The 115,343-nt window shown below is 42.3% G+C and carries 125 protein-coding genes and 1 pseudogene (1 of these 126 running past the window's edge); 16 read left to right on the top strand and 110 right to left on the bottom strand.

The window, feature by feature from the left end; genetic code table 11:
• From BLR82_RS00615 to BLR82_RS00550, 14 genes are all read right to left on the bottom strand, one after another.
• Positions 1-678 carry the start of an ATP-binding protein gene (locus BLR82_RS00615; RefSeq protein WP_074597094.1) on the bottom strand. 1,083 nt of this gene lie to the left of the window's left edge, so 678 of the gene's 1,761 nt are visible here — the first part of the coding sequence; its start codon is at positions 676-678; its stop codon lies off the left edge, out of view.
• Complete coding sequence (locus BLR82_RS00610) at positions 678-1,394, bottom strand: response regulator transcription factor (RefSeq protein WP_074597093.1); 717 nt, start codon at positions 1,392-1,394, stop codon at positions 678-680. Before BLR82_RS00610 ends, BLR82_RS00615 begins: the two co-directional genes overlap by 1 nt.
• Positions 1,395-1,438: 44 nt before the next feature.
• Positions 1,439-2,629, bottom strand: coding sequence for a c-type cytochrome biogenesis protein CcsB (gene ccsB / locus BLR82_RS00605; protein WP_074597092.1), 1,191 nt, complete (start codon positions 2,627-2,629; stop codon positions 1,439-1,441).
• Positions 2,630-2,666: 37 nt separating this feature from the next.
• Positions 2,667-4,301, bottom strand: coding sequence for a cytochrome c biogenesis protein ResB (resB, locus tag BLR82_RS00600; RefSeq protein WP_074597091.1), 1,635 nt, complete (start codon positions 4,299-4,301; stop codon positions 2,667-2,669).
• A 28-nt stretch (positions 4,302-4,329) separates the two neighbouring features.
• Positions 4,330-4,899 (bottom strand): thiol-disulfide oxidoreductase ResA, encoded by a 570-nt coding sequence (gene resA / locus BLR82_RS00595; RefSeq protein WP_281242147.1) that lies wholly within the window; start codon positions 4,897-4,899, stop codon positions 4,330-4,332.
• Positions 4,900-4,953: 54 nt separating this feature from the next.
• A complete protein-coding gene (locus tag BLR82_RS00590; RefSeq protein WP_074597089.1) occupies positions 4,954-5,694 on the bottom strand; it encodes a pseudouridine synthase in 741 nt (246 codons plus the stop codon).
• A gap of 89 nt (positions 5,695-5,783) precedes the next feature.
• Complete coding sequence (locus BLR82_RS00585) at positions 5,784-6,317, bottom strand: spore maturation protein (protein ID WP_074597088.1); 534 nt, start codon at positions 6,315-6,317, stop codon at positions 5,784-5,786.
• On the bottom strand, positions 6,314-6,904 hold the full coding sequence (locus tag BLR82_RS00580) for a nucleoside recognition domain-containing protein (RefSeq protein ID WP_074597087.1): 591 nt from the start codon (positions 6,902-6,904) through the stop codon (positions 6,314-6,316). The genes BLR82_RS00585 and BLR82_RS00580 overlap by 4 nt, the downstream gene beginning before the upstream one ends.
• Positions 6,905-7,969 (bottom strand): D-alanyl-D-alanine carboxypeptidase family protein, encoded by a 1,065-nt coding sequence (locus tag BLR82_RS00575; protein WP_245693659.1) that lies wholly within the window; start codon positions 7,967-7,969, stop codon positions 6,905-6,907.
• Between the two features lie 192 nt (positions 7,970-8,161).
• Positions 8,162-9,046, bottom strand: coding sequence for a superoxide dismutase (locus BLR82_RS00570; RefSeq protein WP_074597085.1), 885 nt, complete (start codon positions 9,044-9,046; stop codon positions 8,162-8,164).
• Positions 9,047-9,658: 612 nt separating this feature from the next.
• Positions 9,659-9,784, bottom strand: a complete 126-nt coding sequence (locus tag BLR82_RS21195; protein ID WP_139186864.1) for a transposase — start codon at positions 9,782-9,784, stop codon at positions 9,659-9,661.
• 219 nt (positions 9,785-10,003) lie between these two features.
• Positions 10,004-10,486: a DUF3907 family protein gene (locus tag BLR82_RS00560; protein WP_074597083.1), complete on the bottom strand. Its 483-nt coding sequence runs from the start codon at positions 10,484-10,486 to the stop codon at positions 10,004-10,006.
• 64 nt (positions 10,487-10,550) lie between these two features.
• Positions 10,551-11,138, bottom strand: a complete 588-nt coding sequence (gene scpB / locus BLR82_RS00555; RefSeq protein WP_074597082.1) for an SMC-Scp complex subunit ScpB — start codon at positions 11,136-11,138, stop codon at positions 10,551-10,553.
• A 5-nt stretch (positions 11,139-11,143) separates the two neighbouring features.
• Positions 11,144-11,875, bottom strand: a complete 732-nt coding sequence (locus tag BLR82_RS00550) for a segregation/condensation protein A (RefSeq protein ID WP_074597081.1) — start codon at positions 11,873-11,875, stop codon at positions 11,144-11,146.
• A gap of 180 nt (positions 11,876-12,055) precedes the next feature.
• Between BLR82_RS00550 and BLR82_RS00545 the strand changes: the two genes are divergently transcribed.
• Positions 12,056-12,139 carry a YjcZ family sporulation protein gene (locus BLR82_RS00545; protein WP_035426703.1) on the top strand — a complete coding sequence of 28 codons (84 nt, stop codon included), beginning with the start codon at positions 12,056-12,058 and terminating at the stop codon, positions 12,137-12,139.
• A 183-nt stretch (positions 12,140-12,322) separates the two neighbouring features.
• On the opposite strand, the gene BLR82_RS00540 is transcribed toward BLR82_RS00545, so the two are convergent.
• The 21 genes from BLR82_RS00540 to BLR82_RS00440 all read right to left on the bottom strand — a co-directional run bounded on the left by BLR82_RS00540 (position 12,323) and on the right by BLR82_RS00440 (position 30,399).
• Positions 12,323-12,676: a GNAT family N-acetyltransferase gene (locus tag BLR82_RS00540; protein ID WP_074597080.1), complete on the bottom strand. Its 354-nt coding sequence runs from the start codon at positions 12,674-12,676 to the stop codon at positions 12,323-12,325.
• Positions 12,677-12,974: 298 nt separating this feature from the next.
• On the bottom strand, positions 12,975-13,439 hold the full coding sequence (locus tag BLR82_RS00535) for a hypothetical protein (protein ID WP_139186863.1): 465 nt from the start codon (positions 13,437-13,439) through the stop codon (positions 12,975-12,977).
• A gap of 161 nt (positions 13,440-13,600) precedes the next feature.
• Entirely contained in the window at positions 13,601-14,035 is a 435-nt protein-coding gene (locus BLR82_RS00530; RefSeq protein WP_074597078.1) for a peptidylprolyl isomerase, read from the bottom strand.
• 2 nt (positions 14,036-14,037) lie between these two features.
• Positions 14,038-15,351, bottom strand: a complete 1,314-nt coding sequence (gene lysA, locus BLR82_RS00525; RefSeq protein WP_074597077.1) for a diaminopimelate decarboxylase — start codon at positions 15,349-15,351, stop codon at positions 14,038-14,040.
• A 177-nt stretch (positions 15,352-15,528) separates the two neighbouring features.
• Positions 15,529-17,034, bottom strand: coding sequence for a spore germination protein (locus BLR82_RS00520; RefSeq protein WP_074597076.1), 1,506 nt, complete (start codon positions 17,032-17,034; stop codon positions 15,529-15,531).
• The gene (gene spoVAEA / locus BLR82_RS00515) at positions 17,031-17,597 is read right to left on the bottom strand and encodes a stage V sporulation protein SpoVABEA (protein WP_074597075.1); all 567 of its coding nucleotides are present in this window, start codon (positions 17,595-17,597) and stop codon (positions 17,031-17,033) included. The genes BLR82_RS00520 and spoVAEA overlap by 4 nt, the downstream gene beginning before the upstream one ends.
• A gap of 28 nt (positions 17,598-17,625) precedes the next feature.
• The gene (locus tag BLR82_RS00510; protein WP_074597074.1) at positions 17,626-18,045 is read right to left on the bottom strand and encodes a stage V sporulation protein AB; all 420 of its coding nucleotides are present in this window, start codon (positions 18,043-18,045) and stop codon (positions 17,626-17,628) included.
• Positions 18,023-18,649, bottom strand: coding sequence for a stage V sporulation protein AA (locus BLR82_RS00505; RefSeq protein ID WP_074598209.1), 627 nt, complete (start codon positions 18,647-18,649; stop codon positions 18,023-18,025). The genes BLR82_RS00510 and BLR82_RS00505 overlap by 23 nt, the downstream gene beginning before the upstream one ends.
• Positions 18,650-19,681: 1,032 nt before the next feature.
• A complete protein-coding gene (sigF, locus tag BLR82_RS00500; RefSeq protein WP_074597073.1) occupies positions 19,682-20,437 on the bottom strand; it encodes an RNA polymerase sporulation sigma factor SigF in 756 nt (251 codons plus the stop codon).
• Between the two features lie 10 nt (positions 20,438-20,447).
• Complete coding sequence (spoIIAB, locus tag BLR82_RS00495; protein ID WP_074597072.1) at positions 20,448-20,888, bottom strand: anti-sigma F factor; 441 nt, start codon at positions 20,886-20,888, stop codon at positions 20,448-20,450.
• Complete coding sequence (gene spoIIAA / locus BLR82_RS00490) at positions 20,885-21,238, bottom strand: anti-sigma F factor antagonist (RefSeq protein WP_074597071.1); 354 nt, start codon at positions 21,236-21,238, stop codon at positions 20,885-20,887. Before spoIIAA ends, spoIIAB begins: the two co-directional genes overlap by 4 nt.
• A gap of 105 nt (positions 21,239-21,343) precedes the next feature.
• Positions 21,344-22,543: a D-alanyl-D-alanine carboxypeptidase family protein gene (locus BLR82_RS00485; protein ID WP_074597070.1), complete on the bottom strand. Its 1,200-nt coding sequence runs from the start codon at positions 22,541-22,543 to the stop codon at positions 21,344-21,346.
• Positions 22,544-22,636: 93 nt separating this feature from the next.
• On the bottom strand, positions 22,637-23,938 hold the full coding sequence (locus BLR82_RS00480; RefSeq protein WP_074597069.1) for a pyrimidine-nucleoside phosphorylase: 1,302 nt from the start codon (positions 23,936-23,938) through the stop codon (positions 22,637-22,639).
• A gap of 22 nt (positions 23,939-23,960) precedes the next feature.
• Positions 23,961-24,779, bottom strand: coding sequence for a purine-nucleoside phosphorylase (locus tag BLR82_RS00475; RefSeq protein ID WP_074597068.1), 819 nt, complete (start codon positions 24,777-24,779; stop codon positions 23,961-23,963).
• Positions 24,780-24,791: 12 nt separating this feature from the next.
• Positions 24,792-25,973, bottom strand: a complete 1,182-nt coding sequence (gene deoB, locus BLR82_RS00470) for a phosphopentomutase (protein WP_074597067.1) — start codon at positions 25,971-25,973, stop codon at positions 24,792-24,794.
• A gap of 171 nt (positions 25,974-26,144) precedes the next feature.
• Complete coding sequence (xerD, locus tag BLR82_RS00465) at positions 26,145-27,032, bottom strand: site-specific tyrosine recombinase XerD (RefSeq protein WP_074597066.1); 888 nt, start codon at positions 27,030-27,032, stop codon at positions 26,145-26,147.
• Positions 27,033-27,040: 8 nt separating this feature from the next.
• A complete protein-coding gene (locus BLR82_RS00460) occupies positions 27,041-27,259 on the bottom strand; it encodes a YqzK family protein (RefSeq protein ID WP_074597065.1) in 219 nt (72 codons plus the stop codon).
• Between the two features lie 126 nt (positions 27,260-27,385).
• Positions 27,386-27,850, bottom strand: a complete 465-nt coding sequence (gene fur, locus BLR82_RS00455) for a ferric iron uptake transcriptional regulator (protein ID WP_074597064.1) — start codon at positions 27,848-27,850, stop codon at positions 27,386-27,388.
• A 109-nt stretch (positions 27,851-27,959) separates the two neighbouring features.
• Positions 27,960-28,598, bottom strand: coding sequence for a stage II sporulation protein M (gene spoIIM, locus BLR82_RS00450; protein ID WP_175486734.1), 639 nt, complete (start codon positions 28,596-28,598; stop codon positions 27,960-27,962).
• 87 nt (positions 28,599-28,685) lie between these two features.
• The gene (locus tag BLR82_RS00445; RefSeq protein WP_074597062.1) at positions 28,686-29,852 is read right to left on the bottom strand and encodes an endonuclease Q family protein; all 1,167 of its coding nucleotides are present in this window, start codon (positions 29,850-29,852) and stop codon (positions 28,686-28,688) included.
• 1 nt (position 29,853) lies between these two features.
• Entirely contained in the window at positions 29,854-30,399 is a 546-nt protein-coding gene (locus tag BLR82_RS00440) for an NUDIX domain-containing protein (RefSeq protein ID WP_074597061.1), read from the bottom strand.
• Between the two features lie 256 nt (positions 30,400-30,655).
• Here BLR82_RS00440 and BLR82_RS00435 point away from each other — a divergent pair, with 256 nt between their 5' ends.
• Positions 30,656-31,576, top strand: a complete 921-nt coding sequence (locus BLR82_RS00435) for an aldo/keto reductase (protein ID WP_074597060.1) — start codon at positions 30,656-30,658, stop codon at positions 31,574-31,576.
• Between the two features lie 223 nt (positions 31,577-31,799).
• On the opposite strand, the gene BLR82_RS00430 is transcribed toward BLR82_RS00435, so the two are convergent.
• The 5 genes from BLR82_RS00430 to BLR82_RS00410 all read right to left on the bottom strand — a co-directional run bounded on the left by BLR82_RS00430 (position 31,800) and on the right by BLR82_RS00410 (position 36,011).
• Entirely contained in the window at positions 31,800-32,027 is a 228-nt protein-coding gene (locus BLR82_RS00430) for a YqkE family protein (RefSeq protein WP_074597059.1), read from the bottom strand.
• Complete coding sequence (locus BLR82_RS00425; RefSeq protein ID WP_074597058.1) at positions 32,027-32,359, bottom strand: iron-sulfur cluster biosynthesis family protein; 333 nt, start codon at positions 32,357-32,359, stop codon at positions 32,027-32,029. Before BLR82_RS00425 ends, BLR82_RS00430 begins: the two co-directional genes overlap by 1 nt.
• Positions 32,360-32,429: 70 nt before the next feature.
• Positions 32,430-33,224, bottom strand: coding sequence for an SDR family NAD(P)-dependent oxidoreductase (locus BLR82_RS00420; protein ID WP_074597057.1), 795 nt, complete (start codon positions 33,222-33,224; stop codon positions 32,430-32,432).
• 5 nt (positions 33,225-33,229) lie between these two features.
• Positions 33,230-34,192 (bottom strand): MBL fold metallo-hydrolase, encoded by a 963-nt coding sequence (locus BLR82_RS00415; RefSeq protein ID WP_074597056.1) that lies wholly within the window; start codon positions 34,190-34,192, stop codon positions 33,230-33,232.
• A gap of 190 nt (positions 34,193-34,382) precedes the next feature.
• Complete coding sequence (locus BLR82_RS00410) at positions 34,383-36,011, bottom strand: M20/M25/M40 family metallo-hydrolase (RefSeq protein WP_074597055.1); 1,629 nt, start codon at positions 36,009-36,011, stop codon at positions 34,383-34,385.
• A gap of 83 nt (positions 36,012-36,094) precedes the next feature.
• On the opposite strand from BLR82_RS00410, the gene BLR82_RS00405 reads away from it, so the two are divergent.
• The 3 genes from BLR82_RS00405 to rnz are packed head-to-tail and all read left to right on the top strand — an operon-like array spanning position 36,095 to position 38,824.
• Complete coding sequence (locus BLR82_RS00405) at positions 36,095-36,844, top strand: glycerophosphodiester phosphodiesterase (protein ID WP_074597054.1); 750 nt, start codon at positions 36,095-36,097, stop codon at positions 36,842-36,844.
• A gap of 21 nt (positions 36,845-36,865) precedes the next feature.
• Complete coding sequence (gene namA, locus BLR82_RS00400; RefSeq protein ID WP_074597053.1) at positions 36,866-37,885, top strand: NADPH dehydrogenase NamA; 1,020 nt, start codon at positions 36,866-36,868, stop codon at positions 37,883-37,885.
• Between the two features lie 15 nt (positions 37,886-37,900).
• A complete protein-coding gene (rnz, locus tag BLR82_RS00395; protein ID WP_074597052.1) occupies positions 37,901-38,824 on the top strand; it encodes a ribonuclease Z in 924 nt (307 codons plus the stop codon).
• Between the two features lie 460 nt (positions 38,825-39,284).
• Here the strand turns inward: rnz and BLR82_RS00390 are convergent, their stop codons facing one another.
• Complete coding sequence (locus tag BLR82_RS00390; protein ID WP_074597051.1) at positions 39,285-40,553, bottom strand: DNA polymerase IV; 1,269 nt, start codon at positions 40,551-40,553, stop codon at positions 39,285-39,287.
• A gap of 341 nt (positions 40,554-40,894) precedes the next feature.
• Here BLR82_RS00390 and BLR82_RS00385 point away from each other — a divergent pair, with 341 nt between their 5' ends.
• The 3 genes from BLR82_RS00385 (at position 40,895) to BLR82_RS00375 (ending at position 43,417) form a co-directional block, all read left to right on the top strand.
• Entirely contained in the window at positions 40,895-41,272 is a 378-nt protein-coding gene (locus BLR82_RS00385) for a hypothetical protein (protein ID WP_074597050.1), read from the top strand.
• Positions 41,218-42,027: a membrane protein insertase YidC gene (yidC, locus tag BLR82_RS00380; RefSeq protein WP_074597049.1), complete on the top strand. Its 810-nt coding sequence runs from the start codon at positions 41,218-41,220 to the stop codon at positions 42,025-42,027. Before BLR82_RS00385 ends, yidC begins: the two co-directional genes overlap by 55 nt.
• Positions 42,028-42,529: 502 nt before the next feature.
• Positions 42,530-43,417 carry a glycine betaine ABC transporter substrate-binding protein gene (locus BLR82_RS00375; RefSeq protein ID WP_074597048.1) on the top strand — a complete coding sequence of 296 codons (888 nt, stop codon included), beginning with the start codon at positions 42,530-42,532 and terminating at the stop codon, positions 43,415-43,417.
• 56 nt (positions 43,418-43,473) lie between these two features.
• Here BLR82_RS00375 and BLR82_RS00370 read toward each other — a convergent pair whose 3' ends face one another.
• Complete coding sequence (locus tag BLR82_RS00370) at positions 43,474-43,830, bottom strand: SpoIIAA family protein (protein ID WP_074597047.1); 357 nt, start codon at positions 43,828-43,830, stop codon at positions 43,474-43,476.
• 283 nt (positions 43,831-44,113) lie between these two features.
• Here BLR82_RS00370 and BLR82_RS00365 point away from each other — a divergent pair, with 283 nt between their 5' ends.
• On the top strand, positions 44,114-44,485 hold the full coding sequence (locus BLR82_RS00365; RefSeq protein WP_245693614.1) for a carboxymuconolactone decarboxylase family protein: 372 nt from the start codon (positions 44,114-44,116) through the stop codon (positions 44,483-44,485).
• Positions 44,486-44,688: 203 nt separating this feature from the next.
• Positions 44,689-45,927: an MFS transporter gene (locus tag BLR82_RS00360; RefSeq protein ID WP_074597046.1), complete on the top strand. Its 1,239-nt coding sequence runs from the start codon at positions 44,689-44,691 to the stop codon at positions 45,925-45,927.
• Here the strand turns inward: BLR82_RS00360 and BLR82_RS20520 are convergent.
• From BLR82_RS20520 to BLR82_RS00270, 19 genes and pseudogenes are all read right to left on the bottom strand, one after another.
• On the bottom strand, positions 45,865-46,701 hold the full coding sequence (locus BLR82_RS20520) for a helix-turn-helix transcriptional regulator (RefSeq protein WP_175486733.1): 837 nt from the start codon (positions 46,699-46,701) through the stop codon (positions 45,865-45,867). The two genes, BLR82_RS00360 and BLR82_RS20520, sit on opposite strands and share 63 nt — an antisense overlap.
• Positions 46,702-46,836: 135 nt before the next feature.
• A complete protein-coding gene (locus BLR82_RS00350; protein WP_074597045.1) occupies positions 46,837-47,808 on the bottom strand; it encodes a quinone oxidoreductase family protein in 972 nt (323 codons plus the stop codon).
• A gap of 161 nt (positions 47,809-47,969) precedes the next feature.
• A complete protein-coding gene (locus tag BLR82_RS00345) occupies positions 47,970-48,323 on the bottom strand; it encodes a VOC family protein (protein ID WP_074597044.1) in 354 nt (117 codons plus the stop codon).
• A 13-nt stretch (positions 48,324-48,336) separates the two neighbouring features.
• Positions 48,337-48,798, bottom strand: a complete 462-nt coding sequence (locus BLR82_RS00340; protein ID WP_074597043.1) for an SRPBCC family protein — start codon at positions 48,796-48,798, stop codon at positions 48,337-48,339.
• Complete coding sequence (locus tag BLR82_RS00335; protein WP_074597042.1) at positions 48,795-49,148, bottom strand: VOC family protein; 354 nt, start codon at positions 49,146-49,148, stop codon at positions 48,795-48,797. The genes BLR82_RS00340 and BLR82_RS00335 overlap by 4 nt, the downstream gene beginning before the upstream one ends.
• 51 nt (positions 49,149-49,199) lie before the next feature.
• The gene (locus BLR82_RS00330; RefSeq protein ID WP_074597041.1) at positions 49,200-49,988 is read right to left on the bottom strand and encodes a helix-turn-helix domain-containing protein; all 789 of its coding nucleotides are present in this window, start codon (positions 49,986-49,988) and stop codon (positions 49,200-49,202) included.
• A 9-nt stretch (positions 49,989-49,997) separates the two neighbouring features.
• Positions 49,998-51,461, bottom strand: coding sequence for a carboxylesterase/lipase family protein (locus BLR82_RS00325; RefSeq protein ID WP_074597040.1), 1,464 nt, complete (start codon positions 51,459-51,461; stop codon positions 49,998-50,000).
• 34 nt (positions 51,462-51,495) lie between these two features.
• A complete protein-coding gene (locus BLR82_RS00320; RefSeq protein ID WP_083334661.1) occupies positions 51,496-52,005 on the bottom strand; it encodes a GNAT family N-acetyltransferase in 510 nt (169 codons plus the stop codon).
• A 28-nt stretch (positions 52,006-52,033) separates the two neighbouring features.
• Positions 52,034-52,849 (bottom strand): GNAT family N-acetyltransferase, encoded by an 816-nt coding sequence (locus BLR82_RS00315; protein ID WP_074597039.1) that lies wholly within the window; start codon positions 52,847-52,849, stop codon positions 52,034-52,036.
• Positions 52,846-53,889, bottom strand: coding sequence for a serine hydrolase domain-containing protein (locus BLR82_RS00310; protein WP_074597038.1), 1,044 nt, complete (start codon positions 53,887-53,889; stop codon positions 52,846-52,848). The genes BLR82_RS00315 and BLR82_RS00310 overlap by 4 nt, the downstream gene beginning before the upstream one ends.
• A 21-nt stretch (positions 53,890-53,910) precedes the next feature.
• Positions 53,911-54,375 (bottom strand): DinB family protein, encoded by a 465-nt coding sequence (locus BLR82_RS00305; protein WP_074597037.1) that lies wholly within the window; start codon positions 54,373-54,375, stop codon positions 53,911-53,913.
• A 76-nt stretch (positions 54,376-54,451) separates the two neighbouring features.
• A complete protein-coding gene (locus tag BLR82_RS00300; RefSeq protein ID WP_074597036.1) occupies positions 54,452-55,423 on the bottom strand; it encodes a glycerophosphodiester phosphodiesterase family protein in 972 nt (323 codons plus the stop codon).
• Between the two features lie 132 nt (positions 55,424-55,555).
• The gene (locus tag BLR82_RS00295; protein WP_074597035.1) at positions 55,556-55,735 is read right to left on the bottom strand and encodes a hypothetical protein; all 180 of its coding nucleotides are present in this window, start codon (positions 55,733-55,735) and stop codon (positions 55,556-55,558) included.
• 653 nt (positions 55,736-56,388) lie between these two features.
• A complete protein-coding gene (locus BLR82_RS20905) occupies positions 56,389-56,565 on the bottom strand; it encodes a hypothetical protein (RefSeq protein ID WP_175486732.1) in 177 nt (58 codons plus the stop codon).
• Between the two features lie 17 nt (positions 56,566-56,582).
• A complete protein-coding gene (locus BLR82_RS00290; protein ID WP_074597034.1) occupies positions 56,583-58,541 on the bottom strand; it encodes an aconitate hydratase in 1,959 nt (652 codons plus the stop codon).
• Positions 58,542-58,740: 199 nt separating this feature from the next.
• On the bottom strand, positions 58,741-59,217 hold the full coding sequence (locus BLR82_RS00285) for a GNAT family N-acetyltransferase (protein ID WP_074597033.1): 477 nt from the start codon (positions 59,215-59,217) through the stop codon (positions 58,741-58,743).
• Between the two features lie 495 nt (positions 59,218-59,712).
• Positions 59,713-60,117, bottom strand: a pseudogene (locus tag BLR82_RS20510) (VOC family protein); the annotation flags it as partial.
• 332 nt (positions 60,118-60,449) lie between these two features.
• Positions 60,450-61,391, bottom strand: a complete 942-nt coding sequence (gene coaA, locus BLR82_RS00275; protein WP_074597031.1) for a type I pantothenate kinase — start codon at positions 61,389-61,391, stop codon at positions 60,450-60,452.
• A gap of 109 nt (positions 61,392-61,500) precedes the next feature.
• Positions 61,501-62,349 carry an alpha/beta fold hydrolase gene (locus BLR82_RS00270; protein WP_074597030.1) on the bottom strand — a complete coding sequence of 283 codons (849 nt, stop codon included), beginning with the start codon at positions 62,347-62,349 and terminating at the stop codon, positions 61,501-61,503.
• Positions 62,350-62,485: 136 nt separating this feature from the next.
• Between BLR82_RS00270 and BLR82_RS00265 the strand changes: the two genes are divergently transcribed.
• On the top strand, positions 62,486-62,806 hold the full coding sequence (locus BLR82_RS00265; RefSeq protein ID WP_074597029.1) for a hypothetical protein: 321 nt from the start codon (positions 62,486-62,488) through the stop codon (positions 62,804-62,806).
• A 56-nt stretch (positions 62,807-62,862) separates the two neighbouring features.
• Here BLR82_RS00265 and ddlA read toward each other — a convergent pair whose 3' ends face one another.
• The 8 genes from ddlA to BLR82_RS00225 form a co-directional block, all read right to left on the bottom strand.
• Positions 62,863-63,963 carry a D-alanine--D-alanine ligase gene (gene ddlA / locus BLR82_RS00260; protein WP_074597028.1) on the bottom strand — a complete coding sequence of 367 codons (1,101 nt, stop codon included), beginning with the start codon at positions 63,961-63,963 and terminating at the stop codon, positions 62,863-62,865.
• 236 nt (positions 63,964-64,199) lie between these two features.
• Positions 64,200-65,234: a DUF2332 domain-containing protein gene (locus BLR82_RS00255; protein WP_074597027.1), complete on the bottom strand. Its 1,035-nt coding sequence runs from the start codon at positions 65,232-65,234 to the stop codon at positions 64,200-64,202.
• 225 nt (positions 65,235-65,459) lie between these two features.
• Positions 65,460-65,957, bottom strand: a complete 498-nt coding sequence (locus tag BLR82_RS00250; protein WP_074597026.1) for a Crp/Fnr family transcriptional regulator — start codon at positions 65,955-65,957, stop codon at positions 65,460-65,462.
• Between the two features lie 70 nt (positions 65,958-66,027).
• Positions 66,028-66,474 (bottom strand): RrF2 family transcriptional regulator, encoded by a 447-nt coding sequence (locus tag BLR82_RS00245; RefSeq protein ID WP_074597025.1) that lies wholly within the window; start codon positions 66,472-66,474, stop codon positions 66,028-66,030.
• A 197-nt stretch (positions 66,475-66,671) separates the two neighbouring features.
• The gene (locus BLR82_RS00240; protein WP_074597024.1) at positions 66,672-67,097 is read right to left on the bottom strand and encodes an OsmC family protein; all 426 of its coding nucleotides are present in this window, start codon (positions 67,095-67,097) and stop codon (positions 66,672-66,674) included.
• A 336-nt stretch (positions 67,098-67,433) separates the two neighbouring features.
• Positions 67,434-68,561, bottom strand: a complete 1,128-nt coding sequence (locus BLR82_RS00235; RefSeq protein WP_074597023.1) for a M20/M25/M40 family metallo-hydrolase — start codon at positions 68,559-68,561, stop codon at positions 67,434-67,436.
• A 340-nt stretch (positions 68,562-68,901) separates the two neighbouring features.
• A complete protein-coding gene (gene mce, locus BLR82_RS00230; protein ID WP_074597022.1) occupies positions 68,902-69,717 on the bottom strand; it encodes a methylmalonyl-CoA epimerase in 816 nt (271 codons plus the stop codon).
• 14 nt (positions 69,718-69,731) lie between these two features.
• A complete protein-coding gene (locus BLR82_RS00225) occupies positions 69,732-71,390 on the bottom strand; it encodes an acyl-CoA mutase large subunit family protein (RefSeq protein ID WP_074597021.1) in 1,659 nt (552 codons plus the stop codon).
• Positions 71,391-71,567: 177 nt separating this feature from the next.
• Between BLR82_RS00225 and prli42 the strand changes: the two genes are divergently transcribed.
• On the top strand, positions 71,568-71,705 hold the full coding sequence (prli42, locus tag BLR82_RS20670; protein ID WP_139186861.1) for a stressosome-associated protein Prli42: 138 nt from the start codon (positions 71,568-71,570) through the stop codon (positions 71,703-71,705).
• 66 nt (positions 71,706-71,771) lie between these two features.
• Here the strand turns inward: prli42 and BLR82_RS00220 are convergent, their stop codons facing one another.
• From BLR82_RS00220 to BLR82_RS00170, 12 genes are all read right to left on the bottom strand, one after another.
• Positions 71,772-72,722, bottom strand: coding sequence for an aromatic acid exporter family protein (locus BLR82_RS00220; protein ID WP_074597020.1), 951 nt, complete (start codon positions 72,720-72,722; stop codon positions 71,772-71,774).
• A 94-nt stretch (positions 72,723-72,816) separates the two neighbouring features.
• Positions 72,817-73,248, bottom strand: coding sequence for a BrxA/BrxB family bacilliredoxin (locus BLR82_RS00215; protein WP_083334658.1), 432 nt, complete (start codon positions 73,246-73,248; stop codon positions 72,817-72,819).
• 63 nt (positions 73,249-73,311) lie between these two features.
• Entirely contained in the window at positions 73,312-73,443 is a 132-nt protein-coding gene (locus BLR82_RS21435) for a hypothetical protein (RefSeq protein WP_281242145.1), read from the bottom strand.
• 2 nt (positions 73,444-73,445) lie between these two features.
• Positions 73,446-73,682 carry a hypothetical protein gene (locus BLR82_RS00210; protein WP_074597019.1) on the bottom strand — a complete coding sequence of 79 codons (237 nt, stop codon included), beginning with the start codon at positions 73,680-73,682 and terminating at the stop codon, positions 73,446-73,448.
• A gap of 1,205 nt (positions 73,683-74,887) precedes the next feature.
• Entirely contained in the window at positions 74,888-76,159 is a 1,272-nt protein-coding gene (locus BLR82_RS00205) for a dihydrolipoamide acetyltransferase family protein (protein WP_074597018.1), read from the bottom strand.
• An 18-nt stretch (positions 76,160-76,177) separates the two neighbouring features.
• Positions 76,178-77,161 carry an alpha-ketoacid dehydrogenase subunit beta gene (locus BLR82_RS00200; RefSeq protein ID WP_074597017.1) on the bottom strand — a complete coding sequence of 328 codons (984 nt, stop codon included), beginning with the start codon at positions 77,159-77,161 and terminating at the stop codon, positions 76,178-76,180.
• An 11-nt stretch (positions 77,162-77,172) separates the two neighbouring features.
• Entirely contained in the window at positions 77,173-78,111 is a 939-nt protein-coding gene (locus tag BLR82_RS00195; protein ID WP_083334737.1) for a thiamine pyrophosphate-dependent dehydrogenase E1 component subunit alpha, read from the bottom strand.
• Between the two features lie 73 nt (positions 78,112-78,184).
• Positions 78,185-79,609 carry a dihydrolipoyl dehydrogenase gene (gene lpdA, locus BLR82_RS00190; RefSeq protein WP_074597015.1) on the bottom strand — a complete coding sequence of 475 codons (1,425 nt, stop codon included), beginning with the start codon at positions 79,607-79,609 and terminating at the stop codon, positions 78,185-78,187.
• Between the two features lie 4 nt (positions 79,610-79,613).
• Positions 79,614-80,714: a butyrate kinase gene (gene buk, locus BLR82_RS00185; RefSeq protein WP_074597014.1), complete on the bottom strand. Its 1,101-nt coding sequence runs from the start codon at positions 80,712-80,714 to the stop codon at positions 79,614-79,616.
• A 32-nt stretch (positions 80,715-80,746) separates the two neighbouring features.
• Complete coding sequence (gene bcd, locus BLR82_RS00180) at positions 80,747-81,841, bottom strand: branched-chain amino acid dehydrogenase (protein WP_074597013.1); 1,095 nt, start codon at positions 81,839-81,841, stop codon at positions 80,747-80,749.
• 12 nt (positions 81,842-81,853) lie between these two features.
• On the bottom strand, positions 81,854-82,753 hold the full coding sequence (yqiS, locus tag BLR82_RS00175; RefSeq protein WP_074597012.1) for a phosphate butyryltransferase: 900 nt from the start codon (positions 82,751-82,753) through the stop codon (positions 81,854-81,856).
• A 40-nt stretch (positions 82,754-82,793) separates the two neighbouring features.
• Complete coding sequence (locus BLR82_RS00170; protein ID WP_074597011.1) at positions 82,794-84,869, bottom strand: sigma 54-interacting transcriptional regulator; 2,076 nt, start codon at positions 84,867-84,869, stop codon at positions 82,794-82,796.
• A 270-nt stretch (positions 84,870-85,139) separates the two neighbouring features.
• Here BLR82_RS00170 and BLR82_RS00165 point away from each other — a divergent pair, with 270 nt between their 5' ends.
• The 3 genes from BLR82_RS00165 to BLR82_RS00155 are packed head-to-tail and all read left to right on the top strand — an operon-like array spanning position 85,140 to position 88,060.
• Entirely contained in the window at positions 85,140-85,376 is a 237-nt protein-coding gene (locus BLR82_RS00165; RefSeq protein WP_074597010.1) for a DUF2627 domain-containing protein, read from the top strand.
• Between the two features lie 37 nt (positions 85,377-85,413).
• Entirely contained in the window at positions 85,414-87,324 is a 1,911-nt protein-coding gene (locus BLR82_RS00160; RefSeq protein WP_074597009.1) for a DUF294 nucleotidyltransferase-like domain-containing protein, read from the top strand.
• 1 nt (position 87,325) lies between these two features.
• Positions 87,326-88,060, top strand: coding sequence for a 3'-5' exonuclease (locus BLR82_RS00155; RefSeq protein ID WP_074597008.1), 735 nt, complete (start codon positions 87,326-87,328; stop codon positions 88,058-88,060).
• Positions 88,061-88,178: 118 nt separating this feature from the next.
• Here BLR82_RS00155 and BLR82_RS00150 read toward each other — a convergent pair whose 3' ends face one another.
• The 28 genes from BLR82_RS00150 to BLR82_RS00015 all read right to left on the bottom strand — a co-directional run bounded on the left by BLR82_RS00150 (position 88,179) and on the right by BLR82_RS00015 (position 113,671).
• Positions 88,179-89,531 carry an aspartate kinase gene (locus BLR82_RS00150; RefSeq protein ID WP_074597007.1) on the bottom strand — a complete coding sequence of 451 codons (1,353 nt, stop codon included), beginning with the start codon at positions 89,529-89,531 and terminating at the stop codon, positions 88,179-88,181.
• Between the two features lie 232 nt (positions 89,532-89,763).
• On the bottom strand, positions 89,764-90,552 hold the full coding sequence (gene spo0A / locus BLR82_RS00145) for a sporulation transcription factor Spo0A (RefSeq protein ID WP_074597006.1): 789 nt from the start codon (positions 90,550-90,552) through the stop codon (positions 89,764-89,766).
• A gap of 292 nt (positions 90,553-90,844) precedes the next feature.
• A complete protein-coding gene (spoIVB, locus tag BLR82_RS00140) occupies positions 90,845-92,122 on the bottom strand; it encodes a SpoIVB peptidase (protein ID WP_074597005.1) in 1,278 nt (425 codons plus the stop codon).
• Positions 92,123-92,317: 195 nt separating this feature from the next.
• Positions 92,318-94,051 (bottom strand): DNA repair protein RecN, encoded by a 1,734-nt coding sequence (gene recN / locus BLR82_RS00135; protein ID WP_074597004.1) that lies wholly within the window; start codon positions 94,049-94,051, stop codon positions 92,318-92,320.
• A 34-nt stretch (positions 94,052-94,085) separates the two neighbouring features.
• Positions 94,086-94,535, bottom strand: coding sequence for a transcriptional regulator AhrC/ArgR (ahrC, locus tag BLR82_RS00130; protein WP_026569998.1), 450 nt, complete (start codon positions 94,533-94,535; stop codon positions 94,086-94,088).
• An 82-nt stretch (positions 94,536-94,617) separates the two neighbouring features.
• Positions 94,618-95,445 (bottom strand): TlyA family RNA methyltransferase, encoded by an 828-nt coding sequence (locus BLR82_RS00125; RefSeq protein ID WP_074598204.1) that lies wholly within the window; start codon positions 95,443-95,445, stop codon positions 94,618-94,620.
• A gap of 3 nt (positions 95,446-95,448) precedes the next feature.
• On the bottom strand, positions 95,449-97,341 hold the full coding sequence (gene dxs / locus BLR82_RS00120; protein WP_074597003.1) for a 1-deoxy-D-xylulose-5-phosphate synthase: 1,893 nt from the start codon (positions 97,339-97,341) through the stop codon (positions 95,449-95,451).
• A 182-nt stretch (positions 97,342-97,523) separates the two neighbouring features.
• On the bottom strand, positions 97,524-98,099 hold the full coding sequence (locus tag BLR82_RS00115) for a hypothetical protein (protein ID WP_074597002.1): 576 nt from the start codon (positions 98,097-98,099) through the stop codon (positions 97,524-97,526).
• 735 nt (positions 98,100-98,834) lie between these two features.
• Positions 98,835-99,719, bottom strand: coding sequence for a polyprenyl synthetase family protein (locus tag BLR82_RS00110; protein ID WP_074597001.1), 885 nt, complete (start codon positions 99,717-99,719; stop codon positions 98,835-98,837).
• A gap of 1 nt (position 99,720) precedes the next feature.
• Entirely contained in the window at positions 99,721-99,951 is a 231-nt protein-coding gene (locus BLR82_RS00105) for an exodeoxyribonuclease VII small subunit (RefSeq protein WP_074597000.1), read from the bottom strand.
• Entirely contained in the window at positions 99,948-101,294 is a 1,347-nt protein-coding gene (gene xseA / locus BLR82_RS00100) for an exodeoxyribonuclease VII large subunit (protein ID WP_074596999.1), read from the bottom strand. The genes BLR82_RS00105 and xseA overlap by 4 nt, the downstream gene beginning before the upstream one ends.
• A gap of 33 nt (positions 101,295-101,327) precedes the next feature.
• Positions 101,328-102,188, bottom strand: a complete 861-nt coding sequence (gene folD, locus BLR82_RS00095; protein WP_074596998.1) for a bifunctional methylenetetrahydrofolate dehydrogenase/methenyltetrahydrofolate cyclohydrolase FolD — start codon at positions 102,186-102,188, stop codon at positions 101,328-101,330.
• Positions 102,189-102,200: 12 nt separating this feature from the next.
• Complete coding sequence (gene nusB / locus BLR82_RS00090) at positions 102,201-102,581, bottom strand: transcription antitermination factor NusB (protein WP_074596997.1); 381 nt, start codon at positions 102,579-102,581, stop codon at positions 102,201-102,203.
• 231 nt (positions 102,582-102,812) lie between these two features.
• Positions 102,813-103,208 (bottom strand): Asp23/Gls24 family envelope stress response protein, encoded by a 396-nt coding sequence (locus BLR82_RS00085; RefSeq protein ID WP_074596996.1) that lies wholly within the window; start codon positions 103,206-103,208, stop codon positions 102,813-102,815.
• Positions 103,209-103,228: 20 nt separating this feature from the next.
• Positions 103,229-104,584, bottom strand: a complete 1,356-nt coding sequence (gene accC / locus BLR82_RS00080) for an acetyl-CoA carboxylase biotin carboxylase subunit (protein WP_074596995.1) — start codon at positions 104,582-104,584, stop codon at positions 103,229-103,231.
• A gap of 15 nt (positions 104,585-104,599) precedes the next feature.
• Positions 104,600-105,103, bottom strand: coding sequence for an acetyl-CoA carboxylase biotin carboxyl carrier protein (gene accB / locus BLR82_RS00075; protein ID WP_074596994.1), 504 nt, complete (start codon positions 105,101-105,103; stop codon positions 104,600-104,602).
• 252 nt (positions 105,104-105,355) lie between these two features.
• Positions 105,356-105,925, bottom strand: a complete 570-nt coding sequence (locus BLR82_RS00070; RefSeq protein WP_074596993.1) for a SpoIIIAH-like family protein — start codon at positions 105,923-105,925, stop codon at positions 105,356-105,358.
• Between the two features lie 15 nt (positions 105,926-105,940).
• Positions 105,941-106,591 (bottom strand): stage III sporulation protein AG, encoded by a 651-nt coding sequence (gene spoIIIAG, locus BLR82_RS00065; protein ID WP_074596992.1) that lies wholly within the window; start codon positions 106,589-106,591, stop codon positions 105,941-105,943.
• A 1-nt stretch (position 106,592) separates the two neighbouring features.
• Entirely contained in the window at positions 106,593-107,204 is a 612-nt protein-coding gene (gene spoIIIAF / locus BLR82_RS00060) for a stage III sporulation protein AF (protein WP_074596991.1), read from the bottom strand.
• 16 nt (positions 107,205-107,220) lie between these two features.
• The gene (spoIIIAE, locus tag BLR82_RS00055) at positions 107,221-108,411 is read right to left on the bottom strand and encodes a stage III sporulation protein AE (protein WP_074596990.1); all 1,191 of its coding nucleotides are present in this window, start codon (positions 108,409-108,411) and stop codon (positions 107,221-107,223) included.
• Positions 108,412-108,430: 19 nt separating this feature from the next.
• On the bottom strand, positions 108,431-108,820 hold the full coding sequence (gene spoIIIAD, locus BLR82_RS00050) for a stage III sporulation protein AD (protein ID WP_074596989.1): 390 nt from the start codon (positions 108,818-108,820) through the stop codon (positions 108,431-108,433).
• A 2-nt stretch (positions 108,821-108,822) separates the two neighbouring features.
• Entirely contained in the window at positions 108,823-109,029 is a 207-nt protein-coding gene (spoIIIAC, locus tag BLR82_RS00045) for a stage III sporulation protein AC (protein ID WP_026569980.1), read from the bottom strand.
• 22 nt (positions 109,030-109,051) lie between these two features.
• Entirely contained in the window at positions 109,052-109,564 is a 513-nt protein-coding gene (spoIIIAB, locus tag BLR82_RS00040) for a stage III sporulation protein SpoIIIAB (protein ID WP_074596988.1), read from the bottom strand.
• On the bottom strand, positions 109,509-110,486 hold the full coding sequence (spoIIIAA, locus tag BLR82_RS00035) for a stage III sporulation protein AA (RefSeq protein WP_074596987.1): 978 nt from the start codon (positions 110,484-110,486) through the stop codon (positions 109,509-109,511). The genes spoIIIAB and spoIIIAA overlap by 56 nt, the downstream gene beginning before the upstream one ends.
• A gap of 516 nt (positions 110,487-111,002) precedes the next feature.
• Positions 111,003-111,560: an elongation factor P gene (gene efp / locus BLR82_RS00030; protein ID WP_074596986.1), complete on the bottom strand. Its 558-nt coding sequence runs from the start codon at positions 111,558-111,560 to the stop codon at positions 111,003-111,005.
• Positions 111,561-111,585: 25 nt separating this feature from the next.
• Positions 111,586-112,647 (bottom strand): M24 family metallopeptidase, encoded by a 1,062-nt coding sequence (locus BLR82_RS00025; protein WP_074596985.1) that lies wholly within the window; start codon positions 112,645-112,647, stop codon positions 111,586-111,588.
• Between the two features lie 5 nt (positions 112,648-112,652).
• The gene (gene aroQ / locus BLR82_RS00020; RefSeq protein WP_074596984.1) at positions 112,653-113,093 is read right to left on the bottom strand and encodes a type II 3-dehydroquinate dehydratase; all 441 of its coding nucleotides are present in this window, start codon (positions 113,091-113,093) and stop codon (positions 112,653-112,655) included.
• Between the two features lie 59 nt (positions 113,094-113,152).
• The gene (locus tag BLR82_RS00015; protein ID WP_074596983.1) at positions 113,153-113,671 is read right to left on the bottom strand and encodes a YqhR family membrane protein; all 519 of its coding nucleotides are present in this window, start codon (positions 113,669-113,671) and stop codon (positions 113,153-113,155) included.
• A 501-nt stretch (positions 113,672-114,172) separates the two neighbouring features.
• Here BLR82_RS00015 and BLR82_RS00010 point away from each other — a divergent pair.
• The gene (locus tag BLR82_RS00010) at positions 114,173-114,559 is read left to right on the top strand and encodes an SA1362 family protein (protein ID WP_074596982.1); all 387 of its coding nucleotides are present in this window, start codon (positions 114,173-114,175) and stop codon (positions 114,557-114,559) included.
• A gap of 109 nt (positions 114,560-114,668) precedes the next feature.
• Here BLR82_RS00010 and fosM read toward each other — a convergent pair whose 3' ends face one another.
• Entirely contained in the window at positions 114,669-115,091 is a 423-nt protein-coding gene (gene fosM, locus BLR82_RS00005; RefSeq protein WP_074596981.1) for a FosM family fosfomycin resistance protein, read from the bottom strand.
• Positions 115,092-115,343 lie beyond the last annotated feature (252 nt).

The following is a 115,343-nucleotide window of genomic DNA, read 5'->3' as shown; positions in this document are numbered from 1 at the left end:
AGCCAGCTCTCCGATTTCATCGTGAGTCAAAATGGGTACTTTCGTATTAAATTCGCCTTTCGCCAACTCAAAAGCGCCTTCTCGCATTTTTATCAAAGGAGATGTGATCCGCGAAGACAGAAAGAAAGCAAAAATGGTTGTCAGAATCAGCGCAACACCTGCAGCGAGCCAAATGATCCTTGTTGTATGCCTGGATGTTTCTTTTAACACATTAAGTGATTGATAAACATATACAGCGCCATTTTGATTTGGAAGCTTCGTACCGACAATAATTACCTTGTTTTCGGTCCCTGGCAAGATCACTTGTTTTTTGACCTCTTCATCGTTACTGATCACGGATGATAAATCTTTTTCAGACATCAGCCAGTCGTAGGATATATTTGGAAGACTGTCATCCTTCTGGTCGGAAATCCAAAAATCCCCTTCGCCAAATACAAGCGCAATCTTGCTCGAAGGGTCTTTCACGCGTTTCGTTGTTTCATAAATCAAGCCCCTGTCATCGTAATGGTCTACCATGACAGAGACTTTCGTAGCTGTTTGCATCAAGTTTTGCTCCGCTTGATCTGCGTTATAGTTCTGGAAAAACTCCAGTAATAAGATAGTCAGAATCAACAGAACAAAGGAAACAAGCAGCAGGATAGTAAACCATAGCTTGAAAACGACACTACGCCAGAACATCAGTCGCCTTCAACCTCGAACTTGTACCCGACTCCCCATACGGTTACGATCATTTTTGCAGCATCCTCAGAAATTTTGTTTAATTTTTCCCTTAGCCGTTTCACGTGGGTATCGACAGTACGTAAATCACCAAAGAATTCATACTTCCAAACCTCTTTCAACAGCTGCTCTCTATCGAAAACCTTGTCAGGCGATCTTGCCAGAAAATAAAGCAGCTCGTATTCTTTCGGAGTTAGACTTACCTCTTTGCCATCCGCTTTGACGCGGTGTGCATCATTATCAATGAACAAATGAGGAAATTCAATCAAATCTCTGGTTGTATGCTCCTCGGCTGAAAATGCCTTTGACGTAGAACGCCGCAGTAGTGCTTTAACACGCAATACAACTTCGCGCGGACTGAAAGGTTTTACAATATAATCATCTGTTCCCACTTCAAAACCCTGCACCCGGTTTGCTTCCTCACCTTTTGCAGTCAGCATGATGATCGGCGTATCCTTCTGCTCTCTTATATCTTTGCAAACCTCGATTCCGTCTTTTCCCGGAAGCATGATGTCCAATAAAATCAAGTCATAGTCATTTTCAAGTGCCTGCTGCAGGCCGAACTCGCCGTCCTCTGCTTCTTCAACCATGTAATCTTCCCGTTCCAGATACATTCGGATTAGCCGACGAATTCTTTCCTCATCTTCTATTACCAAAATCTTTTCATTACTGACCATGCAATCCGCCCCTCAATTATATTCTAGCTTCTATCATACCGCTATTACGCATAGGAGTGAAGACCGGCGATAATCAAGTTGACTGCAACCAGGTTAAACATGATAATTGCGAATCCCCCAACTGCCAGCCATGCAGATTTTTCACCATGCCAGCCCCGGGATAAACGTAAATGCAGAAAGGCTGCATAGAAAAACCAGGTGATCAAGGCCCAAACTTCTTTTGGATCCCAACCCCAGAAACGATCCCATGCCTGTTGTGCCCATATCATCGCAAAAATCAAAGCTCCCAGAGTAAATACCGGAAAACCGATAGCTACTGCTCGGTAAGAAATTTCATCCACTAAATCAGGATTTGCCCGCTTCAATAATGGCTGAATGGCGGCTGCAATCCGTTTCCTTAAGATCAATCTGGCTAATAAATATAGAACCGCACCAGTCAGAACCGACCAAATCAATGTATTAAATTTCCTCGCGGCATTTTCACCATGCATCCAACCAGGTGCTTCAAACAATGGCTGCATGACTCCTTCTGTCTGCAACTCTCCGTCATCTGGCCCCGTAATTGCAGGAAGCTGATACTCTACGGTTATCTCTTCTCCCTCGACCGGAAATTGAAACTCTGCACTATAGTGAAAAGCGCTGAATAAGGAGGAAATAATTACAAAACCCAATGTGGAAAATACCGCATACATGACTACTTCCAACCAGGTGGTCCGTTTACTACGTTGGGTTTGGTCGATTTGCCTAATTAAATAAATCAGTCCTGCTGCAAAGCTTACTGCCAATATCGCTTCACCAGTCGCCGCCGTTGTTACATGTATGTACAACCAATGACTTTTCAGCGAAGGAATCAGCGGAGATATCTCCCGCGGGAACATACTTGCGTAAGCAATGATCAATAAAGCAACAGGTAATGTGAATAGTCCCAGCAGATTCAATCGGTAAATAAAATAGATGATGATAAAGGCAAAGACGAGCATCATGCCAAAAAAGGTAGTGAATTCAAATAAATTACTTACCGGTGCATGCTGACTTGCAATCCACCGTGTAATAAAATAACCTATCTGTGTCAAAAAGCCGATAATAGTGATGGTAATAGCCACTTTACCTAACTTGCCATTGCCTTTATCCGTCCGTTTATCACGAATTGTCCCTGCAAACACAAAGGTCGCCACTAAATATAAAATAAAAGCAAAATAAAGCAGCGCACTGCTTACCTGAGTCAAATCTCCCATCGTTCTCCTCCTTCCACCGTTTGTTTGCCAAACGGGGTTATTGCTTGATTTCCAGTTGATCCTCTACCATGTTCAGTTCAGTTCCCTCGATCGCTTTCTCAATTTCACGCTTGATTCCATACCAGTTTTTATTCGTATGGGCAGCAAGCATTACTCCGGAATCGCTTGGATGGATCCAAACTCTGCGGTGCTGCCAGTACATGCCCTGAATGACACCAATCATGAAAATCAGGCCACCAAGTGCGATGATAGGAAGCGTATAGTCTCGCTTAAGTGTTAGTCCGGTTACATCACGGACTTCGAAATTTTGCAATCCTACTTTATAATCGTTTTCTCCCGAGGCGTCGACATTTCTGCCGATTCCTGCAAAACTGACCTCAGGCGTGTCCTCCCCTGGAGGATACACGAAAAAGACAAAGGCCGGATTTCTTGGATACTTGGATTGGGATGCAGGTGTTCCATCGTCCATGAAATATTCAGGGAAGTATTGGTCAATGACTACGCGGAATCCATTATCGAGCTCATACTCGTATTCCGGGTCCATCAAATTGACAGTAAAGCTGGCTAGTGCCTCTTCTGCTTCATCGTCTGTTTCATGGATTTTAAATGTCATCGATTTAAATTCATCGAGCTGATAACTCGATTGGTAAAGAGCAAATCCGTCGAACTTCAAAGGCTTGTTTACTTGGATACTGCCTTCCTTTACCTTCTCTAATTCTGGATCTTCTCCTGTAACAGCTTCCCCGGATGCTTTATAGATAACTGCATCTGTCTGATAGTTACTCGGAACAGCACCCCCCTGCTTTTGAATGGCTTCCTGATACCGTTCATCGTTTTCATCATACGTTTCCATAATGAATTCTTTGTTCTCGACGTAATATTGCTGGTCAGTTTCCGGGACAACCGCTGTTTCTCCTTCTCGCACCCATACATAATCGTCTATGTACATGAATGGGATAAAACGCATCAGTGCACCTATCAAAAATACAATTAAGCCAATATGGTTCACATACGGTCCCCATCTGGAAAAGCGGCCCTTCTCGGCCAATATGTGACCGTCTTCTTCCTTGATTTTGTATCGTTGTTTTTTCAACCTGTCCTTTACATGCTTTACATCCTGATTGGATATGTTTTCCGTCTCGCTAAACAACCGTTGTTTCTGCAAAAATGCTTTGTGCCGCTTCGGTTTCTGCATCTTCAATGCCCTGTGGAGCGGTACATAACGATCAATGCTGGCAATGATGATTGATGTACCGATCAACGCGATTAAAATCATATACCACCAGGAGCTGTATAAGTTATGCAGTCCTAGTTGATAATAAATTTTGCCTAGTATTCCATACTGGTCGGCATAATGCTGTGCCGGGTCCACATTCGGTGGTATATACATTTCCTGGGGGAAAATGGTTCCAACCGCCGAAGCAATTAACGTTATGACGATTAACGTCACCCCTACTTTCACCGATGAAAAGAAATTCCATATTTTATCAATCACCGATTTATTGTAGGTTTGTGACCTTCTTGCGCTGCCCTCATACCGCATGTTCAGTAGTTTTCCAGGTTTATTGCCATCAATGTGCTGATTTTTTTCAATCGGTTTTCCGCAAGCTTCACACAACACGGTACCTTCCGGGTTGACGTGTCCGCAAGATTCACAAGTAATTCGTTTCATTCCTATCCCTCACAATTTTTCGCTGTTGTTATTGAGGTTCTATGTTTTGCAAGTACCCCTCCAACCGATCAAGTGTCAATGCGCCCGAGACCTTGTCCACAACTTCGCCATCCGCATTGATAAACAAAGTGGAAGGAAGCTCGCCAACATCATATAATTCCAATACTTGTCCTCCGTTATCTCTGACAATCGGAAAGCTAAGCTCATACTTGTCCACGAATCGGTTCACGACTAAATCGTTTGAATCCAAACTGACAGCTAAAATTTCTACACCTTTTTCTTTGTATTCAGGATAAAGACTCTCCATATATGGCATCTCATCCTTACATGGTCCGCAATAAGTGGCCCAAAAATTAAGCATGACCCCTTTGCCTTTTAAATCATCAAGGGATACTTCTCCACCTTCACCGTTAAGGCGTTCCAATTTAAAATTGGGTGCCTCAGCTCCTACTCCTATTACCGTTTTATCCTTGTTAAAATTAGACACCAACGCAAATACTACTGCAGCCAGCAAAACAATCAGAATGCTGGAACGAAAAAGAAGACGCATGTTCTTCTTTTTTTGTTTTTGTTTTTTTGCTTCTTCAACTTTACTCAACATGCTCACTCCCTACGCCATTATATCATTAAAAGCAAGCGTGATATTTGAACATTATTTAACATTTTCTTCTGCGAGCGTACGCAGTTTCTTTACTTCGTGCGGTGTCAGCTCTCGCCACTCACCTGCATTCAACCCGTGCAGATTCAAAAACGCATACTCCTCCCGCTTTAATTTATCAACCGGATACTGTAAAGCTTCCATCATTCGGCGAATGTGACGGTTTTTCCCTTCATGCAATACAATTTTGACGATCGCTGTATTTTTCTTTGCATCCGTTGACAAAATTTTCACGTATGACGCCCTTAATCTTTCCCCTTCTGAAACGATCCCTTTTTTCATTTGCCGTAATGCTTCCTTATCAGGTATCCCCTTTGTTTTAGCGACATAAACCTTGTCTATTTTATGCTTCGGGTGCATCAGCAGATTTGCAAAATCTCCGTCATTTGTCAAAAGCAGCAAACCAGAAGTATCGTAGTCCAGCCTTCCTATCGGAAACACCCGCTGTTCAATTTCCGGTAGATAATCGGTGACTACTTTTCGGTTTTTATCATCTTTTACACTGGATATAACGCCGCGCGGTTTATAGAGAAGATAATAAACAGGCTCTTCCTTCTCCAGGGGAACCCCGTTCACCTCGACTTTATCATCGGAAGAAACCTTTGTACCCAATGTTGTCACCACTTGTCCGTTAACCTTCACTTTTCCTTCTTCGATCAGTTTTTCTGCTTTCCGACGGGATGTGACTCCGCTTTGCGCAATTACTTTTTGCAGCCTTTCTTGTTCATTAGCCATTTTATCACCAAATTTTCCTTTGTTTTAGTAGTGCTTTTGCTGGTCCCTTTTCGGACAATAAAGAAGAGCGTTAACTAAAAAGTCAACGCTTACCTTGCGAATACAATCGTGACAATCACGATTGAAGCTATTATACCAATTAGATCTGCCAACAGTCCAACTTTTAAAGCATCTCCCATCCTTCGAATTCCAACTGCCCCGAAATAAACGGTAATAATATATAAGGTGGTGTCCGTACTACCTTGCATGGTCGAAGCAAGTCGTCCGATAAACGAATCCGGACCGTGAGTACTAATTAGTTCTGTGGTCATGCCGAGTGCTGCCGTACCGGAAATCGGTCTTATAATCGATAAGGGGACAATATCAGGCGGTACCCCAAAGGTCTGTAATAGCGGGGATAGCAAGGAAATAAAGGCGTCCAGAGCTCCCGAGCCGCGCAGTATGGCGATGGAAACCATCATCCCCAGTAAAAAGGGAAGCAAAGAAAACGCCATCTGAATCCCTTCCTTTCCCCCTTCAACGAACAGCTCATAAGAAGGAAGCTTCTTCCACGAAGCAGAAATCAGCACAATTAATATAATCAGCGGGATCATCCAGCTGCTGATTGTCGATATGAAACTCATCTTTTCTGCTTTCTCACCCTTCTATAATAAAATAATCTGTCTATAATGATGGCAGCTGCAGAGGATATCAAAGTAGCGATAATCGTCGTGCCCACTATCTCTGTAGGTGCAACCGAATCATACTTCATGCGGATGGCAATGACTGTGGCAGGAATTAATGTCAAACTAGAAGTGTTGATTGCCAGAAAAGTAATCATTGAACGACTTGCTTCATCTGTCTTACTAAGCTGCTTCATTTGTTCCATCGCTTTGATCCCCATCGGGGTGGCAGCATTGCCTAACCCAAATAAGTTTGCCGTGAAATTCGACAAAATGTAACCCATAGCTGGATGGTCTTTCGGAATATCCGGGAACAATCTTGTTACCAGCGGCTTGAAGAGTTTGGCCAACATGGTAAGAAGTCCCGCTTCTTCAGCTACCTTCATTAGTCCAAGCCAGAAGACGAGAACACTTATCAAACCAATCGACAACATGACTGCGTCATCAGCACTCTCAAATAATGCTTCATTGACTTCTTCCATGGTTCCATTAAACATTGCATAGATAATACCAATCACGGCCATCGCTGCCCAAATATAATTAACCACCTAAAAAACTCCTGTCATTTTCCGTAATAACTGCCAAAATCCTCGCTGGCCATTATTTTGATTGAAATCATTAGGTAAAATGTTCATTTCTGTCAAATAGGTGCCGTTGACTTGGAAAACTTTCTTGCCGATTTTCTCCGCTTGTTTTTTTGAGCTGGAAGCATTATCAAGCAAATATACTGAGCTGGTTACTTGCTGTTGTTCTTTTTCTGTAAGTGGATAACGCAACGTATCTGGAAAATATCCACTAAGTTCTCTGTTCGAACCGCGAATGCTAAATTGCTCCACTCCCTGCTGCTGCAAATCCGTCATCTGATATTTTTCAAATCCCCAATCGAATAAACGGATATGATCACGCCAATCATCCGGATCATTTATGGTTACCGCGATAAGGGACATGCCATCTTTATCAGCTGTTGAAACAAGCGTTCGTCCTGCCCGTTTTGTGTACCCTGTCTTTCCACCAGTGCAGTACTCGTAATACTGAGTCAATAATTTGTTTTTGTTTCCCCATGCGTACATCCTTGTTTCTGCTTTGTATGATTTAGAGCCGGTTATTTCTCTGAATATCTCATTATCCATTGCATAACGCATTAACAAAGCCATATCGTATGCACTCGAGCGGTGATTTTCCGAATCCAGACCATGCGGGTTTTCAAACGTTGTATCTGTCATCCCAAGCCAGGCTGCTTTTTCATTCATCATATGGACAAACCCCTCGACGCTTCCTCCTACGTTTTCGGCGATAGCGACCGCCGCGTCATTCCCTGAACGCAGCATCAGTCCATAGACTAAGTCTTTCAGTTTCATCTTTTCTCCTTCTTCCAGGTAAATCGAGGACCCCTCTGTATAGACCGCCCGATGACTAGCTGTCGCCTCCTCTTCCAATTTTCCAGATTCTATCGCGATAATTGCCGTCATTATTTTTGTGATACTTGCTATTCGTTGTGGCTCGTGAGCATCCTTTTCAAACAGCACTCTTCCTGTAGTCTGTTCAATCAGAACGGCATGTGCAGCGGATACTCCCGGAGCTGCTACTGCCCTTTGGGGTATAAACCCCCCCATTATGATACCAACACAACAAATGAGTACTCCTATTCGCTTCAATGCCCTACCTCCCCGGCTACTCTCTTGTACCATCATATGCAGGAAGGACAGGCGTATGTATAAAACTCCCTTCTTGTTTTCTCCCGGCCAATAAATAAAGGAGCCGGCTGCGAAATATACCTTTTTCTCCAGCCGGCTCCTTTTAGAACGTTAAACATATGGGACGTTTACTTTTTTTGCTTCTTTCAATCTTTGGGAAACCGATTGCCAGTTTACAATATTCCACCAATTTTTCACATAATCGACGCGCTTATTCTCATATTGGAGATAATAAGCATGCTCCCATACGTCTAGGACTAGTAGTGGAATGACATCCCATAAACTAAACATTTGATGCTTTTCGATTGTCTGGATTGCCAGGCGACCGGAGCGCAGTTCCCATACGAGCGCCGCCCATCCAACTCCTTCAACCGATTCAGCAGCATTGGAAAAAAGCGCCTTGAATGCTGCAAACGAACCGAAATCTTTTTCTATTTGTCGCATTAACTCGCCAGATGGCCTGCCGCCTCCACGCGGGGACATGTTTTCCCAAAACAAAGAATGGAGGAAATGACCAGAACCATTAAATGCCTGCTCTCTCATCCAATGTTTGATCAATTTGTTATCAGACTGCTTTGTATACAGCTCTGTTTCCGCTTTGTTCAAACCATCCACATAAGATTGATGGTGACGATCGTGATGGAGTCTCATGATTCGCTCAGAAATATACGGTTCCAAGGTATCATAAGCATATGGCAGATCGGGAAGGATGTGCTGCCCTGGCAGAATTGCTCCTTGGCTTTGTCGCGGATTTTCCAAGAGATACTTAATAAGATGGAAGAGCTTAGTACTTTTTTCTTCTACAAGTGCGATTTTTTCATCAGTGGGTTCGTCTTTTTCTTCTAACAAGTCATTTAGTAAGGATTTCCAGTCGGATAGCTGTTTTTTCCACTCTTCCGAATCCTTCCCGTCCAGTTTGACTCCTTCCATTTTCTCTTCAACTTCTTTTCCCCATGTTTTCAAGGAAGCTAAGTAATCTTTCTTTTTTTCGTTCATCGAATCACCTCCCGATATTCTATGCCGGAAACCCGCCTATGTGTATTGTTAAGGAGCACAGAGGTGAAACTTTATCTGAAAGTCAAAATCAAATGCAGGAGAGTGAAAAGCCAAAAGACTCTCACGGTTTAGGAAGAAGACCCGTTTTTTATGGTTGTTTTAAAGAAAGTACCCGGCTAAGAGAATGGGAGCCTGACATGAGGAAATGGGTTCTAGACTTAGGGTAGCAAACCATGCAATGATAAAATTTTTGGTTCTCTGTCAAATGTGGTGATGTGATATTGACTCCACCCTCTCTTTATCGAAGGACTCACTCCAAAAAACAGCTAATTTCCTTGCGGCAGCAGAAGAACTAAACTCGCTTTCCGCGGACGAACGCCCAAGCCTCCTCGCAAACCCCGCTGAAGAGTCTCGGTCGTCCGTTTTCCGCAGGAGTCTCGCTTAGTTCCTCTGCTACGCTATTTTGCTCTATAGAGCCTTTTTAACCGCTTGCTGCTATAATATTTTATGCTTTAATCGCTCAAAGTCTTAGATTCAAAAGGTATTTCGTATTAAAACTTTTATCGTTTTGTTTATTCCCTCGATATACCCTTTGAATGACTGTAAAATCTCTTATTTCCAACGCATGAACGTTTTTCTTACACGGCGAAATGCCTCTATGTTTGAAGCACGCATCCATTTCAGACATTCTTCCAGCCCTTTTTCGGCTGTCTTATCATCACTTGTTTTAAACCACATTCAACCAACCTGTTCTTTAACGCATATCCCTCTCTTTTTCCTTAGGTCTCAGCAACTTGAGGGTAACAAAGAGAGAGGAAATAAATGTATTTTTTTTGCCCATTGTAGCCCCCCATCACGACTGGGGACACCACCACATTCAGTATAGAGCCAAATTTTTACTGCTAGCAAAAAAATCATCAGCATTTCTCATTTTGCTGATGATTTTCCATATTCCAATTAAGACATTCTTTTTTGATACGTTGTTTCATAATAGCTTAGTTCCTCGCGCATCCGTTGAAAGGATGTTTCCAAATGCATCATTAAACGCAAAAAAGAATTGGGTGGTTGATGATAAAAAGAGATGCTCTGTCTTCCGGAATAAGATGCACGACTGTTTTCATACCAAGCATCATTCTTGGGCGAAAAGAAACCGAGAATGCACTGATGGTGAATGCCATATAGTGTTCGTTCTGCAGCCGTCTCGCGCATCGGTTCTTCACGTAGAAGACCATTGACAGTATCATTGGCTTCGTCGCAAAAAACTTCCAATCTTCTTAGTGCCTTCAACAGCTCCATATAATAACCAGAATTTCTGCTGCCATCTTCACTCATCAAATCTTCCAATTTGCAATTGTTGAGATAACTGCTGATTTCGTCAAGGGAATCATCAAGAAAAATACTTACCTCTTTCATATGAGCATATAGGGAATCGTTGCTCATCATTCAGCCTCCTGTTAAGTTCTAATGGCCGGGCCATTAAAAGATAAAAATACGATTACAAATTCTACTCCTCTTCCAGCTGGTCCTGAAAATTTTTAAAAAACAAATCAGCTTCTCCTTCTACGTCTGCTTGTTCTACACTTTCAGGGAGTGGCGGCAGTTCATCAAGCGATCGGAGTCCAAAATACGTAAGAAACTCTGTAGAAGTACCATATAAGATGGGGCGGCCAACTCCTTCTTTTCTACCTTTTTCTGCAATAAGTCCCCTGGACATTAACGTTTGGACAGGGCGATCACTCTTGACCCCTCTCACTTCTTCAATCTCTGCTCTGGTGATTGGTTGTTGGTATGCGATAATCGCCAATGTTTCCAGTGCAGCCTGAGAAAGTCTGGACGTTTGCGGGGCGTCCATCAATTTTTTATAATATGCTGTATGTTCTGGCTTTGTCGTTAAATGAAGCACATCATTAGACTCCATTATCGTTATACCTCGCTCAGCATGTTCATAATCGTATTTCAATTCATCAAGAACATGTTGGACAGCATCCGCCTCCAAACCTAGAATTTGTTCCAGCTGCTTTAGGCTGATTCCCTCATCGCCTGAAGCAAACAAGAGGCCTTCCATTACTGCTTTAAATTCTGATAACTCCACGTGGTTCACCTCATATAGTAAATCATTAATTCATCGAAATGCTTCTCTTGTGTACAATAAACTTGTTTTCCTTTCATCAGTTCCAGCACTGCCATAAACGTAACAACAATGTGGGAACGTGAAGGAACAGGAAATAATTCATCAAAAGCTATCCCTTCCGGTCTTTCCTTCACTTGTGTCATCACTTCATCCATCCGCTGTTTGATGGGTATTTCCGTGCGTTGAATTTTTGTCGAAACAGTTTTTTCCCATTTTTTCCGTTCCATGATTTTATTCATGGCAGCTATCATGTCATAAATGGAAACATCCCCCTGCACCATTGGCTTTTGCGCAGATGCTTCCTCGAATTCCACTGGTGGTCTCGTATAAATTTTATTGGCTTCCAGTTCTCTTTCTTTTAACTGGTCAGCTGCTTCTTTGTATTTCCGATATTCGATAAGTCTTCGCATCAAATCTTCACGGGGATCCTCTTCATACTCTTCATCTTCCGTCTCAATGGTCTGATTTGGAAGAAGCAGTTGACTTTTTATAGCAATTAAAGTGGCTGCCATCACCAAGTATTCACTGGCAATATTAAGTTCAAGCTGTTGCATGGTGTGGATGTACGTCATGTACTGCTCAGTGATTTCTGCTACAGGAATATCATAAATATCTATTTCATACTGATTGATCAAATGTAGCAAGAGATCTAACGGGCCTTGAAATGCCTCGGTATGTACTTCATATTTCATGTTCATTACATTTCCTCCCTTGCCAAGTCACCCGCCGGCCACTCCAACTCTTCATTCTGTGTTTCAAAAAGTTCTTTCATAAAATTTTTATCTGTCTGGCATATATGCCCATACAGCATTAAGCAAAGCGCATAGATTATTATTGTAAGTTAAATAATAACGTTTCTACTAAAGGAGGCATTAGCTATGGGTGCATATTACGGCGGTGGATTCGCTTTGATCGTAGTACTGTTCATTCTTCTAATCATTGTAGGTGCAGCCTGGCTGTAAAAGCCAAATAGCCCAAGAACGGTAAGAAATCCTTTAAAAAACCTGTAAAAACCGGCCTACATTTTCTGCAAGGCCGGTTACATAGGCACTAATGTAACTCCGCTCATTCTATTATACGCTAACTCTGGAAACTGGAAAAGCCAGCTCGATAAAGAGCTGGCTTTTCTTTGGCTCGGTGTGTTGTTATTGCTCCTCTTCGCATCGTTCAAGAAAACGCTCTGTCATATCGTCGGCACAAACAGCGTACTGCTGTTCATACGTACGCTTGACTGCCTGAACCATTTTCCGTCCAATCCCCATATTTCGATGAGAAGGATTAACCGTTATATGTTGAATGACGACATTGATTTCATTTTCAAACCGGACACCGACAGCACCGAGAATGTCTTCTTCTTTCCAAAGAAACAGCTGCCAGTCAGGGTTTTCCTCATATTCTTTAATGGTGCTTTGCAGTTTCTTTACTTCTTTTTCTTCCGGCATGAAGGAAAGCAACCCCATAGCAATTTTTTCAAAACTTTTTTTATAGCGAATTAACATATTTACCCCTCAATTAGATATTAACTTACTTATGATTGATAGAAGAAAAATAAAGCCGACAATGATCATCAGCCAAAACAACATTTTCTCCTGCCTATCGCTATTCATGTTTATTATCACCCTTTATACGGTGAAGTATAATCTATTTATGGACTAAATTAGCCAATTTGTCAAATAACGAAATACATTAAAGGACAATAAAAAACCAATAAATGAAACCCCAGATCAAACCAATCACCAAAAGTATGGCAAATAATATCCAGTTTCTTTTTTTCTCGCTCATTCGCTTCACTCTTTCTTATCCAGACTGTCCATCACCATAGATTGCTCGAAAAACAAAATATCCGTCCGATTTTTTTCCTCTCCACTTAAATGGAATAAAATTTATCATGGCAATCCATATATTATAAAGCGCAAACAGACGAATCCATGTGTTGCCTTCAGATACGAATTGCATCAACACCCAACCAGCTGCCAGACTACAAGCTGGACCACCCATGGAGATAACGACTTTCTCCATGTTGCTGTACGGATGTGTTCTAACACTTGAAGCATTCCCTCCGGCTGTAAGCAGGAGATGAAAATGAATTGTCAGCTTACGTCCTATCCTTACTGCCTTCATTCTTTTTCCAGTCCCAAGGGATAAATTCATATGTTCTGCCCGACAAAACCAGGAACCAATCACGTGTCCCGATTCATGAATCAACACCCCTGCTGGAGCTGCTACCAGTACCAGATAAATCAACACTAAAAGCCAATGCATGGTCCTCCGCCCACTACCTTCCAAGCATACTTGTCCTCCAATCATTTTATTGGTTTGACAAGGAAACTTCAAGGGGATTTGTAGAAGGAAACAAACAAAAATCATCAGCATTTTACATTACGCTGATGATTTCTTGAATAAGGGTTTTTGAACAGCCCTTTTTAAACAGTTTCCACTTTCACTTCCTTCATGACATCTCCCTGCTTGATCCGCAACACAGTATCCATTCCTTCCAATACTTGCCCAAAGACTGTATGAACGCCGTCTAAATGGGGCTGGGGTTCATGAACAAGGAAAAATTGACTTCCACCAGTATCCTTCCCGGCATGAGCCATGGATAAAGAACCTGCCACATGTTTATGTGGATTTCCTTCTGTTTCACACTTAATTGTGTAACCAGGCCCACCTGCACCTGTACCGGTCGGGTCACCGCCCTGTGCAACGAACCCAGGGATGACTCGATGGAAGGTTGCTCCATTGTAAAACCCACTATTGGCAAGTTTTTCAAAGTTTGCCACTGTGTTTGGTGCAGCTTCTTCAAACATTTCTATTTTGATTACTTCCCCATTTTCAAATTGAATGGTTGCTTGTTTCATAACTAAACCCTCTCCTTTATATCGTATGGCAAATCATTTCTAGTCAAGTCTTCATATGATTCCCGTTGAATCACCAGCTGGTCCTCTCCTTGTTCGGCAAAAACCACTGCCGCTTTCGGGAAGCGATTATAATGATTGGACATCGAATATCCATATGCCCCCGTGCTGAATACTGCCAATATATCACCATATTCTACTTCAGGAACTTCCATATCCCAAATCAACATATCTCCCGATTCACAGCATTTTCCGGCAATGGACACCTTCTCAGTAAGTGCCGCGTCAGCTTTGTTTGCTATGACCGCATCATATTTCGCCTGATAAAGTGCTGGCCGTAAATTATCAGTCATTCCACCATCTACAGAAACATACTTTCTTACACCAGGAATATCTTTTATGGAGCCTGTCCGATAAAGTGTTACTGCAGTATTGCCGACAATCGCTCTTCCTGGTTCAATCCAGATTTCCGGGAACTCCATTCCATAGAGTTCAACTTGTTTTTGCACTTCTTCTACTAGGGCATCAACATAACCACCAAGCGGAAGCGGTTCATCTTCCGCTGTGTAACGGATTCCAAAGCCTCCTCCAAGATTAAGCACTTGGGAACGATAACCGTACGCCTGTTTCCATTCACCCAGCGTTTCGAACAAGCGCCTGACAGCCATGACGAAACCGTCTGTCTCAAAAATTTGGGAACCGATGTGGCAATGTAATCCGATAACATGGATGGAGTCTATCTCCTGCAGCATTTCAAAGGCCTGCTCTGCTTGTCCATTTGCCAAATCAAAACCAAATTTTGAATCCTCATTGCCGGTTAAAATATAATCATGAGTGTGAGCTTCAATCCCAGGAGTTACACGTAAAAGGACATCCATGGTTTTATCATGTTTTTCCAGGATTTCGGACAGTAACTCAATTTCATAGAAGTTGTCCAATACAATACAGCCAATATTATGTTGAACCGCCATCGAAAGTTCTTCAAAACTTTTGTTATTCCCGTGTAAATGAATCCGATCAACGGGAAAGCCTGCCTGCAGAGCTGTATAGAGCTCGCCTTGAGAAACAACATCAAGGCTTAAATTTTCTTGTTTTGCAACCTGCAGCATAGCAATCGAAGAAAAAGCCTTACTTGCATAAGCGACCTGTGCACGAACGCCGGCTTTTTTGAAAGTATTCACAAATGCCCTCGCATTCTTTCTAATCAAGGAAACATCGTAAACAAATAGAGGTGTTCCATACTTTTTTGTCAAATCAATCGTATCCACCCCGCCGACCACTAGATGGCCCTGTTCGTTCGTATGAAAAGGATGACTCATTCCCCGCACCTCCCTGCAAATTGCTTAAGCACAAAAGGATGAAAAAAACGCTTATTAGTCGTTCAGTATTGGGTTTTCTCTAGTTAGTTGTAACGAATACTGCCCCGTATAAAGCTTGATTTTCTTCCTTTTTTAAAAAAATAGATAAAATTAATTTACCATAACCTTGTCGAAGGTTCAATGTTTTCCTGTTGGCTGCTTGTAATTGTTACGGGGATGAACAATGCTCGGACGATCCTTGGTTAGTGGAACCGATACCCGGAAAATGATTTGCTGCAACGCTTTGGCATTAAACGGGATAAATGGCCACAGATAGGGAGTGTTCAGGGATTTCGTAAGACTTAATGCCAATATATAAATTGTGAAGCCTATAACCATGCCTTTCACTCCAAAGATGGAGGTGATGATGATCAATAACATGCGTGACAACTTATTTGCTATGCTCAATTCATAACTCGGTGTCGCAAAAGATCCAATAGCACAAATCGAAACATATAAGATTACTTCTGCACTAAACAATCCTACGTCAATGGCAATCTGCCCAATTAATACCGCAGCAATCAAACCCATTGCTGTCGAAAGCGGGGTCGGTGTATGAATAGCGGCCATACGTAAAAATTCAATTCCAATATCCGCTATGATTAACTGTAAAACAACCGGGACATTCCCTTCCTCATTCGGTCCTATAAATTGAAGGATGGCTGGTAAGTGATCAGGCTCCATCACCAAAATCAGCCAGAATGGCAGAAGGAATACGGAGGAAAAAATACCTAAAAACCGAACCCAACGGACAAATGTCCCTATTGCCGGGGATTGTCTGTATTCTTCCGCATGCTGGACGTGATGAAAATAGGTGGTAGGAGTGATAATCATACTGGGCGACGTATCGACCATGATCAGCACGTGTCCTTCCAGCAAGTGTGTTGAAGCGACATCCGGTCTTTCGGTATATCGCACAAGCGGAAATGGATTGAAACCTTGTTTTACAAGGAACTCTTCAATCGTTTTATCTGCCATGGATAGTCCGTCAATTTCAATATGTTTTAATTCATCCTTGATCAGTTTTACTAAGCCATGATCTGCTACATCTTGTAAATAGGATATGCAAATATCCGTTTTGGAGCGTTCTCCTACTTTAATCATTTCGTGACGAAGGCGCTCATCTCTGATTCTTCTTCTTGTCAACGCAGTATTTTCAATTATATTCTCCGTAAAACCGTCCCGGGAACCCCGCACGACTTTTTCCGTATCCGGTTCTTCAGGAGAACGGCCTGGATAGGTACGCACGTCCACAATAAAAGCTTCGGATTCATCTTCCATAAAGATGACAATTAATCCACTAAGCATTTGATCGACTGCTTCATCCATTGTAGAAACTTTGGTGACTTGCTGATGGACCAGATGGCTGCCGATAATCTCAGTCAGCTTATGTTTATTTCTCCCTGCTGAAGCAGGATATGTTTCATTTATATCGGTCAATTTCTTTAACAATTCAACAATTGTCGGTGTTTCACAAAGACCCGTCAAATAGTAGAGCTGAATTTCTTTCTTTAAAATAGTCAACTGCCGAAAGCCTACGTCAAAGGAAGTTCCGACGCCGACTTTTTCTTCCATGAATCGCTGATTATCTTTGAGATCGCTTGATATGGTGGGTTTTTTCTTCGCTTGCTTTTGCTTATTCATTGATAACCACCTCTTTCCAAAATGATTTCAATCGCTTTTCTAGTAATCGGCGACCCCTTTTTGATATCATCCTTTCCTTGCATTTTTCCTATGTCTCCAATGGCTACGACTACAGGAATGTCCACTTGATCCAAAGAATAAATCGTGTCGCCATTTATCCTTCCAATCTCTGGAATTGGTATCCCTTCTTTACTTATGCCATTGGAAGTCAGTTGTCCGTCCTGATCTATTGCCAAGGTAAACCTTGTCCATTCGGCGTTTTTTGTATGAGCAGCTACAGCGATGGCGCCCATTATTTGGATGTTTTCGTTTTTTGCCAACCCTAGTAAAATTTTTTCACCTGCCCCCGGTCCAGGAGCCCCAGCATCATCTATCAAGACATACACTGGTTCTTCCGGAGCAGCCATGATCGCCTCTGTCACCTGTTTTTCCGATGCATGAGTCGGATTATCCGATAAATATGCCAGACAGGTTCCGCCTAGTTGCTGTGATAAGTAATCCATTGTCTTCTTGGCGTATTCGTCCCCATCCGTTATGATAATCACTTTTTTCGGTCGTCCCATGGCACCGAGTCCTTTCCACACATCTTGGTTACTTAACGAAGATAATCCATTGAAACAGCGAGCCGGCTATCTTTCCTAATACGATAGCCATCAGCAGCCAAAGAAGATGGTTTTCCATTCCGATCCGTTTTGCCAATAAAGGGAAAACATTCAAAACTTCCGTCAGAGCAGCTGCCAACATTCCGATGAACACCCCATGGAAAGCTCCCCAAACAATTGTTATAAACAAAGATAAATGGAGTGATACACCGACAAAGGAAAGATATGTTCCAAATAAAGCACCGATAGTCACGCCCGCTTCATATGTTTTTACAAAGTCTTTCGTCTTGCTTAGTTGCACGAGCCGGGGAATGATTCCCAGTACAGTCAAAAAGGCGACAAGTCCGGTACCTACTATTAGCCCAGAGGCCAATCCGATAAATATCTCACTGAGAATGATGAGAACCATGTTCTTTGTTCAACTCGTTTTCATGGTAGGTGACATAACTGTCCAAGTCTTGCTGGTATTTGTAAATCTCTACTTCCAACGGGCTAGGTTCCTCATTAAACCGTTTTTTAAATAAGTGGTTAAAAAAAAGAATCATTCCGATTCCTAATCCGAATGAATAAGGGATTTGCAACCAGAGTGGATATTCTTTGTTCTCTCCAGTCAACAAGTAATGCAGACGCTGCTGCACTTCCTGCATACTGACGTCATAGTGAAAGTTCATGATGGCCATTGCCGACCCTATAAACAGCAGCAACCAAATCAACGTTACCAGCAAAATCGGAACATTTTTTCGCTTCTTTTCAATCATTAAAATCGTTTGGGCTGACCCTACATGCTGGAATTCCAGTTTAGGATATAACACTGTCAATTTATCAATAACAGTAAAAATGTCGATAACCGATACATTTTGATCCTCAGGGGTTACTTGATAAATATGCGTTTCACCTAACTTTTGCGTATCGGGCGCTGTGCCGGACAATACCGCGATATCCTTAAGCAGGACTGTCGTATGTTCCGTTACATATAGCTTCTTTTTTAATCTCAGATATACAATGCCTTCCAAATCAGCCACCTCCACTGTCGGACTCGTCCTTATTATGGATAACCGGTTCCTTAAACATGCATAAACAGAATAAAACCTCTCCTGTATATTTTAAAAACGGGAAAATTCATGGAATTCTTTAGTGTAAAAATACTTGTAACTGAAATTTGAGAGAAATCAGCGTCAAAAAGACAGGAATGTCGGTGCATAAGATTGGAAATGAAATGTACCTTTCCCGTAGAAAGCCTTTCGGAGATGAACTGCCCTAAAAAGCAGACGAGCGTTTGGAGAAAGTGAGAGGGTATCTAGTGATTCGTTTCACGACAATGCAAAAGCCGCCAGTCATACTGGCGGCTGATTTCATTTAATGAATTGAAGAGTAGTGGCAGAAAAAATATAAACTGCGCAGTAACTTCCCTTGTAGTGCTTGGACCATTTTATAGGAGTGGTGAAGTCCCACGCTGCGGAAATACCCTGCGCTTTCCGCGGGCGGCTGGTGAGCTTCCTCGAGCTCACGCTCTGCGGGATCTCACCGAGGCCTTTCCTCCCGCAGGAGTCTTCGGGTATTTCCTTCGCTAGGAACAGCTTCCTGTTTATAAACGAGGGTACTAGACATTTTTTGGATTCACTTGGTACTCCATGAACCGTCTTATCAAAAGACATAGCTGGGAGAACAAGCAGAAAGTCTAAGAGAAGGAGAAAAGACGGACCCCCACTGTCTTTTTATGAAAAGAAGAACCTATTTCCTGACAACCTTTTTTAAGATAGCTTGTTGAGTCTCAAGGAAAAGGTATCTACGCTTGCGTCATTCAGCATGCTTCTTAGCACAGGCAGCATACGCAGACTCCTGCGGGAACAGCGCGAGCTGAAGATCCACTTGGGAAAGCGGTTTTCTTTACCAAGTTAGCTGAAGCCGTGCCCGCGGAAAGCGAAGTATGCTGCCGAAGCGGTGGTTAACACGCTTTTTGAATAGGCAATGGACTTCCCATTACAGTTACTGCGCAGTTTCTATCACATGTGACGGATGAAAAAAAGCATGCGACAAAATTTTTTCTAAACACCTATCTGGTCCTTTATATATTGGAGAATGCGCTTTTCAAGCCTGGATACTTGCACTTGAGAAATTCCCAGCCGCTCAGCCACTTCTGATTGTGTCTGGTCCTTATAATAACGTAAGTAAACAATCAGTCTTTCTCTTTTTTCCAAATTCCGAATTGCATCTTGTAATGCGATCTTATCAAACCACTTCGTATCTGTTTCCGCAATTTGATCTAAAAGGGTGATGGGATCACCATCATTCTCATAAACCGTTTCATGAATGGAATGAGGTAGTTTAGAAGCCTCTTGAGCATGGACTACTTCCTCCGGTGAAATCTCCAATTTTTCAGCGATTTCGCTAACGGTCGGCCCACGTCCCATTGCCTTGGTCAACTCATCCTTTGCTTTTCGTATCTTGTTTCCTGTTTCCTTCAAGGACCTGCTTACCTTGACGCTTCCATCATCCCTTATAAACCGCTGAATCTCTCCGATAATCATTGGGACAGCATACGTGCTAAAGCGAACATCATAAGACAAATCAAACTTATCAATAGATTTCAGCAAGCCGATACATCCAATCTGAAATAAATCATCCGGATCGTACCCCCGGTTGATAAACCGCTGAACGACGGACCAAACCAGTCTGACATTATTTTCTACAAGCCGGTCCCTTGAAATCTGATCGCCTTCTTGGCTTTTTAAAATCAATTCTTTTACCTGTTCATTTGTCAAAGGGTCATCTTTATGCGTTTTCTTGAGCTCTATTTCCATAGGCATCCCCTTAATTGCACAAGGTTTTACTCTTCTTTAGTTGTTTGTACAACTTAAGCGTGGTGCCTTCTCCGGGGTGTGAAACAACCTCAACCTTATCCATAAAATTTTCCATGATCGTGAAACCCATGCCCGAGCGTTCCAATTCTGGTTTGGAAGTGTACAGTGGCTGTACCGCTTCGTCGATATCTGAGATGCCGATTCCCTCATCCCTGATGACTAATTCAATTTCATCTTCCTCGATCGAACAGCTGATATAAATCTTTTGGTCTTGCCGGTTTTCGTACCCATGAATGATAGAATTGGTAACTGCCTCCGACACAACGGTTTTCAGTTCCGTCAATTCGTCCATCGTCGGATCCAGTTGTGCGATGAAAGAAGCGACCGTTACCCGGGCAAAAGCTTCATTTTCACTAACACTGGTGAATTCCAAATGCATATTATTTTTCATGATGCTACCCCCAGACGAAGCAATGCATACTCTTCACTTTCTTCCAGACGAATGATTTTAAACAGCCCAGACAAATCAAACAATCGTTTCACCGCAGGAGATATTGAACAGACGACCATCTCTCCTCCTAATTGCATCACTTCTTTGTACCTCCCCAGAAAAACTCCCAATCCAGAGCTGTCCATAAAGCTTAAGTCCTCTAAATTCAGGATTACGTGCTTGGCGTTGTTTTCTCTGATTGCCTGCTGCCACTCCTTTTTCAATCGATCAGAAGTATGGTGGTCAAGCTCTCCTGAGAGACGAACCAATAAAACATTCTCTTTGGTTGTGAATTGCGTTTTTAGACTCACTACTGATTCCTCCTTACTGTTTCTGTAGTGAATCTTTTCTTTACCGGTGATCATGAATCCTGCAAGGTGACAAAAGAAGTGCAGGTTCGGTAAAACCCGAAAAAATCACTGCTTTTTCAACATGGCGTGGAATGTCCTTTTGAATAGCTGCCAATAGCCAGCATGATCCACATTTTCTTTCACAATGAGCGGTGTTTCCGACAATACTTTTCCATTATGGACTATCTCGACCTTGCCAACTTTATCTCCCATCTTCAAAGGAAGCGTTATATCTTCCTGCATCACTACATTTGTATCTATGTTTTCCAACGGTTCTCCTTTTTTATAAATCAACGAAATAGGTTCTTCCGTCACCACATCAATCGACTCATTCGCTGCTTTTAATAAGCTTAACTTTGAAACTGGTTGGTTGCTTTTGAACAGTTGTTTGGTATCAAAATGATTAAATGCATAATCCAGCATTTGAGTAACATCACTATTCCGTTTTTTCGTTGTATCTGCTCCCAAGACAACGGCAACGACTCGCATATCGTTTTTCTTCGCTGTAGCGGTCAAGCAATATTTCGCTTCAGAGGTATAACCGGTTTTCAACCCGTCGACACCCGGATAGAATTTAACCAGTTTATTCGTGTTGACCAGCCAAAATTCATCTTCGGTGCCTTCACGTAAATAGCCATCATAAGTACCCGTGTACTCTGTTATCTCCTCATGCTTCAACAGTTCCTTTGCCATAACGGCCATATCATAAGCCGTGCTGAAATGCCCTTCTGCAGGGAGACCTGTGGGATTTTGGAAGCGTGTGTTTTCCAATCCAAGTTGTCTTGCTTTATCATTCATCATTTTGACAAACGCTTGTTCACTTCCAGCTATTCTTTCTGCCAGTGCAACACTTGCATCATTTCCGGAAGCTACCGCAACCCCCATCAAAAGATCCTGTACCTTCATTTCTTCTCCAGCTTCCAGAAAAATTTGTGATCCGCCCATTGATGCAGCATAATCGCTCACTCTTACCTTTTCGTCTAACGTGATTTTTCCTTCATCCAAAGCTTCCATAATAAGAATCATGGTCATGATTTTCGTCATGCTCGCCGGCGGCAATTGCTTATGAGCATCTTTTTCATATAAGATTTTTCCTGTGTCTCGCTCCAGCAAAATTGCTGATTGGGAATTCTCTGCGAGATTCAGCTGATCCTCTGATGTCTGTTCTTTGTTTTGTTCCGCTGTATTTTCCTCGGCCATCATATTGACTGGCAAAACGCCAGAGAAAACCAATAAAAAAGCTAGTAACAAGATTGTTTTTTTCATAGCAATACCTCCAAATGTTAGTATTGTTATTTTTTCCATATGTAGGACAATTTATAACAAAAAAAATGACCCGCTTTTGGCGGGTCATTTTTTTCACTTGATTACTTCATATATTAACTGATGCTTATTAGGCTTGTCTTCCGAAACTTTATACGCTTCTTTGACTTTAGACAAAGAGTCTGACGGATTAGGTTGTTCACTGTGCAGAACAGCTATCGTCTCTCCTTTTTTAATTGCATCCCCTATCTTTTTGTTAAGGGTGATTCCTACTGCATGATTTATTTTATCGTCTTTGGTCGCCCTGCCAGCACCTAAGTACATGGCAGCAACACCTATCGACTCGGCATCTATCTCCGCAACAAACCCTTCTTTGTCGGAAATTACCTCCACGTGATGGGCGGCAGCTGGCAGGCGGGATAGATCATCGATCATCGATAAATCCCCTCCTTGTGCAGAAATGAAGGTACGGAATGCTTGAAAAGCCTCTCCGTTGTCTAGTTTCTGTTCAAGTACCTGATAAGCTTCTTGGTAAGACGGAAAAGCACCGGCCAATACGGTCATGTGTGCTGCTAACTCCAGACCAAGATTTCGTAAATCCTCCACTTTTTTTCCTTGAAGAACTTCTGCCGCTTCTTTGATTTCATTGGCATTACCGACTTCATAACCAAGCGGCTGATTCATGTCACTAATAACAGCAATTGTGTTCCGGCCAAGTTTGTTGCCGATGTTCACCATCTCTTGTGCCAAAGCCTTGGATTCCTCCAATGTTTTCATAAAGGCCCCAGATCCAGTTTTCACATCCAACACTATACTGTCCGCGCCAGAAGCTAGTTTTTTACTCATGATCGAACCAGCAATCAAAGGAATGGAGTCTACCGTACCCGTTACATCCCTCAGTGCATACAACTTTTTATCTGCCGGAGCTAGGTTGCCGGTCTGTCCCGCTACAGAGAGTTTATGCTTGTTGACATTCGAGATGAACTCCTCTTTGCTCATCTCAATGTGAAAACCGGAAATCGATTCCAGCTTGTCCAAGGTTCCACCTGTATGGCCCAGTCCTCTTCCCGACATTTTCGCCACCGGCACCCCTACAGAAGCAACCAAAGGTCCCGTTATAAAAGTGATTTTATCTCCAACGCCTCCAGTGGAGTGTTTGTCCACTATGTGCCCCTCAATGGCTGATAAATCGATTGTATCTCCTGATGCTGCCATTGCTTCCGTGAGTACCGCTGTTTCATCAGCACTCATTCCTTTAAAATATATGGCCATCATTAATGCTGCCGCTTGATAATCCGGGATAGTCCCGGCGGTATATTCTTCGACAAAAAAACGTATTTCTGAATCTGTTAATTTCTGCCCATTCCGTTTCTTCTGAATTACATCGACCATTCTCATTAGTTATCACCTTTTTATTTTATCATGGTAAAGTTTTGACTATTTTCTTAACAAAACTCAAAAAATCCTGTCTTACGCGCTCCGTCGTCTCGATTACTTCCTGGTGAGACAACGGCTGGTCGAGAATGCCCGCAGCCATATTTGAAATACAAGAAATCCCCAGTACTTTGATTCCCATGTGTGCTGCAACAATCACTTCCGGAACTGTTGACATTCCGACAGCATCCCCCCCGAGCGTACGCAGCATTTTCACTTCTGCTCCAGTTTCATACGTCGGGCCGGTATTACCGACATAAACTCCCTGCTGGATGGATAAATCTAACTCTTCCGCACACTTACGGGCGTGTTTCAGCAATTCTCTGCTATAAGCCTGGGACATATCCGGAAAACGTGGTCCGATTTCTTCATCGTTTGGACCTATCAACGGGTTTGTTCCCATGTTATTGATATGGTCCTCGATCAGCATCAAATCGCCCGGTTCGAATTGTTCATTAATTCCGCCAGCGGCATTTGTTACAAGCAGTTCCTCTACACCTAGAAGCTTCATGACACGGACAGGAAACGTAACTTGATCCATGCGATATCCTTCATAGAAATGAAAACGACCCTGCATTGCAATTACCTGTTTTCCCTCCAGGCGTCCAGCTACCAACTGTCCTTTATGACCCGAGACGGTTGACTCTGGAAAGTGAGGAACCGATTTATACGGAATAACGATGGGATCTTCAATTTCTTCTGCAAGAACCCCGAGCCCAGAACCAAGAATCAGGCCGATAGCCGGTTTTCCTTCTAGCTTTGATTCGATATATTGCGCTGATTCCTTCATTGCTTTGCTATTCATTGTTTTCTCCCCTTATTGACTGATTTCCTTCAAAAAGCTATGACCGTGTTCCGGCAGTCTAATACCAAAATTTTCGGCAATGGTTGCACCTATATCGGCAAATGTTTTTCTAATCTCCATTTCCGTTCCGTTTTCAATGCCTGTATGGTAAACAAGTAACGGGACAAATTCTCTCGTATGGTCGGTTCCGTGGTGGATCGGGTCGTTTCCATGATCTGCTGTAATAATCAATAGATCATCGCTTTTCAGCTTTTCCAAGACTTCCGGCAAGCGGGCGTCATAACTCTCCAATGCTTCTCCATACCCCTGCGGGTCACGACGATGACCATATTTCGCATCAAAATCGACCAAATTCAAAAAGCTTAAACCACGAAACTCTTTATCCATCGATTCAACCAACTTGGTCATACCGTCATCATTATCTACGGTTCGGATAGCTTCGGTTACTCCCTCACCATCATAAATGTCGGAAATTTTACCAAGTGCTATTACATCCAGTCCGCCATCTTCCAGTTCATTCATCACCGTTCTCCCGAAAGGTTTCAACGCATAATCGTGTCTGTTCGCAGTTCGTTCAAACGCCCCAGGCTCTCCAACAAACGGACGAGCGATAATCCTTCCGACCATGTATTTTTCATCGAGTGTCAATTCACGTGCGATTTCACATATGCGGTACTGTTCTTCTATCGGTATAACATCTTCGTGTGCTGCAATCTGCAGTACCGAATCGGCAGAAGTATAGACAATCAATGCTCCTGTTTCCATATGCTCTTTGCCGAGTTCCTTGATAATCTCTGTACCGGATGCAGGTTTGTTCCCAATAATTTTTCGACCGGTTTTCTCCTCTAATTCAGCAAGCAATTCGTCAGGAAATCCTTCCGGGAACGTCCGGAAAGGCTGTTGAATGTTAAGACCCATTATTTCCCAGTGGCCCGTCATGGTGTCCTTGCCATTGGATGCTTCCTGCATTTTCGTATAATGGGCTTTCGGCTGTGCCGCTGTGGGGATGCCTTTTATTTCCCGAATATTACTTAGACCCAGTTCCCCCATATGAGGCATTTTTAGGCCATCCATATGTTCGGCAATATGTCCTAACGTATCAGCACCTTTGTCATCGAATTTTTCTGCGTCCGGTGCTTCTCCTATTCCCACAGAATCCATTACAATTAAAAAAACACGATTAAATTCCTTCACAACGATCCCTCCTATGTAGGTTACTTTCCCTTAAATATCACCAATTATGCTGCAAATGAAACGTTGTAGGATGTCAGACAACTACAAAAAATACTTTACTTCTTATTTGCCCGCAACGATGTCGCCAGGTAGAACATCACCTTAGCTTACACTTCTATAGAAATAGCAAAGTCAGGCCCTTGGATGATAAGCCTGGTAAATATCCTTCAATCTAGCTTTTGTTACATGTGTATATACTTGCGTTGTCGATATATCGGCATGCCCCAGCATTTCCTGGACAGAACGTAAATCAGCTCCGTTTTCCAATAGATGCGTAGCAAAAGAATGCCGAAGCGTGTGAGGGGTAATTTCTTTGTTTATCCCCGCGTCTCTGGCAATCGCTTTCAACACTTTCCAAAAACCTTGTCTCGTCAATTGGTTTCCGTGATGATTCACAAACAGCGCTTCTGTATTCTTTCGATTGACTAACGTTCCACGGGCAGAATCGATGTATTTCTCCACAGCTTCTCCTGCTATGTTGCCTAAAGGAACAATTCTTTCCTTTGATCCCTTACCAAAGCACCTGACAAACCCCATTGTAAGGTGAAGATCAGTAACTTTCAATGAAATCAGTTCGCTAACCCGGAGGCCGGTGGCATACAGCATTTCCAGCATGGCTTTATTCCGAATGGCAAGTGCGTCTTTTCCCGGTATATTAAGCAGCTTGTCCACATCATCGGAGGACAAAACTTTGGGAAGCTTTCTTTCTTTCTTCGGTGTTTCAATATGTAAACTTGCATCTTTGCTGATACCATATTCCCTGACTATAAACTGGTGAAACAATCGTATAGAAGACAAAGTACGGGCTAATGTCGCTGATGATTTACCACTATCCTTTAAATGATATAAAAATTGCATAATATGGTGACGATCAACCGTTTCCCACCTCTCTACAGCCAGATTTTCGGTAAGGAACAGCTGGTATTTCTTCAAATCTCTTTTATAAGATTGCAGGGTGTTGTCGGACAAGCCCCTCTCAACAGTCAGGTAATGGAAAAAGTCATTCATTTCATCCTTCATTTTCGTTTCTACTCCCCTAATCGAAAAAATATCGACAAACGTTCCACCCATTCCTGGTTATCCTGATTAAATACTTTAACCGCCCTTCCTTCCGGCGGGTCATAACGGTGGTAATCCTGGTATTCTGCATGCATCGCCCTTAGCCCGAAATAGAATAAGAGGGTACAAGCCGTAAAAATGATGAATATTTTCAACGCATCTTTGATCAGCAGCAATGCGGGTTTCATAGGCATATCTCCTCGATCTCATAAATAGTTTTTCTATTAATAAAGATATGCCAAAAAAACAGGAAAATATACGTCAAATTAAGATTAACAGATTCTTGTTCAGGACAAAAGTATTTCCGAGCGGACTTAAGAGGTATGTGCTTTCTCAGCTGCTTCCAGCTGGCAATTTTTGCAAACACCATGGAAGGTAAGTCGGTGATCTTTCACTTGAAAACCCCAATCATTTTGGACGATCTTTTCCACGTCTTCCAATAAATCATCTTCTATTTCCTCAACAGAACCACATTCCATACAAACAAGATGGTGATGAAAATGAGCTGCGCCTTCTTTTCTTAAATCGTATCTGGACACACCATCACCAAAGTTTATTTTGTCGACTATTTTAAGTTCCGATAACAATTCTAAAGTACGATAAACAGTAGCCAAACCTATTTCAGGGGCTTTTTCTTTAACAAGAAGGTAGACATCCTCTGCACTCAAATGATCCTCTTCCCGTTCCAACAGAACGCGTACAGTAGCCTCCCGTTGAGGGGTCAATTTATAACTTTGTGCGTGCAGCTGTTTTTTTATCCGGTCGATTCGATGTTCCAAGTCCCATCCCTCCCTCATAATACCAACTTTATTATAAGCAGACATGGAACCAGTGTCAAATTATAATAATTATAATCTGTTATTTATATTTATTATAATTTGATAAAAGTTATTGATAAATCCATTCTATTACCACCTGCATAGCCGGTTTCGATACAAAGGATTCCACCAAAGAAGCGACGGCTACAAACAACAAAAGCGTCATGAATGACATGCTGTATTTTGCGAATGGCTGCAATATCGGTTGTTGCGAGCGCCGGGTGAATAATTTACGTAAGAGAGTGAGCGAAAAAATCATAGCAAGGCTTCCGGCTATCAAGTACGCTGGGATAATCAAGAGATTTTGCGGTGCAATAGAAGCAGCGGCAAACAATAATCCTTTCCAGCCCATTTGATTGACAAAAAAACCAACAGAAAACCCGACTACCAGTCCTTTTACGAACAGCATTACCCAAATTACAGGCAGCCCGATGATCGACAAACCTAACAGGAATAACAATAGCAAGTATTTTAAATGATAAAAAATACTTGATTTGAAAACCTCCTGACTGTCTGCTATGGTGCCATCCATTATTTGGCCAAAGAAACGGTCGAGATAAAAAAATAAATCTTCCCTTTGAATAAAGTTCATACTGTTAACGATTATGGCGCCAAAAATGATGCCGATCAAAAAAAGGATGAGCATAAAAAAGTAAATGGCTGCGTGCTCTCTTATATGGCTTGCGATCAGGTTCCGGTTTTTATACATAATATCCCCCATCATCTCATTGATAGTTTTGGTTATACTTCAAATCTATGAGGGATAAGGAATAATTAGACCAAAAAATAGACCCAGTTAAGGCAGCTTAATCCTACCATATCTTCCTCCTCCGCCGGGTACAGCTTTTAGTTTGCCTTCTCTCATGGCAATGATTGCTTCTGCCAGTTTATTGGAAACGACTTTTTCTAGTGCTTGTTTGCTAGTATGGTGCAAGATATCCATTTCGGTTCCGAAAGCGTCCAGCAATTTATGTAGCGATTTGGGACCGAGGGTCGGCAAATATTCCAGCGGGACCTGATGAATGTAGGGTGGCCTCGAAGGAAAAGTAGCGGCGTCAGCCAACTCACTGATTCTATCTGCTACTCCTTTGACCAACTTGCCGCTACCGCAATTTCTGCAAACCTGTCCTTCCTTAACCGGATGGAAACAATCCGAACAAACGGTTTCATGATATTTACCCAGCAGTGGATTCATCCCATAATTGGCTTCTATGCTCCGTCCATTCACCTGATGCAAAGCCCGATCCAATTCTTGAAAAGAAGGGGTCCCCATTCGTACTTTCTGATACTCCCGGCCAATTTTGGCAAGCGAATGAGCGTCGGAGTTTGATAAGAAAGAATACGAGTGCAGTTCATCAATTTGATCAGCCATTTTCGTATCTGCACTCAAACCGAGTTCTATGCCATCTATCAAATCAGGATCCAATACTTCTGTCAGCGACTGTTTCACTCCTTTTCCATATAAGCTTTTAAACGGAGTGAAGACGTGGGCCGGGATAAAAAGTCCTGAAAGTTCTTTCACCTTGTACTGAAGCTGCTTAGCGGTTCCGTAATAGCGTTGGGAGCTAAGATGGATATTTGTCACTCGCTCTTTCAACCAATTCGTGAACAGTTGCATGCGTTCCAAGTCAGGCAAAAAGCAAAGCACATGAATCGGGCCTTGACACATCGAATCATATACTTCCACCTCTGAACCGAGGATTAAGGTGGTGCGTTCATACTGGATTCCGCCATCTGCCAAACGCCATGCACCATGGTTGGCCATTAATTCCCTCAATTCCGATTGTACAGCTGGAACATGACTGTCTATTACACCGACTAGATCCATGCCTTTATGTCTGCTCGCTTCCACCAGAATGTTTGACAATGTTAGTGACTTTGCCCCTGTTGTTTTTACCGGCTTGTGGTTCATGTCGCGGCCGATATGAATATGTAAATCGGCAAAATAGCTGGATAACGCCATTTCACTTACTCTCCAGAAGCCGTAAATACAATACAGCATAAGCTGTTTTCACATCATGTATCCGTTGATCTTTGACGAGCTGCTCTGCTTCCTCCAGACTTAGTTCCAGTATATCGACGAATTCATCCTCATCTCCTGCAACCTCTTCCTCCAGCAGGCGGAGATCTTTGGTAATGTAAAGGTGGATGATTTCATCGGCGAAACCAGGTGAAGTATAAAAAGAGGTAAGAAAAGTCAGCTCATTGGTCGTATAACCAGTTTCTTCTTCTAATTCCCTTTTGGCAGTGATTTCCGGCTTTTCACCCGGTTCCAGTTTACCGGCAGGAATTTCCACCAGTGTCTTTTCCAGCGGCTTTCGGTATTGCTCTACAAAAAGGATTTTGTTGTCCTTTGTCACCGGAATAACCGCTACTGCTCCTGGATGTTTGATGATTTCACGTTTCGACGTCTTTCCGTCAGGCAATGACACTTCATCAACCTGGAGTTTGACCACTTTTCCCTTAAATATTGTTTCAGAAGCTATAGTACGTTCTTCAAATTTATCCATGTATATCCTCCTAGGACCTTATTTTAAAGCCGTTTTCTAAAAAGATTGGTGTTTAAACATAAACTGCAATTTAAATGTTTAACGGAACTATCTCAAATTTTCTATGTCACTGTTTTCTGTGTATAAAGACTATCAAGCAACATTCACCTGAGAGCATAAATAGTGTAACATAGATGCCTTGTCAGATTCTTCTCATTTGTCATTCAGATGTCCGTTTCCTTACAATAGAAACAAAACAGAATCAGGAGGAGATAGAATGGATAAACGGCAAATCGGCAAATCCGACCTCTTTGTGTCTCAAGTCGGACTCGGCTGTATGTCCCTTGGAACAGACGAAAAGAAAGCTGAATATATCATAGAGGAAGCACTGGATTCAGGGATTAATTACTTAGACACAGCTGACCTATATGACCTGGGAAAAAATGAAGAAATCGTCGGCAAAGCATTAAAAGGAAAAAGGGATCGGGTTATCCTTGCGACAAAAGTCGGAAACCACTTCAACAACCAGAATGGAGATTGGTTCTGGGATCCTTCGAAAAAGTATATTAAATCAGAAGTAAAAGAAAGTTTACGAAGACTGGGCACCGAATATATCGATTTATATCAATTACACGGAGGAACGATCGATGATCCCATTGATGAAACAATCGAGGCATTCGAAGAACTGAAACAGGAAGGTGTCATCCGTTATTACGGAATATCTTCCATCCGCCCTAATGTAATAAGGGAATATATTGAAAGATCTTCTATTGTAAGTGTGATGATGCAATACAGTCTATTAGATCGCAGGCCTGAAGAACAGATACTCGACCTTCTCCATGAAAATAACATCAGCGTGCTGGCAAGAGGCCCGCTGGCCAAAGGGATGCTAAGCGACCAGGCACACGAAAAAGTTGCATCGAAAGGGAAAGATGGATATCTTGATTACAGCCTTGAAGAACTCCAAACAATTACGGAGCGTCTAAAAGCGTACACCGGCAGTGATAGAACGAGAACAGCACTAGCGCTTCAGTATGTCTTGCAGCATCCTGCTGTGGCGTCAGCCGTATTTGGTGCAAGCAGTTCCCGTCAGCTTCAGGACAACCTGTCTATTCAGAGCGCTGAACCATTGACAACTGAAGATGTTAACCAGTTGAAATCCATCAGCAAACCGATACAATATACCCAGCACCGCTAAGCAAGTTATGATAATAAGGCTACTGGAAAAGCAAAAACCGAACGATGAGCCGAGATACAAAGCTTTCGGACTCGTTCGGTTTTTTTGTTCATTTGTTGTTTGTCTCATGGCGTTGATAGTCGAATGCTAGCAGATAGACTTTTACAACTTTCTACCCTTCTTTTTCCCGTACCTTGTTTATTATCCTATTTCTATTTGATTTAAGATCGTAAAAAGCGCTCAGTTATTTAAATTGATGCCAATCAAGTTCACTATCATTCAGCAGTTCTTCAAAGCTTTTATTGGCCTCTTTTCTTTGACGCTCCTTGATTTTTCTCTGTTTTTCCTGTTCTTGTCTGGCTTTCTCCTCGCTTTTTAGTTGTTTTTTCTTAGATGATAACTGTTGTACTAAATCAGGATTCAAACGGTCCTTTAGTGAATGGATATCATCATTCAATCTTTTCTGGCCCATTAGACTGCCACATCCTTTTTAAGTTCCCCCGGCGAAACAAACCCGTTCAAAATTCCTTGTGGACTGGTTAAGCGAAATGTTTGCTGATTAAAATCCAACGTCATTTCTTTTTCAAAAAAAGTTGCCTGCTGTGGATGGATGATGACAGATAAATGCTCGTTTTCTACTTCCAGGTCATCTGGATGTTTAAAACCACGCCATCTGATCGTAGGTACCCCATTCACTCCACAACAGCCCTCTGTATCATAATAAATTTGCAAAAATCCTTGTTTATCTTCCTTCATCTCTTGTTGCAATCGGTTCAGTGCAGCCTCTGTAATAGTCAAATGCATTGGCGCACACCTCCTTTACATGTACATCTCCATTATAACAATCCCCATTGAACAATTCATTCTTGCCAAACTATTTTTTGTTAAATTGATTCTTCAATAGTTTCTCCATCAAGCCCGGTGAAACTTGATAGAGCTTGCTTCCGATTTCCATCCATCGCGGTAAATTGATTTCCCGTTTTTTCCTGAACAGATTGGACACAATCTGTTCTGCTACCGTATCCGCCTTCAGCATATACCTTTCTATCGATTGACGATAGTTGCCGGAAGGATCGGCATAATCAAAAAAACGAGTGGCGATTGGGCCAGGATTAACAGTTGTAACAAAAACCCCCCGCCCTTCCACTTCCAGTCGCAGCGCATTGGAGAATCCGACAACAGCATGCTTGCTCGCACTATATACGGACGATTTAGGAGTTGCTAGTTTACCTGCCTGGGATGCTATATTTACAATATGGCCATCGTTATTTCGCAAAAAGTACGGCAGTATGTTATAGACGGTTTTAATCAACGCTGTCACATTGAGCTGCAGCATATTTTCAATATCCTCCCAATTCGCGTCGGTTAAATAATCAAAAACCCCAAATCCGGCATTATTGACCAATCCATGAATCGGCTGATGGCGGGATACTATTTTTCCCAACACTTCATCCAACTGATTAATTTCAGTCAAATCCGCAATATAAAAAGGGACTTCTCCGCCAAGTATCTCCGCCAACTCTTCAGCGAGTCTCTTTAGTCGTACTTCCGACCGTGCGATTAAAATCGGTGTCCCACCTTGTTCGGCTATCTTTCTGGCAATTTGTTCACCTAAACCGCTTGAAGCTCCGGTGATGAGAATCTTTTTTCCTGTAATTCTGTTATTCACTCATATCACTCACTTCTTAATAAAAACTTATAAATACCGTTTACTTTTGTCCGCTGAACTTCCCGACAATCCTCTAGATAATCCAGCTGGCCGATTGTTTCAGACATCGTCAATCCAAATTCTTTATCAATCTGATTGGGAAATAACCTTTCACAAATTTGAAATGCGGTTTTACTGCCATCTTCAAGTATTTCTCTTACCCGGTCCGCTCGTTGTTCCTGTTTCTTCAACCGCTTATCAATTAATGACTCTGCTTCCGTGAAGATAGGTCCATGTCCCGGGTAAACAGTATGTATCCCAAGCTCTTTACAACGAATCAGAGCACTGCGATATTGCAACATTGGTTTTGGACGGTCCATCCCTGGTTCGGTCGGAGGCTCCAATAAGGGATTTGATGAAATGTGGGAAAGCAAATGATCCCCGCCAATAAAAGCGCCCGATGCTTCCTGATAAAAAGATATATGACTTTGCGCATGACCTGGTGTTTCAACCACTCGGTACTCCTCATGACCAGGAAGGTGATCTCCCTCGGTTAGGTATTCAGAAAGCTCACCTTTGCCCGCAAAACGAAGAGGTGACCGAAGTGTTCTTAAAAATGCTTGATAAGATTCCGGAACTCCCGACTCTATGTATAAATCATGAAAGAACTGTTCATACCGTTGGAAATACGCTTCCTCACGCTTTAGCCAAACATCATTCAATGCATGCCCATATATGGCCTTTAACCTGGGAAATTCTTCCGTAAATCCGATATGGTCGGGGTGGTGGTGAGTCAAAATAAGCTGTTCAATATCATTCGGTGTATAACCGAACTTTTTCAAGCCGTTCAATAATGCTTCCCAAGCCTGTTTTGTCTTTGTCCCGGCATCGATCAACGACAATGTGTCCCCTTTAATCAAGTAAACATGAGCGTCCCCGACAGCAAAAGGAGTCGGAACAGTTATCTGATAGATATTCGATTCAGCCATAATACAACGCCTCCAAAAATGAATGACTGTTCAGTTTTATAATCATTGTACGCTTTTTTCCTTGGAAAGTCATCCTTTATGCAAAATAGCGAAAGAGAATAGAACGTCACTAAATCCTACTGAAAAAACCGAACGAGTTCGAATACTTTGATTTCGAATCGTCGTTCGGTTTTGAGTAGATCTCCGTTACTTACTCTTTACTTTGTAGCAATGACTCGATCGTAAACTTTACAATTTCCGGTAAGAAACCAAAGCTGTAAGTCAGTTCTAAGCGTTCTGTCCACTGGTGCGGATCCTTACCGAGTGGCCCTACATTGAGTATCGGCATTGTAATCTGTTCCATTACATCCTCTGGTAATACGAACCCTTTGTTCTGAAGCGGCATATTTTCTGTTAGAGGTGACAAACTGCCGTCTGAAGCTACCGGTCCGATATAGCTCAAATCAGACAAGCCTGGAAAATACTCCACTGTTTGTAATGGAATTCCATAATTATTTCTGACATAATCCCTAACCGTTTCCGCAGTATTGGCTATGTAATCATCATGATGAGAGGTAACAGCTGGATAAAAAGGAGGACTATAGAATAACACGATCATCGGCGCATAATCTTTACATAGTGCGGCCAGCTCCTGTACCAACAAAGTAGAAAAATCTCTATCCCCTGAATCCCTTTTTTTAATCAACAAATTTTGGCGTCTTTCCACTTCTTCTCTGCCAAACTGAGCAACAGCGAGACTATAAAGCTCCTCATAATGAAACACATTCACATGGAACTCCGGCTTGATAAAATCAGCAGCCATACGAGAATATTTATCAACTTTCTCATCGTAATGACTTTCAATCGCAGAAGCTGCCTTTCGGGCCGCTTTATACAATTTTTCATTTATCGTTTCAATCGACTGCTTTAAATAATGCACATTATACATTGAAACAGCTGAAACGGGCGTCTGAACGGAATATTCTTCTTTTAAATCACGTTGCATCAGACTGACAGGAGGAGGGGTAATTTCTTCTCCCACCTTTTCAACAAAAGATTCATTCAACTCCAGCTCTTCTGATAAGAAACTGATCATCAAATTGGCGTTCAATCCGGCAAACGGTTCACCGACATGGGTTTCTTTTCCATAACATAAAAATCCAGGAAGAACCTTGCCAATCGAACCAGTATACATGTAATAGTTTTTATCACCGGGATACTTGCTGAACATCGGCTCACCATTCAGACATGCCCGGTAACGAAGTCCGTGTTCATCTCTCAACCTTTTCAAAACCGGCAAGGCAGTGATCATTCCGAGCGAATTCACTTCTTCATCCGGAACCGTGAGCAAAAGAATATTACCATCAAACTCACCAGCGATGGCTTTTTCCAACATAGACAGATGGACAGCTAAACCGGATTTCATGTCCATGGTTCCCCTTCCGAATATCCACTCTCCAGCTGTTTCTAAATCCTGCTGAACAAGTCCTGGAAGCTCTGCTTTGCGTTTTACCAATTCAGCTGTCAATTCCTGAGGATGGAAAGCGAGATTTTTCAGTGACCCATAATCATCAATACCGACGACATCAAAATGACTAAGCAGGATAACCGTATCGGTTTCTTCCTGCTGTTTTACCAAAGCCGTCAATAACTGTCTTCCATCCTTTAAAGGATGCAGACTCAATAAATCAGGGTTGTTTTTAAAGTATTCCTTTTGCCGCAGGGTGTAAAACAAATATTCCGCCAAAGCTAGCTCATCTTCACTGCCGCTGATACTAGGATATCGTACCAGCGAACAGAGCAAGTCTGTTAGTTGCTCCTTCGTCTGCCATTCTTGCATGCGGTTGATTCCTCCCCTTTACATTGACTTTTCAACAGAAATCCCACACAATTTAACCATACTTACAGGATGAGGTGAAACGTTTGAAAACGCTAGTGTATGCTCACCGCGGCGCTAGTAAACTGGCTCCGGAGAACACCATGCCTGCTTTTCAGCTCGCTTATGAAATGGGAGCGGAAGGCATCGAGACAGATGTCCAGTTATCCAAGGACGGCATCCCTGTTCTGATTCATGATGAGTCGGTCAGAAGAACGACTAACGCCGTTGGCTTTGTCCAAGATTATACATTTGAACAGCTGCGAAAGCTAGATGCTGGCTCGTGGTTATCAGAAAAATACGAAAATACCCCGATTATTTCGCTGGAAGAATTCCTTATCTGGGCGCAGTCAAAGCAGCTTCAATTAAATATCGAATTAAAGAATAACGTGATTGACTATGAAAATATGGAGAAAAAAGTTTACGACCTGTTATGCAAATATAAAGTCGTCAATCGAACGACGATATCCAGCTTTAATCCCGTAAGCATCGAACGGTTTAAGCAAATCGATAGAAAAATCGCAACTGCTCTGTTAACATCACAGAGAATAAGCGGACTGGTCAATTATACGGCAGGACTTGGTGCGAAAGCATTACATATCAAATATCGTTTGCTGAACAGTAAGGTTGTCGAACAGTGTCGGGATAGAGAAATGAAACTCCGCATCTATACAATCAATCGTATTGGGGCAATGAAGAAATGTTATCAGCTACAAGTTGACGCTATTTTTACCGATGTCCCTGATAAAGCAATCGAACAGCGCCGGTTATTCGAGCAACTAAATCAACAGGATTAAAACAAACAGGAGGTACAAAAAATGCCTAATAAACTTTTTACCCCTATTACATTTGGCGATGTCACCTTAAAAAATAGAATTGTCATGTCCCCGATGTGCATGTATTCTAGTGAACCAGAAGATGGAACTGTCCAGCCCTTCCATATCGCCCATTATGAGTCTCGAGCTGCAGGACAGACAGGTTTGATAATGGTAGAAGCAACAGCTGTCCAGCAAGCCGGACGAATTTCTGCCAAAGACTTGGGAATCTGGGATGACAAGCATATCGATGGATTGAAAAAAATCAGTGACAGGGTTCATGTCCATGGCGCAAAAAGCAGCCTACAGCTGGCTCATGCCGGAAGAAAAGCGGAAGATGAACAGAAAAGTTATAGTGCAAGTCCGCTTGCATTCAATGAAAACTATCAAACCCCCATTGAAATGAGCAAGGAGGATATCGCCGATACAGTTGAAGCGTTTAAACAAGGAGCACGAAGAGCAAAGCTTGCCGGTTTCGATATCATTGAAATTCATGCTGCTCACGGGTACTTAATCAATCAGTATTTGTCCCCTCTTACCAATCAACGGAACGATCAGTATGGCGGAAGCAAAGAAAATCGGTACCGGATTCTCTTTGAAATCATTGAAGCAGTGAAAACAGTATGGAATGGCCCTGTCTTTGTTAGGATTTCAGCAAATGAATATGCAGAAGGCGGGAACACCATGGATGACTTTGTTTATTTTGCCGAACAAATGAAGCAGCAAGGCATCGATTTGATTGACTGCAGTTCAGGAGGAGTCGTACCAGCAAGAATAACTTCTTATCCCGGCTATCAAGTCCCCGGTGCAGATACCATCAAGCATCAGGCGGAAATTTCTACAGGCGCTGTCGGATTAATCACGACAGGTATCCAGGCAGAAGAAATCCTGCAGAATGATCGCGCAGATTTAATCTTTCTAGCCCGGGCATTATTAAGAAATCCATATTGGCCTAAGGCCGCTGCGGATGAGTTAGGCCATACAATAGAGGCACCAAAGCAATATCAACGCGGCTGGAGGTGAGTTGGGAGGGAAAACATGGATGTAGTATTTTTAGGAACAGGAGCTGGCCTGCCTTCAAAGGAAAGAAACGTATCTTCCATTGCTCTGCGCATGCTGCAGGAAATCCAAAGTATCTGGCTTTTTGATTGCGGGGAGGCAACACAGCATCAAATTCTTCACACCACAATCAAACCTAGAAAAATAGATAAAATCTTTATCACCCACTTACATGGAGATCACATCTATGGATTGCCTGGTATGCTAAGCAGCAGGTCCTTTCAAAGCGGGGAGACTCCTGTGACTATTTTCGGCCCTAAAGGACTAAAAGAATTTATCGAGACCAGTTTACAGGTGAGTGGAACTACTCTTACGTATCCGTTATTCGTAGAAGAAGTCAGTGAAGGACTACTATTCGAAAATGAACTGTTTGAAGTCACGGCAAAAAAATTGTCCCACGGCATCAAGAGTTTTGGCTACCGTATAACAGAAAAAGCCCGTCCGGGAGAACTCCAACCGGAAAAACTCAAAGCAGCAGGTATCTTGCCGGGTCCTATCTATCAACAAATCAAGGAAAAAGAACAAGTTACTTTAGCTGATGGCAGAACAATTTCACGAAGCGATTATACCGGCCCAGATAAACCTGGCCGGGTGATTACCATACTCGGCGATACGAGATACCTTCCCGATTTAAAGGATTTCGCACAAGGATCTGACTTATTAATCCATGAGGCAACTTTTAAAGCCGAGGATGAAGCGTTGGCGTTTGATTATTTTCATTCAACAAGCAGGCAGGCTGCCCGGATTGCGAAAGCTGCTGCAGTTAACAAGCTCGTCCTCACCCACATTTCTTCTCGTTATCAAGGAGAAATACAAGAACAGCTGCTGGCCGAAGCGCAAGAGATATTTCCCAACACTGCCCTTGCACAGGATTTTCATCAAGAAGAAATACCGCAAAAATAAAAAGCACGTTAGGGATCGTGGATAATAAAGCGCGCGCCCTTACGTGCTTATTTCTATCATTACTGTAGTTTATTCCCTCATATCCTCTCTTTCTTCATTCAATCCGACCATTTTTCATAAGGATAACAAGTGTTTTGCCTCCATGCATTTGGGTATATAAAGGAGTGAAATAACGATTTGATCAAAAAAGATTAACATCTATTGAGAGAGGAAGAAGATAAATGTGTCAACACTTCAAAGATCATATCCATCTAAACACTGCGAAAGAAAAACAGTCATACAGTACTACATGCCAGGAGTGTTTTCAAGAAATCCTGAAAAACCCAGACATATTGAAGAGTATCAATCAAGCTAATTAACGAATATATTGAAAGGATAACTTGTAGAGAGACCGGCGGTTTTTCTACAAGTATCTCTTCAAGCTCTTTATACCGATGTTACTACCTTCGGCACTCTTTCCCTAACTTTTATTTTTTCTGTCTATTCGTTGATAATCGTTTAAAAAATCTTTTTGAAAACTAGTACGCGGTTCAACATCCAGCCCTTTACCACCTAATTTTTTAAACGGGTTTTCTCCATATTTTTCTGTTAACTCGTCAATTGTCTTGTAAAGCTTTTCTTTACTTGCTTCTTTTTCGTAAGTAAATAAATCAAGCTGCTGTGCGACTTCCTTTTTCTCCGCCACATCCTGGACAGTGATTCCCAACAATCTTACAGGCTCCTCATTCCAATGCTTTTCAAATAAATCCATACTAACTGCTAAAATCTCCCCATCGTTATCTGTATAATCGGGCAATTTACGACTTCTGGTAATGGTTTTATAATCATGGTACTTCACCATAATTTGGATCCCACGGCCTACAGCCTGCTTTCTTTGCATCCTTCTGACAACATTTCTTGCCAGACGGGTGAACAACTGCCTAATCTCGATAAAATCGATTGTATCCTGCGGCAATGTCTCTGAGCTTCCAATACTTTTGAACTCATGAACTGCATCTGGATCTACTGGACTCGTATCCATCCCTTTAGCACGATTTTGCAACCGTTCGCCATTTATACCCAAAATCCGCTTAAGCTGAAAGGTATCCGCATCGACCAAATCTTTTATGGTAAAAATATTCAATTTATAAAGTTTTTCGGCTGTCTTGCTTCCAATGCCATACATTTCTTCTATAGCCAGCGGCCATAACTTCGTAGCCAAATCCCGTTTTCGCAAAACCGTGATTCCCATTGGTTTTTTCATATCTGAAGCCATTTTAGCGAGGAATTTATTTGGGGCTATTCCGATACTGCAGGGCAAATCCAATTCACTCGCTATTCGATTTTGAATAGCTTCGGCAATTTCCAGAGGGGAACCCAGCTGCTGGCAATCGGTAATATCCATATAACCCTCATCTATCGACACTGGCTGAACAAAGGAAGTAACATCCGCTAATATGTTAAACATCTCCCTTGAAGCCGTACGATACCGGTCAAAATTCGGCCGCATCACCAACAGTTCCGGACATAGCTTTTTCGCTTCCCATAAGGGCATTGTTGTTTTTACGCCTTTTTTTCTTGCTTCGTAACTGCTGGTCACAATGATCCCTTTCCGTTCTTCCGGATTACCGGCTATAGCTATTGCTTTTCCTTTTAATTCTGGATTATATGCCATTTCAACGGACGCATAAAAACTGTTCATATCAACGTGAAAGATAACACGTCCTTTTTTGGGGTACCACTTCGACATAACTTCCACCTTCCAACAGAACGGTTGTTCTACTACTAGTAGTATAGCACATTTTGCCTGTTGAAGCCTTCTTAAACCAATCTGCGAAATAGTAGTAATTGATTGAAACTTTCTTGTAGTGTCGTTCGTTATATTATTCATAGACGACTATAGGCATGAAGTTATTCGATTAATTTTTTGCAACCATACCATTTGAATCGGCTCGGAGAATGGCAGACAAAACAAATAGTATAAGAGGTTCTTTTTTCCAACTCTGTTTTGTCATGAATTGTTCTTTGACAAATGGCTCTCAGAGGAGTTTAATAGAAGTAGTTTGCATAGAAAGAAGGAGGTGAATACAAATGTTGATCGAATTATTGAATGAACTGCTGAGCGAGGCGTCTCCATTTTATTTTTATGTTAGTATGATCCTGGCTATTTACTGTGCGTTTGGGTTTTCGGTGATGACCTTTCCCTCCTTGTCCAAAACCAGTGAAATGGTCACCAGAGATTACCACGCAATTCAGTTTCGACTGCTCCCGGTTGAAAGAAGATTAACCGAGACAGGGGAACTGATTACCTGGATAGCAAGAAAAATAAAACGAAAAGACGGCCCTGAAGATGATACAGATAATCATTCCTTCTCGTTGACCAACCAGAAATATACCCTACGAGGAGGACAACAATGGAGAAACATTCTGTATTCACAACCTTTAAAAAGAGCGGATTTATCTTTATAACCCTTATGCTGTTACTAACTGGATGCCAAGGTGCTTCGGGTGGCAGTTCATCTGGCTGGTTCCATCATTACTTTGTCGACAGTTTTTCGTTTTTGATTAAAAGTGTAGCATCGCTACTAAACGATAACTATGGAGCATCGATAGTTGTCGTTACCTTGCTGATACGATTAGCATTGATGCCGTTGATGCTGAAACAGCAAAAGGGCAGTTATCAAATGCGGGAAAAAATGGCCGTGATGAAACCGGCACTTGACGAAATAAAAGAAAAGTACAACAACAAGACCGACAAGGAATCCAAGACAAAGCAGCAACAGGAAATGATGCAATTATATCAAAAACACGGAATGAACCCTCTCGGTGCTGTAGGATGTTTACCGATGATAATCCAATTTCCGATTTTGATTGGCTTTTACTATGCCATCAGAACAACACCTGAAATAGCTTCTCATACTTTTCTGTGGTTTAACTTAGGGCATACTGACATGGTCATGCCATTTATTGCCGCAGCGATCTACTTTGCTCAATTCAAAGTGACGCAAATCGGAATGGATCCACAGCAACGGAAACAAATGGCTATCATGGGATTATTGTCACCAGTAATGATTGGGTTTGTATCCTTTTCTGCGCCGGCAGCATTGCCTTTGTATTGGACCGTAGGCGGGTTGTTTTTGATATTCCAGACACTATTGGCCAAACGGCTATACCAGCCAAAACAATCCCAACAAGTAGTGGCCTCAGAACAAACAGTGAAATAGGTATTGTAAAGCACTTTCTGGTTTAGCCGGGAAGTGCTTTTCCTTTAAAAAGCCATAGTGTAGAGGTACAAGTCAAACTGGAAACCGTGATGACAGCCTTTTTCAATTTCCCGTCCCCCCTATCTTCCTTCCCATTTTTTTCATTCAGTTGCATTTATTTCTTGAATTGTTATAATATTCTTTGTGTCTATTTCAACTTTTCCCCATCTCGTTGATCCGCCATTTAGTTCCAAAGCTTTTCTCCTGCAGGAATCGTGTTATGTTATTCTGTCTTTTAACAGTTGTTTGGAAACAAAGAACCAATCCCCGAGCCCGAATAATTTGTCACACCACTTTCCGCTCCCTTTCCTTCTGCTTTTTGAACCTTCTTAAGGATTTAGCATTTAACGGAAAAATCAGCCTCTAATGGATGATTTCCCTTTAAATGCCCACACTACAGATAACTAAAAACTTAACTTATCGAATAGAAGAATAAGATTCAACAAAGGAGGATGATGAGTAAATGAAAAAACTGCTTGCTATTTTATTACTAGGATTGTTGTTATTGCTAACAGCATGCGGCGGAGAAGAATCGGACGAAAATACAGATCAACAAGCAAGTGATGAATCACAAGGGGACAAGGGCACCATTTCTATTGGAATGAATAACTGGGCCGAGAACGTGGCAGTGTCAAACATGTGGAAAATCATTCTGGAAGACAAAGGATACAATGTTGAATTGACTTCTGTTGAAAAAGCTTTTCTCTATGAAGCCCTTTCTGCCGGGGATTTAGACATCGGAATGGAAATTTGGCTGCCGAATACTGATAAAGCCTACTATGATAAATACAAGGATGAAATCGATTGGCGGGAAAATTGGTATGAAGGTACTGACTTGGCGCTCGTTGTACCTTCCTATATGAAAAATATCAATAGTATAGAAGACTTGAATGACCATAAGGAGGAATTAGATTCCCAAATAGTTGGTATTGATGCAGGTGCAAGTATCATGTCGTTAACCGAGGAAGTAATTAATGCGTATGATTTGGATTTTGAGCTTGCAAGTTCTTCTGAACCAACAATGTTAACTGAATTGCAAAACAACATTGAAAAGGAAGAACCGATCGTTGTTACCTTATGGAAACCACATTGGTCTTTTGCCGAAATGGATTTAAAAATACTAGAGGATCCAAAAAATGTTTATGGTGATTCAGAAAACATTTCTTATGCGGCCAGAAAAGGACTCGAAGAAGACCAACCAGAGGTTGTTAAGTGGTTTGATAACTTCAAGCTTGATGACGAGCAACTAGGAAGCCTAATGGCAACCATAAATGAGGCGGAATCGGAAGAAGAAGGGGCGCAAGCCTGGATAGATGAACACCAGGATCTGATTTCAGAATGGACGAAATAGCTATGCAAGAAGCCGCGGTACTTTATAGCATACCGCGGCTTCTTGATCTATGTCCCCTATTCCTGCAGCCAATCCCAGGCTTCCGCAAGTTCTTCCTTATCAAAACGCTTCACCGTAATACCTGGCAAATACTTCGCAATTTTTGTGAGAGAATCTACTGAATCTTTGTCTGTCACTGCTGCCAATTTGCTGAATTGTTCCCAATGCTTTGCATCAAACTTTATGCCTTCCACCATGCCCTTCAAGGAAGATCCTTTAATATCATGTATGATGGCCAGCACGTTAAAAGAATTTCCTTCTGGAAAGTGTTCTTTTACATGTTGTTCCAAACGTTCTGCATCCTCTTTTGTGGCCTCACCTTTAAATTGCACTGCGATAGTTTTTTCATCCTGGCTAGGCAGGAAGGATAACATGGAAACACACCTTTCTGTCATGCTTTTCTTATGTTTTACCCGAATTATAGGACTTCTCAAACGATGGATCAGCAGCATTACAAGATTATTACGCTTGTTTCTTCTTCAAGCGTATCGAGTAAGACGATTTCAAACCTTGTATGAATGAATACAGGCGATAAGATGGAAGTATCCTTAAACTACTGATGTTAATCAGCCCTCCCAATTTATACCACGTATGATAATTATCCGGTAATCTCACGCTATGAGTGTAATTGAATTTCGCGGAATTGGAGTGGGAATGATGGATATGCATGAAGAAGACAGAAGTTTCTTTGACCAGGCGATTCTGGATTATAAAGAAGGAAGCAACCGATTGGAAAAAGGCTTGCCGGAAATGACAAAAAGTTATTTCGACTTTACAGAAGCCTGTTTTCAGGACGGCGCAATAGACGGCAAACAAAAACAATTGATCGCACTTGGCATCAGTATTTATGCCCAGGATGAATATTGTATCATGTACCATACCAAGGGTGCTGTAGAACACGGAGCCGAAGAAAACGAAGTAATGGAAACGATTGCTGTAAGTGCCGCTCTAGGTGGTGGTGCAGCCTTTTCGCAAGGTGTCACGCTGGCAATGGAAACATTCGATCACTACCATGATGTAAAACATTGATACATTATTCTGGATACTGCAAAACCAGGCAACATGGCTAAGCATTTATTCATGCAATCTTTGCTTGGTTTTTCATCAGGCATGATTCTAATAAAAACTCACAAATCGTCTCTTTTCAACCCAAAAAAGTTGGTACAATTTTAAGCAACTTTTGATAAGCCTCCATACCATCGTTCCGTGTACGATGGTATGGAGGTGATTTCATGTACACATTGCTAAAGCAAAATAGGAATTTCTGTTATTACTTAATAGGAGGAGGAATTTCCAGGCTCGGCGATATTCTTTCAGGCCTTGCCTTTCTGTTTCTAGCTCACGATTTGACCGGTTCCGGTATCCATACTACCGGCATGGCCATTGCAGAAACAATGCCCTATCTCTTTTTTGGATTAGTCGGTGGTGTGATTGCTGACTGGCTTCCTCGCAAAAGGTTATTGATTAGTTTGGATTTAATCCGCTTTCCTCTTATTCTATCGATTGTTTTGTTAGATACAATCGGTAGCCTTACATACCCATATTTGTTAATTGTCAGCTTTTTGATACAAACAGTTGGCTGCTTTTTCAATCCTGCACACCGGGCAATTCTTCCGTTAATCACAAATAAAGATGAACTTACGGCAGCAAACAGCTTACAAGACAGCATAACAAGGGGTATAACTGTCCTGAGCCCGCTGATCACCGTCTTTTTGATTCAAACCTTCGGAGTGATTCACTTTTTTACCATCGATGCCGTTACCTATTTGATTGGCATCCTATGCCTCATTCGCGTGTATGTTAAAGAAACAAAAAAGGATAGCAATAAGTCAGTTCAGCAACTTTTTTCAACCATTCTTGCTTTTTTTGTTTGGGCAAAACAACATGTAATAATACGCCAAGTGTTCTTTTTTACTTTTTTGACTGTTTTTTTCAATACATGGGTTTGGGAAATTGGGTTGCTGTTGGGACTTGCTGAGCTGACGTCAAACGAGCAATCCATTTATAGTATCCTGCAAGGGATGTTTGGCGGTGTAGTGATTATCACGAACTTAATCCTTCCTTATTTCATCAAAAAAATGACCTTGAAGACTTATTTAACTGGATCAGCTATTTGGGGAAGCGGCATCACCTATTACGGGATTTTGTTCGACGTCGAGCATTTTTACATTGGCTGTGCTATTGTGGGGATCGGGCTGCCCATAGCCGGTCTGGCCCGTGTATATTTATTACAGTCGCTCGTTCCGGAAGAAAAATTAGGCAGGGCATTCAGCTTCAATGCAGTTCTTCTTTACTTAGCTAATACGATTTCTCTTGCGTTATTTGGAATACTCTCTGCCTATATTCCCATCAGATTTTTAATGACTGGATGCGGAGTTGCCATCTTGCTTACCAGCCTTACTTTTTTACTAATAAAAACGGTTGGTTGTTCGGGACTCAGACGGAGCCGTCCCATAGACTTTTTTAAATAATCGGATATATGCTGATACGTTTTTAAAGCCATGGGTCATGGCAATTTGCAAGACAGTTTTATCGGTATGAATCAAATCCGGCTGACTTCGTATCAGCCGGTATAACTGTAACCAGGAGTACGGGGATATACCTGTCCGCTCTTTAAACAGATGAGCAAACTGGTATTTGTTCAACCGGGCTATCTCTGCCATTCCCCTCAATGTCCAATCTTGTTCGTAGCTTTGTTTGATAGCATCGGTCACTAGCTTTAGTACTTCATCTTGTACCACTTCAGGCATTGTCTCCTGGTGTTTTCCCAATCCATACTGGACCATCAGAATAGCAAGCTGGGTAAAACTATTTTCCACCAAGAGTTGATTGACTTCATCTGGTTTTTCGCTATTCCATCCGATAAATTCACGAACAAAACAAGCCCAGCGATCTATTTGTGGATGATAATAAGACACTGCAGCGAATTCCAATTCCCCACTACTAACACTCAGCTCACTGGCTGCCTCTTTTAACAACTTCTGCTCCAATTCGATTAGAAATTTTTCCCCCCACATATGGAGTTGTCTATGTTCCTGCAAGGGATTGAAAATGACAAATTGCTGTTGCCCAATCGTTAAGTCCTGTTGACGAGTTTGATATGTCCCTCCACCTTTTGAGCCAAATATTAATTTATATGTATGATCGCTGCGCCAATCACGTTCTCCTAACTTATCAGAACGCAGTAGGAGCAGTCCGTTTTCGTCTTGGTAAATCATAGCCGACAACCTCTCTATATGATCCACTTTAACCCTTCTAACTGTCATTATATCATTTCGCTGAAAGAAGGGGTTTTTAAGAGGTTATTGCTTTGCATAAAAGGCCGAGAATGCAGCAATGCCCTAGATGATAGCACCAAAAAAAGACGAGGTTATTCTTACTTAGTTAATTTCCAAAATAATCTTTCCTACACTTTTCCTGGATTCCAATAGCTGATGTGCTTCGCTGGCATTTCTCAATGGCAGCTTCTTACCAACCTTTATATTAAGCTGTCCGGTTGTCAAGTAATGTAAAACACCTGCAGCTGTTTCTTGCAGGATTTCAGGTCGTTCTTTCCTGGTCGTACCTAAACTGAACCCGAGAACAGAACGACAGCTTGCATGCAGCTGTTTTGCTTCGACAATACCAGTGCTTCCACTTGAGTTTCCAAAGTGGACTAGCCTTCCAAAGTGGGATAAACAGTCGAGACTTTCTTCGAAAATACGTCCGGAAACAGAATCTAGAACGATATCAACACCTTTCCCCTCCGTAATCTCCTTTACTCTGTCAGCAAAATGCTCGTATCCAATCACATGGTCAGCTCCTGCGTCTTTGACTACCTGTTGTTTTTCCTCCCTGCTAACTGTCCCAATAACAGTACCAGCTCCCATGATTTTCGCCAGTTGTACGGCCGTACTCCCTACACCACCGGCTGCCGCATGAATGAGCACCGTTTCCCCTTCATTTATCCGGGCAATCCATTTCAATAAATGATAACCTAGAAATCCGACAGTAGGGCAAGCAGCAGCACTCGTAAAGTCTAATTGTTCTGGAATAGGGAAGGTCAGCTTTTCGTTCGCTACTGCATATTCTGCATAAGAACCAAGACGAGGAAAACAGATGACCCTGTCTCCCGGTTTGAACTGTTCTACCCTGCCTCCGACCTTCACTACTTTTCCTGCAGCATCCAGCCCTGGTACAAATGGCATAGAACCCTTCCATTTCCTCCCCGATCGGTTTTTAATATCAGCATAATTCACACTAGTATGAACCACCTCGATAAGCACTTCGTTTTCCTTTATTTTTGGTATCTCCATTTCAACATGCTCTAGTACTTCAGGTCCACCAAATTTATTGACTACGATCCCTCTCATCTAATCCCCTCCAAAATTCTATCCTCTCAACCTGTAATTTCTTGTTCCGCCTTCTTTATTCCTGCAATGGTCCATAACTAGATTAAGGATCTTCTCTTATCGATTAACGGAATAGCAGCAGGCTTGTTGACGAGGATCAGGCTAACACGATGACCTGCTTACTAAGAATGGAGGATTTCCTCGAACAAACCAAGACGATTGCCCCAAGGATCCATGAAAGATGCCCAATTTACCGGAACTTCTTCCCTGGAGTGGATTGAAAATCTATTTACTTGCAGCCTTTCCAGCAGTCTGTTCCTTTCTTGCTCGATGGATGCTGTCTGGATACGTAAAGGACCATTGCCGACTGCAGGCTCTCCTTCTGCTACTTGCAGCCAGCAGCCAGGAAGCAATTCCCATTCGGCAAACCCGTGATGAGGTTCAAAATCCGGCTGCTTTTGCAAAAAAGCAGCATACCACTTCCTGCCCTCTTGGAAATCTTTAACTCGTACTTGAAAAGTAACGGTCTCGATCATGTTATTCCCCTCCTTATAGTAGGTCATTTTTGATGACCAAACCTGTTTCCAGGTATATTTTAAGAAGTGTCATAGCCTCTCCCCAGCCTGAAGCACAAAATAAGCTGGTCTGTATATCAAGGTTGGAAAGGGAATACCCTTTTTCTTCTAATTCTACAATGGTGCCTGCTTCATAGGCCTTCAATAGAAATCTGACCACTGTTTCTGACTCACCAGGTTTCCACGAAAACACAAATAACTTATCGGTATCCATGGCTGTAATTTGGCAATATTCTTCTATCCACTGTCTCTCTTCCCCAAAATTTTCCCAACACCATCGTAAAGTCCCTTTGCCATCCTCTGAGAGTACCAATGTGGTTCCATCCGTGAACCAGGCATTCCAGCCTTCCTCTGTCGTCAATGCTTTGTACACTACAGAAACTTGTTTTTTTATGTAGGTCCGGTGTTTGATAATAGGTGGTGTGCCTGTTTTCATTGCCAAAACTCCAAAACTTCCAGTTTTTTTCCCGACGGATCTTCGATTTCAATAAACCGTCCCGGTGGGCATGGTTTCGGTTCATCTGATACTAACTTCACTCCCTTTTCTTTCAAGATTTTGATATCCTTATCCAAATCCACTGACTCTAAGCCTAATACAATGCTATTATCCGGCGGCACCTCTCCACTTTGACTTGTTTCCAATACAATGGCTATTGGTTCCTGTTTTAGACTGACAACGGTTTCACTATAATGTTCTGATACGACAAAATTCAATTTGCCCGAATAAAAGGCTATAGCCTCTTCCATTTCCTTCACTTTAATCGTTATCACACAGACTTTGTTCAACTTTACATCTCCTCCTGTCCATTTGACGTAAATGATACAGGAACAGACTGCTCATATTTTCTTCCCGTTTGCTGTCTTATTCAATTTTTGGAAAAGGAGCAATGGCAAATTAATTAATATCGGCGGGTCGTAAGGCTGTGGGTTACGCAATGTTAGGGATACTTCCAATTCTGAATCCTCTGTTATCACTAATGGCTGCTCATATTTGGAACGCAAACAATTATCTGGTACAAAATAATCTTTTATATTTACGCTCCAAGGAAGTGCGGCAGCCATTAAATAGTAGGTGCCTGGACCAAGTCCGGTAAAAGTGCAAAAGGGGGTACTACGGGTTATCGCCGTGCCCGTAACCGGTGCCTCGTCTGGAATTTGCCGGCGGAATAACCCGACAAAAATGATACCGTTAAAAGAGAACGGAACCTTCACATGGCACGACACAGTTGGTTTCGTAGGAAGAAGGCGGTCAATCAAGCTGTATTCGGTTTGGGACTCCATAAAAACGGCAAGCCGTTTCGTTTCTGATGAAAATTGTTTGGGAGACAATCCGACATTATGTTTAAAGCGACTGCTGAATGTACCGATACTCTTAAATCCCACCTGCAAAACTGTTCGTAACACCGAATAATTGGAGGAATCTATCAATTGTTGTTTGCCTTTCTGGATTCGGATTGCAGACAGATATTGACGTGGAGAAACACCCGTCACTTCTTTAAATGTTCTTGTAAAATGATAAACACTGTACCCGGCATTTGCTGCTATCTGCTCAGAGGTAAGCTCTTCCTGCAAATGTTGTTTCATATATTCAATTGACTGAACAACGGTTTGTTCCTTATCGTCCATTGCCTCTTCTCACTTTCTGGATTCGATATCCTGAATCATTCTTCGTTTTTCTTTATGGGGATCGGCAATAATCCGATCTGATTCGTTGAAAATCTTCGTTTTCCTTACTTCCAGATCATACGCAGGCCAATCCGATCCGGGCTCCCCAGTCCTGGCAAAAGAAACCCATGCATTTTGCATTCGTGTCGACAATTTTTCCAATGACATTCCCACCTCTACCTCTAACTTCCGAAAGTAATCGAGGTTTTGAAAGACAAACGGAATTTCTAAAGCATGAACAGCTTTACCCGCATAAGGATGGCCCGGGACATGCCAGTCGAATCGGTACATCCAAACAGGTGCATAATTGGTTTGTGCTTCAGCAAATTCCAAAGCCGGTTTCCAAAAAACAAAATCGGTAATCAATCGAGCCTGTCCCTCAGCACTAGGCGGATAGTATTCTCTTATTTGATCGGCATTTTCTCTGCCTGCCATACGCTTGACGATTTCGTCCATTTTCCCTTCAGGCATCTCTTCGGCATCCGGCCTGACAAAAAATACTCCTTCATCATGGTTGGTTCCAATCATCAATGGTATATCTGCTGCCGAACCAGCAGCAACCGCATCGGTAGGGTACTGCGGGAGCGTATTGTCATCAATTGCGGGTTGAAAGAGAAGAACCGACTCATCTCCTCCATTTTCCTGATATACTTTTTCACTTGCTTTCATAAGAGAATCCAGCGATTCATCTTTTATAGCTGACAAATGATCCGGTTCAATATCCAGCATACTGATAAAGTCTTTCGCAATATGCACAGCTTGACCAGTAGGAACAACCTGGGATGCTCCGCTTTCCATAATGGCTTTGTTAAATAGTCCCTTCGCTTGCGGCATCGCAAAGAGTGAAGCAATGCTCATCGAACCGGCAGACTCTCCAAAAATAGTTACCTGCTGGGGATCTCCCCCAAAAGCGGCGATATTGTTTTTCACCCAACGCAAGGCAGCAATTTGGTCAAGCAACCCGAGATTAGCTGTAAAATGATCGTCTAATCCGGCAAGATGCAGAAACCCTAAGGCACCAAGACGGTAGTTCAACGTAACAACCACGACCTCTCCTTGTATCGCAAGCCGTGCTCCATTGTACAAGTAACAGCTTCCTGCTCCGGAAGTAAAAGCTCCGCCATGAATCCAAACCATTACTGGTAAATCCTTCTTCGATGTGTTTGGCGTCCACACATTTAGATAGAGGCAATCCTCAGACATATCCTCCGGATTGATCCCTTGCATTGCTGCATCTTCTGGAGGTTGAGGGCAGACCGGCCCAAAATCAAAAGCTTCACGGACACCTTGCCAATTTTCCGGTTGCTGTGGCGGTTCGAAACGCAATTTTCCAACTGGTGCCTTCGCATAAGGAATCCCCTTCCAACTTATGCTTTCCCCTTCGACTTTTCCTTTTAGTTGTCCCTGTTTTGTCTCTGCCAGAATTTTATCCATCTTGTATTCCTCCATCTCTAAGTTGTATATACGATCAAAGATTAATCTGATTATCGTTATTTCCGCTAATAGGGTCCTTGAGTTGTTTTTCCATGCTGTACATCCTCTTTCCTTTATATATCCTTTCCTGAAAGAGAGTAAAACCTACCCTATTCCAAAATCGCAATGCCCGTTTATTTTCTGCATGGACGGCAATTTGAATACAGTCAGTTTGCTTTTCTCTCAGCATTTCTTCAAAAGCTTGGTACGTTTTTCTAGCAATTCCTGTCCTTTGAAAATCCTTAGCAATTAGGAACAAACTGATCCACGGTTTTTGTTGGCGTGGACTCGTCATTCCAAAATCCAGAATACCGACATACCTCTTTTCATACCTGACGAGATATCGGCTTACTTTTAATTTTTGTGCCTCTGTATATTGATCGAAAATATCCTTATCATCTATATATCGTTTACCATTGGCAATCAAGTTATATTCCTGTTGAGAGTTGACTATTCTCTTTTCTACCTCCATTCTATCTGGAGTGTTTCGGATAAATTCAATCAAAACCTTATCCTCCCCGCTACTACAGCGTCTATTTTCGTCGGCTCCAAATAGCTTTCGTAAATGCGATTTTCATTCCAGCCCTTTCCATATTGCGCATGCTGGCACTTCCAAAACCCGCTTGTCCGGCAAGAAGCCGGCAGTTTCTTGATCTTGCTGCAATGGCCCGTTTATTTATCAAGGCTTTATGGACTCCTTTTCGCCTGAATTCCGGGAGGGTTGCTGCTGCAGCAAGAACAGCGACAGCTTCGTCGATATACAATACAGCAATCCCGGCAGGTTTCTCATCAACAGTTGCCAGATAGAACAACCAATTTCTATCTATCTCTAATACTTGATTATTTGCTTTAATAGCAGGTTTTAGAGCCTCTGGCATATCAAACGAATCGGCATATATGGAGGCAAAGATATCAAATTCATCGCTTTTCAGTCGACGTACGACCACGTCTCCCTCTTCCTTTTCATCCGTTACCACCGAAGAAACAGACACATAGAGGGAAGTATGGAAATCCGAATGATAGTATCCCTTTTCACTTAAAGGAGTCAGCAATTTCCGGGACACATGTGCAGGTGTTAGTTCCCAACGTGCGGGAATACCCCGCTGTTCATAAAATTCGATTATTTGGTCAAGTAGCTTAACATCGCTATCCTCCAGCCCCTTCACTGTATTAAAAGACGGACCAGGAATGCCGGCTGCCGAAAAACAAGTTGCATGGCCAAAGCATTTCAAATCAATCCCCATTGGATTGCCCTCTATCTTTTTGATTGCTGACAATCTGGATTGTAAACACGAAATTTCTGATTGCTCAATATCGTATGCCAGCTCTTTTGTCGACACCATTTTCATCGGACCTCGCTCTTGCCTGATCGAAATATGTCTTCTTCAATTAATTTCATGATGGAGAATGGCCCTGAAGATTGATTGGACGGTATGGCCATCGTTATATTCAACTGTGGATAATGAGCAGAATGAAAACTTACCCCCGGATCATAGCCCATAACTTGGTATTTCCAAGGATATTTTCCTTCCCGGTTTATCCAGACACCGTATCCATACTCCACCCCATCCTTTACCTTGATATGCGGAGTAAGCAATAGATCGGTTAAAACTTTGCTGAACAGTTGATGGTTCAAGAGCGCTTCCCAAAGCTTCATCATATCCGGAGCTGTGGTGAAGGCACCACCGTCCGCTCCCCCTTTTATTGGAATAGAATATATGTTGGTCCTCCAAGTCCCGTCGTCGTTATGTATGTATCCAAATGCTGTATTGCCAGGCAGCTGGTCCAGTGAAAAGTAACCAGAGTCCAACATATTTGCCGGTTGGAAAATATACTTTTCCACGTAATCCGAAATAGAAAGGCCGGTCTGCTGTTCAATGATTAACCCAAGCAGTATGTAACCTGCATTGTTATAATGAAACCTATTACCTGGCTTATCTTTCATCGATTTCTCCTGGAACAAAGGCAGGAAGTCAACAGGGTTCTTCATTAAATACATTGGTGTTTGTTTCCACAGTTCTTCGAAATCATCCATTTTTTCTTCGTCAAAATAGTCAGGAATCCCTGCACTGTGCGTAAGCAAATGATGGATAGTGATTGATTGGTCAAACAATGGAAAATCCATTTTCAAACACTCGCTGAGACGAGTTTGGAATGACAGGCTTCCGTTTTCGACCAACTGGCAGACAGCGATGGCGGTGAACAATTTGCACCCGGAAGCAATGCCAAATTTAGTATCATGAAAGTTAAGTCTTTGACTGGCCTTGTCTGCATAACCTCCTGCATGCTCGAACAAGGTTTGTCCATCCTTATTAACGATAATGGTTCCAGAAAATTGCTCTTTTTCAACTGCTTCTACCAAACGTGTGCTTGTTAATTGTTGCTTCATCGTTATCCCCCTTCTTTCCCTTCAACTGAGAACGCCATTCGCAGCTTCCCATCTCCCCATGGCTTTGCGGATATAGACTATCTGACCGACGTGATATGTGTGATGCAATGCTAAATGGTTGATTTCTGAAACCCATTTTTCCAGATGTGTTTCCGGACTAGCTTCGATATTTTCAATCCATTCTCCCATCAGTTGGTCTAACAATTTAAGGGTCTGATTCCATTCCGACCTGTGACCTTCAGTGAAAGTCGCTTTATTGTCATAAGCTGTTTCTTCTACAGATTCACCCTTAAATTTATCCAAATAAAGCCCATTATAGTAGATTAAGTGGTTTACTATTTCCCAAATAGAATGGTTTGTTTCCTTGTTTCTCCAGGAAGCCTCTTCAGCGTTTATCCCGTTTAACGCCGTTTTGATAGAAACAAACCATGTATCTCTGCCATAGCAAGCATTAACTTGGTCCAACAACAGTCTTTTCAGGTTCATTTTTTCTCTCCTTTTTAATGTCTGATATAAGATTATTTCCATTAAAATTCGTGTTTTCCTGCTTTTTGATTTCGCGTTATTTCATTAGTTCACTTATTTTGTCGATACGATTCGTCCACAGTCCTCCAGAATAATTTTCCGGCAATCTATTTAGGTCTGCTTTAGAATCAAAGCCCTCTGACCATTTGCCATTTCCTGCTACGACAATAACTCTGGTACCGACGCTGTCCATCCTGTTTAAAAACTTATCCGGCCAACCCCATAGCCATTTCGCATATTTTTCAGGGATATGCAGTTGGGTATGTTTGCAGGAATCAGGAATCATGCCTGTCCAGCCAACGGAAAGATAAGGAATCAGACATTTTTTTAATGTCGCTTTAGACATCACCCGCTGGTCTGGTAGTAATTCTTTTAGTTTTGCTATTGGGGCATTACCGCCATAGACTGTCAGCCTTTTTCTTTGGTTGTCGCCTATGCTTTTAAGAAGGTCAGCCATTTGTTCCCCTTCAGCAGGATCATCACTTTTTATATGAATTAAAAACAACTGTTCAGGAAAAGTGGTCAAAACTTCTGTCATTGAAGGCATCATACCAATCCCTTTTCCCCGGAATGGATAGCTCTCCCCATTATCTGAAGTATAGCCATAACCAATATCGATTTTCTTCAACTCTTCCATGGTGTATTCAGATGGCTCTCCATCCACATTCGTCCGGCAATCCAGCGTCCAATCATGAAAAACGGCAAATCGCTCATCCTTTGTGGGACGAACATCGAATTCAACCATATCCGCGCCATACTCGAACGCGGCTTTCATGGAAGGAATTGTGTTTTCAAGAAAAGCATGCTCTGGTGGATAAATCTGCTCAGCCGTACAAGTCTGACCTGTTAAATCTTCAATCGAGAACGTCTGTGCCACACCACGGTGAGCGAGAAGAAAAGACTGCCCTGTTCGGGCTTTCGTAAAAAACGAACTATTATTCAAAAACATGAATACCGCCAACAAAACAAGGACCATTCCTATTATTTTTACTAGTTTATAGGTGTTCATTTTGTGTCCTCCAATGATATAGCTAACCATTTTATAAAAAACATGGTCTAGAAATAGAGACCCTCACTTAAATAGCAGCAAAACTCTATTGACCCTTTTTCTATTGTTCCAATTCCCTACTTCATTGCCTCCTTATTGAAATTGATAAAGCTGTCCCTCTTGTTCCAGTATCTCCATCTCCCGGATCTGCCCTGCCACCACTGCACCAATTACAAGAATCCCGTATTCGATCACATATTCTAGCCGCTTCTTATCGATTTCTCTCCAAAGTAGCATCCGTGTGCTGTCTGCCATTCCAAGTCCTGAATCCATTGCTTTTCAGCTTCTGTTATAGACTGTTTATCTCTCAAGGAGAATCGCCAGGAATTCAGTTTGTTCTCCTCATCCTATTCATGTGTAGGCCTTATATTCAAAGGAGAGTTAAAGGTAAACTGGCCAGCTTAGTGAGTAACTTCATAATTGATTATTTCCACGCTATAAACAGCCATTCGATTGATTTCCAATTATATTTGGAAAGAATCCGCCTAAGTTTTTCTGGTGTCATTTCCTTTTTGATTCCTACTGTTACCTGGGATACAAAGCCATCCTCCACGTTGGCTAGTTGTTCGGTAAGACTGTCAAATCTATCACTCCTCCACTATAAAACGAAACGCTTTTGAATTTGTTCCATCTCTTCTTTAAAAAATAAAAAAAGAACGGGAATCTCCGTTCTCATTTTACTATAATATGCCAAATGCATTACCTTTTTTAATAGAGTGGTTGGAAATACAACGACAGATACTCCCTCACATGTTCTTTGGATTACCGAATAAGAAGGATCGTCCCCGCGATATTCGAAGCACCTAACCGAACCGAAGTATTTACTTCATCAATTTAAAATGAAAAACCAGACGAATTTGAATTCCAAGAAATTCAAACTCGTCTATTTTGGCTTGAATATATACTTTTATTACCTGCTTCTGAAACTAATCTAAAAGCCGATTGTTTTCGTCCACATTTATCGGCCTAGCTGGCTCTGCTCGGTCACCAGGAAAAAAAGCCCCATCTCCTCCGCACACCGTACAAGTATACTGCCATTCTTCATCATCGGCGAGCATCCCTGTTCCTTCACATGCCTTACATACATTTTTTCTATTCACCATATGATTCTCTCCTTTTATCAGGTTTTGGCGGCGTTCTGCCGCTCTCTTACCCAGTTGATCAGTCCGCCTTTGAGCATCATTTCAACCTGACGGCCAGACAATGCATGTTGGACAGCAATTGTTTGATTTTTTCCTTTAATCGAGATGCTGAACTCATTACCTTGTTGAATCTTGTTTCGCAAATCAGTAAGTTGCAGCACATCGCCTTGATTTATTTTGGCATAGTCTTCTTCGTTTACAAAGGTCAAAGGTAAAATTCCGAAATTGACCAGGTTTTGCCAATGGATCCTTGCAAAATCTTTTACTAACGCTGCACGCAAACCGAGAAATCTAGGCGCTAGTGCTGCATGCTCCCGGCTCGAACCCTGCCCATAGTTAAAACCACCGATTACAGCATGCCCCCCCTTTCCCTTGATTGCCATGCTCCGTTCGTAATAGGATTCATCAACAATCTCAAAGGTGAATTTGCTTATTTCCGGCAGGTTGCTGCGAAAAGGCAATACACGAGCTCCTCCTGCCAAAATTTCGTCGGTAGAAATATTGTCGGCCATCTTCAACAGAACCGGAAGCTCAAGCTGATCCGGCAATTCATCCATCTCAGGGATGGAAGCAATATTCGGGCCCTTATAAAGTTCTACCTGTCTTGCTTGCTCTGGATCAAGTGGGGCATCCAACAAATTCATGTCAATGGTCGGCTTTTTTGGCTTTTTGATTTTCGGGTAATCCATTTTTAATGTTCTCGGATCCGTAATGACCCCAGTTAGTGCTGATGCAGCAGCCGTTTCCGGACTGCAAAGAAACACACTGTCCTCTTTGGTTCCAGATCGTCCCGGAAAGTTTCGGGGGGTAGTCCGAAGACTGTTTCTACCAGTTGCCGGAGCCTGACCCATTCCGATACAGCCGTTACACCCTGCCTGGTGTAGCCGTGCGCCAGCCTGCAGTAGATTTGCAACATGCCCTTCATTGACTAAATCCGTCAGCATCTGCCTCGAAGTAGGGTTGATATCAAAAGAGATTCCATCCGCAATTTGTTTCCCTTTCACGATTTCTGAGGCGATTGCAAAGTCACGAAACCCTGGATTTGCAGAAGAACCGACATACGACTGATAAATTGGTTCACCGGCAATTTCCTTTACGGGCACTACATTGCCGGGGCTGGATGGCTTGGCTATTAACGGCTCTAATTCGGAAAGATTGATTTCCTCCTCCAAATCGTACGTTGCATCACGGTCCGCCTTTAATTCCATCCAATCTTTTTCACGATCCTGATCGTTTAAAAACCGCTTTACTTCCTCGTCAGATGGAAAGACCGTACCCGTGGCACCCAATTCCGCTCCCATATTTGCAATTACATGCCGATCCATAGCGCTCAAGTTTTTTAAACCTGGTCCGTAATATTCAATGACTTTGCCTACGCCCCCTTTCACATCATGGCGCTTCAGCAATTCAAAAATAACATCCTTGGCGCTAACCCATTCCGGCAATTCACCGGTCAGTTTCACTCCCCATACTTTCGGCATTTTCACATAGAACGGCTCACCGGCAATAGCCATGGCTACATCGATTCCACCTGCCCCCATGGCGAGCATACCCATACAACCATTTGCACAAGTATGGCTGTCCGATCCAAGTAGTGTCTTCCCCGGCTTTGCCAATCGCTGCATATGCACCGGATGGCTGACACCATTACCGGGACGGCTGTAATATAAACCAAAACGTCTTGTTGCACTTTGCAAAAATAAATGATCATCAGGATTTTTACTGTCTACTTGGATAAGATTATGATCGACATATTGGGCGGAAGCTTCCGTTTTTGCATAATCGAGTCCCATAGCTTCCAGCTCAAGCATCACCATAGTGCCAGTAGCATCCTGTGTTAACGTTTGATCAATACGGAGACCTATTTCGGTTCCCGGTATCATTTCTCCGGACATCAAATGTTCCTTAATCAATTTTTGTGTAACATTTAAAGGCATAGATCAACCTCCTCAAAATACTTGCTATTATCATTTTGGTTCTAATACGAAAAACTATGCTCTCAGGAGGCAATTAAGGGAATTATCTTTTTGTTGTTGAGAAATTTTTCTGTACAAAAAAAGCTGAAAACAGCCTCCGGCTCTTTCAGCACACTTTAGTTTGCAATATCCACGTTATGTAAATTAAACACGCCTTTATTTATAGTTGTTTCATCAATAGAAGCTCATCACGGATGGGAATACCATTTTCAGCCTTCATTGGAATTTGGGGCTTTATCATTCTGGCTCGATCGATGGCGTTCTGATAAATCTTGATTATCCGGTAGCCCCTCCGCTGGTAAAAGCCAAGTGCAAGGATGTTGTCATTACTTGTGACAAGCTTCACACGCGTACAATTCATGTTTTTGGCCATATCTTCCGCCAACGTTAGGAGTCGAGTACCGATGCCACGTCGCTCCAACACACTGTCCAATGAGATTATTTCACATGTTTCCCCAACAATTGTATAGGTGATCATGCCGACAATTTCTTTACCTTTAGCAACTGCTGCAAAGCCGGGAAGCTCATCGCACTGGTAGGTTCCGTTCACAATAACCATTTCCGGACTCCCCCAATGATCTCTAAAAAAGGCGGTGATTATCTGTTTATCTAATTGACCCAATTTTACGAACTCCATTTATTTCTCCGCTTTCATAATCTTCTTTTCAAATAATGCAATCTCCCTAAACCCGTCGACAAATTGAAGCTGCTTGCATGGGATACCTGCTTCTATGTAACTTCTCACCATTTTCCATTCGGCTTGTTTTGACTTTCTTTGAAAAACATCAAAAAACAAATTTGCTGTATCAAGCGGCTTTCCTTCGATTATCAAAGTTGCAGAGATGATGGCAATTGCCACATTTTCACCAGTGGATATCTTTGCATGGACAGTCAACACCCATTCAGCTGACTCCTTTAACTGCTTGAATGCTTGTTCCCATCCCTCGAGGGACTGTTGATAACCAAAATCGACGACTTCTGAACCCCTTGCTTCACGAGCTTGATAATCGTTTGAAATATGCTTTTGTAATGCCTCCAGGGAAAAATTCCTCCATGCGTCAAGATAGCTTTCCAAGTATTGTTCGAACTCTCTATTTCTACTCCCTGTTCCACTTTCAGATGGAAGCAGACTGTGCGAATTTTTATAAACAGGACTTAGTTCACTCCATACATCAAATTTATTTCCGTCTAAATCGTAAAAGGTAAAATTGTTACCTGGATGTCCCCTATCCTCAATCGCCCCTACTTTGGCCCCTCTTTCCTTTAACTGCTGCCGAATAGCTTGAAGTGCCTCGATTCCGTCTACTTCAAAGGTGATAGAGAAACGTTCTTTTCCGGCAGTATCCAAAAAATTAGCCGTTTGTTTTTCCCCTGCTTTTACAAGAAAAAAACTTTGGTCTGCTAGATTAATGATTGCTTTTTCTTCATCCTTGTAGGATAAGTCAGCATCCAAATTGGTCACGTACCATTCAGAAGCTATATTCACATCTGCTACCGGCAAATAAGTCGTACCTACTCTGATTAATTTGTTGTCCATTTGCAACACTCCTTTATTACATTTTAATCAACTAAGAAAAATAAGAGCTACCGTGATTAATGCGATTTGGTAATGGATGCCTTAAAAAAATACTATTTTTCAATCTATCGGCAAAATAGCCCACCTTGATGAGAAGACAGTTAATGAGTAGTATTACTACAAAACTAGCGGTTTTCCCTTCTTTTTTACGATACCATAGTACTTTTTATTGAATTGCCTTTTTGGTCAGGTCTTACCACGTCTTCTGTCATTTAATAAACAGGAATGGTTATTGCCTTGAATAGATCCCCCTAAAAAAAAGTCGAATGCCCTCTAGGAGCATTCGACTTCATTTACACCTTTCTCAAACTGATCTTTTCCGTAAGGTGGTCTTTCCCTTTTTTGAAAATAATCGTCGAGCGGTACTTGGTGGGTGATATATTCAGTTCCAGGTTTTTCTTGTTTATCCGGTTCCAAATATCAGCAGCTACTTCTTCAGCTTCCTCGTCGCTAAGATTGGCATATCGATTGAAATAAGCATTTGGATCCTTAAAGGCTGATTCTTTTAAAATCTTAAAACGCTCTATGTACCATCGTTTGATATCCACTTCATCTGCATCCACGAATAATGACATATCAAAAAAATCAGAGACATATAACCTGGAAAGCATTTCATTGGTGACCGGCGTTTGCAGGACATTAATCCCTTCAATGATCACAATATCTGCTCCATCTACCTCGATATAATCTCCCGGTACGATGTCATACGTGAAATGAGAATAAACCGGCGCCCGTACGTTGTCCTTGCCAGATTTCAAATCGCTCAAAAAATGGATGAGTTTTTTGATGTCATAGCTTTCCGGAAACCCCTTTTTGTCCATCAATCCTTTATTTTCCAATGTTGCGTTTGGATACAAAAAGCCATCGGTCGTCACGATTTGCACTTTCGGGTGTTCTGGCAGCCTGGATAGAAGCGACTGCAAGATCCTGGAAGTAGTACTTTTTCCTACGGCTACACTTCCGGCAACTCCTATGATATACGGTACTTTTCGTGTAGCTTGTCCAAAGAATTGATCTGTCACAGAATGAAGCTGTTGGGAAGCATCGATATAAAGATTCAGCAACCGTGTTAGCGGCAAGTATATCTTTTCTACTTCTTCCACGGATAATCGTTCATTGATTCCCTGAAGTTCTTTTATTTCAGCTTTTGTGAGTGTCATTGGTGTATTGAAACGGAGCTTTGCCCACTCTTCCCTTGTAAAGGAAATATAAGGGGAAATTTTTTCAGAAACCATGAATATCTACCTCTGCTAGTTAATTGACATACTTCTACATCATACTATGTCGTCTGTTATTTGAGAAGGGACGCGCCTTATTTTTTGTCGTTATTTATCCTTTGTCTTGTTAATGGGCGGCTTCTCCTTCCAGGAAGTGGTGAATATCGCGGGAAAAGCTTTGTTTTTCTTCCAGAAACGGATAATGATTACTTTTATCATAGGTGATGAACCGAGAATTCGGGACAAGTTCATTTATTTCTTTCGAAAACTCCAACGGGCATTGGACATCATATTTTCCACAAAGAATCAAAAGATTCGAATGACAGTAAGGAAGTTTGCTTCTTACATCATATATAGCAAGTTCACGGTTGAAAAATTCGATTCTCACCTTAGAGAGTTTTTTCTTGATTGGTTTGTCAAAATTTTGTTCGTATGTTTCCGGGGAATATAAGGACAGTTTTGTCCTTTCCCTTGTCAGAGCTTTTCGTTGATTTTCCTTAAGATCTGCTTTCTTTAACATTTCAATTAATTGTTGCATCCGTTGGAAATCCGGATGGTCGGGATGATAAATACAAAAAGGGGATATGGTATAGTCTCTTGCGGCAGCTCCGACTATCACCAATCCTGTCAAGCTGTCCGGAAAATAAATACCATACACCAAGCCGAGCATGCCTCCAGTCGAATGGCCGGCAAAGTACCAGGCTTTAAAACCGAGCGCTCGTCTGATTGCCTCCAAATCCATCACTGTCTCCAGCATGCTGAGTTGGTAGAACTGCTCTGCCCTGACCGAAGATCCAGTTTCCCGGAGATTGATTAAATACACTGAGTTACTTCCTGTAAAGGTATCGGCAAAGTAATCACCGGTTTCATTAAACGTTGAATAAAGATGGGTTATGCAAATCGGTTCCCCATCCCCTTTGAAGAATAATTCAAAACTTCCTCTTGTCGTTTCAACTACTTGTCTTTTCCAAAGCAATAGGATTCACCACCTTTCCTTCTATAAGTGTAATCCTTTTCACTATTCTACCAGAAAAATCCTTTTGGCTTCATCCAATAAAACTGGCAGGAAAAATTCAGAATAACAGCAAGCGAATTAGTCATGGTGAACATTCATGGACAGGGAGAGGTCCAAATGGAGTCCTTCTACTCTACCAAATGGAAACCTACCGTACGGAACTTCAAGAGGCAGTTGCGTCCCTATCACAGAGGAAACAGCGTCTCTCGAAACAATCAAAGAATTGTTAGAACTGCAACCAGGAATAATAAAAGAACGGTATAGCGATCGAATGGAGGAGACTTTTCCTGCTAAAGAAATGGGGATGGATACAATCGAACTCGTGTTAATCCGAACGACTTTCCATGAAGGCCTGCATTTACAGAAAGTGATGGGCATCAGGCATCAGCTCTCCAATACTATTCGGAAACATGCATAAAAACAACCCCGATATTGCCAGCCTATTGACTGGAAATAACGGGGCACAGCAATTTTTTATTCCACCGTGTTTTTCAGCGACTTATCCCTTTCGTGTCTGGTAATTGCCAACTGAATTAGTTGATCAATCAAATCAGGATAAGACAATCCGCTTACTCCCCAAAGCTGTGGATACATACTAATTTTCGTAAAACCAGGCAGTGTATTTACTTCATTCAATACTAAAGAGCCATCTTTTTTCAAGAAGAAATCAACTCTTGCCAATCCCTCACATTCAAGCAGGTGGAACACTTGCAGGGCTGTGTCTTTAATGTTCTGTATTTCTTTTTCGGACAATTTCGCAGGGATTTCGAGCACGGCTCCATTTTCATCAATATATTTCGTTTCATAGGAATAAAAATCCCCTTGCGGAAGGATTTCACCCGGAAGCGAAGCCTTTGGTGCCTCATTACCTAAGACTGCACATTCTACCTCGCGCCCCTCCACGCTTTCTTCAATCAATACTTTATGGTCGTAAAGGAACGCCATTTCGATTGCTTTTTGGAAGGCTGCTTCATCGTTTACCTTACTAACACCTACAGAAGATCCCTGACTGGCAGGTTTGACAAAGACAGGCAACCCTAACTGTTTTTTTACATCGCCAAAAGACACCGTTTCTTTTTGGTGCCTTCTCACAGTTACTGACTTTGCCACCTCGATACCAGCCTGATGCAATAATTTTTTAGCTATATCTTTATCCATGCATATTGCCGATCCGAGCACATTTGATCCGACATACGGTAAATTGGCCAAACGCATCATTCCTTGCATACTGCCATCTTCACCAAGCGTACCATGCAGAATTGGAAAAATGACATCAAGCTGCTCCAGCTTGACTGTCTCATCCAGATTCCTCATCTGTTGAGTGTCTTCCCCAGGAATGATAGCAATATGCTGATTGGATTTATTTAACTCGATTAACTTAGGATTTTCCTCATTCATTAAATAATGGGATTGGTTATTTAAATGCCATTTGCCTTCTTTATCAATCCCGATTAAAGTTACTTCGTACTTCTCTTTATCTATGGCTTCGACGATATTTTTTGCTGATTGCAGGGATACCTCATGCTCTGCAGATTTACCGCCAAATATCAAACCTACCCTGATTTTTTTCTTCATGTCTGCCTCCTATTGCCTCATATTGTTTCTTCTATATCATATCAAAACAAAACAAACTTGGTTTCTTTTTTAAAAAATTACTTACGACATTCTTTAAAGTATCTTTAAGCATTTTACTAAGCCTGTTTTCTGTTATCATCCGGCCTCTGTAAAAACACTCAACGTCCATTAATATGGAACTACTTTTATCTTGAACATGACGGATGTAAGGACCGTTCCATTTTTCAGATCATTTCCTATTGTTCCAGCAGCCATTCAAACCAACTGCCATGTCCGTCAGTCCTTCCCACTGTTTCGTGGCTTTCTTTTCCTTCTGAGACCCTGTCTATATGAAGCAGCCGGTCAGACATATTATTATATATATGGAAGATGTCTCGATATCTACTGATGCGTTTGATGCAATCTTTCAGCTTCTTTTTTTCTGAAGTAGGGATTTGATTCGCGACATGTGTGTGAAATACACAAATTGTTGAATCTAAAGGGATTCCAGCAGCTACCTCTTCCAACAGGTCTACCCCGTTTCCTTCCATTAATGTTAAATTTGATGCTTCATTTTCCCATTGCACGACCGCCTGTTCAAAAGCTGTTCTCCTTGTGTGATGCTCCGGCCAGATCAACGCCTTTAACCAGGCATAATCCTCCGGATCATTAAGGTGATTGATATGTAAATCAACACCAATTCTTTTCGCTACTGGCGGACTTTCCTTTATCAGTAACGGAAGCTGTCCTCCTCTCATTTCAGCAGTCAATACTAATTGAGCGTTTGCATTTCCTACAATTGAACCATTATCATACCGGTAAGCATATTTGTCCCATAACAATTGCAGTCCCGCGCTGCTCCCTAGTTCGATAAGCGACAGAGGCTGTTTGGTTTGCCTGTAAATATGGCAAAAGATCGGATAGAGATAAGTACAGCGTCTTACCTCATTTGTTTGCACCAATTTTTCAATAAGCAGTTGTTTTATTTCTTTTTCATTTTTTAGACAAAAATCCTTGAACCAATAAAACGCTTCTTCTGGTTTATCTGGAACAGTCGTCAGGCTGGCGTAAAACCTTTTCAGTGGATGATCGTTTCGTTGTAAAAGGTAATGCACAGCACCAAGTAACAAGTTCGGCGTTGGCTGGTCTTCTCTGGCATGCTCGCTCAATCGCAAAAGCTCGTCGTCATTGGCAATCTCAGTCGCCAGACATTCATATAATCTGCTTGACCCTCTGCATTCATAGAGGGAAAAATTCTGAAATCTTTCGGATAAAAAATCTCTCAATCGTATGTACCCCTTTTCCAGTCATTTCACTTATTTATTTGTATACCTTCGTTTTTAAAAAACGATCTCCTTCATAGTGAATAAAAAGGATAAGCCAATAATCTAGATCTAGGATTTACCACTTGTGAAAACGGGGGACTTGAGGAAGTAATCGAGATAAATATATGTAGACATAACAAAGGGACTGTCCCCTGACTATTTTAATGCCTATGGGGACAGTCCCTTTCCGATTTAGGAACAGTGGCAGCAGAGTTGATGGTCACTCTTTTTCACACGATGGATTTTGCTATAACCTTTTTTCAACTGACTAAACAACTCTTTTGTTTCCGAAAGCAAGGATTGCTTTTCGGTTAAATAAATATGATTTTTTGATATTTGGGTAATCAATTCAACGGCCAGCTTTGGTTCATGCTTCATCAATCTGCTGTAAGCTTCATCATCTATCCGTACAAACTCAACAGGGGATACACTCTCAACATACATATGCTTTGTAAAAAACACGGACCGATCACCAAAAAATTCGCCAGCCCCTACTATTCTCGTTCTGCACGTTTCCTTGTTGAAAAGACGAACAAATCCACTAGTAATAAAATACACAGCATTTGCAGGCTGTTCAAAAGAATAGATTAGCTGACTTTCCTCAGTGTCCCCGATTTCCCCATACGCTGATAAAGTCTCATAATTATATTTCCATTTATCCCCTATGTGCTTACGTTTCGTCCATTGCATATATATGCCTCCTTTAATTGTAATTATTTTTATTACATTTAAGGCGTACGTTCTGTATAAGGATTTACAGTTAAAGTTCACTAACAATTTCTGAAATTTGCTTAGACGGCTGTTTTTTCACCAACATTGCTACATCGTTTATACTATAACCAGCCAAGAAACTTTCTAACTGTTTTTCAGCATTCCCGAAAATCGTTGTTAAGGTATTCTTCATATTTGCCCCTACTACACAGTCAGGATTTGCAGGGGTACATTTAGGGATCAAAGTACCTTCGGAGGTTATTTTGTATATTTCGTGAAGTCCTACATCTTCGGGTTTAACCTGCAAAATAAAACCACCGCCACACCCTTCTTTCGTGGCAATGTATCCTTGCTTACGAAGCAAGCCTAATACCTTCCGTACCCTGACAGGGTGAACAGCAGTACTCTCTGAAATAGCATTACTTGTAGCCATCTGACCAGGATGCAATGCCAGATAAGTTAAACTGTGTACGGCCAAGGTGAATTCACTGTTCACTAATAATCCTCCCATTTTTACAATCATACATATCGCTTGTGCGTAACTGTAATAATATTTATTTCAGTTCTTCCTGTCAACCTTTTAACCTTGGAAAATTATTTGTAAAATAGTGGTACCCTAATCATTTACAGCTTGCCCTTGTCAGGAAAGGCCCCAAGCAAAATAAAACGCTTGAGGCCTGCCGGTTTTTGCTATTAAATTTCCTCTGTGCCTTGTTCTCCATTTATCGAGTAGCTCACGGTTAATTCCGCATTTACGGAATGCGCTACTGAACAATATGTATCTTTTGATAATTGAATGGCTCTCACTACCTTGTCTTCGGGCAAATCCCCCTCCAGGACATAATGAACATGAATAGTTGTGAACCTTTTTGGATGCTCTTCTGCACGTTCGCCGTCAATTTCCACTTCAAATGACGCAGGTTTCAGTCGCATTTTTTTTAAGATAGAAATGATATCGATAGAGGTGCACCCAGCTACAGCATTTAACAGTAATTCCGTTGGCCGTGCTCCGCTATTTTCCCCTCCAACCTCTTCGGAAGCATCCATATGTACCTGATGGCCGGAGGGGGTAGAGCCAGTAAAAGACATGTTCTTATTCCATTTTATACTGTTTTTCATACTCCTGCTCCTTTCGATCGTCTCTAACTACTATTCTCCCTAAGGAGAGATTTATACTTTTCCAGTAATTAACTGTAAACAAAGTGTCTATAGTGACTTAGAACACCCTGTTTGACAAGTTTTTCATCAAGCATAAGCCGGTCCATAAAATGCACTGCTGCCACCCAGACGGTTGACTAAAACTTGAGGGAGTAAACGTTGGAACCAGACAATATTCCTTCAAAATGCAAGAATTTACCTGTTTTACAAAAGAAAAACCGAACGTGCCCTAGACTTGGTTCATAGATCATCGTTCGGCTTTTGCTTTGACTAAGATGTCCTTGTACGCCTTTCTTTTTACGAGTTGGCAGCCTCTTTTGCGATGGCTGTAATCAATTCCGCAACTTTCACCAGTTCGCCTACCGGCATCCGTTCATTGGTTGTATGGATATCTTCATATCCGACAGCTAAATTAACAGTAGGGATACCATGGCCGGCTATCACATTTGCGTCACTTCCACCTCCACTTTCCAGCAATTGACTCTCTCGCCCAATAGATTTTGCTGCTCTGCGGGCGACTTCTACCACATTGTCTCCAGCTTGCTGTTTATAGCCCGGATACATGACTTTTATATCTAAATCGACACTTCCTCCAAATTCAGCAGCTGTTACTTCGAATGCCTGCTTCATTTTTTTCACCTGGGCCTCCATTTTTTCGGGGACCAGGGAACGAGCCTCTGCCAGTATTTCAACATGGTCGCAAACAATATTGGTTTTCGACCCGCCCTCGAATCGGCCGATATTGGCAGTTGTCTCTTCATCGATTCTGCCAAGGGGCATTTTCGAGATAGCCTTTGCTGCCAAAGTGATGGCTGAAATGCCATTTTCCGGAGCCACACCCGCATGTGCTGTTTTCCCCTTTACCACTGCATTGATCTTCGCTTGTGTTGGAGCAGCTACGATGATATCTCCCACCGTTCCGTTACTGTCTACGGCATAACCATAAGAAGCGTTCACCAAGGAAATATCCAGTTCCTTTGCTCCAACAAGACCGGATTCCTCTCCTGCAGTGATGACAAACTGGATGTCACCATGATGGATGTCATTTTCTTTCAGCAGTTTGATTGCTTCCAACATTGCCGCTAAACCGGCTTTGTCGTCCGCCCCCAAAATCGTTGTACCATCGGAAACGATATAACCGTCTCTTACGGAAGGCTTGATATTGTTACCAGGTACAACGGTATCCATATGGGATGTAAAGTATATCGTATCAGCTTCCGGTTTAGTTCCTTTCAACGTACATACTAAATTGTTGGCCCCATGTCCGGTCTTCGCTTTGCTGTCATCTTCTACGACTTCCAGCCCAAGCTCCGTGAATTTCTTCTTCAATACTTCTACTATTTCTTCTTCATGCTCCGTTTCAGAATTCACCTGGACAAGTTCCAGAAATTCTTCCACGATGCGTTCCTGATTCACTTCTGGCATATATCACGTACCTCCTCGTTGTTTAAAAAGGACATTATTGCCTTCTTCCTCTTACGTTACTGAAAATCGTGAGTCTCTGTCAATTTTTTCATCCTGTAATGCCTTAACAATATACCAAGATGCACCCTTCTTTAGAACTCCTTTATCAGCCACGCCGAGACGGTACCACGATGGTGGACGAACTGGTTAAACGCCAAAACTATATCGTTCACCAATTGTTATCCGTTCATGCTGTCACTTTTCCATTATCATATGATTTTCGAATCACCTATCTCCGCATGCCTATTCTACTTATCTTCGCTATTCATCTTATACATTTATGTGATCAAAATAAGTCCATTTATTCTCCTTCCTTACCTTGATGCTGACATAACTCGATTAACACTCGGCTGGCGTTTGCAGGATGGAGAAAAGCGATCTGACTATTATCAGCACCCGCTACCGGTGTTTCGTTTAATAAGCGTATGCCTTGCCGTCGATACTCGGACAATCTCTCTTCTAAATCATCCACTTCAAAGGCAAGGTGGTGCACACCTTCTCCTTTTTTGTCAAGAAAGCGGTGTATGGATGATTTTTCATTCAATGGTTCAAGTAGTTCCAAACGCGTTTCCCCTATTTTTAAGAAGGCAACTTTGATTTGTTCTGAGTCAACCTTCTCTACTTTCTCCACTGTCAGTCCAAGTACATCCTGATAAAAAGGGAGTGATTCATTTATTGCCCGTACAGCAATTCCTATATGCGCGATTTTTTTGGGCGATATGGATTCAGAGCTGACAAGACGTTTAATGTAAGAGGCTAGCGCATCTGTCGTAGCGCCACTGGTAAATATTTTTTTAATTCCCTTTTTTTCCAGATAAGGGATGTCTTCAACTGGTATAACACCGCCGCCAATGACCGGAATATCGGCAGCATTTCTTGACCGCAATGCTTCTACCACTTTGGGAAACAGTGATCGATGTGAACCTGACAAAGAAGAGAGACCGACAACGTCGACATCCTCCTGAACGGCAGCCTGGGCTATTTGTTCTGGCGATTGTCTCAGCCCTGTGTAAATGACTTCCATGCCGTGGTCACGCAAAGCCCGAGCTATGATCAAAGCACCTCGATCGTGACCATCCAATCCGACTTTTCCGATCAATACACGAATTTGCTTCATTCTATTGCCCACCTTTATATTCCGTTGTATTCCCCGAATTCTTTTCGAAGTGTGTTGCATATTTCCCCAATCGTGCAATACGCCTTCACTGCTTGTAAAATATACGGCATTAAATTGATGCCAGGATCGGCTGCAGCTGCTTCCAGCTTATTCAGACAACGATCTGCCTCTGTAGCATCGCGTTCGATTCTGACTTGCTGCACTGCCTTTCTCTGGTTTGCCTCAAGTTCTTCATCCACCTTCAACAAATCCGGTAGTTGTTGTTCTTCTTCAACAAATTTATTAAGACCAATAACTATTTCCTCTCCAGATTCTATTTTCATTTGGGTTTCATATGCTGCCTGTCGGATTTCCCGCTGCATATAACCAGCTTCAACGGCCTGAACAGCACCACCCAACCCGTCGATTTTTTCAATATATTTCCATGCACGTGAAGCTATTTCGTCTGTTAAGGATTCCACATAATAGGAGCCGCCCAGGGGATCAATCGTATCGGCAGCGCCGCTTTCATTTGCAATGATTTGTTGTGTCCTTAATGCAATCCTTGCTGACTCCTCGGTAGGAAGGGAAAGTGCTTCATCCCTTGAATTGGTATGAAGACTTTGCGTACCGCCCAAAACCGCTGAAAGCGCCTGTAATGCAACGCGGACAATATTGTTATTTGCCTGTTGGGCAGTCAATGTCGAACCACCTGTCTGTGTGTGAAACCGCAGCTTCCAACTTTTTGGCTCCTTAGCATGGAATCTGTCTTTCATGATTTTAGACCAAATCCGGCGTGCCGCCCGAAATTTTGCTACTTCTTCAAAGAATTGGTTGTGCGCGTTAAAGAAAAACGCAAGACGAGGTGCAAATTGATCGATATCAAGCCCGGAAGCTAAAGCTGCGTCCACATAAGCTATCCCATTAGCGAGTGTAAAAGCGATTTCCTGAACTGCAGTAGACCCTGCCTCCCTAATATGATAGCCCGAGATACTGATGGTATTGAAGCGGGGAAGCTCCTCCTGGCAATAAGCAAAGATATCAGTAATCAAGCGCATAGAGGGCTTGGGAGGAAAAATATAAGTTCCACGTGCAATATATTCTTTTAAAATGTCATTTTGAATGGTGCCTGTAAGCCGAGCTGGCTCCACGCCTTGTTTTTCTCCTACTGCTATGTACATGCATAGTAGTATGGAAGCTGGCGCATTTATCGTCATAGAAGTGCTGACTTTTTCCAATGGAATCGAATCAAATAGGGTTTCCATATCATGTAACGAATCAATAGCGACCCCCACTTTTCCAACTTCCCCGTCAGCCATACTATCATCGGAATCATAACCGATTTGGGTCGGAAGATCGAAAGCGACTGACAAACCGGTTTGCCCTTGTTCCAATAAATAACGGAACCGTTGATTGGTTTCCCGTGCTGAACCGAAGCCGGCATACTGCCGCATCGTCCAATATTTGCTGCGATACATGGTCGGCTGGATTCCACGGGTGTAAGGATATTGGCCGGGAAATCCTTGTGTTTCCTGATACTCTTCTTGTGGGTGCTTTGGAGCGTATAGTAGGTCTATCGGGATACCGGAGCTTGTCTCGAAAACTTTCTGTCTTTCCGGATAGCGTTGTACCGTTTTTTTTACAGCATTTTCCCACTCCTGTTTATTGGCTGAAAACTCCTGTTCCTTGCCCATACGAATCCTCCTTTGTCTATCTATCCATTCCCTTTCCAGATAGCCGATCCGAGAATCTTTTACGCTTCATCTATTATATATATAAAACTGTTTGAATATTTAATTCTCAAGGGGCTTGTCCATTTTGCGCAATCGCGGTAAAATACAAGTAGCTACAGGGGTGAAGGAGGAAATTCAATGGCTAAAAACCACAAGGACCAAACAATGAAACGGAAACCGTCTAAACGGGAAAGACGGATTAAATTAGTTATTTATATTATGATTGTCGCCATGGTATTGTCGACTGTGACAATGGGATTGGCTATGTTTATATAAAAAAAGGGCTGGCACTGCATTATCTTTTTAAGTTCAACAGTGACAGCCTTTTTCTTTTGCAAACAATCATACATCACTCGGTTTAAAGGTCTTTTTTAGCACAAGGTATTGCTCGATTTCATACAGCAAACGGAATAAGTTCGCCCTCGTTTCAAACTCGACTCTTGTTTTTGGCAAATCATCCTTATCGAATGTTTTACGCAATTCTCGCAACGTTTCCAAATGAAGTTTTGCGGTATTACCAGGGTGAACCGCTTCAGCCAGTTCATCAAAAAAATTCGCCATCCGGTAGTTTTGTTCATACAGCCTGTCCATTTGACTGACAAGCGGTAGCATTCGGCGCAACAGCTCAAATTGTTTACGACGCATAATGAAATAATCAAAAAACGTATGTTTATCTCTTAATAAGTGATTTTCAATATCCCTCGCAACAAGCCGTTCTGCCTTATCCAACAATTCATCAGTCTCGGTCAACTCTTTCCCTGTCCAGGTTTCACGACCTTCCCGCAAGTAAATGGCTATTTCCTTTAAAATGGTACGAAAATTCTCCTCGACTTTTTCCTGTAAATCAACCAAATTGTTTTCTAAGCTGGGCATATATAAATTTAAAAGAAGAGCTGTACCAATTCCTATCACGATAAGAAAAAATTCATTTACCAATAATGAAAAGGTTATCTCGCCGGAGCTGTACAGATGCAAGATAATTACCGAGCTGGTCACAATTCCCGGGGTCAGCCTCAATAGAACGGTTGTTGGGATAAATAAAACTAGTAATATGCCGATGGCCAATGGATGGAAGCCGATCGTTTCGAAAACGGCAAAAGAAAAAATCATTGCCAGCAAGCATGCACCAAAACGATGCCACGATGTAAGCATCGATCGTTTACGTGTAGGCTGAATGCACAGTAAAGCAATAATCCCGGCAGAAACAAAATTTTGAAGCTGTAGTAATTGAGCCAACCAAATTGCTATCGGTGTCCCGGTAGCCGTTTTTAATGTTCGGTATCCTATTTTCACGCTGTATACTCCTTACTAGCTTATTGAACAAGGATGATGAGAGAAAAAAACCTTGTCACAAGCGTGGCAAGGTAATAATATCTCAGTGTTTTCATTATATTTCTTCGCAATGTTCCTCAAAAATATGTTGAAGTTTTTCTACGACATCTACCGGTCCAAATCCTTCAATATCATGGCGTTCAACCATAGTGACGATTTTTCCGTCCTTTAGAAAGGCGAAGGAAGGGGATGATGGTGGATAACCTTCAAAATAACTTCTTGCTTGTTCAGTTGCTTCTTTGTCCTGTCCTGCAAAAACGGTAACCAGATGTTCCGGACGCTTGTCATAATGAATAGCATTCGCAGCCGCAGGACGAGCGACACCACCTGCACAACCACAGGTAGAATTGACCATAACTAGTGTTGTACCTTTACGGTTCAGAGCTTGGTCAACTTCTTCTGGTGTAGTTAGCTCTTCATAACCTGCTTCTGTTATATCTTTACGTGCCGAATTGACGACATCATCCATGAATAAATTGAAATCCACTGTATATCCATCTCCTTAAAGTTGATATTACTGTACTCATCGTAACAAGAATAATCCAGAGTTTCAATCAGACTGTTTAGACAAGGTTTCAGGCATATCCGACTTGCCGTTTTTTTCATTATAACCTACAAGCTGCAGCTGACTTGCCAGTTCCCGGTAATTTTTCAGTAATGCGTTTTCACAATTTTGCCACAATTTCAGCCATTTTCATACTGGTCTTGTTCCTTAATGTCCAGTTTACCGCCAGCTGCAGGCTGATTTCTTTTATACATGTTTATGACCAGGTCACCTACACCCATGGCGATAAAACCATTCAAAACGCCAAATATCATGATAATGTTGCCTCCCCCAGTGAAAAATGAGATAACCAGTACCGCAATACTATAAACAGCAAAAATTAATCCTAATATGTATAGAATTCGTCCTACGATCATTATTTTCTCTCCTTTGGCTTTCTTCCTAGAGGTGGTTCTACAGCTTGTTTTAATGAATTGTTTCTTGATTGTTTATTGACAGAATTCCTCCTTTATGTGAACGACACAGAAGCAGGTTAAAAAGCTGAAAGGATCATGATTCCTTTTCCAGCACTACGACAGCATAGGGGGGACAGTTATTCATTACTTTCGTTTGAGGAGAGACTTTGAAAATAAATCATAAGAATTGTCTATTATTCCGGAAAATACGCATCCAATTGCTCTCTCTCTTCTCCCTCACGCAGAACTGGAAAGATCTAATTTAGAATACCCGACTTCCTGGCTTTCCGCCATATAACCACTCAATGCCACGTATGGAAAATAACAACACCTCGTTGATCGAGTTCCTCCGATGTCTTCTCATATATATTGTTAGTTTACCATATCCAAGAAGACTTTTTATTAGTAAGAAAAGCTATATCGAATAATATCCCACCTTTAAAAGATACAATGTTAAAGATGGATTTTACTACGGATACCGTGATGATGAGGGTTGACAAAGCTGGCAAAATTACAACTGAAGGACTAACATAATTCTAACCAACCAAAGACTGATAGAAAAATAATTGGAATAAACAAGAGAAATTTAACTAGTATCCTCGTTTCGAGTTACGAAGCTGTACAAAGTGAAGGAAATGACCGAAGGATCCAGCGGTAGAAATAGCTAAAATTGAAGTCTCATAGTTCAAGAAAGCACACCCGCATGTCCCAAATCCTGCCCTTAACTATTCAGCAGTGACCTTTCCCTGTTCTCCTTGTTTGCCTTTCTTACAGAAGTAACCATAAGAAATACACCCATTAAACCGAATAATATAGCCATTGATAAAGGCACCGTACCCACTTCCCTTAAAGCGTGACCAAAAATACCATACCGTCCATCCCAACTTGTACTGGCCAATACATGAGAATAGACCGAGGCAGCAATCAAGGTTTATCCATAAAGAATCACACTTAAAAATAAGAAAGCAAGACCGAAAGTTGTCATTTCATTTGATCATCCTCCTAATGCTTTTCTATTCGTTATGAGAAAAAGAAAGACCAAATCCGCTTGTGATTTGGTCTGCAAATGTCATGTATGCGTTTATCTGGTTTAACATCCAGAAAGAACTACTTAGTTGGACTGTTTTCTCTCAACCCGCTCTGTCAAAGATTGATGTTCAAGTAAATCAATAAATCGGCGTATTTTCACTTGATGTATTTTCTAAGATTTCCTTCAAGCGGGCGAGGAACTGTCCGCAAACCAATCCGTCTAAAACACGATGATCGAGTGATAGACAAAGATTGACCATATCTCTTGCTGCAAACATGTCATCAATAATCACCGGTCGTTTTACAATGGACTCAACCTGCAAGATAGCAGCCTGCGGATAATTGATGACCCCCATTGATTGTACGGAACCAAACGATCCGGTGTTGTTAACGGTGAAGGTTCCCCCTTCCATATCCTTGGCAGTCAGTTTTCCGTTTCTCGCTTTGCCGGCCAGAGTGTGTATATCCTTGGCGATTCCTTTGATGCTTTTCTCATCAGCTGCTTTTATTACAGGTACAAACAGTTCTTGCTCTTTAGCGACAGCAATCGATATATTCACATCTTTATGCTGGATAATCTTATCGCCGGCCCAGGAGCTGTTAAGCTGCGGAAATTCCTTCAGAGCTTTTGATACAGCCTTCACAAAAAAAGCAAAGAACGTGAGACCGAAGCCTTCTTCTTGTTTAAATTGGTCTTTTACAGAATTTCGGTATTTTACCAGGTTGGTTACATCGACTTCGACCATCATCCAGGCATGAGGGATTTCCGTTTTAGCCTTTACCATATTATTGGCTATTGCCTTCCGTACCCCGGTTACCGGAATTTCCTTCGCGCCAACGGTAGTATGTACTTGTTGCTTCGTTTCCGGTGCCTCAGTATTAGAACTTGCATTTTCAGTAGGTTTGTTATTTTCAGCCATTGTTTCTTTCTGCTTGGACAGACCACCAGAAGCGATGACTTTTTCAATATCTTTTCGAGTGATTCTTCCGCCTTTTCCGCTTCCTTCCACCTGATCAAGCTGGATATTGTTTTCCTGAGCAAGGCGCATGACCGCCGGAGAATATCTTTTTTTCATCGATGTTTCTTCCGTCTTCTGTTCAGGAGCAACTGTGTTACCCGTGGTTTTTGTGTTCGCTTCTTCAGCCGCAGGCGCACTGCTTTCCCCATCTGCTACTTCGATATAACACATTAAATCACCAACAGCTACCGTCTCGCCTTCTTCTGCCGCAATTTCCGTCAAGGTACCTGTAAAGGATGAAGGCACCTCTGCATTTACTTTATCCGTCATTACCTCCGCGATTGGATCATACTTATTGACATGATCGCCAGGCTTTACAAGCCATTGGCTGATCGTACCTTCTGTCACACTTTCGCCAAGCTGAGGCATATTGATTTTTTCTATAGACACAGCGTTCCCTCCTTGTCATTAAAATTCTGCCAGTTCACGCATTGCTTTTTCCACTTTATCGGGATTGACCATAAAGTGTTTTTCCATGGTAGGTGCATATGGCATGGCCGGTACATCCGGTCCAGCCAGCCGTTGAATCGGTGCATCCAACTCGAACAAGCATTCTTCAGCGATGATTGCTGCTACTTCTCCGATAATGCTTCCTTCTTTGTTGTCTTCGGTGAGTAATAGCACTTTCCCAGTTTTGGATGCTGCTTCTACAATCGCCTCCCGATCAAGCGGATAAACGGTCCGGAGATCCAATATATGTGCATCGATTCCTTCCTGCTCCAGTTTCTCCGCTGCCTGTAAAGCGAAATGGACACACAAGCCGTAGGTAATCACTGTAATATCTGAGCCGTTTCTTTTCACGTCAGCCTTTCCCAATGGAAGTGTATAATCATCATCTGGCACTTCCCCTTTTATTAGGCGGTAAGCGCGTTTGTGTTCAAAAAACAGGACTGGATCATCATCGCGGATGGCAGCCTTTAACAACCCTTTAACATCATATGGAGTGGACGGCATGACAATTTTCAAACCCGGCTGATTGGCAAATACTGCTTCAATGGACTGCGAATGGTACAATGCCCCATGAACCCCTCCGCCATACGGTGCCCGGATAGTAATTGGGCAATCCCAATCATTATTTGAACGATACCTTATTTTTGCAGCTTCCGATATAATCTGGTTAACTGCTGGCATGATGAAGTCAGCAAATTGCATCTCAGCTACCGGTCGCATGCCATACATGGCGGCACCGATTCCTACACCTGCGATAGCTGATTCTGCAAGGGGGGTATCAAGAACCCTTGCTTCTCCAAATTTTTCATAAAGTCCGTCTGTGGCGCGGAATACCCCGCCTCTTTTCCCGACATCTTCCCCGAGGACAAATACTTTCTGATCCCGTTCCATCTCTTCTGACAAAGCCTGCGTCACTGCTTGTATATAAGACTTTACTGGCATAAAAACCCTCCTCACTCTGCATAAACATAATTAAAAATTGTTTCCGGGTCAGCATAAGCTGCATTCTCAGCATAATCTGTCGCTTCATTCACCAAACTCATGATCTCATTCTGCATTTCTTGTTCTTTTTCTTCTGTCAACACACCGAGTTCCCGTAAATAAGCTGAAAACGTATGAATGGAATCCTCCTGACGAGCGGCCTCTACTTCTTCCTTTTGACGATATGTACGATCATCATCATCACTGGAATGAGCCGTCAATCTGTAAGAAACAGCTTCGATCAAACTTGGACCTTCTCCACGTCTTCCCCTGTCGGCAGCTTGTTTTACTGCTTCATAAACTGCCAATGGGTCATTGCCATCAACCGTGATACCTGGCATGCCATATCCTTGGGCACGGTCGGAAACTTTTTCACAGGCAAGCTGTTTGCTTACTGGAACAGATATCGCATATTTATTGTTTTCTACCATGAAGATTACCGGCAATTTATGGACTCCGGCAAAATTGGCCCCTTCATGGAAATCTCCTTGGTTGGAAGATCCTTCGCCAAAGGTAACGAGACTGACAAAATCCTTTTGTTCCATTTTCCCTGCAAGGGCTATTCCGACAGCATGCGGAACTTGAGTGGTCACAGGTGAAGAGCCTGTTACGATTCGATTTGTTTTCTGTCCAAAATGGCCCGGCATTTGTCTACCTCCGGAATTTGGATCTTCCGCTTTGGCAAATCCGGATAACATCAATTCTTTTGCAGTCATCCCGAATGCAAGAACCACACCCATATCCCGGTAATAAGGAAGTGCATAGTCTTTTGCACGATCCAACGCAAAAGCTGCGCCCACCTGGGCTGCTTCTTGTCCCTGACAAGAAATGACAAATGGGATTTTCCCTGCGCGGTTTAGCAGCCACATCCGCTCATCGATCCTTCTAGCTAAAAGCATCGTACGGTACATTTCGAGTACCTGTTCATCACTTAAACCAAGTTTATCATGTCTATTTTCCGTCACTGTTTACCCTCCTTGCTATTTATCCATGTATTTGGTTTCCGTCCACAGCCAATGCCGCTTCTCCAATTGCTTCCGATAAGGTTGGATGTGGATGGATGGTTTCCCCAATTTCCCAAGGCGTGGCATCAAGTACTTTTGCCAATCCCGCCTCTGAAATCATATCTGTTACATGGGGTCCAATCATATGGATACCCAGAATATCATCGGTCTCTTTGTCGGCTATAATCTTGACAAAACCTGCAGATTCACCGTGGACCAATGCCTTGCCGATAGCCGTGAATGGCATCTTGCCGGTTTTCACCTGATATCCTTTTTCTTTCGCTTCCGATTCAGTAAAGCCAACACTGGCCGCTTCCGGACTGGAGTACACACAGGAAGGGATTTGCTCATAGCGAATCGGCTCTGGTTTCTGATCAGCCATATGTTCGACAGCCTTTATCCCTTCATGGGAAGCCACGTGTGCAAGCTGCATACCACCGATAACGTCCCCGATTGCATAAATGTGAGATTCTTTGGTCTGATAGGCCTCGTTTACTTGAATTACACCTCGTTCATTGACGACAATATCCGTGTTTTCCAGACCTATGTTGGCTACAATGGCTTCTCGTCCAACCGATACAAGCATTTTTTCGGCAGTGAAAGTTTTCTGCTCACCGTTGATTTCTGCCGTGATTTCAATCCCAGTTTCTTTGCGGAGAGATTCCGGTGCAACTTTTGCTCCTGTATGAATCGTTATGTCTTTCTGCTTGAGCTGGCGGACCATTTCCTTAGCCACATCTTTATCCTCGGTAGGTAAAATTCTGTCCATGTATTCGATTACATCGACCTTTACTCCAAAGTCAGCTAACATCGATGCCCATTCAATCCCGATTACTCCCCCGCCGACGATGATTATCGAAGCAGGCAATTCTTCCATTTGCAATGCGTGGTCAGATGACATCACCAAATCACCATCCAGCTCCAAGCCAGGCAATGTTTTCGGTTTAGATCCAGTAGCGATAATTACGTTTTTCGGTACCAACATCTCATTTTCGTCACCATTTTCGAATTCAACTGATACCGTACCTGCAGTAGGAGAAAAAATAGATGGGCCCAGAATTCTGCCTGTCCCTTCATAAACGTCGATTTTCCCTTTTTTCATCAGTCCCTGGACACCTTTATGTAATGTATCGATGATGTTCTGTTTACGTTCTTGGACTTTCAAAAAGTTGATAACAGGATCGGAAACGCTTATCCCATACTTATCTGCCTCTTTTGTTTGTCGGAAAATCTCCGCACTCCGCAACAGTGCTTTCGATGGGATACAGCCTTGATGAAGGCATGTACCACCCAGCTTCCCTTTTTCTACAACAGCAGTTTTCAAACCGAGCTGGGAAGCCCGGATAGCAGCTACATAACCACCAGTACCACCACCGATAATCACTAAATCATAATCTTGTGCCATAAACTCACTCCTTTATATATACAGGATTGGGATATTTCTTGGGTTCTTCTTCTCCAGCCAGTACCCGTATTGTCCCTTCTGCAAGTGCCTGCAATTCATTTTCTCCTGGATAAACCAGGACGTCGGCAATCCAATTAACCCGTTCGGCAATCATTTCGACAAATGCTTTCCCATAAGCCAGGCCGCCGGTGAGGACAATCCCATCAACCTTGCCGTTTAACACGACCGCCATAGAACCAATCTCCTTGGCCACTTGATATGCCATTGCCTGATAAACGGCATGAGCCTGCTCGTCACCACTCTCAATCCTCCGCTCTACTTCCTGAGCATCATTGGTTTGCAAATAGCCCACCAAGCCGCCTTTGCCTACAATCTTCTCCATAACCTCATCTCGGAAGAACTGTCCGGAAAAACACATCGAGATCAAATCGCCTGCAGGGACCGTGCCTGCTCTTTCTGGGGAAAACGGTCCATCCCCATGTAGACCATTGTTGACATCAACAACACGACCACAATCATGAGCGCCAACGGTTATGCCACCACCCATGTGTGCAACAATCAAACGCAACTGTCGGTATGGTTGATTCAGTTCATGGGCAGCACGCCTGGCAACTGCTTTCTGATTGAGCGCATGAAAAATACTTTTTCTAGGAATATCGGGAACACCTGAATACCTGGCGATTTCCGCCAATTCGTCCACTACCACAGGATCAACGATAAAAGCATGGATATTCAAACCCGATGCTATTTCGTATGCTAAAATTCCTCCAAGATTGGAAGCATGCTCCCCATTATACCCCATGCGTAAATCCTGTAGCATCTCCTCGTTTACCAAATAGGTTCCGCCTTCTATGGGACGGAGTAATCCGCCCCGCCCGCAAACGGCGCTCAACTTGGAAATATTGATCCCCTCTTGATGAAGCTGTTCCAAAATGACCGCTTTACGGAAAGCATATTGATCGATAACCCGCTGAAATTGTCCTATTTCTTCGGCGGAATGCCTAATTGTTTTCTCAAACAAACATTGATCATTATCGAAAACCCCGATTTTTGTAGAAGTCGAACCAGGATTAATAACTAACACTCGATGAACTTGTAACACCATTTCGTACCCCCGTCGTTAATGTTGCCGAGTCATTATCGTCTACTTATAATGTGGTGACCATTTGTCAAGAATTGGCTCCTTGACTGTTTGAGCATTTCTATTCTTTCTTCCGCCATCCGATCAGCAGCTCTATAAGTCGGAATATCGTCTCGTTGGGAAATTTCAAATACACGTTCCAAATTGCTGTAAATGGTTTCCACTCGCTTCATGGCTCTATCCTGGTTATAGCCAATCAATTCATCTGCAACATTGATAACGCCACCTGCATTGATGACATAATCAGGAGCATATACGATTCCCTTTTCATGAAGAATATCTCCATGTTTTGTATCTTGAAGCTGGTTGTTGGCTGCACCAGCTACAACTTTTGCTTTTAACTGCGGAATCGTTTCATCGTTTATAGTTGCTCCTAATGCACATGGAGCATATATATCGCAATCGACCTCGTAAATATCCTCTGGATCCACCGCTTTGGCGCCATAAGCTTCAACCGCACGATTGACAGATTCTTTATTAATATCCGTGACAATCAATTGGGCTCCTTCCTCATGCAAATGTCCACATAAATTAAAAGCAACATTTCCGACACCTTGAACAGCTATGGTTTTGCCTTCTAGTGAGTCAGTTCCAAAAGCTTGTTTTGCAGCAGCCTTGATTCCTTTATACACTCCGTAAGCTGTTACTGGCGAGGGGTTTCCGGAAGATCCAAATTCAGGAGAAATTCCGGTAACGAAATCCGTTTCTTCATGGATTAAATCCATATCGTGAACAGTGGTTCCTACATCTTCTGCTGTGATATATCTGCCGTTTAGTCCCTGAATAAATCTTCCGAATGCACGGAACATCGCTTCGTTCTTATCTTTCTTAGGGTCACCGATAATCACTGTTTTTCCGCCACCAAGGTTGAGGCCGGCTGCAGCATTTTTGTATGTCATTCCTTTAGCTAATCGCAACGCATCCGTGATCGCTGCTTCTTCCGATTCATAAGTCCACATTCTCGTCCCGCCCAGTGCTGGTCCTAATGTCGTGTCGTGAATTGCAACGATCGCTTTCAAACCTGATTGTTCATCTTGACAGAATAATAGTTGTTCATAATCGTAACTTTCCATGTACTTGAATATTTCCATTGTTCTTCCTCCTTATTGTAACGTGCGTAAAGCTAATGCCAGTGAAAATAACTTGTTTTCAGCCGTATCGGAACGAGAAGTAAGGACAATCGGCGCTCTTGCTCCTGCAATGACAGCAGCTACCTTGGCCCCGGCAAAATAAATAAATGATTTATATAATGCATTTCCCGTTTCGATAGTCGGCACCAGCAAAACATCCGCACATCCCGCGGTATCTGATTCGATATTTTTTTGTGCAGCCGCTTCCGCAGAAACAGCCACATCAAAGGCCAGCGGTCCATCTAGCAGACAACCTGTAATCTCCCCATTCTTCTGCATCTCGGAAAGTTTGGCTGCATCGACGGTTGCCGGCATGGCGCGGTTGACCTTTTCTACTGCAGCCAATGCAGCAACTTTAGGTAAATCGATGCCGATGCTTTTAGCAACATGGACAGCATTCCTTACTATACTGGTTTTGGTTTCTAAGTCTGGTGCTATATTCATGGCTGCATCTGTCAGCAAAATACAGTGTTCCCTGCCGGGAATTTCAAAAAGGGCGACGTGGGACAAGACGCTCTCGGTCCTGAGACCATCCTGTTTATCCAGTACTGCCTTTAGCAGTGTACTTGTATCGATATTACCTTTCATGACCACATCAGCGACCCCGTTGCTTACATCCTTAACCGCCTGCTTAGCAGCCAGCTCGGATGTCGTCGCCTCTACAATTCGCAGCCCGTTTTGGGTGTCGACTCCTGCCTCTTCAAAAAAGTTACGGATAAAGCTGCTGTCGCCATAAAGAATAAACTGGCAAAGTCGTCTTTCCAGCCCGAACCTCACAGCAGTCAATACTTCCTCGTCTGCAGCCTGGACTACCGCAACTGTAGGCATATTTCTTTCAGGCATGGTTTGAAGAAGATCTTTTAATTGTTTCATCCAGCATCCCCCGACATTTCAATATAAGTCCTCACAAAAACTATGAAGAATCTTGCATGCTTTTTTTTTCTATATTGTATTTTTCCATCTTATAATATAAGTTCCTAACCGAAATACCGAGTGCCTCTGCCGTCTTTGTCTTGTTAAATTGCCGCTCTTTAAAAGCCGCTTCAATAACTTGCTTTTCAAAGGTTTCCACAGCTTCCTGAAGCGGCTGCCCTTGATAACTGGTTATATCCGGTTTCATGTTCTCTACTGCCTTTTCTGTTGGAAGCTCCGGTAGATGATCCAGGGTAATAACCTCTTCTCCTACCTGCATTTTTATCATGGCTCTTCCAATCACATTTTCCAACTCCCGGATATTGCCCGGCCAGCTGTACGTTTTCAAATACGTTAAAGCTTCATGATTGAGTTCTCTCACATTTCTCCCATAATCCTGATTGATCTTGTCAATCAAATGACTCGAGAGCTCGTCAATATCCTCGATCCGCTCCCGTAACGCCGGAATGAAAATCGGAAGCCGGTTTAATCGGTAGTATAAATCCTCCCGAAATTCTCCATTCATGATAGCCTTCTCTAAATTGACGTTTGTTGCCGTTATTATGCGGACATCCACGCGAATTGGCTTGGTTCCACCAACGCGAAAAATTTCATTCTCCTGCAGTACTCGAAGCAGTTTTGCCTGCAATGACAAGCTCATTTCGCCGATTTCGTCTAAAAAAATGCTTCCGTTATTTGCATCTTCAAAGTAACCGGTTTTTGCACCCTGCTTTGAGTGTGGCAGCACTCCTTCGGCATAACCGAACAGCTCACCTTCGAGCGTTTTCTCTTCCATCGCTGCACAGTTAACTCGGATGAATTTATTGTTTCTGCGGTTGCTTTCATTATGGATAGCATGGGCAAACAATTCTTTGCCGGTACCGGATTCGCCTCTCAACAGAACGGTAGCAGGTGTTTTTGCACCGACACGGGCCTGTTCGAGCGAAAGCTTCATTTCACTGGAGGAACCGATGATATCATCAAACGTATATTTTGCTTCCAGATTCCGAATAATTTGTCTTGCTCTACGGAGTTCACTCGATAAAGAAGTGATCTCCGTTACATCGTGCAGCACTCCTACGCTTCCCTTCAGCTTGCCATCGACGATGATTGGCGCCACATTTACCAAGACCTCTTTTTTTGCTGGGCCCACTTTCATGCGGACCCCTCTAACCGGCCTTCTTGTCTGGAGAACCTTCATGTGCATGCTTTCCCCTTCTGTGATATCCGTGGAAGCTGGTTTCCCAATAATGTCTTTTTCGGCAAGCCCGGTAATCCGGGTGTAAGCGGGATTGACCATGATACCGAGGCCCTCTTCGTCGACGACGCTGATTGCTTCATCGGAAGAATGAAAAATGGCTTCAAGCATTTTCTTCACTTCTTTTAATCCGGTCACTTGCTCTGCGAGCTCAACCACTTCAGTGATATCCCGAAAAACAGCAAACGCCCCTTTTAACCGGTTGTTTGCATCGATAATCGGTATTCTCGTTGTGATGACTTTTTTTCCATTTTCCAAAATCAGCTTCTGATTCACTTCTTTTTTTCTTGAGCGTAACACTTTGGGAAGTCTTGTTTGATCAATCACTTCCCTGATTGGTTTGTGAAGAAATTCTTTTCTAGGCACATCGACGATTTGCTCGGCGCGTTTGTTCACAAAAACAACCGACTCCGAATCATCGATAACAATCATACCCTCGTGGATATTATTCATGATCAATTCTTGCGTATGGGCTTCATTTTTCAACTGGGATAGCAATGTTTCTTTTTCTTCCAACAGTTCCGCGGTTATGTATGCTACCGATCCAGGAATTACTACTGTTTTACGTGCACGTGCCTTGATCAGCTCTTGCAGAACTTCTTCCGACCCGGTAGCTTCTATGACAATGTCAATATCCCGGTCTATCCAGTCTTGCCATCGCCTTCCAGTCGGTATATGATTTGCCTCGGCAGCCTTTAAGCCTGGTGCATGCTTATCCGTATCCACCAATGCAACAATCTTCATACGATTGGTTGCTATCAGCAATTTAAGTAAAGCTGTACCGCCTTTTCCTCCGCCAATGATTAGTACTCGCTTCATCCAGCACCACACCTTGCATTTTTTTGCACACTTCCATCATAAACAAACCTGCACATTTTAGCAAGAAAGACATCGATGTTTATCTTTGCTATACTACATGTGTGCAAGCTTTTTGAGGAAACTGCTTTCTGAAAAGTTGATGCTTTACACTTTTCGTGCCATGAATGCTTTTAGACGGTTATTAGATATAACCTATTTTTTTCGCAACTTAAAGCAAAGGGATAAAGCATTAATGCTTTTTTAATAAGGTGAAAGAGAAGGAGAAAATAAATGAGGTTTATTGCACTACTAATTTTAATCATACCGGGAATAGCGGCCACTTTTGGAATAAAACTGATGAGAGATGCATTTTTCGGAGAATTTTATCCTTTGTTTTTTCACGTGGGAATCCAGTTTACTGTAGGTTTGATCCTCTTATTGTCAGGACTTGCCTTTATAGGTGGGTTTATTATGTTCCGAGACAGAAAAAGAAATCTGACAAAGGGGAAATATAAAAACAATAAATAACTATATCTACATCATAGAAATACAGGAGGTCCGCCCAATGGAAGCATATCTGAACATGTTTCAATCCCAATACCCTTTCAGCTTGTTGTCTGATGAAGAGTTTGAATTCTTGACAAAGCACGCACAAATCAAGGATTACAACCCTCATCAATTCATCATTCATGAGGACCAAAACGAAGACGATATTGACATCCACTTTATGATTTCTGGCTTGGGCAACAGTATCATGCATCGTTCAAACGGTAAACAGTTGTCCATCCGTTATTATTATCCAGGAGATCTTGTCGGGATGATGGTGGTGATGTCCAGCGGTGAAATGAAGTTTTCTGTACAGGCGATGGAAACGACACAGACCCTTTGTTTTCCTAAATCAGCCTTCATGACACTGATGTCTTCAAACCGGCAATTTTCTAATGTCGTATTAGAAGGTATCAGCAGTACGATGAAAAGTTTATATCAGGAAATTAAATATAAGAGTGCCGACTCTGATGAGGAATCAGAAACCGAATTGTACACCAAAAGAGTCGATGGATACATGGAATCGCCTGTTTTCATTCATTCATCTGCAACGATTGCCGAAGCTGCGAAGGTATTGCAAGAAAAAGAACTGGAGGGCGTCATTGTCAGCGATAATCACAAACAAATGCTTGGCATGATTGGCTACTCGGAAATTTTGACTGCATTTTTTCAAAACGATCAGGACAACTATGTTGAAAAGTACATGAAAACGGATGTATATGCGGTAATGTCGAGTAATTTTATTTATGAAGCGCTATCCTACTTAAAGCATCATCCGACATCCATCATTCCCGTTTTTTATAAAGAGAATGTCGTTGGTTTTCTGCGTCAATCCTCTTTTTTCAATATACAGGACTCGATTTATTTTGATTTGACCTACCGGATTTCCAACTCCATAGACGTAGAGGAATTGCGAAAATTATCCCCTTTTTATAACAAAGCGTTTCAAACCTTTGTTCGTCAGCTCATTAATCATGGTACTTTCGGTTACGAAATATGCGAGTTGATATCTAGTGTGAATGATCGAATTCACAAACAGGTAATCCATCTCGCCGAAGAAGAAATGAAAGGTGAAGGCTATGGCACTCCTGCTATTAATTATTGCTTCATTGTGATGGGATCGGAAGGACGAAAAGAACAAGGATTCAGCACCGACCAGGATAACGGTCTTATACTATCCGATTATCAAAATATGAAAAATGTTGAAGAAATAGAGCAATATTTCCGTCTGTTCAGCCAAAAAGTGAATTTCATGCTGGAACAGTGCGGGTTTCCATTATGTACCGGCGGCATAATGTCAAAAGAACCAAAGTGGAGACATTCAATCGGAGAATGGGCCCATAACCTCGAGGAATGGATTAAATCCATGGACGCCCAAGAGATACGAGACTTTACCATTTTCATGGATTTTCGACCAATTTTCGGCGACTATTCTCTCGCATATCAGCTTCGCGAAAAACTAACAGAAAAGGTGAAGAAGAAACTGCACGTCCATCAACTTCTAATGAAGGATACGTTGAGGTTCCGTGTACCTTTTCAGCCTTTTGGCAGAATCATTGGAGTAGGAAAACAGCGGAATCTTAACTTAAAAAAATCTGCTATCATGCAAATCGTCAATGCAGTCAGAATCTATTCCATCCGTTATGGAATAGACAGTGTCGGAACTATTGATCGTTTGAACAGACTGACAGAAGAAGAACGATTTCATCCACGTGATGCAGAAAATGCGAAAATGGCTTTACATCGATTACTGACTTTCCGACTGGAACAAAACCTGTCGCAAATGGAAAACAATAAACCGCTGACCAACGATATCAGCCTGCATCAACTAAATAAAGAAGAAAAACGCAAACTCCGTGAAGCCTTGGCAATCGCCAAAAGGCTGCAGCAAGTGCTGGAATTGAGTTATAACAGGAACAGGGTGGTATAGCTTGTTACCTATTGATTTACAAATAATAAAATATTATCTCTTCGAAAAACCAATGTTCCAGCAAAAAATCAAGCCCTATTTCAATTGGAAGTCTTATCAAAGTCTGGAAGAAAGTCTGGAAAAGGTAGAAAAAGACCCAGCCATTGAAACAACCGATTTCTCCAAAACGACTTTTACTATATTTGATTTGGAAACAACAGGACTAATTCCGGAAATCGGCCATGAGATTATTTCTATAGGCGCCATACAACTTACTGGAAATAAGTTTTGCAGGACAGAAAAGTTTCATCAAATTATCAAACCTGTCCGGCCAGTATCGAGGAGGATAAAAAACTTAACGGGCATCGATAAACATGAATTGGTGAATGCCAGCCCATTCATCGATGCTTTCAGCAACTTCTTGCAATACAGCAGTGGTACCATTCTTGTTGCACATCCGGCAAAATTTGATATTCGTTTTTTACAATCGATGATAAAGCGTTGGAAACTACCAGCATATCGTCCATATGTGCTCGATTCCCAATTAATGGCTAAATGGCTATTGCCCCAAGTAAACCACCAGTTGGATCCATTGATCCGTCACTTGGGAATAGAAAGGTTAGAGCGACACCATGCACTGAACGATGCTATCATGACAGCAGAACTTTTTGAGTATCTGCTTAAAGAAGCAAGGAAGCAGGGTATTTCAACTTATCAGGAGCTTCGGCCAATTCTCGAGCAGTTTCAAAACAAATAACAAGGCTGGACATACTTAAAAAACCGAACGAGTTCGAAAGCTTATCATTTCGAATCATCGTTCGGTTTTAGTATTAGAGCGGCTTTCATCTCAGCCACTTTAATACAAATATAATCGTTTACTGACCTTTAAAAAAAGCTTTGTAAAGTGCCCGGACAGATGCTTCCAGTCCAGATTCTTTAATTCCAAACATCATGGCCACCTCAGAAGACCCTTGGTTGATCATTTCCAAGTTCACATTGGCTTCAGCAAATGCTTCGGTTGCTTTCTGGGCAAGTCCGACCGTGCTATGCATTCCTTCCCCAACAATCATTACTAAAGCCAGGCCACGATCGATCGATACCATGTCGGCATCCAATTCTTCTTTAATCCTGCGGATAACACGTTCTTCTTTTTCCTTAGGAAATTGTGATTCCCTCATGATGACTGACATATCGTCGATACCTGAAGGTGTATGTTCAAAAGAAATGTCCTCATCTTCCAGGATATTTAACAATCTGCGACCGAAACCTAGTTCTCTGTTCATTAAGTACTTGCTGACATAAAGGCTTAGGAATCCTTTATCGCTGGCAATCCCGACTACTGGGTTAGGGGTCATATGCTTTTCCGACACAATCATCGTTCCCAGCCCATCCGGGTTATGTGTGTTTTTAATGCATACTGGGATGCTTGCTTTGAAAGCAGGTATCAATGCTTCATCATGGAAAACAGAAAAACCTGCATAGGAAAGTTCACGCATCTCTTTGTATGTCAATGAAGTAATTTCCCTTGGGTTGTCTACTATGGTTGGGTTCACACAATAAACAGAGTCTACATCCGTAAAGTTTTCATACAAGTCGGCCTTCACCCCTGCTGCGACAATCGAACCAGTTATATCAGACCCACCTCTTGGGAATGTCATCAGTTTGCCTTCCTTTGTAAACCCAAAAAATCCTGGTATTACCACGATGTCTTTACGGTCATGGAGCTTGTACAGATGATCGAAGCTTTCATCCAAAATTTGCGCACTTCCCGGTTCATCGCTGACGATGATGCCTGCTTCTTTAGGATTTAAGTAGGATGCATCCATCCCAAGGGATTGTAAATAAACACTTAAAAGTTTTGCAAGGGAATCCTCTCCAACGGCCTTGAAAGCATCCTTCTTCAACTCATTCTCATAGTCAGAATGGATCACCGACTGGATATCCTTCCGAATTTCATGCAAGATCTGTTCTGGAAGGCCCAGTTCATCTGTGATATCCTTAAATCTTTCGATGACAAGATCGATTTCTTTTTCATAACTTTCCCCGTTTACATAAGCGTTGCACAAGTTGATCAACAAGTCAGTGACTTTTGTATCATCACTGTACCGTTTTCCTGGTGCAGAAACGACGATAACCCGTCGATCAGAATCGGCTTGTATAATTCCTGCCACCTTTTCAAGCATTTTTGCGCTTGCCACAGAGCTTCCGCCAAACTTAGCTACTTTCATGTCAATTACTCTCTCCATTTTTTAAATTTTGTCTCTAGTATAAAATATTAACACATTTCCGGCAGAATTTCCTACTGGTAAGTGAAAGGCGAATATGTAACAAGCGATGATATCCTCTTATTCAGGACTTCTTTAGGATTGGAAAACATAACATAATAAAACATCCTGCTTAACCGAGTCACTCGTTTAAGCAGGATGTTGTTAAACCTTGACTAGAATGGGGGATAAGTTCTTAGCTTGCCCGATGTTCCAGCCGCAGCCTGTCGGCCACCATCGCAATGAATTCAGAATTGGTCGGTTTGGCCTTGGAGATACTTACCGTGTAACCGAAAAGAGATGAAATCGATTCCATGTTTCCTCTGCTCCAAGCAACTTCGATGGCATGGCGAATAGCCCGTTCCACCCGTGAAGCTGTCGTATTGTACTTTTTGGCAATGTCCGGATACAGCACCTTTGTGATGGAGCCTAATAATTCGATATCCTTGTAAACCATGGTAATTGCTTCTCGCAAATACATATAACCCTTAATATGCGCAGGGACACCTATTTCGTGGATGATATGGGTTATGCTTGTTTCCAAATCTTTTTTCCTGTCATCTCGTTTTGCTTTTTGTTTGTTGGAGCTGACATTATCGAAAGAAGGGGCAACACCATGCACTTGTCTGATTTGGTCCGCTAGACTGTCCAAATCAAATGGTTTAAGAATAAAGTATGAGGCACCTAAATCAACTGCTTTTTTGGTTACTTCTTCCTGGCCGAAAGCAGTCAGCATAATGACATTTGGGTACTTTTCCTTTTCAAGTTCTTTTATTTTACCCAATACTGCCAGACCATCGATGTGCGGCATAATGATATCCAGTACTAACACATCTGGATCAAGCTCCTCCAGCATTTGCAGGCAGTCCTTCCCATTATAAGCAGTACCGATGACTTCAATGTCTTCTTTGTCATCGAAATACTCCTCCATTAAATTAATTAGCTCCCGGTTGTCGTCGACTAAACAAACTTTAATTTTCTCCACTCCAAATTTCCTCCTTTAAGTAATTCCTCCCTGAGTTCCTCGTTATGATTTCGACATAAATGCGATATTTCCTTCTTTTCTGGAAAAAACATTGGATTTTTTTCTATTTTCTTATAATAGCTTTCATTTACTCCATAATTCTTGTAATTACGACAATAAGTTCATTATTTATCGCCAATTTGTCGAAAAATCTTTTTTCTTTGTTTAATTGTAGCACATATACCAGTTTTTGCAGACTTTAGCACAAAAAAATTAACTCTTATCTTGGTTAAGATAAGAGTTAATTTGGTTTTCAGCCTGCTTTCTGTTCACTGCCATATATATCAATACCTGCTTCATTGAGCATCCACTCAATGTGTACGCCGTAACCTGAGGTCGGATCATTGACAAAAACATGTGTTACTGCTCCGATAACCTTTCCATCCTGGATAATTGGACTACCGCTCATTCCTTGGACTATACCACCCGTTTCCTTTAGTAATTCCTTGTCCGTTATCTTGATAATCATCCCTTTTGTAGCAGGGAATTTTTGCGGTACACTACTGACAATTTCCACATCGAATTCTTCTACTTTTTCTCCATGGACGACTGTCAGAATTTTTGCCGGACCTTCTTTCACTTCGTGAGATAGGGCAATAGGCATTGCCTTATCAATTTTTCCGTTCTTTATTTTTTCATCCAACTTTCCAAAAACACCGAACGGCGTATTTTTCGTGATGTTACCTAATTTCTTTTCGTTTGCTGAAAACTCGGCACGTTTCTCTCCAGGTGTACCGTTATCCCCTTTTTCAATCGCTTTAATGTTGGAGCGGACAATGGTTCCTTTATGAATTTCAATCGGTTTTCGGGTGTCCATGTCGGAAATGACATGACCCAACGCTCCATATTTTTTCGATACAGGGTCATAAAAAGTCATCGTTCCGATTCCTGCGGCAGAATCCCTGATATACAAACCGATTCGGTAATCATCTTCTTTGGCATCCAAATAAGGAGTCAATTTGGTCTCAAAGGTTTTTTCACCGCGCTTTACGGTAACTTGTAACGATTCACCATCATTTCCTGCGCTTTCTACAAAAGGAGCCACTTCCGATATTTTCTTTATTTCTTTTCCATTTATTTTTAACAGGATGTCGCCAACCTGTATATCCGCTTCTTCCCCCGGGGAAACCTTCCCTTCACTGGTTGTTATTTGATGATGACCTACTACTAAAACTCCAAGGGTATGAAGATTAACGCCGATTGACTGTCCGCCTGGTATGATACGGAAATCATCCAGAACATCGACATTCACTTTTTTAATTGGCAATCCGGCCAGTTCATAGACAATATCAGCTGTTCCCATCCCTTTTGCAGCAAAGGAAGCTTCGCCTGCTGCCTCTATAACCTCTTCATCACTGCTGGCCATCGATACATGTGTGCTGACAGCCGGCATGTGAATCCCTTCCTGGTTCATAAAAGTGGTCAGATGACCAGGTATCATAAAAAAATCTTTAACCGGTAAAAAAGGAATACACAGGAAAGCAACAAGGAGCGTTATTCCTATGCCATTGCGAAATCCTCTAAATTTCATGCTTCACTCTCCTCGTTCCTAACCCATATCAATAATTTTATTTCTGTAGTTCTAATTTGGCCTTACAGCTTCTTTTTTAAACACTGTAAAGATGAGAAATACCGGCGATAATTTCCTTAAATGTTTGGAATTAATCAAGCTAAAAGGTGGATAATAAAAAGAAGACATAGAAAAAACCCTTGCCTTTGGCAAGGGTCATCCTTGATCCTTTTTAAATTTTTCTGCAAGCTTGATCAATTCTCTGGCATGTTCCTTTGTCGTTTCCGTCATCTCTGCTCCGGTGATCATCCGGCTGATCTCTTCCACGGAAGACTCCGTATCGAGTTCTACTACAGAGGTGCTTGTCCTTTCATCGGAAACATGCTTTTCGATTAAAAGGTGTGTGTCCGCCATCGAAGCGACTTGGGGGAGGTGGGAAATACATAAAACCTGCGAGCCCGTTGCAATTCCGTGAATTTTTTCAGCTATCGCCTGTGCGACCCTTCCGCTTACCCCGGTATCAACCTCGTCAAAGATAACACTGGTCACCCCTTGGTGCTTGGAAAAGATTTTCTTCAGGGCTAACATGATTCTCGATAGCTCTCCACCTGAGGCAACTTTATTGATTTCTTTGAGTGGCTCACCGGGGTTGGTAGTAATCAAAAATTTCACAAGGTCAAAACCATTGGCCTGCATACTGACAGGAACTCCTTCCAACTGCGGATCTCCTTCTTTTCCACGTCTCATTTGTATATCGACACCGAATGCGGCTTTTTCTAAGTAGAGATCCTTCAACTCTTTGTGGATGGAATCAGACAAGGTTTCCGCTGCCTTTTTTCGAATATCATGCATATGTCTCGCTTCCAAAAGCGCATCTTCTCCAAGTTCTGCGATTTGATTTTGCAGCTTGGATAAATGGGACTCACGGTTGGTGATTTGATCAATCTCATCTTCGACTTCCGCTGCGTATTCCAAAATTTCCGTGACTGACTGACCATATTTCTTTTTTAAACGGTTGATTTCATTTAGCCGGCTTTCTATAACATTCAGCCGTTCCGGATCAAATTCCATGGAATCGAGGAAATTACGTAAATCAAACGTGAATTCCTCCAATACGTAATAATGATTCGAGAATTCCTCTTTTTTGGAAGCTGATTCTTCATCATATTCACTCGCGCTTTCCAAACCGTTCAGTGCGAGCGAAAGCCAGTCTAGTCCCTTTTGTTCTCCATATAATGCGTTATAAGCATCATGTATCCCCTGATATATTTTTTCGTAATTGTTCAGCTTATCCCTTTCTTCACTTAATGTTTCATCTTCCATCGGAGACAACTCTGCCTCTTGAATTTCCTTCAACTGAAATTCAAGCAAATCGAGCCGCTGAACCATTTCCTGTTCATTCTCGCTGAGCTCGCGATAACGCTTCCGCAGAGCCTGAAATTTTTCAAACAGACGAAGATAATCTGATTTAACTTGTCCCAGCTCATCTCTTACATATAGGTCCAATAACTCAATATGCCTGTCCACTTCCATAAGAGACTGTGTTTCATGTTGACTGTGTATGTCAATCAGTGTTTTACCGAGCTCTTTCAATATCGCTAGCGTAACTAATTTGCCGTTCACTCTGCAAATACTTTTTCCATTCGCTGTAATCGTCCGTTGAAGGACAATCATGCCGTCATCATTGATATCTACTCCAAAATGGCGCCCCTTTTCAAAAATAGGATGGTGGAGATCGTCGATTATGAACAATCCCTCTATATCCGCTTTTTTAGCACCATACCTGACAAATTCTACCGACCCTCTACCACCAGTCAATAATTGGACGGCATCGATAATGATCGATTTGCCTGCCCCGGTTTCGCCTGTTAACACAGTCAATCCTTCATTGAATGTAATCGATATTTCATCAATAATTGCGAAATCCTTGATAGACAATTCAGTTAACAAGTAAAAACCACCTCGTTTTTTTAAAGTAAACCCGTTACAACATTTCCAACAGTCTGTTCTTTATTTTCTGTGTATCCTTTTCGGTACGGCAGATGATCAAGCAAGTATCATCGCCACATATCGTCCCCATGATTTCCGTCCAATCAAGATTATCGATCAGTGCCCCAAGCGCTTGCGCATTTCCAGGAAGGGTTTTTAATACAATAAAATACCCAGCTGTATCAATCCGGACAAATGCATCCATAATCAACCTTCTAAGTTTTTCCAGCGGATTGAAGCGCTGGTCGGCAGGAAGGCTGTATTTATACTGGCCATCTACGGTCGGCACTTTAACAAGGTGCAATTCTTTAATATCCCTGGAAACAGTAGCCTGAGTGACATTGTATCCTAAGTCACGCAGCTGCTCAACGAGTTCATCCTGGGTCTCAATATCGTTATCGGTTATTAATTCTCTAATCTTTATATGCCGTTGCCCTTTCGTCATTCTACCCCTCCTTCTTTTGACAAATTCTATTCGCTTAATAAAGATCGGCAAAGGAAAAGGGCTACAGAAAGTGTAGCCCAGCTTATACTTGCTTCTGATGTGTCTCGTGTGCTTCCTTGACTACAAGGTCCATTTCGACATCAGACAGGTAATTTCCTGCTTCTTCTCCCTTATAAACAAAATAGGCTAAAAACTCGATGTTTCCATCCCCGCCCGTTATTGGTGAGAAGGTAAGCCCTTGAACGGTAAATCCTTCTGCCTCGGCAAAAGAGAGTATATTTTCCAAAACCTGGCGATGGACTGCTGCATCCCTGACAATTCCTTTTCGGCCTACCTGTTCTCGGCCAGCTTCAAATTGCGGCTTGATTAGAGCAACAACCTCTCCGTTAACATTGATCAGTTTTGCCAGAACTGGGAGAATCAGTTTTAAGGAAATGAAGGAAACGTCGATGGATGCAAATTCCGGTGTCCCTCTATTCAGCATATCCGGTGTTACATATCGAAAGTTTGTCCTTTCCATTACCTCTACTCTTTCATCATTTCGCAGTTTCCAATCAAGCTGGTTATAACCGACATCTATTGCATAGCTTAACTCGGCACCGTTTTGCAAGGCACAATCGGTGAAACCGCCTGTTGACGAACCGATATCAATCACTTTTTTTCCTTGAAGGTCGATGCCAAAATGCTTGATCGCTTTTTCTAACTTCAATCCACCTCTGCCTACATATGGAAACAACTTACCCTTAACGGTTAATGATATATCTTCTTCCACTTTCATACCAGGCTTGTCCAGCCGGGTATGTTCGGAATAGACTAATCCGGCCATAATTGACCGCTTCGCCTTCTCTCGCGTTTCAATCAACCCTCTGTCCACCAACAGAGTATCGAGCCTTGTTTTTTTACTCAAAATCAATCATGCCCTTTGCTGTTTACTTGGCAGCATGCGCTGTACATGTTGTATTGCTTGATCCTTCGTCAAACCGATTTCTTCTAATAATTGGTCGACCTTGCCATGTTCAATATAACGATCCGGTATGCCCATCCGGTGGATAGACTGGTTCTGGTAGCCGTTCTCTTCAGCAAATTCCAACACTGAACTCCCAAAACCACCTTTCAATACTGCCTCCTCGATCGTTAATATCGGCATGTTCACGGACATCAACTCATGAAGCATCCGTTCATCGAGCGGCTTGATAAATCGTGCATTGATCACCTGGACAGATATACCCTTTGCTTGCAAATCTTTGCTAGCCTGCAATGCCAGTGATATGGTAGTTCCGAAAGTTAGGATAGCAGCATCACTACCCTCTTTCAAGACCTCCCAACTGCCAATTTCTATCGAATGAAAAGTGTCATCCATAGCAACACCTAGACCATTGCCACGAGGGTAACGGACAGCAATTGGGCCATCATCGTATTCAACGGCAGTATGGACCATATGTTGGCATTCGTTTTCGTCTTTAGGCATCATCACGACCATATTGGGAATGCTTCGCAAAAAGGATATATCGAAGACACCCTGATGCGTTTCTCCGTCTGCTCCCACGAGTCCAGCCCGGTCAATCCCGAACATTACATTAAGATTTTGACGGCAGACATCATGAACCAACTGATCGTATGCCCGCTGCAGGAAAGTCGAATAAATCGCTAAAAATGGCTTCATACCCTGGGTGGCAAGACCTGCTGACATGGTTGCAGCATGCTGCTCGGCGATGCCGACATCAAAAAGCCGTTCAGGAAACTCTTTTTGAAACTTTTCCAACTTCGAGCCCAGAATCATTGCAGGCGTAATAACCGTTAACCGCTCATCTTCCCGCGCTTTTTTTTGCAGCGTACTGCTTACGACTTCACTCCATGCCGGCGGCGCATCTACTGGTTTTATTTTCTCCCCGGAATCGATTTTATACGGTCCGACTCCGTGCCATCTGTCTTTCATGTCTGTTTCTGCTGGCTGGTATCCTTTTCCTTTTTGAGTAATCACATGAACAAGGACAGGACCTCCGGTTTTCTTAGCATATTGGAGATTTTCCTGTAAAGCAGAAAAATCGTGGCCATCGACAGGGCCATAGTAGGTGAACCCGAATTCTTCAAACAGCATCCCCGGTACCATAAAATATTTCATGCTATCCTTGACTCGTTCTGCCGTTTGGGCAAGACGGCCTCCGACAGCCGGGATTTTTTTCATCAGCCATTCCATTTCATCTTTTACCCGTCTATATTTACCTGCACTTCTCATACGTCCCAATGCATTGTGCAGGGCTCCGACATTATTGGCAATCGACATTTCGTTATCATTGAGAATGACAATGATGTCTTTTTTCTCATGGCCGATATGATTCAGTGCTTCCAAGGCCATGCCTCCGGTCAATGCTCCATCGCCAATAATTGGGACAATATGACTGTCCTCTTTTTTCAAATCTCTCGCGATAGTCATTCCCATCGCGGCAGATAGCGAAGTAGAACTATGGCCCGTTTCCCAAACATCATGCTCACTCTCACGTACTTTTGGAAAACCGCATAACCCTTTATACTGACGCAGCGTATCAAACTGACCGGCACGCCCCGTTAGGATTTTATGAATATAGGACTGATGCCCGACATCAAAAATAAATTTGTCCTTCGGGCTCTGAAAAAGTTTATGGAGCGCCAATGTTAATTCCACGACACCTAAGTTCGCTCCAAGGTGTCCGCCCGTAACAGATAGCTTCTCAATCAGAAACTGCCGTATTTGTGCCGCAAACTGCTCTAATTCTTCGTTTGACATATTTCTTAAAAACGAAGGATCTTTTATTTCTGTAAGATCCATGATGGGATTCCTCCCCTTCACCATAATTTTCCGGTCGGTCATTTCTTGTCATTTACCTACCGGTTCCTATTTACTTACGCAATTCCATTTTATGTCGCAATTTGTACTTTCCCTTAGTATAACAAATATCTTCAGTAAACGTATGATTAACGATTCCGTTGACATTTTCTTCTCTTATAGCACTACCCTTTTTTTAGCAATTGCACATTAAATTTAGACTCGATCAAGGCGACAACCTTGCCCACAAAAAAGATAATATTGGTAGATGCATGGATGGCAAAATACTTGCCGACTGCTTTACCGCCGACAGTCAATGCCGCCACTAGACTGGTTAAGACTACATTGATGACAATTTGGATGGTTGAACCTTCTGAATACCCAAATCCGTTAGCTACCTGCAGGACGACAATCGCTGAAGCAGTACCACTGACGATTCCTGATATATCTCCAATCACATCGTTACAAAAACTGGCAAAACGGTCTGCATTGCGGACAATTAGCAACGCCTGCTTGGAACCGCTTACCTTTTCCGAGGCCATTGCGTGGAATGGTGTTTCATCTGCGGCAGTAGCCGCAATACCCAGCATATCAAAAAAGATACCGATCAGCACAATAACCAATACGATCAACAAACCGATGATCCAGGCTACACCGCTGAGTACGGAAGAAGATATGACTGAAAAAATAGCCGCTAACACGAATGTGATAACGGCAATACTTAAACTAAATCGTAATGACTTTTTTAGTTGTGATTTCATTGTTACCCTCATTAATCGGATTCTAGAATTATGTATAAGGAATGGTCATTTAAAAGGTAAAAACTGCGGCTTAGGTCCAGTAGGTTTTCCCAGATGGATACCGAATGTTGCCATTCTGGCGGTTCCCCTTTAAATCCACCTTAGCTTTGTCACCAAAAGCTAGACTGGATTGCCACTTAGTCCGCACTATAATCCCTTTTAAATGTCCATTGGAACAGTCTAGGAGATTTCCTCGACAGTCTTTAGCCGTTCCCTAGCCTCTTTTGCAGCACTGATTTCAAATGGCAAAATAGCGAAATAAAAGTGGCCGCTTTTATCACGCCGTGAGCCATTATCCCCTCAGGGCCACTCAAGGCAGGCTACGCTGCGAATAGAGATTCCCTTTCCCTATTGCGCAGGTTCATACCCCATTCCATAGCAGCTACTAGGCTTAGCCGCCACTACAGAGATGGGCCTCCGCGGAAGCAGGGTCCTCGCCCACATGCCTTTGTGGATCGCCCTGCTACCTTAACTCCCAGCACTGACCCAAGGCTGGGCGCCTCAAGCCAGCACAAGGAACTTCATCGATGTGCCCTTTGGCGGATTTTTAGGCCCGCCTTCAGGAACGGAGGACCGACTAGAATACTGCACCATTCCCATTTGATTACATTTTATCATAAATCAAAAAAAATCTCAATTCAAGTTAAACCGGGCATGATGCACCCCGCACTAACATAGGAGCACCTATCAGACCATTCAACGATCCCGGTTGCCGAAGTACTCGGTAATATCGACTAGGACCGAGCTTTCTACACCAGCTTCCTTCAGGGATTGCTTCGCTTTTTGTATATACAATTCTTTTTGCTGTATTGCACCACCCAGACCGAGAAGCTTTGGGTAGGTGCTTTTCAAGTTGGTTTCATCACTGCCTACCGGTTTGCCGATTAACTCGGGGTCGCCCTGGACATCGAGAATATCATCCTGTACTTGAAAAATCAATCCGAGGTAGTAGGCATATTCTTGAAGGGATGCTATTTGATCAGCAGTCGCCCCACCGATCATAGCGCCAGCAGTCACGGCATATCGGAGTAGCCTACCTGTTTTCAAAGTATGGATTTGTTCCAGTTGTTCCAAGTCTGCTTTTTTGTCTTCAGCTTGCATATCGAGAACTTGTCCAGCAACCATACCTTTCGGACCAGCTGCATCGGCTAACTGTCTGATTAATTCCACTCTCTTGGTTTCAGAAACGGCCAATTCGGAAGCGATAATTTCGAAGCTATATGTTAAAAGCCCGTCGCCGGCAAGGATGGCAGTAGCTTCATCAAACTGTATATGATTGGTCGGCTTTCCCCGTCTTATATTATCATTATCCATCGCAGGCAGATCATCGTGAATAAGCGAATAGGTATGAACCATCTCCAGGGCCGCTGCTGCAGGTGTAACCATTTTTAGGGTCCCGCCATAAGACTCGCAGCTCGCAGCCATTAAAATCGGACGTAATCTTTTCCCGCCTGCTTCGGCTGAATATTTCATCGCAGCTTTAAGCCGTTCCGGCGCCTCGAGCTTTTTTATATAACCAATGATCGCTTCATCCATCTGAAATTGCTTTTCACTTAAATATTTTTCTAGACTTTCGGTCACCCTATTCGTCCTCCTGAATAGAGAAAGGTACAGTTTCGCCTTGTTCATTAACAATTTTCTCCATTTGTTCTTCTACATTCGACAGCTTATCACTGCATAGCTTGGAAAGTTTCATCCCTTCCTGATAATAATTAATCGCCTTTTCCAACGGAACTTCCCCTTCTTCAAGCTTTTCCACAATTTCTTCCAGCTGTTTCATTGCTTCTTCAAAGCTGATTTCTTTCTCACTCATTGTTTCTCCTCCTCAATCCCCCATACCTGGCAGTCCAACGAGCCATCAAAAAGTTTTACCGTCACTTGTTCTCCCGGTTGGACCTTTTTGGTAGAGGATAATACTTCGCCGTTTTGCTGATAAGTAATGGAATACCCACGCTTCATCGTATTTAATGGGTTCAATAGAGATAATTTGTCCAGGTTTTTTTGAAATTGGTTTTGCCTTGTTTGTACTTCTTTCGCAAAAGCTCGATCAAGCCGCAGACGGAGCTGGTTAAGCTCACGGCCCATCAGCTGTGTCTGTGTTTTCGGGTGCTTTAGCATGAGCCGTTTATGAAGAGCACGGAGGCTTTCTTGCTTGCTGTTGTGTCTTGCTGACACTCCTTTGCCAAGACGCTCCACGAATTTATCAAGTTCCTGTTCTTTTTGCCGTAGTAATTGAGCGGGATAACGAAAGGCATATGCCCTTTGCAATTGGCCTAATCGTTCTTTTGCATTGGCTAATTTGCTTTTTAGCGCGCGATCCATTGAACGATCAAGGGAAATAATTCGCTCTTTAATTTCCGCTTGTGATGGAACTGCCAGCTCTGCAGCAGCTGTCGGAGTAGCTGCGCGCATGTCAGCAACCAGATCACTGATCGTAAAGTCGGTTTCATGCCCTACCGCGGATATTACGGGTATAGTGGAAGCGTGAATGGCCCTGGCAACAACTTCTTCATTAAAACTCCACAATTCTTCTATAGAGCCGCCACCGCGACCAACAATTAGAATATCGAACTCTCCCATCCGACTGGCTGTTTCTATTGCTTTTACGATGGAGGCAGCAGACTGACTTCCTTGCACGAGAACCGGAAAAAGTACAGACTTTGCGATTGGATAGCGTCTGGATAGTGTAGTCATAATATCGCGAACGGCAGCGCCTGTCGGAGAAGTGATCACTCCGATCTTTTTTGGATAAGCAGGAATGGATTGTTTAATGGCAGGGTCAAAAAGCCCTTCTTTGCTCAACTTATCCTTCAATTGTTCGAATGCTAGATAAAGAGCCCCGATGCCGTCTGGCTCCATCTGGGAAATATACAACTGGTATTGGCCTTGCGGCTCGTATACGCTCAATTCCCCTTTTGCCAGGACGTTCATGCCATTTTCCGGTTTGAATTTCAAGGATCGGTTATTCCCAGCGAACATCACTGCCTGGATTTTGGAATGGTCATCTTTTAACGTTAGGTACATATGCCCTCTACTATGGTGCTTGAAGTTGGAAATTTCGGCTTTCAACCAAACATCCTTTAAATGCTTGTCCATTTCAAATTTACGTTTGATATATTTCGTCAATGCGGTTACTGTTAAATATCTATCGTTCATCGCTAGACACCTGCATATCTGGATTTTTTTCCATCAGAAAGACAACTGATGATGCTGTTTTGCCGATTTAATTGTATTATGTAATAACATCGTAATCGTCATCGGACCGACCCCTCTAGGGACTGGTGTTATATAGGAAGCCTTTTCCGATGCTGCCTCGAAGTCGACGTCTCCCGTTAATTTTCCGTTTTCCATCCGGTTTACTCCGACATCAATGACTACTGCTCCAGGCTTAATATCTTCCGCCTTGATGAAATGTTGTTTCCCAACAGCCACTATCAGTATATCTGCCTCTGTGGTATATTTTTTCATGTCCTTTGTCCGTGAATGGCAATACGTTACCGTAGCATGTTCATTCAACAGCAATTGCCCGACGGGTTTTCCTACAATATTACTCCGCCCAACAACGACAGCATGTTTTCCTGCGATTTCAATGTTTTTCGATTTTAACATGGTCAAAATACCGAAAGGAGTACATGGATAGAACGTATCTTCTCCGGTAAGCATGCGCCCAATATTAATTGGATGGAAACCATCCACATCTTTTTCCGGACTAATCGCTTCGATTACTGCTTGTTCTTCGATATGATCGGGAAGCGGCAGTTGGACAAGAATACCGTGAATATTTTCATCTGTATTTAAATCGCCAATCAGATTGAGCAATTCCTGCTGAGAAGTTGTATCCGGTAATTTAATGAGATTGGAATCAACCCCGACCTCGTCGGATGCCTTTTGTTTTCCTTTCACGTAAGACTGGGAGGCCGGATCATCTCCTATCAGGACGACTGTCAAACCAGGTATAATCCCTTTTTCCGCAAGTTTCTTTACTTCTTCTTTCATCTCCAGTCGCAATTCGGCTGCTAAATCTTTTCCGTAAATAATTTCGGCTCCCATTTTACTTTCCCCCTATTTTAACATCTTAGATAGAACACCATTGATGAATCTTCCGGATTTTTCATCTCCATAACTGTTGGCTAGTTCTATCGCTTCATTTATCGCCACGCTGCTTGGCACATCCTCTTTATAGGACAATTCATAAGCAGCGATTCTCAATAAGGTTCTTTCTACAGAAGCGAGTCTGTTGAACGTCCAATTTTCAAGGTTTTCATTGATTTTCTCATCGATTTCCTGTTTATGTTCAATCACACCATATACAAGGTCTGTTAAGAAAGCATCATCAACCGGACCATCCATCACATGCTCGATAGCCTCTTTCGGCGGAATGTCATTGACATCCATCTGAAAAAGGATCTGGAAAGATTTTTCACGTGCTGTTCGTCTTTTCATCGTTTCATTCTCCTTTAAATACCTGTTCAAATAACGGGCTCGTCCTGATTCTTTTTGAACAGCTGTTCAAGCAATACCTGTTTCAAATAATAACATGTTACAGGATACAAAGCCATTTCCAGATAATTTTTACAGAAATCATCGAAAAATACAAGCATGCTTTCCTATTCATCAGGATAATTAAAAACAAGACCAGGAAGCGACTGTCGCTCCTTGGTCTTGTTTTACTAGTTAAATTGTTTCTTCTTCCGTTTCATCCCGATCGATTTGAACACCGACGATATGGATATTTATCTCATCAATTTCAAGTGCAGTCATATTCCTCAATGCCTGCCGTATATTGGTCTGGATTTTTTGTGCAACTTCCGGAATCCTCGAACCATAATCAAGCACGACAAAGACATCGATCAGAACACCCTTATCCGTGAGTTCGACTTTAATTCCTTTTCCGTGCGATTTTTTTCCGAACCGTTCGGCTACCCCGGATGCGAAGTTGCCGCGCATGGCATAAACACCTTGTATCTCGGTAGTGGCGATGCCGGCTATAACCTCGATTACTTCCGGAGCGATTTCCACTTTACCCAGATCAGAGCCCTCACTAACATTCAATAAAGAGTTTTCGTCCATTCCGTTCACTCCTTTTTATGCTATTCATCTTCCATTATAGTATATTTCTCCAGAAACTTCGTATTAAAATCTCCGTCAATAAATTGAGGATGTTCCATCATTCTAATATGGAAGGGAATAGTTGTATGAACGCCTTCAATTACAAATTCGTCAAGCGCCCGTCTCATTCTGCTGATTGCTTCCTGCCTGTCTGCTCCGTGAACGATTAACTTGGCAATCATGGAATCATAATAAGGAGGAATGCTATAGCCCGGGTATGCACCGGAATCGACCCTTACACCCAGACCTCCTGGCGCAAGATACATATCGATTTTGCCTGGTGAAGGCATGAATTGTTTAAACGGATTTTCAGCATTGATTCTGCATTCAATCGACCATCCTTCAAACTCGATATCCTCCTGTGCGAACGACAGGGGCCGATCGTTGGCAATATTGATTTGTTCCTTGATCAAATCGATTCCGCTTACCATTTCGGTTACCGGATGCTCTACTTGAATACGGGTATTCATTTCCATGAAATAAAACGTTTCTTCTTTCTTATCAAAGATAAACTCGATCGTCCCAGCTCCTGAGTAATCAACTGCTAAAGCAGCCTTGACTGCCGCGTCGCCCATTTTTTTTCTGATCTCTGGGGTGATCGCCGGTGATGGTGATTCCTCAATCAACTTTTGCAATCGACGCTGGACGGTACAGTCCCGCTCGCCGACATGTACGGCATTGCCGTGATTATCAGCCAACACTTGAATTTCCACATGACGGAAGTCTTCAATGTATTTTTCCAAATAAACACCAGGGTTACCAAAAGCCGTTTCAGCTTCCTTCTGGGTTACCCGGATACCTTTGACCAATTCTTCTTCTGTCTTGGCAACGCGAATTCCTTTTCCGCCGCCTCCGGCAGTAGCTTTAATGATTACCGGATAGCCTATTTCTTTGGCTACACGCCGCCCTTCTTCTTCGTCCGCAATAATTCCTTCTGAACCAGGAACAATCGGAACCCCGGCAGCTTTCATCGTCTCTCGTGCTACATCTTTTGTACCCATTTTTTGAATAGCATAAGCACTCGGTCCGATGAATGTAATATTGCAAGCCTTGCAAATTTCTGCGAAATCTGCATTCTCTGACAAAAAGCCATAACCCGGATGGATAGCATCCACTTCGGTTAATGTGGCTACACTCATGATATTTGTGAAATTTAAATAGCTGTCCTTGCTAAGGATTGGACCGATACAGTAAGCTTCATCTGCTAGCTGGACATGGAGGGATTCTTTGTCACCTTCTGAATAAACCGCTACCGTTTCAATCCCCAGTTCTTTACATGCACGAATGACCCGGACAGCAATTTCACCTCTGTTTGCAATCAATATTTTCTTAATCACACTGTCATCCCCTTACTATGCCTTGACTCTGAATAATGGTTGTCCATACTCGACGAGTTCTCCATCTTCAGCGAGAATCTCGACGATTTCCCCGGATACATCCGCTTCTATTTCGTTGAAAAGTTTCATCGCTTCAACAATGCAGACAACCGTATCTTTGTTTACTTTATCGCCTTTTTTAACATATGCGTCACTTTCCGGTTCTGGTGAACTATAGAATGTTCCAACCATAGGCGAAACGATTTCGTGATCGAAGTCTCCAGCATTTTGTTCTTGCGGTTGGTTTGGTACAGGTTCTTCTTTTACCTGTTCCTGAGGTTGAACCGGAGCTGCTGATGGTGCAGGAGCAGTTGTTTCCTGACGAACAGCCGGTTCGCTTACGATGGTTCTTTCCTGGATCACTTCTCCAGCCTGCTTTTTCATAGAAACCTTCGTTCCATTTGATTCATAGTCGAATTCATCAATGGAAGACTCATCGATCAATTTAATTAAATCTCTAATTTCCTCTACTTTTAACATAAAGTGGGGCACCCCTTTTATCACAATTTATCAACAGGTACTAATAACTCCTCTTAACATTTTACGAAAACGAAAGGAAAACTTCAACTCTTAGGTGGAAAGTAAGAGGAGTGATATTCATTATATCCTGTTGTTCAAGGCTTGTCTGCTTTTCCGTGATAACAGCCGATAAATGAAGAAGAAAAAACCGACTAACCCAGGGAGCATCCCGGGAAAATCGGTTGAGGCTGGACAACTTGAACTTGTCCGGTTCTAGCTCGCAGGCTGGAACTTCACTTCGATTGTTACTTCGCCAAACTCGTCTTTCACCATTTGAATGATATTGTTCGCTTCTGTTTTAGACAGTTCTTCAGCTTTGACGGTTACAACTACTTCGTTATCTTCTGATCGAACAAGCACATCTTCATACTGATTTTCCGCCATGATTGTTTCTTCGATAATTGATTCTTTTTTTGCCGCTTCCTCTATTTGCTGCATCTCTTCATAAGCGGCATTGATCTCTTCCGTAGAAGCGGTACTGGAGGCAACCGTTTCTTCTAACTCTTCTTTCTTGGCACTTCGATCATCCTGTATTTGCATTCTAATAGAAGTGAACAATTCATCGGTTGAAGACTCGGAAATGACGGAGTCTCCTTCCTCTAATAATTCTTCATCCTCCCCTTCCACCATCTGGGCCCCATCCCCTGATGTTTCCTTGTTCTCTTGGTCCGCATTATTTAAAAAGGCCAGTTCCTCACTATTTGGAGAACTCATATAATATACACTCAGTACAATCATTAAACTTAACATTGTCAATAACCAAACTGTTTGCTTTTTCAGCATGTCAATTCCTCCTTATTAATTTTTAGGCATGACCGAAATCCGGTGTGTTGGGACATCCAAAACTCTGGATACTGCTTCGACTACCCATTGCTTAACCTGCATATGGTCCACTCCTTTGGCTACTACAAGGACCCCCCTTACATCTGGCTTTTTTGTATGGACAAGAAGCGGAACTTCTTTATCACCTTGTCTGACAAGTACGACTTCCTGCTCCCTTGTAGAGTCTTCAAGGGTACGCTCTCCGCCGTTTTGATCCGTTTCGTCTGTGGTCTGTGTTCCGATGATTAAATTTTTTTCGTAAACCTTTTGCTTGGTGGAATCTAAATTCACCATTGCCTCCACGTCGGAAACGCCTTGGATTTTTTCTAATAGTGCTGTCAGTTCCTTTTCATAATTTCCTTCCAAGTCTGCTATCTCTTCATCCTTCTCAGCGATGGTCTCTTCTTTTTTATTGAGGAAAGTCTCCTGCTCATTGGTACTGCTGTCAGGAGTGACAGATAGCATGTTATCCCCGCTGTTTTTTTCTGATGAGAATATTCCGCTGACCAATATCAACAGCAGACCAACAAGCCCGACGATCAGTACATACGCAAGTTTTGTCGGCTTATTGTCGTCACCTTGCTTTAGCTTAACGTGGGATAACAGTTTTTTTAGCGGGTTATTCACTCTATCCCTCCTCCCAGTTGATGGTTATCGTTTGATCTTCCAATCCCCATGCTTCAAACAAAAAGGACTTGATTGGTTTTGAATCAGGCATGTCCTCCTTTACTGGTTCTTCGCCAATATCGATCACGACCTCCTCCACACTACCCTCTGTCTCCACGTTCGTTTGATGTTTTCTTAAAAGAACATGGATACCTTTTAACGTTTCGAAAGAAAGGTCTTCACCCTCTTCAAACTGAAAGGAGATATCAGCAATTTCCACATCATGTTTTTGTTCCAACCCCTCTTCCACTTCATTTTTCATTTGGACAGCCATTTCTTCTAAAATATATGCACGTTGAGAGGCTTGTATTTCTTTTTTCTTTAAATCGATTGAATTTTTCATTTCTTCTTCCTCGGTTGCCGTATCAAATCCAGCTGAAGCTTTGGACATCATTGTGTCTATATCCATTTGAAAAAGCCGGAACAATGGTTGTAAAAAGATCAGTATCAATACAAGTCCGACTACTACCTTGATGTATTTTTTCATAGAGGAGTTCGGCATCAGGAGATCGATCACCATCGCCAATAGTAGAAACAAAATAATTTGGGTAACCCACTCCGTCAGTAAGTTCACGTTAATCCCTCCCTGTTCATCGCAGCATCACCGTTAAATTGCTGGACGCAACGAGGATTACTATTGCAAGGAAGAACATGAAGGTAACAATCAACAGTGCAGCAAATATATAAATAATATATTTGCTAATGCTGTCCATACACTCGATCACAGGGCCATCCCCAATAGGTTGAAGAAGAGCGGAAGCGAGCTTATAAATGAGGGCAATCACAAAAATCTTCACAGCAGGGAACAGAGCGATACCTAGTATAAGAATGACACCGACTAAACCGATAGTATTTTTCAACAAAAGAGAAGCACTCAAAACGGTATCTGCGGCATCAGTAAACATCCGTCCTACCACAGGAATAAAATTCCCGGTGACAAACTTAGCGGTTTTTAAAGCAATCCCATCCTGAACTGCAGTAGCTGCTCCCTGGACGGAAATAACTCCCAAAAATGCTGTGAGAAACACACCTAGCAATCCTATCCCGATATTTTTCAGCAGATCAGCAAGCTGCGTTGCTTTATAATGTTCATTCAACGTACTGACAATGGATAATAACGCCGACAAAAAGAACAGTGGCAGGACAACGACGGAAATCAGCAGCACACTGATATGAATAAGAAATACGACTGCCGGGTGAAAAAAAGAAACAGCAGCCATACTTCCCAAAGAGGCCATCAAACCCAGCAACAAAGGGAGCAGTGCTACCATAAATCCACTCATCAATTCAATCGATTCTTTGGCATAAGAAGCGGCTGAATGAAAACTGTTCAATGCCAGGACAATCAGGACTAAATAAACAATGGCATAAGCTATTTTGCTGATATTATTGTTTTCAAAAGAGGATTGGAGCGTTTGTAAAATCACACAAAATAACGTCAACAAGATCAGCATGCCAAGCAACTTACCGTTGATAATCACTTCGTGGAACAAGTATTGAAGAATGCCTTTGGCCCAATCTTTGAACGAAAGAGATTCTTGATTTTTGATGAATTCCATAAAGGTGGATTTTTGCAGTCCTGGAAGATAACCGCCGTATTCATCGACTACATGGTTCCAGTAACCCTTTATCTCATCAAATGATATGGAGTCGACTGTTTGTTCATTTAATTGTTCAAACTGGTTAGGTTCCTCGGTGGCAGCCAAGCCATGGGAAGGAAGGAGAATCATTGTTGCTATCGCTACGGCTAATAATATGAGGAATTTTGTAAATTGGTGCATCGTCTTTCCTCCCCTCCATTTAAACCGGTAAAAAACCGAGAATTGTTTCAATCACAGCGGTCAAAATCGGAACTGCAAGTACCAAAATAAACACTTTTCCTGCCAGTTCTATTTTTGCTGCAATAGATCCCAGTCCCGCATCGCGAGTCAAATGTGCACCAAAATCTGCGATATAAGCAATACCAATTATTTTTAAAATCGTTTCGATATAGATTCCATTTATATTCGCTTTTTGTCCAAGGTTGTTGATCAGCGAAAAAATTTCTCCAATATACTGAATGACTGCGAGAAAAATAACAATACCAGTTATAAGAATCAGCAGGAAGGCCATTGAATATTGTTGGTCTTTCAAAAGGATGTACAGTAAACTTGCCACGATCCCCAAACTAACGATGTGAAAGATTTCCATGGCTACCCCTGGAAAAGGAATACAGATTTTATTTGATTGAACAAGTCAGCAATTTCATCGATGACAATGATCATCACGATGATGAAACCGACTACCGTGGCAAAATGAGCAATATCTTCTTTTCCCATTTGCTTCAGTATTGTATGAATCATGGCAACAATGATTCCGATACCTGCTATTTGAAATAGAACGGCGGCCTCACCTAGCATGTTATGTTTGCTCCTTTCTAGTCTATATCAAGAGTAGGACGACTAATAATCCTGTTAAAAACCCAAGACTTTTGACCATTTTGCTATATTTCAGCTGCTGATTTTGCGCTTCCTCCAGTTCTCTGTCCAAGTGGGTCAGCGCTAATTGAATATGTTTTTGCTGTTGGGAAAAATCATGCTGTCCCAATGTCCTGCCAAATTGTTTTAGGACCTCCTTCTCGCTGTCTTTCAAAGCGGCATGCGGCCAAAAGCGATCAAGATTGTACTTCCATATTTGATAAAGATCGGTTGTATTACCCTGTAAGTCTTTATTCACGGATTGAAAAAATAACGATACCGGCTTTGGAAGTTGTTGTGCCAGAGTTCCACACGCTTCCGCCAATGGAGCCTGACTGTATAAAATCTCCGCCTCTAATATTTGCAGCGCACTTTTCAACTGACGAATCTGCACTGGACGATCGCTCAATTTTCTTGAAAATTCAAAACCTGCCCACGTAGTTGCGCAAAGCAGTAGAATTGCTCCTATCCACTTCATTTTGTCTGCACCTCTGTTTCCTCTCGATACGCTCTCCGCTTTCATTTAAAATCCATTTCACTGTCCCCGGAGCCACTTTTTTCTCTAACACTACATACCTTTGGAAAGCATTGCTTTCAAAAAGCGGCAGTAAGGAAGGCCGTTTTTTCAATTCATGCAGATAGTCACCATGAATGGAACAAATCACTTTCACACCGGCATAAAGTGCTTCCATTAAGGCTTGTACATCTTTTTCGCTGCCAATTTCATCAACGAGTAAAACCTCTGGAGACATGGATCTAATCATCATCATCATACCGTCTGCCTTCGGACAAGCGTCCATGATATCGGTGCGAGGACCAAGATTATGCTGTGGTATCCCATCTACACTGCCCCCGATTTCAGAACGTTCATCGATTACCGCCGTCTTTCTGCCTGTCGCCTGTCCCCAGCCTGAGGATACCATCCTTACAATATCTCTTAGCATGGTCGTTTTCCCAGTCTGCGGTGGCCCGATGATCAACGTATTTAAGTAATCTTTCTCATATAGAAACGGAATAATTTCTTCCGCACTTCCCTGTTTTTCTTTAGCAATCCGTATATTAAAAGAGGAAATATCCTTTATCGCTTTAACAGATCCTTTTACTGTATTCACCTTTCCAGAGAGACCGATACGGTGTCCGCCTTCTATCGTGATAAACCCTTCGCGTAGTTCGTCCTCCAGGCGATAAAGGGAAAATTGGCTGATTTGATTCAATAGAAAAATCCCGTCCTCTTTCATCGGTATCAATCCATTCGCCCATTCATTTCGGCTGTCAAAAATCAGTTCAATCGGCCGGGACAGCCTTACCCTTATCTCTTGAAGACTTGTCCAACGCTTGCCGATAATGCTGGCAAGGCTTGTCCTGGACGGTTCTGAAAACAATCTTAAAATTTCTTCCACAAAACCCACCCTCGCTTTGCTCTATGAGATTTTAGAAAGCAATGAAATGGAGGGTTCACAACCCTTCGTATCACTTCTATCTCTCCTACCAACAATGTATGCCGCACACCGCCAAATATGACAAACGAAAACAAGCACAATGACGGAATGATAGAACCACAGAAACAGGATCTTTAAAATGAGAAAGCAGTAACAGAGTGGTGGGGACTGTCCCCCTTAAATGAATAGTTCAGCCAAGAAGAATAAGTGAGGGGCAGGAGACTATAATAATAACCAAAAGCGGTCAGTAGGGAACCTGTGAATACTAATTTTCCCCTTTGCATATGAATTCGATATAAAATGGAGTTGTTTTTTGTTTGCGGGGACTGGTTTTCGGGGACTGACCCCGAAGACTGTCATTCACTAACGACTTTGTTGGAGAGGGTCTGTCATCTTCTTCAACAAAGTGCCAATAAAAAAACCAGTCCGCGTCTTAATGCGAACTGGTTTTTAAATTTGCAGTTATTTTGTATTGGATTAGGCACGGGATACATATTTTCCATCTGACGTACTAATCACAAGCACGTCACCTTCGTTGATGAAGAAAGGCACTTGTACGCTTAGTCCTGTTTCGAGAAGCGCCGGCTTGGTACCACCGCTTGCTGTATCTCCTTTAATACCTGGTTCTGTTTCTTCAACTTTCAATTCTACGTTGTTAGGAAGCTCGACTCCCAACGTTTCGCCGCCATATGTCATAATATTTACTTCCATATTTTCGCGGAGAAATTTTAATTCATATTCAATTTGGTTTCCCTGCAATTCCAGCTGTTCATAAGTATTGGTATCCATAAATGTATGCGTATCACCAGAAGCATAAAGATATTGCATTTTTCTATTTTCAATATGGGCACGGCTTACTTTCTCACCAGCCCGAAAGGTTTTCTCCTGGATGTTTCCGTTCCGCAGATTACGTAGCTTTGATCGGACAAAAGCAGCTCCTTTACCTGGCTTCACATGCTGAAAGTCCAATACCTGCCAAATACCATTGTCTACTTCAATTGTTAGTCCTGTACGAAAATCGTTTACTGAAATCATGCTATTTCCTCCTTCATTCCCTCAACTATAAGGTTATCAATTCTTTCGGTGCGAAGCTAAGAGATTCATTTCCTTCCTTGGTCACCAAGGTATCATCTTCAATTCGGCACCCTCCAACATTGGGAACATAGATGCCCGGTTCTACGGTCACGACCATCCCCTCTTCAAGGACCTGTCCGCTCCGATGTGACAACGCAGGTCCTTCATGGACATCCAGTCCGAGGCCATGTCCGGTAGAGTGTCCAAAATAGTTTCCATATCCCTTTTCTTCAATATAATCTCTTGTTAATGCATCCGCTTCTTTACCGGTTATTCCGGCTTTTATTCCTTCCATTCCTTTTAACTGTGCTTCTAAAACCGTATTATAAATTGTTTTTAATTCATCACTAATATTACCTACAGCCACCGTCCGGGTGATATCCGAAGCATACCCTTTATAAAGTGCGCCGAAATCAAGTGTAACAAGTTCACCCTTCTGAATTTCCTTGTTTGAGGCCACTCCATGCGGAAGGGCTGAACGCAGGCCGGATGCAACAATGATATCAAAGCTCGAAGAAGTTGCCCCTTGCTTCCTCATAAAGAACTCAAGTTCATTTGATACATCGATTTCTTTTACCCCAGGCTTGATAAAAGTCAAAATGTGCTCGAATGCAGCGTCGGCAATTTGTGCGGCAGCTTTTATAATATCAAGCTCTTCTTCCGATTTGACTAAACGGAGTTTTTCTACTAAACCGCTGGTAGGTACAAGTTCGGCTTCAATCTGCTCATGGTACTGCTCATAAAGTCCATATGTCATATCCGCTTTTTCAAAGCCGAGTTTCTTGCCGCCCATCTTCTTCACTTGATCGGCAACCTCTTGATGAATCGGCTGCTTGTGTTCGATGATTTCGAAATCCTTCACCTGTTCACCAGCCTGCTCCGTATAGCGAAAGTCAGTGATAAACAGTGCCTTATCAGCACTTACCAGCACAACTCCAGCCGTTCCGGTAAATCCGGTTATGTATCTGCGATTTTTTGCACTCGTAATTAACAATGCATCTAAATTCTGATCCTTTAGCGCCTGTCTTAGCTTCTCCAGTTTCCCCATCATCCTCATCCTTTCTTGTTTTCTTCCAGAAATGCTAAAGTTGCCAAACGATATCCTGTCGTACCCAGTCCAACCACTTGACCATAGCATACTGATGCAAGCATGGAATGATGACGGAAAGCTTCCCTCTGATGTATGTTGGAAATATGAACTTCGATGACTGGAACATCTATACCGCTGATTGCATCCCGGATGGCGATGCTAGTGTGTGTATATGCTCCTGGATTGAATACAATCCCCTGATATGTACCCTCGGCATCTTGCAAACAATCAATTAATTCCCCTTCGTGATTCGATTGGAAAGTGTCCAATTCCCATCCATAAGCAGCCGTTAACTGTTTTATCTCTGCATGCACATCTTCCAAAGTCGTTGTGCCATAAATTGACGGCTCCCGTTTGCCAAGTCTGTTCAGATTCGGACCATTCAACAGTAATAATCGCTTCATTGCAACTTCCCCATCCCTTTACCATCTATACTGATACATCATCTTTCAGTTTATCATAATTAACTATCCTTTGAATAATTTTTTCCCCCGGCCCTTTGTGCATCCTGATAATTATATGCTATCGAATAACCGATAAAGGTGCCATACAACAAAAACAGACAAATGGTTGTCACGACGGTATCGCTGTCCAGCTTTGTCATTTTTGGCACATTAGGAAACATCGGATTCAATAGATAAAAAACCAGGAACCACAAAGCAATACCGAAAATAGCACTTGGCCAGATTCCTTCCACCGTTTTCATAAAGAAGTAAAAAATAGCAGCTGTTCCAATCGACAACAGGCCTATAGCAAAGATGGAAATTACCTCACCAAGCCAGCCATCAGTCCAAGCCATAGTCAGCCAGGGTCTGAGAATGAAAGTTGCTGGTGAATAGGAAGTGAAATTGAAGAATGACGCAACATAACCAATGAAGCTCCATAGCACGCCTCCGAAAAAACCAGTGAACAAGGCTTTCCGAAAAAAGGAAACAGATTTTTCCTGTTTATTTTGCTCTAAATTTTCATTGTCTTTATCCATAGATAACACCACCTTCCTTTATAAGAATGGCCAATAACCTTTAATTTCATCCATCTACTTCTTTTGTAACACTTTAAAAAATCCGCTAGTTATCTAAATATTTTTTTAGTAAAATAAAGATATGCTTTCACACTGTGACAAGGGTCAAAATTCTTTTCGGAAAATAGCGTATGATAATGAATAATATTGGTCTATCGGGGAAGAATTTATTCGTAAGTGACAATATGCTTTTTCCCGAAATGCTTCATTAATTGGAAAGAAAAATCCACTTAAACGGTGTAAAATCTTTCTTTTCGGGAAACGTTATTAATGAAGTCTGCTATCGTACTATTTTTTTCGATCATCTGCTTCCTGCATCAACCACCCATACATTTTTAGTTATTCCGATTTTTTCTTTGGAAAAATCCAATTTAAAGGATAAAAGACATTCCCCTAGTGGTATACAGGATAGTAAGAGAAATCGAAATGGTTATTTCGCTGGTGAAAGGAGGACTTGATTAGATGACTCGCAGTAAGATGTCCCTTTTTATTTATTTACTGATCGGCCTTGCTATATTTGGGTTTGCTGCTCAGCTGTTAACGAATACAAGTGGATTATTAATGAATTTGGTCATGATGGTAGCGGTCGGCGCTGCATTATACGGGGTCGTTTACTACTTTTTCATCCGCAAGCGTACATCGAATGAATTAAAAAAGTATAAGAAAGCAGTAAAGCAATCGAAGATGAAATACAAAGGGGAAGATGCGGCTAGCAAAAAAACATTTTCTCAGGCTGCTAAAAAGAATGCCCCACTCTTGAAGCAGAAAAAAAACAATCGTGCCCGCGCCACCCATTTGCGGGTGATTGACGGAAATAAACACAAGCGGAAAAATCGAGCTTCTCTGTAAGCTCGATTATTTTTATGTGGGTCAGAGGATTCTCTATGATTTAAGCTGTGACCGACCATCCCATTATGTAGTAAGCTCTTCTTGGGAAGGAGAGTGAAACTGAATTCTGTTAGGAGAAAAATTCCATATGCGGCTTTGCCTGTCGATAGTATTCCAATCGATCCTGCAGTGTACCAGTATGAAACTCAAATTTGTGTCCATCCGGGTCTGTAAAATAAATCGAGGATTTATCCCGCTCATCGCGGCTTCTGCCTTCCAAAATAGGGACTTCTAGCTCCTCTAACTTTCTACATGCTTGTTCGAGTTCCGACTTTTCAATCGAAAAAGCGATATGTGTATAGGACTGATGAATCTCCCTTCTTGGGATATCTTTTTCAACATTGAGGGCAAGCCACAGCCCGTTCAAATCAAAATAAGCAGTACTTCTCCCCTTTACGAGCAGCTTGGCATCGAATACATTTTGGTAAAAAGCAATTGACCTCTCCAAGTCCGTTACTGAAAAAAGCAAATGATTAATGCCTTGCACGTTCATAAATTCACCTCTTTCGTGTATTAAAAAGTAAATAAAAACTAATCGCCCCACATTGCCGCCAGTATTTTTCAGGATTAGGAGTGGGACAGATGATAGAAACTGCACCATAGTTTGAATTAGTCTTCCAAACTTCTTACATTGATTGAGTGGGAGTGTGACGCTGCGGAAATACCCTGCGCTTTCCGCGGGCGGCTGGTGAGCTTCCTCGAGCTCACGCTCTGCGGGATCTCACCGAGGCCTTTCCTCCCGCAG

Source organism: Sediminibacillus halophilus (genome assembly GCF_900103695.1).
Classification (GTDB): Bacteria; Bacillota; Bacilli; order Bacillales; family Amphibacillaceae; genus Sediminibacillus; species Sediminibacillus halophilus.
This window is presented reverse-complemented; position numbering and strand designations above follow the sequence as displayed.

Excerpts from the sequence above, each read along its gene's own strand:
- spoIIIAB (WP_074596988.1), bottom strand. The coding sequence starts at position 109,564 with ATGAAGTGGATAGGAGCAATTCTACTGCTTTGCGCAACTACGTGGGCA.
- BLR82_RS00195 (WP_083334737.1), bottom strand. The coding sequence starts at position 78,111 with ATGTACCGTACGATGCTTTTAGCTAGAAGGATCGATGAGCGGATGTGG.
- BLR82_RS00310 (WP_074597038.1), bottom strand. The coding sequence starts at position 53,889 with ATGAAGCAACAATTAACAAGCACACGTTTGGTAGAAGCAGTTGAAAAA.
- yidC (WP_074597049.1), top strand. The coding sequence starts at position 41,218 with ATGGAGAAACATTCTGTATTCACAACCTTTAAAAAGAGCGGATTTATC.
- BLR82_RS00085 (WP_074596996.1), bottom strand. The coding sequence starts at position 103,208 with ATGGACGAAAACTCTTTATTGAATGTTAGTGAGGGCTCTGATCTGGGT.
- accB (WP_074596994.1), bottom strand. The coding sequence starts at position 105,103 with ATGTTAAAAGTAGAGGAAATTAGAGATTTAATTAAATTGATCGATGAG.
- BLR82_RS00300 (WP_074597036.1), bottom strand. The coding sequence starts at position 55,423 with ATGAACACCTATAAACTAGTAAAAATAATAGGAATGGTCCTTGTTTTG.
- BLR82_RS00550 (WP_074597081.1), bottom strand. The coding sequence starts at position 11,875 with ATGAACATGAAATATGAAGTACATACCGAGGCATTTCAAGGCCCGTTA.
- efp (WP_074596986.1), bottom strand. The coding sequence starts at position 111,560 with ATGATTTCAGTAAACGATTTTCGTACAGGACTAACAATTGAAGTAGAC.
- BLR82_RS00585 (WP_074597088.1), bottom strand. The coding sequence starts at position 6,317 with ATGAGTTTCATATCGACAATCAGCAGCTGGATGATCCCGCTGATTATA.
- xseA (WP_074596999.1), bottom strand. The coding sequence starts at position 101,294 with ATGAACGATAGATATTTAACAGTAACCGCATTGACGAAATATATCAAA.
- fosM (WP_074596981.1), bottom strand. The coding sequence starts at position 115,091 with ATGAACGTGCAAGGCATTAATCATTTGCTTTTTTCAGTAACGGACTTG.
- BLR82_RS00435 (WP_074597060.1), top strand. The coding sequence starts at position 30,656 with ATGGATAAACGGCAAATCGGCAAATCCGACCTCTTTGTGTCTCAAGTC.
- BLR82_RS00390 (WP_074597051.1), bottom strand. The coding sequence starts at position 40,553 with ATGTCGAAGTGGTACCCCAAAAAAGGACGTGTTATCTTTCACGTTGAT.
- BLR82_RS21195 (WP_139186864.1), bottom strand. The coding sequence starts at position 9,784 with ATGTGGTTTAAAACAAGTGATGATAAGACAGCCGAAAAAGGGCTGGAA.
- BLR82_RS00460 (WP_074597065.1), bottom strand. The coding sequence starts at position 27,259 with ATGAAACCCGCATTGCTGCTGATCAAAGATGCGTTGAAAATATTCATC.
- BLR82_RS00410 (WP_074597055.1), bottom strand. The coding sequence starts at position 36,011 with ATGCAAGAATGGCAGACGAAGGAGCAACTAACAGACTTGCTCTGTTCG.
- BLR82_RS00250 (WP_074597026.1), bottom strand. The coding sequence starts at position 65,957 with ATGCAATGGACGAAACGTAAGCACATAGGGGATAAATGGAAATATAAT.
- resB (WP_074597091.1), bottom strand. The coding sequence starts at position 4,301 with ATGAAACGAATTACTTGTGAATCTTGCGGACACGTCAACCCGGAAGGT.
- BLR82_RS00445 (WP_074597062.1), bottom strand. The coding sequence starts at position 29,852 with ATGGCGTTATCCAGCTATTTTGCCGATTTACATATTCATATCGGCCGC.
- BLR82_RS00440 (WP_074597061.1), bottom strand. The coding sequence starts at position 30,399 with ATGGATAAATTTGAAGAACGTACTATAGCTTCTGAAACAATATTTAAG.
- BLR82_RS00325 (WP_074597040.1), bottom strand. The coding sequence starts at position 51,461 with ATGGATAAAATTCTGGCAGAGACAAAACAGGGACAACTAAAAGGAAAA.
- BLR82_RS00315 (WP_074597039.1), bottom strand. The coding sequence starts at position 52,849 with ATGAAAATGGTGTCGACAAAAGAGCTGGCATACGATATTGAGCAATCA.
- yqiS (WP_074597012.1), bottom strand. The coding sequence starts at position 82,753 with ATGAAACAATTAAAAGATCTTCTTCAAACCATGCCTGAAAGAAATATG.
- BLR82_RS00570 (WP_074597085.1), bottom strand. The coding sequence starts at position 9,046 with ATGAACGAAAAAAAGAAAGATTACTTAGCTTCCTTGAAAACATGGGGA.
- ddlA (WP_074597028.1), bottom strand. The coding sequence starts at position 63,963 with ATGAAGAAAAAAATCAGGGTAGGTTTGATATTTGGCGGTAAATCTGCA.
- BLR82_RS00475 (WP_074597068.1), bottom strand. The coding sequence starts at position 24,779 with ATGAATAGCAAAGCAATGAAGGAATCAGCGCAATATATCGAATCAAAG.
- BLR82_RS00170 (WP_074597011.1), bottom strand. The coding sequence starts at position 84,869 with ATGAAGCGAGTACTAATCATTGGCGGAGGAAAAGGCGGTACAGCTTTA.
- BLR82_RS00535 (WP_139186863.1), bottom strand. The coding sequence starts at position 13,439 with ATGCATTGGCTTTTAGTGTTGATTTATCTGGTACTGGTAGCAGCTCCA.
- nusB (WP_074596997.1), bottom strand. The coding sequence starts at position 102,581 with ATGAAAAGACGAACAGCACGTGAAAAATCTTTCCAGATCCTTTTTCAG.
- BLR82_RS00590 (WP_074597089.1), bottom strand. The coding sequence starts at position 5,694 with ATGGCTAATGAACAAGAAAGGCTGCAAAAAGTAATTGCGCAAAGCGGA.
- prli42 (WP_139186861.1), top strand. The coding sequence starts at position 71,568 with ATGGCTAAAAACCACAAGGACCAAACAATGAAACGGAAACCGTCTAAA.
- BLR82_RS00025 (WP_074596985.1), bottom strand. The coding sequence starts at position 112,647 with ATGGGGAAACTGGAGAAGCTAAGACAGGCGCTAAAGGATCAGAATTTA.
- rnz (WP_074597052.1), top strand. The coding sequence starts at position 37,901 with ATGGATGTAGTATTTTTAGGAACAGGAGCTGGCCTGCCTTCAAAGGAA.
- spoIIIAE (WP_074596990.1), bottom strand. The coding sequence starts at position 108,411 with ATGCACCAATTTACAAAATTCCTCATATTATTAGCCGTAGCGATAGCA.
- aroQ (WP_074596984.1), bottom strand. The coding sequence starts at position 113,093 with ATGAAGCGATTATTACTGTTGAATGGTCCGAATCTGAACAGACTTGGC.
- xerD (WP_074597066.1), bottom strand. The coding sequence starts at position 27,032 with ATGAAGGATGAAATGAATGACTTTTTCCATTACCTGACTGTTGAGAGG.
- folD (WP_074596998.1), bottom strand. The coding sequence starts at position 102,188 with ATGGGAGCCGAAATTATTTACGGAAAAGATTTAGCAGCCGAATTGCGA.
- sigF (WP_074597073.1), bottom strand. The coding sequence starts at position 20,437 with ATGGAAATAGAGCTCAAGAAAACGCATAAAGATGACCCTTTGACAAAT.
- spoVAEA (WP_074597075.1), bottom strand. The coding sequence starts at position 17,597 with ATGGGACGACCGAAAAAAGTGATTATCATAACGGATGGGGACGAATAC.
- BLR82_RS00510 (WP_074597074.1), bottom strand. The coding sequence starts at position 18,045 with ATGGTTCTCATCATTCTCAGTGAGATATTTATCGGATTGGCCTCTGGG.
- BLR82_RS00210 (WP_074597019.1), bottom strand. The coding sequence starts at position 73,682 with ATGATCGTAGGACGAATTCTATACATATTAGGATTAATTTTTGCTGTT.
- spoIVB (WP_074597005.1), bottom strand. The coding sequence starts at position 92,122 with ATGAAATTTAGAGGATTTCGCAATGGCATAGGAATAACGCTCCTTGTT.
- spoIIIAC (WP_026569980.1), bottom strand. The coding sequence starts at position 109,029 with ATGCTAGGTGAGGCCGCCGTTCTATTTCAAATAGCAGGTATCGGAATC.
- BLR82_RS00610 (WP_074597093.1), bottom strand. The coding sequence starts at position 1,394 with ATGGTCAGTAATGAAAAGATTTTGGTAATAGAAGATGAGGAAAGAATT.
- BLR82_RS00165 (WP_074597010.1), top strand. The coding sequence starts at position 85,140 with ATGAGGTTTATTGCACTACTAATTTTAATCATACCGGGAATAGCGGCC.
- BLR82_RS00370 (WP_074597047.1), bottom strand. The coding sequence starts at position 43,830 with ATGTTATCCTTCCTGCCTAGCCAGGATGAAAAAACTATCGCAGTGCAA.
- BLR82_RS00385 (WP_074597050.1), top strand. The coding sequence starts at position 40,895 with ATGTTGATCGAATTATTGAATGAACTGCTGAGCGAGGCGTCTCCATTT.
- spoIIM (WP_175486734.1), bottom strand. The coding sequence starts at position 28,598 with ATGTATAAAAACCGGAACCTGATCGCAAGCCATATAAGAGAGCACGCA.
- BLR82_RS00070 (WP_074596993.1), bottom strand. The coding sequence starts at position 105,925 with ATGCTGAAAAAGCAAACAGTTTGGTTATTGACAATGTTAAGTTTAATG.
- BLR82_RS00150 (WP_074597007.1), bottom strand. The coding sequence starts at position 89,531 with ATGAAAGTAGCTAAGTTTGGCGGAAGCTCTGTGGCAAGCGCAAAAATG.
- BLR82_RS20905 (WP_175486732.1), bottom strand. The coding sequence starts at position 56,565 with ATGGTGAATAGAAAAAATGTATGTAAGGCATGTGAAGGAACAGGGATG.
- BLR82_RS00545 (WP_035426703.1), top strand. The coding sequence starts at position 12,056 with ATGGGTGCATATTACGGCGGTGGATTCGCTTTGATCGTAGTACTGTTC.
- namA (WP_074597053.1), top strand. The coding sequence starts at position 36,866 with ATGCCTAATAAACTTTTTACCCCTATTACATTTGGCGATGTCACCTTA.
- BLR82_RS00010 (WP_074596982.1), top strand. The coding sequence starts at position 114,173 with ATGACTCGCAGTAAGATGTCCCTTTTTATTTATTTACTGATCGGCCTT.
- BLR82_RS00200 (WP_074597017.1), bottom strand. The coding sequence starts at position 77,161 with ATGCCAGTAAAGTCTTATATACAAGCAGTGACGCAGGCTTTGTCAGAA.
- buk (WP_074597014.1), bottom strand. The coding sequence starts at position 80,714 with ATGGTGTTACAAGTTCATCGAGTGTTAGTTATTAATCCTGGTTCGACT.
- BLR82_RS00350 (WP_074597045.1), bottom strand. The coding sequence starts at position 47,808 with ATGAGAGGGATCGTAGTCAATAAATTTGGTGGACCTGAAGTACTAGAG.
- BLR82_RS00530 (WP_074597078.1), bottom strand. The coding sequence starts at position 14,035 with ATGAAACAAGCAACCATTCAATTTGAAAATGGGGAAGTAATCAAAATA.
- BLR82_RS00375 (WP_074597048.1), top strand. The coding sequence starts at position 42,530 with ATGAAAAAACTGCTTGCTATTTTATTACTAGGATTGTTGTTATTGCTA.
- bcd (WP_074597013.1), bottom strand. The coding sequence starts at position 81,841 with ATGGAAATATTCAAGTACATGGAAAGTTACGATTATGAACAACTATTA.
- BLR82_RS00015 (WP_074596983.1), bottom strand. The coding sequence starts at position 113,671 with ATGGATAAAGACAATGAAAATTTAGAGCAAAATAAACAGGAAAAATCT.
- BLR82_RS00265 (WP_074597029.1), top strand. The coding sequence starts at position 62,486 with ATGGACAGGGAGAGGTCCAAATGGAGTCCTTCTACTCTACCAAATGGA.
- ccsB (WP_074597092.1), bottom strand. The coding sequence starts at position 2,629 with ATGGGAGATTTGACTCAGGTAAGCAGTGCGCTGCTTTATTTTGCTTTT.
- BLR82_RS00160 (WP_074597009.1), top strand. The coding sequence starts at position 85,414 with ATGGAAGCATATCTGAACATGTTTCAATCCCAATACCCTTTCAGCTTG.
- BLR82_RS00115 (WP_074597002.1), bottom strand. The coding sequence starts at position 98,099 with ATGAAATCACAACTAAAAAAGTCATTACGATTTAGTTTAAGTATTGCC.
- BLR82_RS00225 (WP_074597021.1), bottom strand. The coding sequence starts at position 71,390 with ATGGGCAAGGAACAGGAGTTTTCAGCCAATAAACAGGAGTGGGAAAAT.
- BLR82_RS00285 (WP_074597033.1), bottom strand. The coding sequence starts at position 59,217 with ATGGAGTTCGTAAAATTGGGTCAATTAGATAAACAGATAATCACCGCC.
- BLR82_RS00425 (WP_074597058.1), bottom strand. The coding sequence starts at position 32,359 with ATGCATTTGACTATTACAGAGGCTGCACTGAACCGATTGCAACAAGAG.
- BLR82_RS00290 (WP_074597034.1), bottom strand. The coding sequence starts at position 58,541 with ATGCCTTTAAATGTTACACAAAAATTGATTAAGGAACATTTGATGTCC.
- BLR82_RS00480 (WP_074597069.1), bottom strand. The coding sequence starts at position 23,938 with ATGAGAATGGTCGATGTAATTCAGAAGAAACGGAATGGGCAGAAATTA.
- ahrC (WP_026569998.1), bottom strand. The coding sequence starts at position 94,535 with ATGACGAAAGGGCAACGGCATATAAAGATTAGAGAATTAATAACCGAT.
- spoIIIAD (WP_074596989.1), bottom strand. The coding sequence starts at position 108,820 with ATGGAAATCTTTCACATCGTTAGTTTGGGGATCGTGGCAAGTTTACTG.
- BLR82_RS00240 (WP_074597024.1), bottom strand. The coding sequence starts at position 67,097 with ATGAAAAACAGTATAAAATGGAATAAGAACATGTCTTTTACTGGCTCT.
- BLR82_RS00360 (WP_074597046.1), top strand. The coding sequence starts at position 44,689 with ATGTACACATTGCTAAAGCAAAATAGGAATTTCTGTTATTACTTAATA.
- BLR82_RS00520 (WP_074597076.1), bottom strand. The coding sequence starts at position 17,034 with ATGAATAAGCAAAAGCAAGCGAAGAAAAAACCCACCATATCAAGCGAT.
- BLR82_RS00415 (WP_074597056.1), bottom strand. The coding sequence starts at position 34,192 with ATGGCTGAATCGAATATCTATCAGATAACTGTTCCGACTCCTTTTGCT.
- BLR82_RS00485 (WP_074597070.1), bottom strand. The coding sequence starts at position 22,543 with ATGAAAAAAACAATCTTGTTACTAGCTTTTTTATTGGTTTTCTCTGGC.
- BLR82_RS00575 (WP_245693659.1), bottom strand. The coding sequence starts at position 7,969 with ATGGGGGGGTTTATACCCCAAAGGGCAGTAGCAGCTCCGGGAGTATCC.
- BLR82_RS00330 (WP_074597041.1), bottom strand. The coding sequence starts at position 49,988 with ATGGACGATAAGGAACAAACCGTTGTTCAGTCAATTGAATATATGAAA.
- BLR82_RS00295 (WP_074597035.1), bottom strand. The coding sequence starts at position 55,735 with ATGGATTCAGGACTTGGAATGGCAGACAGCACACGGATGCTACTTTGG.
- lpdA (WP_074597015.1), bottom strand. The coding sequence starts at position 79,609 with ATGGCACAAGATTATGATTTAGTGATTATCGGTGGTGGTACTGGTGGT.
- BLR82_RS00235 (WP_074597023.1), bottom strand. The coding sequence starts at position 68,561 with ATGCCAGAAGTGAATCAGGAACGCATCGTGGAAGAATTTCTGGAACTT.
- BLR82_RS00365 (WP_245693614.1), top strand. The coding sequence starts at position 44,114 with ATGGATATGCATGAAGAAGACAGAAGTTTCTTTGACCAGGCGATTCTG.
- coaA (WP_074597031.1), bottom strand. The coding sequence starts at position 61,391 with ATGGTTTCTGAAAAAATTTCCCCTTATATTTCCTTTACAAGGGAAGAG.
- BLR82_RS00540 (WP_074597080.1), bottom strand. The coding sequence starts at position 12,676 with ATGTTAATTCGCTATAAAAAAAGTTTTGAAAAAATTGCTATGGGGTTG.
- BLR82_RS00560 (WP_074597083.1), bottom strand. The coding sequence starts at position 10,486 with ATGAGCAACGATTCCCTATATGCTCATATGAAAGAGGTAAGTATTTTT.
- lysA (WP_074597077.1), bottom strand. The coding sequence starts at position 15,351 with ATGAGTCATCCTTTTCATACGAACGAACAGGGCCATCTAGTGGTCGGC.
- BLR82_RS00105 (WP_074597000.1), bottom strand. The coding sequence starts at position 99,951 with ATGAGTGAGAAAGAAATCAGCTTTGAAGAAGCAATGAAACAGCTGGAA.
- BLR82_RS00340 (WP_074597043.1), bottom strand. The coding sequence starts at position 48,798 with ATGAAAACAGGCACACCACCTATTATCAAACACCGGACCTACATAAAA.
- BLR82_RS00345 (WP_074597044.1), bottom strand. The coding sequence starts at position 48,323 with ATGATCGAGACCGTTACTTTTCAAGTACGAGTTAAAGATTTCCAAGAG.
- spoIIAB (WP_074597072.1), bottom strand. The coding sequence starts at position 20,888 with ATGAAAAATAATATGCATTTGGAATTCACCAGTGTTAGTGAAAATGAA.
- BLR82_RS00305 (WP_074597037.1), bottom strand. The coding sequence starts at position 54,375 with ATGAACCTGAAAAGACTGTTGTTGGACCAAGTTAATGCTTGCTATGGC.
- BLR82_RS00430 (WP_074597059.1), bottom strand. The coding sequence starts at position 32,027 with ATGGGCCAGAAAAGATTGAATGATGATATCCATTCACTAAAGGACCGT.
- mce (WP_074597022.1), bottom strand. The coding sequence starts at position 69,717 with ATGAAGCAAATTCGTGTATTGATCGGAAAAGTCGGATTGGATGGTCAC.
- dxs (WP_074597003.1), bottom strand. The coding sequence starts at position 97,341 with ATGGATCTTACAGAAATAAAAGATCCTTCGTTTTTAAGAAATATGTCA.